This window comes from Methylobacterium mesophilicum (assembly GCF_036441335.1).
In the GTDB taxonomy this organism is placed as follows: domain Bacteria; phylum Pseudomonadota; class Alphaproteobacteria; order Rhizobiales; family Beijerinckiaceae; genus Methylobacterium; species Methylobacterium mesophilicum_B.
This window is the reverse complement of the sequence record NZ_MLBW01000034.1, coordinates 786,606-899,966: the sequence shown is the minus strand read 5'-3', so window position 1 is coordinate 899,966 and position 113,361 is coordinate 786,606. Positions and strand designations below refer to the sequence as shown.

Below are 113,361 nucleotides of genomic sequence, written 5' to 3'. Positions count from 1 at the left end.
GTGTCCCCACCGAACCCGCCGAGGATGACCGAGATGAACGACCGGTTCATCGCGTGGCACATGATGTAGGAGAGGATCGCGCCCGAGGAGCCGACCAGCGAGCCGGTGATGATCAGCGCGAGGTTGCCCAGGGTGAAGCCGATGCCGGCCGCCGCCCAGCCCGAGTACGAGTTGAGCATCGACACGACCACCGGCATGTCGGCGCCGCCGATCGGGATGATGATCAGGCCGCCCAGCACCAGCGAGGCGATGACGATCAGCCAGAAGATCGCCTTCGACTCCGTGCCGATGAACAGCGCGATCAGCAGCACGAGGCCGGCCGCCAGCAGCGCGTTGATGAGGTGGCGCTGGGGCAGCATGATCGGCTTGCCGGACATGCGCCCGTCGAGCTTGGCGAAGGCGATAACCGAGCCCGTGAAGGTGATGGCGCCGATGGCCACGCCCAGACCCATCTCGAACAGCGACTGCTTGTGGAAGTGGCCGTTCTCGATGATGCCGAAGGCCTGCGGCGCGTAGAGCGCGCCCGCCGCCACGAACACGGCCGCGAGGCCGACCAGCGAGTGGAAGGCTGCCACGAGCTGCGGCATCGCGGTCATCGGCACGCGCTTGGCGATCACGGCACCGGCACCGCCGCCGATGCCGAGACCCAGCAGCACGAGGATCCAGGCGCCGGCACCCGCCGGCGGGTGGCCGACGAGGGTGGTCAGGATGGCGAGCCCCATGCCGACCATGCCGTACAGGTTGCCCTGCCGGGAGGTGGTGGGGTGCGAGAGCCCCCGCAGCGCCATGATGAACAGGACGCCGGCGACGATATAGAGAAGGGAGGAGACGTTCTCTGACACCGGCTCAGCCCTTCTTCTTGTACATGCCGAGCATGCGCTGCGTGACCAGGAAGCCGCCGAAGATGTTCACGCTGGCGAGCACGATGCCGATGAAGCCGAAGAACCGGGCGAGGCCCGTTCCCTTCTCGATCAGCGGAACGCCGACCGCCAGGATCGCGCCGACGATGATCACCGACGAGATCGCGTTCGTGACCGACATGAGCGGGGTGTGCAGGGCCGGGGTCACCGACCAGACCACGTAGTAGCCGACGAAGATCGCCAGCACGAAGATCGCGAGCCGGAACACGGTGGGATCGACCGCGCCGCCAGTGGCAGCGCTCAGTCCGTGGCCCATGCCGTCAGCGATGACCTGCGCCTGGTCGGCGGCGTTGCGCGCCACCGCGGCCGCCGCGCGCGCGGCGTCGGCCAGGACGCGGGCCTGATCGGCCGCCTGATCGGGAGGGACGATGACGTTTGCCATTCTGCTACTCCTCTCGGCCGGGCTTCATTGCGCGCCCGTCGGGGCGGCCGCGCCGGACGCCTTGCTGGCCTCCGACTTGGCCAGCCCCACGGAGGCGGCTTCCGAGGCTGCGCCATCGGTCTTGGGCTGGAAGGATGCGTGGACGACCGAGCCGTTCCGGGTGAGGTTGGTGGCCTTCACCAGCTCGTCGTCCCAGTTGATCGCCAGCGCCTTCGACTCCTTGTCGATCAGGGTCTCGACGAAGGCGTAGAGGTTGCGGGCGTAGAGGCTCGACGAGGTGGCGGCGAGCCGCCCCGGCACGTTGACGTGGCCGACGATCTTCACGCCGCGGTCGTTCGTGACGACCTCGCCGGCCTTGGCACCGGCGACGTTGCCGCCGCGCTCCACCGCGAGATCGACGAGGACCGAACCCGGCTTCATCGACGCCACCATCTCCTCGGAGACGAGCTTCGGCGCTGGCCGACCGGGGATCAGCGCGGTGGTGATGACGATGTCCTGCTTGGCGATGTGGCCCTTGACCAGCTCCGCCTGCTTCTTCTGGTACTCGGCCGACATCTCCTTGGCGTAGCCGCCGGCGGTCTCGGCCTGCTTGAACTCGTCGTCCTCGACGGCGACGAACTTGGCGCCGAGCGACTCGACCTGCTCCTTGGTGGCCGGGCGCACGTCGGTCGCGGTCACGACCGCGCCGAGGCGCCGGGCGGTCGCGATGGCCTGGAGGCCGGCCACGCCGACGCCCATGACGAAGACGCGGGCGGCCGGCACGGTGCCGGCGGCGGTCATCATCATCGGCATGGCCCGCCCGTACTCGGCGGCGCCGTCGACGACCGCGCGGTAGCCGGCGAGATTCGCCTGCGAGGACAGGACGTCCATCACCTGCGCGCGGGTGATGCGGGGCATCAGCTCCATGGCGAAGCCGTCGATCCCGGCCTCGGCCATAGCCTTGAGGGCGTCCTCATTGCCGTAGGGGTCCATGATCGCGATCACGGTGGCGCCGCGCTTCAGCTGCGGCAGTTCCTCGGCACTCGGGCGCCGCACCTTGAGCACGAGGTCGGCATCCCCGGCGGCGTCGGCGGCGCTCCCGGCGATGCTGGCGCCGGCGGCCTCGTACTCGGAGTCCAGGATGCCGGCTTTCTGGCCCGCACCGGCCTGAACCACGACGTCGGCACCGAGGGTCTTGAACTTCTTGACGGTCTCAGGAACCGCGGCGACGCGCGGCTCCGCGGAGTCCGTCTCGGACAGCACAGCAATGCGCATGCGAGGGTTCCCCTGGAAAAGCTCGGCCTTTCGAATGCGCGAACCGGCGCAGCTTTTCGAGAGGCGGATCTACGATACCGCGTTGGATGCGGCCGGAATGTAACTTGCGCCCAATTTAATTGCCAACAATGCGTAGGCGCCCCGCTCGGCAGGCGAGCGGGCTCGTCATCCGCGCCGACGCTCGATGCCGCCGCGCACGACCATCTCAGGCGAAGAACAGGTAGAGGACCAGGAGAATGCCGACGACCAGCGGAGCCTTCCACCCCACGGCCGGCGCGAGGGCGCCCACCGCGCCCGCGGCTCCAGAGGCGATCACGCCCACGATGGCCAGCAGCCACGCTTCGCGGATGCCGCCGATAGCCAGGGCCAGCACCCAGCAGATCACGACGCCGGTGGCGATTTCGACGAACCGGACGAACCCGCGATAGGTCTGCTCGTGAGTCTTCGCGTCCATCGCCGGGCTGTAGGTGTGCCCGGCCACCGTGTCACTCTCGGCCATCGTGCGCTCGTTTCCCTAAGACGCGACTTCTTGCGGTCGCGGTCGGATGTAGCTCAAGCGTTTACCTGCCGCAATCGGACGCACGCAAGTTGATCGCTCTCTCGGTGGATCTTCGCGCCGGCTCAGGCCGGTTTCGGCAGATCCGCCGCCGCGAGCGCCCTGCCCTGACGCTTCGTGAGTTCGTCCAGTGAGAAATGCTCGATCTCGGCCTCGAACAACCGGTGGTAGTTGAGTTCCGATCTGAGGTGGAGAAACACCGCGCCGAGGCCGACGGCTGCGCGGTCCATGAAGACGAATTCCTGCGGTACCGTGACGGGCCCCCGCTCCTTCAGGGCCTGATGGACCTGGAAGGCCTGTCGCCGACCGTACTCCCCCGGCTTGACCCCGTCAGCGACGGTGCGCGTGCGGTCCTCGAGCAGCGGCCCGTAGATGAAGCGCGCCCAGATGTTCAGGATCTCGATCTTCTCCTTGTCGAGGTCCTTGAAACCCCACACCTCGTAGGCGTGGACGATGCGGGCGTCGTCGTTCTCCAGCAGGCCGCGGTAGAGATCCACGACGCCGCCGACGAATCGCGGATGGAAGATCCGCACGCAGCCGTAGTCCAACAGGTTGATTCCCGCGGCCTCGCCGGCGTCGGAGAACACCGTGTAGTTGCCGAGATGCGGGTCGCCGTGAATGACCGCGGCCCGGCTGAACGGGTGCCACCACGCCTTGAACATCGCCTGCGCGATCCGGTTACGGACCTCGACGGGCTCGTCGGCGAAGCCCAGGATCTTGTCCCCGTCGAGCCAGCCGAGCGTCAGGAGGCGCTTCGTCGACAGTTCCGGATAGACGCGCGGCACCCGCACGGCCGCGATGTCCTTGAGCACCGCCCCGTACAGCGCCGCGTGCTTGGCCTCGCGCTCGTAATCGAGCTCCTCGCGCACCCGGGCGCCGATCTCCTTCGCGATCTCGCGCGTGTCGAGCCACGTGTTCATCCGGCGGTGCAGCGCGAACGCGACCTCCAGCTGCTTCAGGTCGGCCTCCACGGCCGATTGCATGTCCGGGTACTGGAGCTTGCAGGCGAGACGGTCGCCGCCCTTGGCGGTGGCGCGGTGGACCTGGCCGAGCGACGCCGCCGCCGCGGGCTTGAGGTCGAAGCTCCCGAAGCGGTCCTGCCAGCCGGCACCGAGCTCCGACTGCATCCGCCGCCGGACGAAGGCCGCGCCCATGGGCGGGGCGTCCGCCTGGAGCTTCTGCAATTCGGTGGCGTACTCGGGCGGGAGAAGGTCCGGGACGGTGGCCAGCAGCTGGGCCACCTTCATGATCGGGCCTTTCAGGCCGCCGAGCGCCTGCGCGAGGGCGGCGGCGTTGGTCGTGCCCTCCTTTCCGAACAGCCGCGCCATGGCCATCCGGGCGGCGACGCCGCCGACATTGGCGCCCACGCTGGCGTAGCGCCCGGCGCGGGCGGAGAAGCGGTTGGCTTCGCGGTCGGTCTCGGCCATCTCTCGATCTGCTTGTCTGATGATGATGCGCAGATAAGCCGCCCCTGGCCGCGAACCAGGGGCGTGGGTCCCTGCGCCGCGGGCATCGGCCGGGCCCGCAGCACTCCGCTCAGGCCTGGCCTTCCATGCTCTCCAGCTCGACGATCATGCTCTCGATCATGCCGAGTCCGATCTGCCAGAAGCCGGGATCCTTCGCGTCGAGGCCGAAGGGCGCGAGGAGTTCGCCGTAGGGCTTCGAGCCGCCGGCCGCGAGCAGCGCGAAGTACCGGTCCACGAAGCCGTCCTCCGCCCTGGCGTAGACGCCGTAGAGGGAGTTCACCAAGCAGTCGCCGAACGCGTAGGCGTAGACGTAGAACGGCGAGTGGATGAAGTGCGGGATGTAGGCCCAGAAGGGCTCGTAGCCCGAATCCAGCGTGATCGCCGGGCCGAGCGATTCCGCCTGGACGGACAGCCACAGCGCGTTGATCTGGTCGGTGGTCAGCTCGCCCTTGGCGCGGGCGAGGTGGACCTTTCGCTCGAACGAGTAGAAGGCGATCTGGCGCACCACCGTGTTGATCATGTCCTCGACCTTGGCGGCGAGCATGGCCCGGCGCTGGGTCGTGTCGGTGGTCGCGGCCAGCAGCCGGCGGAAGGTCAGCATCTCGCCGAAGACGCTCGCCGTCTCGGCCAGCGTCAGGGGCGTCGGCGCCATCAGCGCACCGTTCGGCCCCGCGAGCACTTGGTGGACGCCGTGGCCCAGCTCGTGCGCCAGCGTCATCACGTCCCGCGGCTTACCCTGGTAGTTCACCAGCACGTAGGGATGGACCGAGGGCACCGTCGGATGCGCGAAGGCGCCTGGCGCCTTGCCGGGACGCGTCGGCGCGTCGATCCAGCGCTCGTCGAAGAAGCGCCGCGCGATCCCCGCCATCCTCGGCGAGAACGCGTCGTAGGCGGACAGAACCGTGTCGCGGGCCTCAGTCCACGGGATCGTGCGCTGCTCCACGCGGGGCAGCGGCGCGTTGCGGTCCCAGTAGGGCAGCGCCTCCTGCCCGAACCACTTCGCCTTGAGCGTGTAGTAGCGGTGGGACAGGCGGGGATAGGCGGCGCGCACCGCGTCGACGAGGGCTTCCACCACCTCGGGCTCGACCCGGTTCGACAGGTGGCGCGCGTCGGCGACGTCCTTGAACCCGCGCCAGCGGTCGCTGATCTCCTTGTCCTTCGCCAGCGTGTTGGTGATGAGCGTGAACACGCGCAGCTGGCCGCGCAGCACCGCGCTGATCGCGCCGGCGGCCTCCTTGCGGACGGCGCCGTCCGGATCCTGGAGCTTGTTGAGCGTCGGCTCCAGCGGCATCTCCTCGCCCTGCACGGTGAAGCGCAGCGACGCGATCGTCTCGTTGAACAGCCGGTCCCAGGCGGCGTTCGACGTGACCGACTTCTCGAGGAACAGCTTCTCTGTGCGGTCGTCGAGCTGGTGCGGCTTCTCCCGCCGCAGGTCCTCGATCCACGGCGCGTAGTGGGCGAGCGGCCCCGCGGCCATCGCGGCGTTCATGGCCGCATCGTCGACGCGGTTCAGCTCCAGGGCGAAGAAGAGGAGGTCCGCCGAGGCGCTGGTCAGCCGCTCGCGGGTGTCGCCGTAGAACTTGGCCCGCGCCTCGTCGGTGGTGTCGCCGGAATACACGAGCCCGGCGAACGACATGAGCTTGCCCAGCAGGTCCTCGATGCCCTCGTAGGCCCGCACCGCCTCGGCCAGACGCGCGGACGCGTCCGGGCCCGCGGCGAGCTCGGCGATCCGGCCGGCATAGGTCTCCGAGAAGCGGCGGCACTCCTCCTCGGCGCGGGTCATGTCGCCGGAGAACTTCGGATCATCGAGGCCGGAATAGAGATCGTTCAGGTCCCATTCCGGGAGATGGCCGAGGTCGGCAGCCTTCGCGGCGGCGCGCGCGGCACTCACGCCCTCCGGCAGGCGGACAGTCGCCGGCGAGGCGGTGTGGCTCGGCATCATGGTGTGCGATCCTCTCCAAGGGCTCCGGCCCCGTACCCTGATATCGAGCGTGCCGCCACGCGTTCAACGCGGACGGTTCGTCGGACCGGCCCGCGTTTGGTGACGGCGCCGTGCAAACGTCGTTAAGCGGCACTTTACGACTGTCGGTCACCCTACGGCTCGAAACGAAACAGTCGCCGAATCAGAGGCCGCGACCGGGTCGACCCGCGTCGCGTGTCCGGCCTTCGCGCGCCGTTCAGGGAGCCGCTATGTCCGCCACCGTGCTCATCGTGGACGACGATCCGGTCCAGCGGCGCCTGGCCGAGGCGGCCGTGCGCCGCTTCGGCTTCGAGGCGCGGATCGCCGAGACGGGCGCGGACGCGCTGACCCTGCTGAGATCCGAGGGGGCGGATGTCGTGCTCCTCGACCTCGTCATGCCGGGGCTCGACGGGCTCGGTGTCCTGGCCGAGATGCGCAAGGGCGGCCTCGCCACGCCGGTCATCGTCCAGACCTCCAACGGCTCCATCGACACGGTGGTCAGCGCCATGCGGGCCGGCGCCGTGGATTTCGTCGTCAAGCCGGCGGGCGCGGAGCGGCTCCAGGTCTCGATCAAGAACGCCCTGCGGGTCGACACGCTCGAGGAGGAGGTGCGCCGCATGCGCCGCCGGGCTTCCGGGGCGCTCACCTTCAAGGATCTCACCTCCAAGAGCCCCGACATGGAGCGGGTGATCCGCCTCGCCGAGCGGGCGGCCAAATCGAACATCCCGGTGCTGATCGAGGGCGAGTCCGGCGTCGGCAAGGAGGTTCTGGCCCGGGCGATCCAGGGCTCCGGCGACCGGCGCGGCAAGCCGTTCGTGACGGTCAATTGCGGGGCGATCCCGGAGAACTTGGTCGAGTCCACCCTGTTCGGCCACGAGAAGGGCGCGTTCACCGGCGCCACCGAGAAGCATGCCGGCAAGTTCGTCGAGGCCTCGGGCGGGACGCTGTTCCTCGACGAGATCGGCGAATTGCCCCTCGACGCGCAGGTGAAGCTTCTCCGGGCCCTTCAGGAGGGCGAGGTCGATCCCGTCGGCGGCAAGCGCTCGGTGCGCGTGGACATCCGGCTCGTCTCGGCCACCAACCGGTCGCTGCTGGACCTCGTGAAGCAGGGCAAGTTCCGCGAGGACCTCTACTACCGCCTCAACGTCTTCCCGATGACGCTGCCGCCCCTGCGCGCGCGCCGCGAGGACATCCCGGACCTCGTCCGCTCGTTCTGCGCCCGGTTCTCGGCCGAGGAGGGCAAGCGCGTGCGGGCGATCAGCCCGGAAGCGATGGCTCTGCTCACGCGCTATCCCTGGCCGGGCAACGTCCGGCAGCTGGAGAACGCCCTGTTCCGCGCCGTCGTTCTGGCGGACGGCGACGAACTGACGGTCTCCGAATTTCCGCAGATCGCCGCGCAGGTCGAAGGCTTCGACGTGCGCATCCCGGCGGCGCCGGTCCAGCCGCAGATGCCGGCCTACGCCCCCGAGCCCGTGCGCGAGATCGTCCGCGTGGAGGTCCGCGACCCGCACGCCATGTCGCTCGTCGCCGAGGAGACCGGCGAGATGAAGCCTATGGACGTCCTGGAGGCGGAGATCATCCGCTTCGCGCTCCAGTTCTATCGGCAGCGGATGTCGGAGGTCTCGCGCCGCCTCGGCATCGGCCGCTCCACCCTCTACCGCAAGCTCAAGGATCTGGGGCTGGAGGACGACGCTAAAGCCGAGGACGCCGCCTGATCGAACGCCGCGTGCGCTAGCGCACCGCGTGCATTCGTTTCGGCCACACCCGGTGGAATTCTCGACCCTGCTCCACGCGGCCGGCAGAAGATTGAGCTGATCCTAAGCTGACCAGCATTGAAAATGACACATTCATCTGCAGGACCGACCCTCTATTCGCGACAACTGCGGTTGCTGAAAGCCACGCTTGCGCGGATAATCACAATCTGAGCGTGCGGTCCCGCCGCCGCACCCCGGGAGATCACGATGCGCGTCCCGCGCTCCAGCCTCATCGCGCTGGCCGCCCTCCTCGGCGGCACGCTGGCCCCGGCCGGCTCCCTCCGCGCCGCGACGGTCGCGCTGGACCAGCCGACCACCGATATCCCGGCATCCCCACCGATCGCGCCGAGCGCCCCGCCGGCACCGCCGGCGCAGGCCGATCCGTCGGGGCCCGCCGCCACGGCCCTTCCCGACTACAAGCCGGAGGCGCCGGCGGCCGAGCCGGCCCCGGCTCCCGCTGCGGCGGCTCCGGTCGCCCCGACGGACCCGCTCGGCGCCGCGATCTTCGCCCGCTTCGCGGATGCCGCGCCCCTGCTGCTGCGGCTCACCGGCAAGGACCGGGACGCGATCCGGAGCTTCTACGAGGCCCGCAGCTTCAGGCCGCTCTGGATCTCCGGGGGGGCCTGGACCGAAGCCGCGAAGGCGGTCTCCGCGCGGCTGGCGGCCGCTGGCGAGGACGGTCTCGACCCGCGCGCCTACACGGTCCCGGCGCTGGCGGATAAGCCGGACGACAAGGCCGTCGCCGACGCGGATCTGCGCCTGTCGGCGGCCGCGGTGCTCTACGCCCGGGATGCCCGCGGCGGCCGGGTCAACCTCGCCTCGATCTCGCGGCTGATCACCCCGCACCTCGATCTTCCCGCCGGGAACGACGTCCTGGCGAAGCTCGACGAGGCCGGCGCGAAGGCCGGCGAGGCGCTGCAGGCCTACAACCCGGCGACCGCCGGCTATCTCGCTCTCAAGGCGCGGCTCGCCGCCCTGCGCGGACCCGCGCCGTCCGCCGTGAAGCCGCTGCGCCTGCCGGCGGGGCCGGTTCTCCGCATCGGCATGCGCGATGCCCGCGTCCCGCTGCTGCGGGCGCATTTCAACCTCGAGAGCCGCCCGGCCGGGACCCTGGACAAGGGGCCCGGCGAGCCTGAGGAGTACGATTCCGTCGTCGCCGACGCGGTGGCCAAGTTCCAGCGCGGCCGCAATTTGCCGGGGAACGGCGTCCTGAACGTCCAGACGGTCCTGGCCCTCGCCGATGCCGGCCGTACGGCGCGGCCGACCGGCGGCGAGGCCGAGATCATCGTCAACATGGAGCGGTGGCGCTGGCTGCCGGGCGACCTGGGCTCGGATTACATCCTGGTCAACGTGCCGGAGTACCGCCTGCGCGCCTACCGCGGTGGGGTCATGCGCGACGAGGCGCGGGTCATCGTCGGCAAGCCGGAATCGCGCACGCCGCTGTTCTCCGGGCTGATGGAGTACGCGGTCGTCAACCCGTCCTGGTACGTCCCGCCGTCGATCCTGAAGACCATGGCGCCGAAGCTGGCCGGCTACGGCGGCAAGACCTGGGGCGGCTACGAGGTCGTCCGGCGCGGCGGGCACATCTCGTTGCGCCAGCCTCCGGGCGAGCGCAATGCCCTCGGCTTCATCAAGTTCATGTTCCCGAACCAGCACGCGGTCTACCTGCACGACACGCCGAACCGCTCGCTGTTCTCCGCGTCGAAGCGCGATTTCAGCCACGGCTGCGTGCGCGTCGACGATCCGTTCCGCCTCGCCGACGTGGTGCTGCCGAACTGGTCGGAGGATCGGTTGAAGAAGCTGATCGGCAAGGGCGAGCGCACGATCCGGCTGCCGGAGAAGCTCCCGGTCCACCTCGCCTACTTCACCGCCTTCGTGGACGACGGCGGCACCTACCGCACGCTGCCGGATCTCTACGGCTACGACGCGCCGATGCGCGCTGCGCTCGGGCTGCCGGGCGGCGGAGGGCCGGCGATCGCGCGGCTCCCGGACGAGCCGCCGCGGCGCAGGGCCGAGCGCGCCCCGAAGCCGCCCGCGACCCGCACGGTCCATCGCCGCGCGCCCGAGCGCCCGGTCGCGGATGCCGACGCGTGGCCGACCGGGCGCTACGAGGAGGCGGAAGACAGCGCGCCGGAATACGGCGAGCCGGGCCTGTGGACGCCCGCGCCGCAGCAGGCGGCGCCGCGCGGGTGGTGGTGACCCACCGGCGCCAGTAGCAACTTTCACGTGCGCGGCCGCACAGCCGGGCACGATTTCGCCACGGTCGAGCCTTAGCCGTTTCGGTCGCGAACCCGGATCAACAGCCGTCCGGTCAAGCTGCCGGGAGAGGATCAGGACCGTCGTGCCCAGTCTCCCGCGCGCCCTTCGCCATCTCACGCTCGCCCTGTCCGGCCTGGTGCTCGGACTGATCGCCGGGACTGCCGAGACCGAGGACGCGGTCGCCAACGGCGACACCCGTTCCCTGTCGATCTACCACACCCACACGCAGGAGAGCGCGACCATCACGTTCAAGCGCGATGGCCGCTATGACCGCGCGGCCCTCGAGCAGCTGAACTGGCTCCTGCGCGACTGGCGGGTCAACGAGCCGACCAAGATGGACCCGCGGCTGTTCGATACGGTCTGGGAGGCCTATCGCCAAGTCGGAGCGACCCAGCCGATCCACGTCGTGTCGGCCTACCGCTCTCCGGGCACCAACGCGATGCTGCGTCGCCGCTCCAAGATGGTGGCCGAGTACAGCCAGCACATGCTCGGCAAGGCGATGGACTTCTTCCTGCCCGACGTGTCGATCGACCGGATCCGCGAGGTCGGTCTCCGGATGCAGCGCGGCGGCGTCGGCTGGTATCCCCATGCCGGAACGCCCTTCGTCCACCTCGACGTGGGCTCCGTGCGGATGTGGCCGCGCATGACCCACGACCAGCTCGCCCGGCTTTTCCCGGACGGCAAGACCGTTCTGCTTCCGAGCGACAACCGCCCCTTCCCCCGCTACGAGGAAGCCAAGGCGGAAATCCTGGCCCGCGGCGGCACCGTTGCGGGGCTGACGACCCAGATGGCGAGCGGCGAGGAGGAGGACGGGCCCGGCCTGTTCGGCTTCCTGGCGAGCCTGTTCGGTGGCGGCCGGTCGGCACCGGAGCCCGCGCCGATGCAGCCCCCGGTGGAGACCGCGAAGAAGTCGCGGCGCGCGCCCGTCGTCGCCGTGGCGAGCGCCGATCCGCAGGATCCGGTCGGGGCGCGCGCCGCCCTCGCCTACGCGGCGCCCGCGGCCGACGATGCCCTGCGCGGCTCGCTGGTGGAGCGGGCGCAGGCGAAGGGTGGCGAGGCGAAGCGCGTCGACGCCAAGGCGCTCCTGACCGCCGGTCAGCCGACTGCCGCGGACGATGTGGTGGCCGCCGTCACAGCGCCGCTCCCGCCGCGGCGCCCCTCGGACATGGCCGCGGTCGTGGCGAGCCTGAACATGCCGCTGCCGCCGCCTCGGCCGGTGCAGTTCGCGGCGCTGGAGCGCGGGATGGCCAACCTCGCGTCCGCGGGCGAGATCCGCGCTCTCGACAAGCCCGCGGCGGCGGCTCCTGCGCGGCCGCGCTCCCTCGTGGCGCCGGACGCGGACGCGAAGGCACAACTTCGGGCATTGTTCGATTCCGTGTCGTCCGGCGCAGGCGCCGCGCCAGCGAGCCGGGCTGTCCCCGTGCACGTGGCCGCCACGCGGCTGCGCGGTACCGCGCCCGACGCCGTCGTCGGCGCGGCGCCCGACCGGGTCACTACCCGGTTCAGTCCCCGCAGCCCCGGCGACGACCTGACGACCCGCTTCACCGGCTCGGCCGCGCGCGCCGTGGCCGGGGCGCGGTGAGCCTCGCGCCGCGGCCGGACCATCCTCGTCGACGCTGCGAAGTGATCGAGCCCCGCGCGGCGGCGGATGTCGCTTTCCGGCTCAGCGCAGAGGCTTGGACAGATTGACCGCCAGTGCGCCGACGAGCGTGGTCGTGTAGCTGTCTTCCTGCGTCGCCGAGATGCGCTCGGCCTCGTTGCCACTGTTGGCGGCGACGGACATCATCAGCATGACTGCCGTGACGAGACCGCCGAGACCGGCGACAAGGGCGAGATAGGCGCGGACGGCGGCGCGCGGGACAGCCGCGACCGCTTCGGTCTCGGCGAGGCACAGCGGCGATGGGCTGTGAGGCATGGTGACGGCCGATTCTGACGGGCGATGCTGAACCCGACGCGGGCCGATTAGGCGCACGCCGGGGGTGCCCGTTCAATCGAAGAACGCCTCACAATGAGTCGAGTTCGACCGAAAGGCGAGTTTTTCCACCGATCCTCATACGAGCGGATGTTATCCGAAAGGGGGACGCCGCCCGGCATCCCCCGGCCCGGCCTCAACCTTCCTTGCCGGCGACCTTGCCGAGCGCCGCCTGGGCGGCCGCGAGCCGGGCGATCGGTACCCGGTAGGGCGAGCAGGACACGTAATCGAGCCCGACTTCCTGGCAGAAGCCCACCGAGGCGGGGTCGCCGCCGTGCTCGCCGCAGATGCCGAGCTTGATGTCCGGGCGCGTCTTGCGGCCGCGCTCGACGCCGATGCGCACCAGTTCGCCCACGCCCTCCTGGTCGATCGTGATGAACGGATCGGCCGGCAGGATGCCCTTCTGGGTGTACGGGCCCAGGAAGGTGGCGGCGTCGTCGCGGGAGATGCCGAGCGCCGTCTGCGTCAGGTCGTTGGTGCCGAAGGAGAAGAACTCCGCGGTCTCGGCGATCTCGTTGGCCTTGAGGGCGGCGCGCGGCAGCTCGATCATCGTGCCGACTTGGTAGTCGAGGGCCGCGCCCTTCTCCTCGGCGACGGCCTTCGCCATGGCGTCGATGCGGGCCTTCACGATGTCGAACTCGGCGCGGGTGAAGACCAGCGGCACCATCACTTCGGGCGTCACCGCCTTGCCGGTATCCGCGGCCGCCTGGACGGCGGCCTCGAAGATCGCCCGGGCCTGCATCTCGGCGATCTCCGGGAACGCGATCGCGAGACGGCAGCCGCGGAAGCCGAGCATCGGGTTGTGCTCGGACAGCTCGCGCGTCCGGTGGCGGATCTTCTCCTCGGAGACGCCCGTCGCCTTGACCACCTCGGCGACTTCGGCGTCGGTGTGCGGCAGGAACTCGTGCAGCGGCGGGTCGAGGAGGCGGATCGTGACCGGCAGGCCGGACATGATCGTGAACAGCTCCAGGAAGTCCTGCCGCTGGTAGGGCAGGATCTTCGCGAGCGCCGCGCGGCGGCCCTCGGCGTCGTCCGCCAGGATCATCTCGCGCACCGCGATGATACGGTCACCCTCGAAGAACATGTGCTCGGTGCGGCAGAGGCCGATGCCCTCGGCGCCGAAATTGCGCGCGGTGCGAGCATCGGTCGGCGTGTCGGCGTTGGCGCGGACCTTCATGCCGCGGATCGCGTCGGCCCATTCCATGAGGGTAGCGAAGTCGCCCGACAGCTCGGGCTCCAGCATCTTCACCTCGCCCTGGATCACTTGGCCGGTGGACCCGTCGATGGTGATCTTGTCGCCGGCCTTGAGGGTCGCGCCGCCGACCGTCAGGGTCTGCGCCTTGTAGTCGATCCGGATGGAGCCGACGCCGGAGACGCAGGGCTTGCCCATCCCGCGGGCGACCACCGCCGCGTGGCTGGTCATGCCGCCTCGGGTTGTGAGGATGCCCTCGGCGGCGTGCATGCCGTGGATGTCCTCGGGCGAGGTCTCGATCCGCACCAGGATGCACTTGCGCTCGGCCTTGCGGTGCGCCTCCGCGTCCTCGGAGTTGAACACGATCTCGCCGGTCGCCGCGCCGGGCGAGGCCGGCAGGCCCGAGGCGATGACCTTGCGGTCGGCCTTCGGGTCGATGGTCGGGTGCAGGAGCTGGTCGAGTGCGCCGGGCTCGACGCGGCCGATCGCCTCCTCGCGGGAGATCAGACCCTCGCCCGCCAGATCAACGGCGATGCGCAGGGCGGCCTTGGCCGTGCGCTTGCCGTTGCGGGTCTGGAGCATCCAGAGCTTCCCCTTCTCGATGGTGAACTCCATGTCCTGCATGTCGCGGTAGTGCGATTCCAGGATCCCGTAGATCCGGGTCAGCTCCGCGAAGCTCTCGGGCATGGCCTTCTCCATGGAAGGCTTGTCGCTCTCGGCCTCGATGCGGGCCTTCTCGGTGATGTTCTGCGGCGTGCGGATGCCCGCCACCACGTCCTCGCCCTGCGCGTTGATCAGGAACTCGCCGTAGAGCGCCTTCTCGCCGGTGGACGGGTTGCGGGTGAAGGCGACGCCGGTGGCCGAGGTGTCGCCCATGTTGCCGAACACCATGGCCTGCACGTTGACGGCCGTGCCCCAGCTCTCCGGGATGTTGTTCAGCTCGCGGTACTTCTTGGCGCGCGGGATCATCCAAGAGTTAAACACGGCGCCGATCGCGCCCCAGAGCTGGTCGTTGGCGCCCTGCGGGAAGTCGGAGCCGTGCTCCTCGCGCACGATCTTCTTGTAGGTCTGGATCAGCGTCTTCCAGTCCGCCGCGCCGAGCTCGGTGTCGAGGTCGAAGCCCTTGCCCTCCTTGTACTGCTCCAGCGCCTCCTCGAAGGCGTGATGCTCGACGCCGAGGACGACGTTCGAGTACATGGTGATGAAGCGGCGGTAGGAATCGTAGGCGAAGCGCTCGTCGTCGGCCTCCTTGGCGAGGGCCAGCACGGTCTCGTCGTTGAGGCCGAGATTGAGCACCGTGTCCATCATGCCGGGCATCGAGGCGCGGGCGCCGGAGCGAACCGAGACGAGGAGCGGGTTGGTCGAGTCGCCGAACTTGCGGCCGGTGAGCGCGCCGACCTGCGCAAGCGCGGCCGAGACCTGGTCCTTGAGCTCGGGCGGGTAGGCCTTGCCGTGGTCGTAGAAGTAGGTGCAGACCTCGGTGGTGATGGTGAAACCGGGCGGGACGGGCAGGCCCAGGTTGGACATCTCGGCGAGATTGGCGCCTTTGCCGCCGAGCAGGTCGCGCATCTGCGACTTGCCCTCTGCCTTGCCGTCACCGAAGGCATAGACCCACTTCGCGCTGCCGGTCGCCATGTCGATCCCGTCCGTATCTGGTGCCCGGCGCCGGCCGAGCTGATGGGCGGGGTTGGACCATCCCGCAGCGCAACGCAAGATGAACGCGCGATGGCCCTGTGCGTGCGTGACTGACGGCGCGCGCGGTCTGTCAGGCCCGTGCCGTCGCGGTGCGGGCGCGGGCCCTCAATGCAGGATTCCGAGCCCGATCACGCCGACGACGATCAGGTAGATCGCGACGATGTAGTTGAGCAGCCGCGGCATCACCAGGATCAGGATCCCGGCCAGGATCGCGATCAGCGGCTGGAGGTTCGAGATGGTGATGGTCACGGGCACCTCCTGAGGGCCGAGCTTGGCCGCCGGTATCGACGTCCCTACCCCGCGGAGGTTCCCTGTAGCTTGAGCGGAGCGGCCGGCCGGTCCGGCCGCTCCGAGGGTCGATCAGGGCTTCGGCGTCGGCGTCTCGGTACCGGGGATCGGATCCTTGGCCTCGCCGGTCGGCAGGCTCACGGCGATCGTCGGATGCGACAGCTCTGGATACGGTTCGATCACGTGGGCGCCGTTGAGTGGCTTGTTGGCGCCGTTGTGGCAGGTGGCGCAGTTGATCTTCGGCGCGTCCCCGAGTGCCCCGAGCCGGTTGCGCGGGAAGGTCGAAGTCAGGGGCGTCATGTAGTCTTGGTTCAGGTCCCGCACCATGCGGATGCCGTACCAGGCGTGGACGCGGTTGGGCGTGCTCGTGTCCCACTGCGCCACCGAGCGGGTGTTGTGGCAGAAGGTGCAGTTCACCCCGAGGGACTGCGACATGCTGATCATGATCGCGAAGGTCTTCTCCGCGTCCTGGATCGGCTTGCCCTTCGTCTCGGGCAGCGCCGTGGTGGCGTTGACCCGGACCGCGTCCTCCGACGTCTCCTTGTGCTGGTAGAAGGCCTGATAGACGTCGTAGGGCAGCGAGGTGTTGCCGACTTCCGCGGAGGCCAGGTTCTGGCTGTTGTTGCGCGGGATGAAGCGGCCCGCCCCCTGCACCGGATGGTCGAACCAGATGTTGGCCGGGACCGGGTTGCCGCGGTGGCACGTGTAGCAGGTCACGCCCGCCTGATGGACGTGATTCTCCTTCCACGTGGAGTTGATGTACTGCGTCATCTGGATCATGCGGCGGGCGACGCGCTTCTGGTAGAGCTCGTCGGACGCCATGTTCTCGGTGCTGTGGCAGTAGGTGCAACCCTGCTGCGGCGCGACCCATTCGGTGATCGACACCATCAGCCGATTGAACTGCTCGGCCGAGAGATCGCCCAGAACTTGGACGTTCTGGTAGACGGCCGACGCCTTGTCACCGCCCGCATCGGCCGGATCGGCCGGGGTCGGGGCAACGTTCGCGGCGGCGAGCGCCTCGTTGCCGGCGCGGGTCCGGATCAGGTCCATGCCCGTCCCGCGGAAGCCGGTCTGCTTGTTCGCCATCGGCGGATGGGTCCAGCCGGCGCCGCCGAACATCGCGATGGTGAGGAAGAGGGCCAGTGCGCCGCCGGCCACCGCCAGAATCGTCTTCATGACGGCCTCCTCACGGCTTCATGCCGGGTGCGAGATGGGCGGGATCCACGATCGGGCCGTAGACCTGCGGGTACGAGGGCGCGACGCCGTGCTTGACGGCCCAGAGGTACCAGTTGTCGACCACGGTCCCGGTGAGCAGGATGCCGATGCCGCCGGTCAGCGTCGTCAGTACGGCGAACCACCATGCCCAGCGGTGTATCGACTCCATCGTGGCGTTGAAGCCCATGGTCCAGCGCCAGAACAGAGCGGCGCGCTCGGTGGCCGTGCCGCGGTCGACGATCTGGTCGATCTCGCGCTCCGCGCCGTAGCGCGAGCAGGCCAGGATCGTGCCCCCGTGCATCGCGAACAGCAGCGTCGATCCGTAGAGGAACGTGATCGAGAGCATGTGGAACGGGTTGTAGAAGAGGTTGCCGTAGCGGAGCGAGAAGGCCGCGGTCCAGTCGAGGTGCGGGAAAATGCCGAAGGGCACGGCTTCCGACCAAGAGCCCATCAGCACCGGCCGGATGAAGCCGAGGACGAGGTAGAGCCAGATCGCCGAGGCGAAGGCCCACGGCACGTGGAGGCCGAGGCCCAGCGCCTTCGCACGCCGGTAGAGGTGGACCCACCAGAGCAGGATCGAGGCCGTCAGGAAGAAGCCGGCGATGAGCCACCAGCCGCCCTCATTGAGGGGTGGCAGGACCTTCAAGCCGTATTTCGGGAGCGGCGGCTCCAGGGCGAGCCACGGCAATTGCCGCACGAACTGCACCGGATCCCAGTTCACCGAGGCCCACATGTTGAGCCCGATGATCTCGAAGGCGATCACCCCGCAGGTGATCGACAGGGCCGCGATGTATCCGATGTAGATCGGGCCGACCTGGCTGTTGCCGATCAGCCCGAACAAGTAGCTGTTGAACGGCTTGCCGACGCGCTCGTCGACCGCCACCGGAACGCCCTGATCCGGCACGAGCGGGCGAACCTGAACCTGCGTGAAGATGTTCTGGTAATAGGCCATGGCCTGCCCTCCCCCGAGTGCCGCGCTGGGCGCCGGCGACCCGCGTTAATCCCCTCGTTCCGTTCGCGTCCGACCCGTCATCGCCAGACCGGCAGGTTGAGCCACCAGCCCCACCATTGCGGCCACCCCTGGGTCCAGAACGGCCCGCTGATCACGATGCAGACCGCGCTCCAGAACCCCGCCGACAGGGCCAGGAACAGGCCGAGGCGGTGGATGCCGAGCGTGCCGATCGAGTAGCCGATCGTATCGCGGAAGAAGGTGTCCTCGTGCTCGGGCGTCTTGACGGTCTCGCCCTTCTGCGGATTGGTCGCCGACAGGATCAGGCCGCCGTGCATCGCCAGCGCGAGCGTGGTGGTGAAGAAGAACGTCACGGCCAGCATGTGTGCCGGGTTATAGTGGAAATGGAGATACTGGTATCCCGTGTTCGACACCCAATCGAGATGGCTGAGAATGCCGTACGGGAAGCCGTAGCCCCAGGCGCCCATCAGAAACGGGCGGATCACCACCAGGGTGAAGTAGGCGAAGATCGCCATGCCGAAGGCGACCGGCACGTGGTAGCCGATGCCGAGCTTGCGGCAGATCTCGACCTCGCGCAGCGCCCAGGACACGAACGAGCCCAGCGCGCACATGGTGATGATCTGCCAGAGCCCGCCTTCCTTCAGCGGCGCGAGCCTCAGGCCGTAGCTGATGTCCGGCGGGGCGATGTTGATCTGCCAGACGTTCCAGGTCGGCCCGATCGCCGCGCCGTAGATGACGAGCGCGGTGCCCAGCACCGTGAAGAACATCCCGACCACGCCGAAGAAGCCGACGAAGAACGGCCCGACCCAGAAGTCGAACAGGTCGCCGCCGAGCAGGGTGCCGCCGCGGACCCTGTATTTGCGCTCGAAGCTCAGCATCGCCATGGCGGCTGCTCCTCAGTCAGGCCGGAGAAGAGGAAGGAAGGGTGACCGCGGCCCTCGCGCGCCGCGGTCCGGACCGGCGTTCAGGCCGGCATCTGCGGCAGCGCGAGCGTGATGGTGTTCTCGGCCGCCTTGTTGTTTCTCGGGCCGTCCAGCCAGTTGAACCGGTCGGTCGAGAGCAGGATGAAGTGGATCAGCAGCGCGAGGATGAAGAGGAAGGTGAACAGAGCCACCAGTGTGCGCCGCGGATCGAAGAGCAACCAAACCTTGTGCATTCGATCCTCCTCAGCCGATCATCGTGACGAGGGCGTGGGCCGCATCGCGGACGCCCTCGAGAGAGGCGTAGCCCTGCGGTCCGGGGAGCCACGGACGCCACAGCCAGACGAGGATGTGGGCGACCACGGCGATCGCCGTGAAGATGAGGAAGCTCGTCAGGAAGATCGCGTGGAACTCCTTGGCTTCCGGTTCCGTCAGCCCGGACAGGCTGCTCGGTCTTTCTGTTGTGACGGGTCCACTCGCCATCGTTCAGACCTCCGTGTGTTGGCCGCGCCTCTGGCGAGGCGCGACGGGTTCAGCCGCGATGCCTTGCGGCGGTCACGGCCCGACTTCCCCCGCGTGACCGGACGGAAGCGTCTCGCTCAGGGGCGTGTCAGCCCATGAAGGCGAAGGGGATCGCCTGAACCGCCATGGCGCGGGCTTCGCCGAAGACCGAGCGGCGCGCCGGCAACAGGCCGGGGCGAGCGGCCTCGCGGGCCGGCCGGAACCGGTTCAGCGTCGCGGCGGCGAGGAAGAACGGGTAGGTCGCCGCCAGGATCAGCCGGAACTGAAGCGCTTCCTGGTGCTGGCGGCCGGTCGGGACCATCGTTCGCATCGTCAGGTCTCCTCTGGGTGAAACGGAAAGGCGGCTCATGCGGGGACTCCCACCGCGAGGGCGGCCCGGGCCCGCGCCACATGGGCGGGCGCTACGGCGGCGGCCTCGGTGTCCCGGGCAGCCCGCTCGGCGGCGTCGCGCAGGCGCTTGGCGGCCGAGATGCGGGCGAGCACCGGCTGGGCCTCGACCAGGGCGTCGAGCGCCTGCCGGGCGGCCTCGTCCCAGGGCAGCTCGGCGTGGCGACGGGCCGGGGTCGCCTCGACCTTGTCCATGTCGCGGGCGAGCGGCAGGATGTGGAAGAGCGTGTCGAACAGGGCGTTGCAGACCTCCTGGACCAGGTAGGTCGCCCCGGCGTAGCCCATGAAGGGCGTGCCGGTGTGCCGCCGGATGATGGCGCCGGGGAACGAGGCCGGCACGTAGGTCGCCCGGGCGCCGCACTCGGCGAGGTACATCCGCTCGTTGAACGAGCCGAACAGCACCAGCGGCGGCTTCGCGGCGACGGCCGCCCGCACGGCCGCGTTGTCGGGCTTCAGACCGGCCGAGCGCCCGAAGGCGAAGTGGCAGGGCAGGCCCATCTCGTCTTCGAGGAAGTGGCGCACGCCGCGGGCGTAGGTCTCTGTGGCGACGATGCCGAAGCTCGCCGTGCCGAAGAAATCCTGGGTCACCGAACGCCAGAGATCCCAGACGGGCTTGATCGTGGTGTGGCGCTCCCGTTCGATGAACGGCTCGGGATCGAGCCCGAGGATGTCGCCCAGAGAGCGCAGGAACTTGGTGGTCGACAGGATGCCGATCGGCGCCTGCAGGTACGGGCGCTCCAGATCCTCGCAGAGGAGCCGGCCGAACTCCCGGTACAGGCAGATGTTGGCGTCCGCGTTGACCAGCTTCGGCACGTCGGCGAGGTGTGCGCCGAGCGGGAAGGTGAGGTTCACCTCGGCGCCGATCCCCTCCACCAGACGCCGGATCTCGGCGAGGTCGGAGGGCATGTTGAAGGTGCCGTAGGCCGGGCCGATCAGGTTCACCCGCGGCTTCTCGCCGGGCTTCTTCTCGGGCCGGGCCGGAATGCCCTTCTTGGCGAACTTCTTCGCCCCGTATTCTTGCCAGAGCCAGCGCATGGCCCGGTCGGCGGCCTGCCACTGATCCTCGTCGATGGTGCGGGGCAGGAAGCGCTGGAGGCCGGTGCCTTCCGGCGTCACGCCGCCGCCGATCATCTCCGCGATGGAGCCGGTGACCACCACGCTGGGCTGTCCCGGATCGAGGGTGGCGTGGGCGCGCTTCATGGCGCCCTCGGTGCCGTGCCGGCCGAGTTCCTCCTCGGCGAGGCCGGTCACGACGATCGGCAGTTCGTGCGGCGGCAGCGCGTCGGTGTAGTGCAGCACCGAGGTGACCGGCAGGTTCTCGCAGCCGACCGGGCCGTCGATGACGACCTGGAGACCCTTGATCGCCGTGAAGACATAGACCGCGCCCCAGTAACCGCCGGCCCTGTCGTGATCGAGGATGAGCATCAGGCCATCTCCCCGATCGGCTTCTTCGGGCCCTCGATCTTCGGACCCTGGCGCCGCTGCGGCACCTCCTCCCAGACGCCGGCGGCGTGGCCGGTGCCGACGCCCTCGAAGAAGTCGCGCATGGCGTCGAAGCGCGCCCTGTTGCCGAGCGCTGCGTTGATCACCGTGGCGAGCGACCCGGCGCCGGCCGCGCCCATCAGCGGGCGCGCCGAGATCAGGTTGGTGAAGTAGAGGGCCGGCGTGCCGCGCTCCTTGGCCCGCTGCACGACCGGCGTCGTGCCGATGGCGAGATCGGGCTTCAGCGAGTCGAGGGCGTACAGATCGTCTTCCAGCGATGCCCGGTAGTGCACCTGCGTGCCGCGGGCCTCCAGCCAGTCGCGGTCGGCCTCCGACCAGGGCGTGCGCGGGCAGGCGGTGCCGACGTAGGGAACTTCGGCGCCGCTCTCGACGAGGAGGCGCGCCACGAGCAGCTCCGACCCCTCGTAGCCCGAGAGCGTGATCCGCCCCTTGATCGGCATCGCGCCGAGCGCACCGCGTATGCCGGGCAGGATCCTGTTCTTGGCGGCCTCGACGCTGGCGCGCGCCACCCCGCAGGCCTCGCCGATCCGGTCGAGCCAGTCGGCGGTGCCGTCGACGCCCACGGGGGCCGAGCCGACGATCGGGCGGCCGGCCGCCTCGAACTCACGGATCGAGGCCGTGTAGAACGGGTGGATCGCCGCGACAGCCGCGCAGTCGAGGGCGGCGTAGAGCTCGCGCCATTCCCGGGTCGGCACCACCGGCCCGGCCGCCAGACCCAGCGGCTCGAGGAGCGCGCCGATCACCACCGGATCGGCCGGGAAGACCTCGCCGAGGAGCGCCACGCTCGGACGCTCCGAGCGGCCGCCGCGCGGCGCTGCGACGGGACCCTGCTCGGCCTCGCTGCGGGCGACCTTCAGCATGGCGCCGGCCAGGACGTCCTTCGCTTCGGCATGAGTCGGCACACCGAAGCCCGGCACGTCGATGCCGATCACCCGGACGCCGTCGATCTCCTTCGGCAGCAGCCGGAGCGGCACGCCGGAGGCCGTCGGGACGCAGAGGTTGATGACGACGACGGCGTCGTAGTCTTCCGGCTTCGCGGTGGCGTGGACCGCCTCGCGGATGTCCTCGAACAACTTGCCGGTGACGAGCGTCTCGGAGTTGAACGGCACGTAGCCGACGCTGCGCCGCGCCCCGTAGAAGTGCGACGTGAAGGTCAGGCCGTACACGCAGCAGGCCGAGCCCGACAGGATCGTGGCGGTGCGGCGCATGCGCAGGCCGACCCGCAGCGAGCCGAAGGCGGGGCACATGCTCTGCGGCTGGTCGTGCGGTCCCTGCGGATAGTCGCTGCGCAGCTGCGCGAGCGTCTCCGACATGCCGGCGGCTTCCGCGGCCGCGACCATCGCGTCCTTGCCGGCGTGGCAGCCCAGGCCGTCGCTCTGCGCGGCGGCGAGGTCGACGGCGGCCGGTGCCTTGCGGGCCCGCAGATCGGCGATGTCGAGGGAAACGGCCATGCGCGTCAGACCTCGTCGTACACGACTTCGAGGGACGGCTTGGTCACGTGGGCGACGCCGCACATGTCCTCGTGGGTCGCCGGGACCAGGACCACGTCGCGGCCGGTCACATCGCTGGAGAACAGGGCGAGGAGCCCGTCCTGGGTGAGCGGCGTCGGCCGGTGCGGGGCTGCGTCCGCCACGTTGGCGGCGAGATCCGAGAACAGGCTGCCCCAGCGGCTCTCCGGCCGGCCGATGATCTCGTAATTCGCGCTCTTGCGGCGGATGTCGTCGTCTGCCGGGATCGAGGCCAGGACCGGGATGCCGGCGGCCTCCGCGAAGGCCTGAGCCTCGCCGGTGCCGTCGTCCTTGTTGATCACGAGGCCGCCGACGCCGACATTCCCGCCGAGCTTGCGGAAATACTCCACCGCCGAGCAGACGTTGTTGGCGACGTAGAGCGACTGCAGGTCGTTCGAGCCGACGACGATGACCTTCTGGCACATGTCCCGGGCGATCGGCAGGCCGAAGCCGCCGCAGACCACGTCGCCGAGGAAGTCGAGGAGGACGAAATCGAAGCCCCACTCGTGGAAGCCGAGCTTCTCAAGAAGCTCGAAGCCGTGGATGATGCCGCGGCCGCCGCAGCCGCGCCCGACCTCGGGGCCGCCGAGCTCCATGGCGTAGACGCCGTCGCGCTTGAAGCAGACATCGCCGATCGCGACCGCCTCGCCGGCGAGCTTCTTCTTGGTCGAGGTCTCGATGATGGTCGGGCAGGCCTTGCCGCCGAAGAGCAGTGACGTCGTGTCGCTCTTCGGGTCGCAGCCGATCAGCAGGACCTTCTTGCCCTGCTGGGCCATCATGTAGCTGAGATTGGCCAGGGTGAACGACTTGCCGATGCCGCCCTTGCCGTAGATCGCGATGATCTGAGTCTCTTTCTTCGTCGGCGCGGTGGCGACCGCGTCGGGCTCGATCGCGGCCTCTGCGCGGAGCTGGGTCGCTTGGGACAGGGCGGCCTTGTTGAGCTGAACGTTCACGCGGCGTCCCTCCAGTCGAGGATCATCTTCAGGCAGCCCGGATCCGCGAACGCGGTGCGGTAGGCGTCCTGTGCCCGCGCCGCCGGGGCACGGTGGGTGATCAGCCCGTCGAGCGAGAGCCGGCCGCTGTCGATCAGCCGGGTCACCGCCGCCGTGTCCTCGGACCGGAACTCCGCGGAGATCCGGATCCGGGCCTCGCGCATGAAGGCGGGCGGGAAAGCGAAGCTCAGGGGCGCCTCGTAGAACCCGGCGAGGACGATCTCGCCCCCCGGCGCGAGGCGCGCGATCAGGTCATCGAGGCCGGCGGCGTTGCCGCTGACATCCGTGATCGTCGTGTAGTCGCGGCGCGGATCCGCGTCGGGTGCGACGACGGCGTAGCCGTGGTCGCCCGCGGCCCGGACGGGGTCCGTCTCCCAGACTGTGGGCGCGGCGCCCGCCGCCAAGGTCAGGCGGGCGAGGAGGCGACCGAGCACGCCGTGCCCGACGATGAGCGGCGTCGCGCCGGGTGTGAGGCGCCCGAGGGCGCGATGGGCCGTCGCAGCGAGGGCCAAGAGACAGGCCTGCTCGCCCAGCGCCTCGTCGACCGGCACGAGGCGCTGGGCGGGGGCGACCAAGTGGGACGCCGCGCCCCCGAACAGGCCGCGGACAGCGCCGAAGCAGCGGGCTCCTGGGATGTAGACGGTCTGACCGACGCGGACCGTGGCGCCGGCATCGGCCGCGACGACGGTTCCGACGGATTCGTAGCCCGGCACCAGCGGGTAGCCCATGCCCGGGAAGGGCGGCATCCGTCCTGACCAGAGCAGGCGCTCGGTGCCGGTGCTGATCCCGCTCCACGACACCGCCACGACCGCGTCAGCGTCGCCGGGCGGCGTCAGGGCCAGGCGCTGGACCGAGAGGTGCTCCGGGTTTTCCAGAATGACGGCCAGAGCGTCCATGGCTGGAGTGTCCACCCTTTGCCTCGCGACTCTCTCTGGTGCGAAGCCGCTATGTGTCATCCTAGATAGACACAGAGCAGCGTCAAGTCACACTTACTTTGCCGCGCCCGATTTTTGGGCTGTCAGCACCCGTGCGAGCAGGGGGCGCCGTGTCGGATGCTCGTGCGTGGTGGTGAAACCGGCGGCGGCCAGCATCGCGCGCAGCTCCTCGGACCGGCGCGGACGGCCGGAGCCCATCGCCAGGAGGTAGAAGCCGAAATAGGCGTCGCCGACCGGCTCGGCGCCGGGCGTCCCGGCCATGGGTTCCGCGATCAGGAGCGTCCCGTCAGATGGGAGCGCCGCGTAGGCGGCCCTGAGCAGCTCCTGGGCCGGCGCGTCGTCGTGATCGTGGACGATCCGTACCAGGGAGATCGTGTCGGCGCCCGCCGGCAAGCCGCCGTGGAAGTCGCCGCCGCGGCAGGTGATCCGCTCGCCGAGGCCGGATTGGCGCAGCCGCGCGGCGGCGCGGTCGGTGACGGCCGGCAGGTCGAACAGGGTCAGACGGGGCGCCGCGTGCCGCGCCGCCACGGCCTGCAGGAAAGCGCCCTCCCCGCCACCGACATCCATGAGGTGCCGGACACGCGACAGATCGCAGGCGTCGAGCACGTCCTCCGCGATCAGCGCCTGCGAGGCGCCCATCAGGCCGCTGTAGGGGGCCACGGCCTGCGCATCGCCGGCCGCGCCCGCCGCGTAGGGCCAGTAACCCGCGAGGCGGGTCGGCTGGGCCTGCCCGCGCAGCAGGGCGACCGGGTCCGCGAGGTCGGCGTAGAGCAGCGCGTGATGCTCGATCATGGCGGCGACGCCGGGATTGCCGACGAGCGCGGCGCCCAGGTCGGCGAGCCCGAATCGGTCGCGCGACAGGGCGCGCAGCAGCCCGAGGGACTCGGCGGCGCGCAGCAGGCGTCGGGCCGCGTCCGGTGAGAGGTCGAGCCGCCGTGCCAGCACGTCGACCGTGAGCGGGCCCTCGGCCAGGATCGCGAACAGGTCGAGGCGGACGCAGGCGGTCAGGACCTGTGCGTAGACGAAGCCGGCGCAGAGATCGAACAGCGCGCGCGTGTTGCGCTGCGCGACCCGGCGGGTCAGCGGAAAGCCGGCCGCCCAGCGCTGGAAGCGTGGGTTCGCGACGAGGCGGTTGCGCCACGCGAGCCATCTGTCCGCCCAGGCGGGCGGGACCGGCGGCACCGTGCCGGTTCCGGGGAGCGATCCGACGCTCAGGCCATCACCGCCCGCAGGCTCGCGGGCAGGAACAGCCGCGCCTGCGCCTCGATCTCGGCGGTGAGCGCGGCTGCGCCCGAACAGGCCGGGATCGCCGCGACCGCCTCGCGCGTGAGCCGGGACAGGCGTTCCATCGCACCGCCAGTCCCGAGGAGGGCGGCGGCGTTGGGACGGCCCAGCGTCGCGTCTCGCCCGGCCGGCTTGCCGATCTCCTCCTGCCGGCAGGCGACGTCGCGCAGGTCGTCGGCGACCTGATAGGCCTCGCCCAGGCACTCGCCGAGGCGGCGCCAGGGCTCGGGCTCCGCCCCCGCCGCCGCGGCGCCGGCCACGGTGGCGGCGGCGAACAGGGCGCCCGTCTTCGCCTGCTGGTAGTCGCTGAGGCTGATATGCGCCTCCGATTCCCAGGCCTGCCCGGCCGCGATGCCGGACGGCGAACCGGCGGCCCGGCCGAGCAGCCCGACCAGATGACCGAGGCGCGTCGGATGGCCCCCGGCGGACCGCGCGAGGGTCTCGAAGGCGAGGACGATCAGGGCGTCGCCGGTCAGGACGGCGATCGGCTCACCGAAGGCGACGTGGACGGAGGGCTTCTGCCGCCGCATCGGCGCGTCGTCGAAGCACGGCAGGTCGTCGTGGACGAGCGAGGCGCAGTGCAGGAGTTCGATGGCGGCGGCTGCGGCGACGGACCCGGCCGGGTCGTCGTCCCCGCAGGCGCGGGCCACAGAGAGGCACAGGCGCGGCCGGATCCGGTGGCCGCCGGGAAACACCGCGTAGCGGAGGGCCTCCGCCAGAAGGGGCGGCGCGCCGGGCGCCTCCGCGTGCGCAACGGCGCGATCCAGCGCCATCTCGATCCGCCGACCGGACTCCATCGCGTTGCCTCCCGTGTTGTATGCGGTTGTCAGCAACAGGTGTCATTTCTTATTGACACTTTGCGGAGGGGAGATCAATCCCGTGGCGGGGGAGTTCGGAGCGGCCGTGGCGCAGGAGCGCGTCGTCGTGATCGGTGCCGGGATCGGTGGCCTCGCCGCCGCCCTGCGGCTCGCCCATGCCGGTTTCGACACCACCGTCCTCGAGCGCGCGCGGGCTCCCGGCGGGAAGATGCGCGCCGTCCCGGTCGGGGAACGCGCCGTCGAAGCTGGCCCGACCGTCTTCACGATGCGCTGGGTGTTCGAGGAGCTGTTCGCGGAGTGCGACGCGGAGCTCGGAGATCGGGTTGCCCTCGCGCCGGCGCGGCTCCTGGCGCGCCACGCCTGGAGCTTGGACGAGCGTCTCGACCTCTTCGCGGATATCGATGCGTCGGCGGACGCGATCGCGGCCTTCGCGGGAGGGCGCGAGGCGGACGGATACCGGCGCTTCTGCGCCCGCTCGGCCGAGGTCTACCGTACCCTCGAAGGACCCTTCATCCGCGAGGGAAGGACGGGCCCGGCCGGCCTCGCGCAGCGGGTCGGGCTGTCGGGCCTCGGCGATCTCTGGCGGATCCAGCCGTTCACGACCCTCTGGTCGGCCCTCGGCGCGTATTTCCGCGACCCGCGGCTCCTGCAGCTGTTCGGCCGCTACGCCACCTATTGCGGCGCCTCGCCCTTCACCGCCCCGGCGACGCTGATGCTCGTCGCCCATGTCGAGCAGGCCGGCGTCTGGACCGTCGCGGGCGGGCTCAGCGGGCTCGCGCGGGCGGTGGCCGATCTGTCCGCGGAGCGCGGCGCGACCTTCCGCTACGGCGCGGAGGTCGCGCGGATTCTCACGGACGGCGGCCGCGCGACCGGTGTGCGCCTGACCGACGGCGAGACGGTGCGCGCCGATCACGTCGTCTGCAACGCGGACTGCGCAGCCCTCGGTGCGGGCCTGCTCGGGCCCGAGGCCGCCACGGCCGGCGAGCGGCTCGCGCCCGGCGAGCGCTCGCTCTCCGCCGTGACGATCTGCGCTGAGGCGGTGCCGGCGGGTTTCCCGCTTGCGCACCACACGGTGTTCTTCTCGCGCGACTACCGGGCCGAGTTCGACGCGCTCCTGCGCGCCCGTCGCCTGCCCGACGATCCCACCGTCTACGTCTGTGCCCAGGACCGGGACGCGGCGGGTGCCGCGCCGCAAGGCGCGGAACGTCTGCTCCTGCTCGTCAACGCTCCGGCGGATGGCCGGGAGCGACCGCTCACGCCGTCGGAGACCGAGAGATGCGCGAGGACCTTGATCCGCCGGCTGGAGGCCTGCGGCCTCACCCTGGAGTTCACGTCGTCGGCGGTCACGACGACGCCGCGGGACTTCGACGGGCTCTTCCCCGGGACGGGGGGAGCCCTCTACGGACGGGCGGCGCAGGGCTGGGCGACGACCTTCAAGCGCGCGGGCGCGCGGACGGCGCTTCCGGGCCTCTATCTCGCGGGGGGCTCGATCCATCCAGGCCCGGGCGTGCCGATGGCGGCGCAGTCGGGGCGGCTGGCAGCGGCAGCGATCCTGGACGACCGCGATTCGATGGCGCGGTCGCGCGGGGCGGCTACGCGTGGTGGTACGTCGATGCGGTGAGCGATGACGGCCGGCAGGGCCTCACCATCATCGCCTTCATCGGCAGCGTGTTCTCGCCCTACTACGCTTGGAGCGCCGAGAAGGACCCCTTCGCCCACTGCGCCATGAACGTGGTGCTCTACGGCGACCGCGGCCGCTTCGCCATGACCGAGCGACGCGCCGCGAGCCTGTCGCGGAGCGCCGACCACATCGCCGTGGGCCCGAGCGTCATGCACTGGGACGGCACGGCGCTGACGGTGCGGATCGACGAGCGCGGCGCTCCCCTGCCCCGCAGGATCCGCGGCACGGTGCGCCTTGAGCCGCGCGGGTTCACGGCGGGCCCGTTCCATCTCGACCGGGCCGGCCGCCATCGCTGGTGGCCGATGTCGCCGTCCTCGCGGGTCGAGGTCGCGTTCGACCGGCCGGACCTCCGCTGGAGCGGCAGCGGCTACTTCGACACCAACGACGGTGACGAACCGCTGGAGGCCGCGTTCTCGCGGTGGACGTGGTGCCGGGCCGACCTGCCGGACGGCGCGGCGATCCTGTACGACGTCCATCACCGCGACGGCGGCGGCCAGAACCTGTCGCTCCGGTTCTCCGCCGACGGCAGCCGTCGCGAGATCCGGCCGCCGCCCGGCGCCGCGCTTCCGGCGACGCGTTTCTGGCGGATGCCGCGCGAGACCCGCAGCGACGGCGGCCGGTCGCGGGTGCTCGCGACCTACGAGGACACGCCGTTCTACGCCCGCTCGCTGCTCGCCTCGACGCTCGGCGGCGAGCCCGTGCGTGCCATGCACGAGAGCCTGTCGCTCGACCGCTTCCGCAACCCGATGGTGCGGCTCATGCTGCCCTTCCGCATCCCGCGGCCACTGGTTCCGTGAGAGCCGGGGCGTCGATGCTGCCCGAACCGGATCGCTGCCGGTCCGGATAGGCATGCGACGGCCGCACCCGTCGGGCGATGCAGGCGAACGTCGCGAGGCTCAGCACGAGGCCGAGGGGAAAGCCCCCGAGCCCCGCCGCCTCGCGGACCACCGCGAAGAGCGGAACCGCGCAGATCAGGGCCCGCTCGTGGGACCGCAATCCGCCCGCCCGGTGCGCCGCGAGCGCCAGCAACAAGGTGGCCGGTACGAGGGGCGCGAGGTCGTAGATAGGGAGGTAGGGCGACAGCAGCGGCGCGGAGACGACGAGCGCGGCCGCGCGCAGCGTCGGGTCCGTGGGCCGGCACCAGGCGCGGCCGGCGAGGCCGAGCGCCAGCGCGGCGACGATCCCCTGCGCCGTCCAGGCGGCCACCATCGAGCCGCCGAGCAGGCGCACCGCGCCGAACGCGCTGGCATTGAGATCGAGACCCGCCGCCGCGTTCTGGAGGATGATCCGATTCGTGTCGCCGAGCGTGCCGAGGAAGCCGATCCAGGGCGCCGTCCCGAACAGCGCGAGCGATCCGAGGCACAGGGCCAGCACCGTCGACGCGCAGGCGGCCAGACAGTCTCGCCGTCCCGTCACCAGCAGGAGCAGGGGGGCCAGCGCCGCGAAGTGCGGCTTGTAGGCCAGCAGTCCGAAGCACAGCCCGGCGAGCCGCGGGCGGCGATCGACGAGCACCGCGCCCAGGGTCAGCAGCGACGCGGTGAACAGGCCGTTCTGACCGTAGGCGAGGTTGCAGAGCACCAGCGGGTGCGCCAGCGCGACGAGGGTCGCGTCCCACCGGCCGGCCGCGACCCGCATCGCGAGCGCGAACACGGTCAGCGAGAGCGCTGTCCAGAGCAGGTAGGCCGCCTGCAGGTCCAGCTGCCCCACGGCGGCGGCCGGCAAGAGGAACACGGGGGGATAGTGCCAGGCGAATCGGCATTCCTGCCCGCACGCCGCCTTCAGGTTCGCCAGATGGACCGGGAGGTCGTAGGGGTCCTGCGCGCGCCCCTCCAGCGCCGAACGGCCCGCCACCCAGACTGGCACGAAGTCGTTGCCGAGGGGGTCGCCGTACCGGTTGTGCCGCGGCTCCGGACCGGTCCCGTAGACCAGGAGCACCATCGCGAGTCCGAACGGGACCAGCACCCAGGCCGCCCGCTTGCCGAAGGCGAACAGACGGGTATCGCTGCTCAGGAGGGTCGCGAGATCCGACCAGAGCGCGGCGGCGCGCGCTGTCGGTGAGCCCGGCGCGCGGGTCTGGAGGGGCGCAGGCATGACGGAGGAGTTCCGCGTCCGGATTCCGCGGCAGCCTAGGCGCGCGGGGTTCCGGGCTCGTTAACGGAGGTGTTTGCGGCCCGGCCCGGCTTGTGCAAGAGGGCGGCGGCTGCGATCCTCGCGCCGTCAAACCGGGGCGATCACATCGATGCGACTGGACGAGGCGTCATCGGCCCCGCGCGTCCTGATCTACAGCCACGATACCTTCGGGCTCGGGCATCTGCGCCGCTCGCGGGCGATCGCCAACGCGATCGTGGCGTGCAATCGGGGCGCCCGGGCGATGATCGTCTCAGGCTCGCCGGTGGTCGACCGCTTCGCCTTCGCGCCGGGCGTCCGGACGGTCCGGCTGCCGCCGGTGACCAAGTTCGCCGACGGCGGCTATGCCAGCCTGGACGGCGCGACACCGCTGGCGCGCACCGTCGAGCAGCGCGCCGCGATCATCGCCCAGGCCTGCGCCGCGTTCCACCCCGACCTGATCATCGTCGACAAGGAGCCGGCGGGCTTCCACGGCGAGCTGCTGCCGGTGCTGGAGCAGGCCGCCGCACGCGACATCCGCCTCGTCCTGGGCCTGCGCGACGTCCTCGACGATGCCGACCGGCTCGTCCCCGAATGGGAGCGCAAGGGCGCGGCCGAGACGATGGCGCGGTTCTACGACGAGATCTGGGTTTACGGCCTGAGCCGTATCCACGAGCCCCTGGCGGCGCTGCCGATGGACCCCGAGATGGCAGCCCGCATCGACGGGCGCCTGATCTACACCGGTTATCTCCGCCGGGATCTCCCAGAGCGGCGCGCCGGCCGCGAGGAGCCCCCGATCGCCGCCGGTCCCTTCATCCTGGTGACGCCCGGGGGCGGCGGCGACGGGGCCGCCCTCATCGACTGGGTGATCGCCGCCTACGAGGCCGATTCCGCGATCCCGCTGCCCGCGCTCATCGCCTTCGGCCCCTTCCTCGATGCCGCGACCCGGGACGCGTTCGCGGCGCGCATCCGCCGCCTCGGCGGCCGGATCGCGGCCATCACCTTCGACAGCGAGATCGAGTTCCTGATGCGCAAGGCCGCCGGCGTCGTTGCCATGGGGGGCTACAACACCTTCTGCGAGATCCTGTCGTTCGACCGTCGGGCGATCCTCGTGCCTCGGACCGAGCCGCGGCGGGAGCAGGCGATCCGGGCGCTCGCGGCCGAGCGGCTCGGCCTGACGCGGGTGCTCATGGAGGCGGATGGCCGGGCGCCCGCGCGCATGGCGGCGGCGCTCCGTGACCTGCCGGGACAGGACCCGCCGTCGCGGGTGCTCGTGCCCGGTCTGCTCGACGGCCTCGACGCGGTCGCGCGCCGCGTCCGGGCGCTGACCGCCCGGGGCAGCGTGGACGCCGCCGCCCGCCCTTACCTGCAGGCCTATTCGTGAGCGCCAAGCGCGTCGCCGTGGTGCTGAAGGGCTATCCGCGGCTGTCCGAGACCTTCATCGCACAGGAGTTGCTGGCCCTGGAGCGGTGCGGCCTCGACCTGGAGATCTGGTCGCTCCGGCGCCCGACCGACCGGGCGCGGCATCCGATGCACGCGCAGATCCGCGCGGCGGCCGCCTACCTGCCCGAATACCTGCGCGACGCGCCGCTGCGGGTGCTCCTCGGGCTGGGCGCCGCGCTCGGGCGGCCGAAGCTGCCCGCGCTCCTGGCGCTGTTCGCCCGCGATCTCCGGCGCGACCCGACCGCGTCGCGGCTGCGGCGCCTCGGGCAGGCCCTGGTCCTCGCCCGCGAAATGCCGGTCGAGGTCGCCCATATCCACGTGCATTTCCTGCACACCCCCGCCAGCGTCGCCCGCTACGCCGCGCTCCTGACCGGGCGTCGGTGGAGCTTCTCGGCGCACGCCAAAGACATCTGGACGACCCCCGACTGGGAGCTGGCCGAGAAGCTGCGCGACGCCGAATGGGGCGTCACCTGCACCCGCGACGGGCTCGCTCGCCTGCAGGTCCTCGCGCCGGGCCGGACCCAGCTCGCCTATCACGGCCTGGATCTCGCGCGCTTTCCCAGCCCGCCGCCGCTGCGCGAGCCGCGCGACGGGACGGATCCGGACCGGCCCCTCCGACTCCTCTGCGTCGGCCGGCTCGTCGCCAAGAAGGGGCACGACGATCTCATCGACGCCCTCGCTGCCCTGCCCGCGGACTTGCACTGGCGACTCGACCTGATCGGCGGCGGCGAACTGCGCGCGGCCCTGGAGTCGCGGGCCGGTGCCGCCGGCCTGGCGGAGCGGGTCCGCTTCCGCGGCGCCCTGGCGCAGCCGGCGGTGATCGAGGCCATGCGCGCGGCCGACCTCTTCGTCCTTCCGACGAAGCCCGCCCCCGGCGGCGACCGCGACGGCCTCCCGAACGTGCTGATGGAGGCCGCGAGCCAGGCGCTGCCGATCCTGGCGACGGCCTTCGCCGGCACGCCGGAATTCATCAGCGCCGGTATTCACGGCGTCCTGGTCCCGCCCGGCGATCCCGTGGCGCTCGCCGAGGCGCTCACCCGTCTGGCGGGCGATCCGGACGATCGTCGGCGGCTCGGCACGGCGGCCCTGGCCCGACTCGTGCAGGACTTCTCCGAGGAAGCGGCGGTCGCGCTGATCGCCGGCCGGCTGCGCGCCTCCGCGGGTCTGCCGCAGGGCGCGCCCGCCCATCGACCGGAGCTGTCCGCGTGCGCGTCCTGATCGCGGTCACGCATCTGCTCGGGGCGGGGCATCTCACCCGCGCGGCCGCCATCGCCCGCGCCTTCGCGGCGGCCGGCCACGAGACGATGCTGATCTCGGGCGGCGTCCCGGCACCGATGGTCCGCCCGGGCGGCCTGCGCCTCGTGCAACTGCCGCCGCTCCGGATCGCCGGCACGGACTTCTCGACGCTGCTGGACCCCGGCGGACACGTGGCCGGGACGGGCCTGCTCGAGCGGCGCCGCGCTCTCCTGCTCGAGGCTCTCGCAGACTTCGAACCGGACGCGGTCATCACCGAGCTGTTCCCGTTCGGCCGGCGCGCCCTGGCGCCCGAATTCCTCGCCCTGGTGGAGACCGCCCGCGCCCGGCGGCCGCGCCCGCTCGTCCTCGCCTCCGTGCGCGACGTCCTCGTGGCCTCTTCGAAGCCGCAGCGCATCGCCGAGTCGCACGCGCGGGTGGCGGACCTCTACGACGCCGTGCTGGTGCACGGCGATCCCGCCCTCATCCCCCTCGAGGTCTCGTGGCCCCTCGACGCGGCGACCGCCGCAGCGGTCCGCTACACCGGCTACGTGGACGAGGGCGCCGTACCCGCGCCAGCCGAGCGCCGCTCGGGCGTGGTGGTCGCTGCCGGATCCGGACCGGCCGGGCTGGTCCTTCTGCGCGCGGCCGCCGGGGCGGCCCGCCTGCGGCCGGATCTCGGCTGGCGGATCCTGGCCGGCCACGGCGTGCCCGAGGCCGCGCTGTCCGAGATCGGCGGAGGGCTCGCGCCCGACATCCTCGGGCGCGCCCGGCCGGACTATCGCGCGCTCCTGGCCGGCGCCGCCCTCTCGGTCAGCCAGTGCGGCTACAACACGGCCGTCGATCTGCTCACCACCGGAACACCGGCCGTCCTCGTGCCCTTCGAAGCCGGCGGCGAGACCGAGCAGCGCATGCGCGCCGAGCACCTCGCCGCGCGGGGGCTGGCGCGGGTGCTCCCGGAATCGGAGCTGACGCCCGAGACCCTGGTGCGCGCCATCGAGGCGCCGGGCGCCGTCCCCGCGCCCGGCACTCATGGCATCGATCTCGACGGGGCCGCGCGCACGGTCGCGCAGGTCGAAGCTCTGCACGCAGGCGCACTCTCGCGCCGCGGCCGAACCCTGTCAGCCGATCCGGCCTTCGACGCGGTCCACCGTGCCCTCGACGCCGTCGCGGCGCGGGGCCTGCGCGTACCGCTGTTCTGGCGCGACGACGACGCGGTCGCGGGCGGCCCGGAACTCGACCGGCTCCTCGGTCTCATCGACCGGCACCGCGTCCCGCTCCTCCTCGCCACGATCCCGGCGGGTATCGAGGCCTCGCTCCCGCGACGACTCGAGTCGGCCGTCGGCGTATCGGTCGCCGTCCACGGCCTCGCTCATCACGACCACGCCCCGCCGGGCGAGAAGCGGGCGGAGTTCGGCGCGCATCGCCCGCTCGACACGCTGATCGCCGACGCCGCTGCCGGCCTGCGAATCGCCCGACAGCGGCTGCCGGCGGCGTCGCTGCTGCCGGTCTTCGTGCCGCCGTGGAACCGCATCGTGCCCGATCTCGCCGCCGCCCTGCCGGATCTCGGCTATCGCGGCCTCTCGGCCGTGCCGGGGCCGGCCGTCCCCGGTCTGCGCCGCCTCGACGCCACCCTCGACCCGATCGATTGGCGGGGCACCCGATCCCTGCGCGATCCGCGAGCTCTGCTGCGCGGCCTCGCCGCCGACATCATCCGCGCGCCGGAGAGGCCCCTCGGCCTGCTGACCCACCACCGCGTCCACGACGAGGCCGTCTGGGGCTTCGTCGACGCGCTGGTGACGAGCCTCCTGCGGCATCCGGCGGTACAGGTCGTGGATCTTCCGGAGCACTTCGGCGCGCCCGCGATGGACATGGGGCCGACGCTGTCTAAGTCTCAGGTCTCACAGATCGCGAGGACGGGTTGAGCCCGCTATTGTCCATCCGCGACCTCGCGGTCGCGTTCCGCACGGAGAGCGGTCCGTTCGAGGCGTTGCACGGCCTGTCCCTCGACGTCCACCGTGGCCGCACCCTCGCCCTGGTCGGCGAATCAGGCTCGGGCAAGTCGGTGACCGCCCAGGCGATCCTACGGATCCTGCCCCCCGCCGCCGCCATAAACCGCGGCGAGATTCTGTTCCGCGACGGCGAGACCGAGACCGACATCGCGCGGCTCCCGTCCGAGGGGGAGGCGATGCGGGCCATCCGCGGCCAGCGCATCGCCATGATCTTCCAGGAGCCGATGACCTGCCTGTCACCGCTCCACACGGTGGGCGACCAGATCGGGGAGGCGCTGCGGATCCATACCGGGGCGGACCGCAAGGAGGCCGATGCCCGAACCGAGGAGGCGCTGGCCCGTGTCGGCTTCCCCGACCCGCACCGCGCCCTGCGGACCTACCCGTTCGAGCTGTCCGGCGGCCTGCGCCAGCGCGCCATGATCGCGATGGCGCTGATCCTGAGACCCGCGCTCCTCGTCGCCGACGAGCCGACCACCGCCCTCGACGTCACCACCCAGGCCCAGATCCTCGCCCTGCTGGCCCGGCTCCAGGAGGAGACCGGCATGGCGATCCTGCTGATCACCCACGACCTCGGCGTGGTCGCCAACATCGCCCACGACGTGGCCGTCCTCTACCGCGGCCGCCTCGTCGAGGCCGGCCCGCGCGACACGGTGATGCGCGCGCCGGGCCACGCCTATCTCCGCGCGCTCCTCCACGCGGTCCCGCGCTTCGACATGGCGCCCGGCGAGAGGCTGACGCCGATCCGCCCGGCCAAAGCCGAGATCCCGCCCGGCCAGGCTCCCGCGCCCCTGGCCGGGCCGATCCTCCGCGTGGAGGGGGTGAGCAAAAGCTTCACGCTGCGGGCCGGCCGGCTGTGGCAGAAGCCGCGGATCGTCCACGCCGTGTCCGACGTCTCCCTGAGCCTCGCGGCCGGCCAGACGCTGGGCCTCGTCGGCGAGTCCGGGTCGGGCAAGACCACGGTCTCGAAGATGATCATGCGGGCGCTCCGGCCCGATTCCGGGCGGATCCTGTTCGACGACGGCGGCGGCCCGCGGGACGTGCACGGCCTGAGCGGCGACGCCCTCTTCGCCTATCGCCGCACGGTCCAGTTCGTGTTCCAGGACCCCTACGCGTCCCTCGATCCGCGCATGACCGTCCGGCAGATCCTGTCGGAGCCGATGGAGATCCACGGCGTGCCGGCTGCTGAGCGACGGGAGCGATGCCGCGCCTTGATGGCCATGGTCGGCCTGGAGCCCGGCGGTCTCGGCCGCTACCCGCACGCCTTCTCGGGCGGGCAGCGGCAGCGCATCGGCATCGCCCGGGCCCTCGCCCCGAAGCCGCGGCTGCTGGTGCTCGACGAGCCGGTCTCGGCGCTCGACGTCTCGGTCCAGGCGCAGATCCTGAACCTGCTCAAGGATCTCCAGGCCGCCCTGGGCCTCTCCTACCTCATCGTTTCCCACAATCTGGCAGTGATCGACTACATGGCGGACACCATCAGCGTGATGTGCCGGGGCCGTATCGTCGAGGAGGCGCCCCGCGCGGCGCTGTTCCGCCGGCCCGTCCATCCCTACACGCGGGCGCTGCTCGCCGCCGTGCCCGATCCGAGCCTGGACCATCCCCTGGACTTCGAGGCCGTCGCCTCCGAACGCAACGACCCGACCCGCTGGGAGGAGCCCTTCCGCCTCGCGCCCGACGAGGCCGGGGCGATGCGCCCGGTCGAGACCGGCCACCGGGTGCGCTTCGGCTCGGCCCACAGGGCGGAGGCCGCGTGATGCAGGCCCGGCCGCCCGTCATGCTGGAGCGCCTGCGCCGGAAGGTGCTGTCGCCGTTCTTCGACCGCCTGGGCTACGACCTCGTCCCGGCCGCCCCCGACTGGACCCACCGGCCGACCTCGCCGCGCGAGGTGGCGACCCTGCTCGAATCGGCCGCCGCCATCCTGGAGCGCGACCTCGCCGCCGCCGGCCTCGTCCCCGACGGCGACGTGCTGGAGCAGGTCCAGGCGTTCTGGGGGCTGATCCCGACCGCGCCCGTCCGGCAGCGGCGCGGAGGCAGCGGCTTCAACGGCGCGCTGCAGCTCTACGTGGCCATGCGGGCACTGAGACCCGACTTCGTGATCGAATCGGGCGTGTTCCGCGGGCTCACCACCTGGGTGATCCGGCAGGCCCGCCCGCAGGCGCAGATCTTCTGCCACGATCCGGATCTGTCGGGGCTCCAGTACCGCGACCGGCAGGCGCGCTACAGCACCGCGGACTGGTCGACTGCCGACTGGTCCACGCTCGACCCGGCGCGGACGGTGGCGTTCTTCGACGACCACGTCGCCCAGGGCCGGCGAGTCGTGGAGGCGCGGGCCCGCGGGCTGACCCGGCTGCTGTTCGACGACGACGCGGCCGGGCACCGGATCCACGCCCACGGCGGCCCCGCGCATCCGACTATCGCGATGATCACCGGCCCCGAGCGCAGCCCGGAGCCGATCCGCTGGACCCGGAACGGCCGCCACTTCGAGCAGCCCGCCGACGACGCCCTGGTGCGTCAGGCCGCCGGGCTGATCGTCCGGTCCCACGCCTTCGACGACTTGCATCGGGCGACCGGCTACTCGCCCGCGCGGCTCACCTCCGTGACGTTGCGGGGCAGCTCATGAAGGCCTGGGACATCCCGGACGGCACCCCGTCCGCCCTCTCGCTGCGGAGCGGGAACGACAGCACCGTGTCCCGCCGTGCCCTCCTCGCCGGGCTCGGCGCCGCGGCGATCTGGGCGCGCGCGCCGTTTCGGGCCTTCGCCGACACCCCGCCGAGCGACGCGCCCGGGCCGCCGACCACCCCCTCCGTGGCCGACCTCGCCGCCCGCGGACGCCGGATCGGCAGCGCGGGCGGCACGATCCGGACCCTGATCGCCAAGGCACGGGACGTCCGCTACCTGTCGGTCTACGGCTACACCCGCCTCGTCGGCTACGATGCCGACCTGAATCTGCGGCCCGATGTGCTGGAGCGCGTCGATGTCCAGGGCGGGCGCTTCACTTTCACGCTCCGCCAGGGCCACCGCTGGTCGGACGGGCACCCGTTCACCGCGGAGGATTTCCGCTACTACTGGGAGGATGTGGCCAACGAGAAGGCGCTGAGCCCCGACGGGCCGCCGGCCTTCTTCCGGGTCGACGGCAAGCTTCCGACGGTCGAATTCCTCGATCCGGTCACCGTCCGCTACAGCTGGGACCGGCCGAATCCGATGTTCCTGCCGGCCCTGGCGGCGCCGCGCGACCCGCTGATCTACCGGCCGTCGCACTACCTGAAGCCCTATCACGCCCGCTACGTCGGCAAGGATGCGGCCGACGCGAAGGCCAAGGCGCTCAAGCTCCGCAGCTGGGCGGCCCTGCACAATCGCCTCGACGACAATTACGAGCTGAACAATCCGGACTGCCCGACCCTGCAGGGCTGGGTGCCGCGGACCCGCTCGCCGGCCACCCGATTCCGGTTCGAGCGCAACCGCAGCTACCACCGGGTCGACACGGCCGGCACGCAGCTCCCCTACGTCGACGCCATCGTGATGGACGTGGCCTCGCAGGGCCTCCTGGTCGCCAAGACCAATGCCGGCGAGGCCGACCTGATGTTCCGCGGCCTGATGATGCCCGACATCCCGAGCCTGAAGGAGGGTGAGGCGGCGCATCGCTATCGCACCAACCTGTGGCCCGTGGCCCGCGGCTCGGAGATCGCGCTCTATCCGAACCTCACCACGACGGATCCGGCGTGGCGGCAGCTCAACCGCGACGTGCGGTACCGGCACGCCCTGTCGCTCGCCGTCGATCGGCGAACGCTGAACAACACGCTCCTGTTCGGCCTGGGCACCGAGGGCAACGACACGATCGTGCCGGAGAGCGCGCTGTTCGAGCCCGAGATGCGGACCCTCAACGCCGCCTACGATCCGGCCCAGGCCGCCAAGCTTCTGGACGAGATCGGGCTGACGGCCCGCGACGGGTCCGGCACGCGGCTGCTCCCGGGCGGTCGCGCCCTGGAGCTCGTGGTGGAGAGCGACGGCGAGGCCGAGATGGTCCTCGACGCGCTGCTGCTCATCACGGAGTTCTGGCGCGAGGTCGGGATCCGCCTGATCACCAAGCCGCAGGAGCGCACGAACCTGCACCGGCGCTCCATCGCCGGCGTGACCGTGATGGTCGCCGCCCAGGGCCTCGATCTCGCTGTCCCGACCGCGATCATGCCTCCGACCGAGCTCAGCCCGGCCCAGCCGGAGCACTATTCCTGGCCGCTGTGGAGCATGAACGTCGAGAGCCGCGGGAAGAGCGGCGAGCCATGCGACGTCCCGGAGGTCCAGCGCCTCATCGCCCTCGACCGGGAGTGGCGCGACACCGACGATGCCGGCCGGCAGGCCGCGATCTGGCGGGAGATGCTGATGAACCACGCGCGCAACACCTGGGTGATCGGCACGGTGGCGGGCGCGCTCCAGCCGGTGGTCGGCGCCGATCGCCTGATCAACCTCCCGAAGCGCGCCCTCTATTCCTGGGAGCCCACCGCGATGATCGGCGTGCAGCGCCTCGACGAGCTTTTCTGGGACACGGGCGCCGATGCCGGGGCCGACAAGCGCGCGGAGGCCCGGTGATCGCCCAGATCCTCCGCCGCATCGTCACCATGGCGGTGACGCTGCTGGTCATCTCGGCGCTCGTCTTCGTGATCATCAAGCTGCCGCCGGGCGACTACCTGACCAACCGGATCATGGAGCTGCGGGCCACCGGCGACGCGAGTTCCGTGGCGAAGGCCGAGCTGCTCATCAAGCAGTACGGCCTCGACCGGCCGGTCTGGCAGCAGTACCTGATGTGGATCGGCGTGTTGCCGGGTTCGGTCGGGTTCTCCGGGCTGCTCCAGGGCGACTGGGGCTGGTCGTTCGAGTACGACAAGCCGGTGGCGGACGTCGTCGGCGACGCCCTGTGGCTGACCCTGCTGATCAACCTGACGGCGGTGGTGTTCGTCCACCTCGTGGCGATCCCCGCGGCGATCTACTCGGCCACGCACCGCAACACGCTCGGCGACGCCGTGGTCACCCTGCTGGGATATGTCGGCCTCGCGGTGCCGGGATTCCTGCTCGCCCTGATCCTGCTGTTCTACGCCAATCGGTGGTTCGGGCTGTCGATCGGCGGCCTGTACGATTCGGCCCTCACCAACCAGCCCTGGACCTGGGAGAAGGTGCGCTCGCTGCTGGCGCACCTGATCGTGCCGACGCTGGTGATCGGCCTCGGCGGGACCGCGGCCATGATCCGGCGCATGCGCGCCAACCTGCTCGATGAGCTCGCCAAGCCCTACACGGTCACCGCCCGCGCCAAGGGCCTGCCGCCCCTGCAGGCGCTGCTGAAATACCCGTTCCGGATGTCGCTGAACCCGTTCGTGGCGGATATCGGAAACCTGCTGCCGCACCTCGTCTCGGGATCGGTGCTGGTCTCCCTGGTGCTCAGCCTGCCGACCGTCGGCCCGCTGCTCCTCGACGCCCTGCGCAGCCAGGACCAGTTCATGGCCGGGTTCATCCTGATGTTCGTCGCGGCCCTGACCCTGGTCGGCATGCTGATCTCGGACCTGATCCTGGTCTGGCTCGATCCGCGCATCCGCATGGGCCTGCGATGACCCGCCCCGCGATGACCGACGCGCTCCCCGCATCCGGACACTTCGTCGATCCGGCGCCCTTCGAGCCGGAGGCCCGGGGGGAAAGCCCCGTCGCCACGGCCTCCGCGTGGCGGCTCATCCTGCGCAAGTTCCTGCGCCACCGCTTGGCCGTGGCTTCTGCCCTGATCCTGCTCGCGCTCTACGCGACCGTGCCGTTCGTCGAGCAGCTCGCGCCCTACGGACAGGCCCGCCGGAACGGCGATTTCCTCTACGCGCCGCCGCAGGGCGTTCACCTGTTCCACGAGGGCCGATTCGTCGGGCCGTTCGTCTACCCGTACCGCGCCCATCTCGATCTCGACACGTTCCGCCGGGACTACAAGGTCGACGCGTCCGCTCCGCAGCCGCTGCGGTTTCTCTGCCGGGGCGACGGCTACGACTGGCTCGGGCTCGTCCACACGGACCTTCACCTCGTCTGCCCGCCGGACACCGGTACCCTGTTTCTCCTCGGTACCGACAAGCTCGGGCGCGACCTGTTCTCGCGCATGATCTACGGGGCGCGGATCTCGCTCACCATCGGCCTCGTGGGCGTCGCCATCTCGTTCGCGCTCGGGCTCTTCTTCGGCGGCATCGCGGGCTATTTCGGAGGCCTCGTCGACGCCGGGGTCCAACGGCTGATCGAGGTGGTCCGCTCCCTGCCGGAGCTGCCGCTCTGGCTCGCCCTGTCGGCGGCGCTGCCGCCGAACTGGAGCCCGCTGCTGATCTTCTTCGGCATCACGGTGATCCTCGGGCTGCTGGACTGGCCGGGGCTGGCGCGGGCGGTGCGGGGCAAGCTCCTGGCGCTGCGCGAGGAGGATTTCGTTCAGGCTGCCGAGCTGATGGGCGCCTCGCCCGCACGGGTGATCGGCCGCCACCTGATCCCGAACTTCATGAGCCACCTGATCGCCTCGGCGACCCTGTCGATCCCGACCATGATCCTCGGCGAGACCGCCCTGTCGTTCCTGGGCCTGGGTCTCAGGCCGCCGGTGACCAGCTGGGGCGTGCTGCTCAACGAGGCGCAGAATCTCGCGGCGGTTCAGCTCTACCCCTGGCTGCTCCTGCCGGTCCTGCCCGTGCTGGTGACCGTGCTGGCGTTCAACTTCATGGGCGACGGGCTGCGCGACGCGGCGGATCCGTACCACTGACGGTGGACGCCGCGCCGGGCGGTTCGCACCATGGGCCGCGCGCCGTGCCGGCCTAGCCCGCGAGGGGTAGCGGCGCGATCCGCGTGGGCGCGGCGACGCCCTTGCGCTCGAGGAGGCCCGGCGGCGGGACCGGGGCATCGATCGTGCACACGACGCCGCTCGGTTCGTAGCTCAGCACGACTTCGCCGGCGAGCTCGCGCGCCAGGCTGCGCTCGATCAGGCGCGAGCCGAATCCGGTCCGCGTCGGCTTCTTGACCGGCGGCCCGCCCCGCTCGGACCAGCGGAGCGAGAGCTGCATCTCCTCGAGGCGCCGCACCGTCCAGGAGATCTCGACCGTGCCGCCCTCCGTCGAGAGCGCCCCGTACTTCACCGCGTTCGTGCCGAGCTCGTGCAGGGCCATGGCGATGGACAGCGCGAGCCGCGGCGGCAGCCGCAGGGCCGGTCCCTGAACCTTGAAGCGCGACGCCCGACCGTCGCCGGCCTCCAGCGGCCGGATCGCGTCGGCGACGACGGCTGAGAGTTCCGCACCCTCCCAGCTCTCCCGGGTCAGGACGTCGTGCACCCGTGCCAGGGCGAGGAGGCGCGCCTCGAAGGCGGCGCGCGCCGCATCGGCCTCCGCCCCCTCCAGCCCGCGCAGCGACTGGGCCGCGATCGACTGCACCGTCGCGAGGGTGTTCTTCACCCGGTGGTTCAACTCGTGGATCAGGAGCAGGAGGTGCTCCTCGGCGTTCTTCGTGTCGGTGATGTCGATGTTGCAGCCGGTGTAGCCCAGGAAGTTCTGGGCGTCGTCGAGCCGCGGGACGCCCTCGCACTGGAGCCAGCGCACCGCCCCCGTCCGGTCGATCACCCGCGACTCGGTGCGGAACGGGACCCGGGCCTCGAACGCCTCCGTGAAGGCGGTCCGGAAGCTCTCCAGGTCGTCGGGATGCACGATCTGGTGCCAGCCGTCGTCGTTGAACCGCGCGGCCGGCAATCCGAACAGGTGCTCGAAATGGAGATTGGCGAAGCTGACCGCGCCGGTCTCGTCGGTCATCCAGATCAGGGCGGGCGCCGAATCGGCCATGTGCCGGAAGCGCGCCTCGGACTCGCTCAGGGCACTGAGGCCGCGCTTGGTCTCGGCCAGCGCCCGGTCGCGCTCCTCCTCGCGGGTGCGCAGCCGCAGCGACGCCTCCGACAGCACGACGCCGAGCCGCTGGATCTCGTGCACCGGCGACGACACGCGCGGGATCGCCTCGCCCCGGGCCAGGGCCGGCCCGGACGCCGCCAGCAAGCGGAGGGGGCGCGAGACCCGCGACCACAGATTCACCGCCAGGAGCGACGAGGTGGCGAGCACCAGAAGGCCGAAGCCCGCGAAAGCCCAGATCCAGCGCCGCACCCGCGCGTCGACGAGGGCCTGCGGGATGCTGGTCGCCACCATCCAGCCGGTGAGCCGCGAGCGCGCCTCGATCACCACCACGGGCTTGTGCTGGCGGTCCTGGCCCTCCCAGACCCCGGGGGTCGACGACTGCACTTGGCGCAGGCTGGCGAGGCGCTGCTTGCCGACGACGGCGTCGGGATCCGGCAGGCGCGCCAGCACGATGCCGGACCGGTCGCTGATTCCCGTCGTCCAACCCGGAACGACCTCGCGCGACAGGATGCCCTGGAGGCGCGACAGCGGGACGGTGAAGCTCAGGATGTAGCCGACTTCCCCGTCGACCATCACCGGTACACCGACCGCGTAGGTGGCCTCGCCCGGCATCGGGCCCGGGACGTAGCCGCTCACCATGGCGCGCTGGGTGCCGCGGGCCAGGTCCTGGTCGAAGGGAAGCGTGACGATCGGCATCGGGGCGCCGCGCGGAACGCCGGTGTTCACCACCTCCTGCCCGTTCGGCCGGCGCAGGAGCACGTCCAGATCGATCGATTCGCGGACGAGGCGCGCCTGGGCGTCGAAGGCCTCGAACTCGCCCTGTCGGATCCGCGGCGAGGTCGCCAGCGTCTGCAGCACCGACACGAGGCCGGCCGTGTCGCGGTCGAGGGACAGGCCGATGCCGCGCACGTTCTCGCGGGCGTCCTGCTCGAACCGCGCCCGCTCGGCCGAGGCGTAGCGCATCAGCAGGATGCCGGTGAACAGCAGGCCCGGACCGATCAGCGCGATCACCAGCGCGACGAGGTAGACCTGGGTGGAGAAGCCGTTCCGCCCGAAGCGGTGAAGCCGCCGCGACAGCCAGGAGCGGCGCACGGGGATCACCGCGGGGACGCCCGCGCCTTCGGCTTGATGGTCCGGACTCAAGCGGGGTCCGTCCCCTGCCCGCGGCGCCCCGCGGGCTCGTCGCCGTTCCCTCGCCTCATGACCGATCGATATGACCGAGATCGCGCGCCGGGTCGAGGTGGTCGCGCACCCGCTGCTTCAGCGCCTTCACATCGGGGAAGCCGCCGTCGCGCACCCGCTCCCAGAGGAGCGCGGAGCCCAGCTCGATGCGGAATGTGCCGCCGGTGGCCGGGACCAGGGCGACCTCACCGAGATCGTCGCGGAACGTGGAGAGGAGTTCCTGCGCCATCCAGGCCGCGCGGAGCAGCCAGTTGCACTGCGTGCAGTAGGTGATCGCGACGCGCGGCCGCCCCGGCCCCGCCGCGCCCTCCGCCGTCACGTCGCTGCCGGGCTTCGCGCCCGCTCGCCCCTCGTGCATGCCCGCACAGCGCACCGGGTCGGCGGCCTTGTCAACCTCACGCGTGCACACGATGGCGAGCCTCCCGGTCCGAGAGGGCCGCGCCCGGCCGCGACGCACCGGGATCTCGCAGGGCCAGCGCGCGGTCGCCCGGTCGTCGCCAAACATCTCCGGCCGCGCTTGACGCCGCGGCCTGCCGCGCTCTAGAAGGCCCGCCACCGGGTCGCGACGCCCTCGACGGCGAGCGACGATGGCGTGCGCTCAGGTGGCACACCGGTACGGACGGTTAGCACAGCGGTAGTGCGTTCCCTTCACACGGGAAAGGTCGCAGGTTCGATCCCTGCACCGTCCACCATTACTCCCCATCCCCCGAAGGTCTGATCGTGCGGCTCCCCGCGTCGGTTTGCCACCCGAAAAGCGCGTGCTAAGGGCGCTCGATCGGTGAACGCATAAGCTTGGACCCGGCCCGATCCGGGTCGCAGGTCACGGGCAGGGGAAGGGCGGGAACAGCCATGAAGGATATCCTCGACAAGCTCGAAGAGCGGCGGGCGCAGGCCCGGCTCGGCGGCGGTGAGAAGCGCGTCGAGGCCCAGCACAAGCGCGGCAAGCTCACGGCGCGCGAGCGCATCGAACTCCTCCTCGACCACGGGTCGTTCGAGGAGTTCGACATGTTCGTGCAGCACCGCTCCACCGATTTCGGCATGGAGAAGCAGAAGATTCCCGGCGACGGCGTCGTGACCGGCTGGGGCACGATCAACGGCCGCACGGTCTTCCTCTTCTCGAAAGACTTCACGGTGTTCGGCGGCTCCCTCTCGGAGGCGCACGCCCAGAAGATCGTGAAGGTGCAGGACATGGCGCTGAAGATGCGCGCGCCGATCATCGGCATCTTCGACGCCGGCGGCGCGCGCATCCAGGAGGGCGTGGCCGCGCTCGGCGGCTACGGCGAGGTGTTCCGCCGCAACGTCATGGCCTCGGGCGTGATCCCGCAGATCTCGGTGATCATGGGTCCGTGCGCGGGCGGCGACGTCTACTCGCCGGCCATGACCGATTTCATCTTCATGGTGCGCGACACGAGCTACATGTTCGTGACCGGCCCCGACGTGGTGAAGACCGTCACCAACGAGGTCGTGACCGCCGAGGAACTCGGCGGCGCCAAGGTCCACACGACGAAGTCGTCGATCGCCGACGGCTCCTTCGAGAACGACGTCGAGGCGATCCTGCAGATCCGCCGCCTCCTCGACTTCCTGCCGGCCAACAACATCGACGGCGTGCCGGAGCTGGAGAGCTTCGACGACGTCAACCGGATCGACGCGTCCCTCGACACGCTGATCCCCGACAACCCGAACAAGCCCTACGACATGGGCGAGCTGATCCGCCGCGTGGTGGACGAGGGTGACTTCTTCGAGATCCAGTCCGCCTACGCGCGCAACATCATCACCGGCTTCGGCCGGATCGAGGGCCGCACGGTCGGCTTCGTGGCCAACCAGCCGCTGGTGCTCGCGGGCGTGCTCGATTCGGACGCCTCGCGGAAGGCCGCGCGATTCGTGCGCTACTGCGACGCCTTCGGGATCCCGATCGTGACCTTCGTGGACGTGCCGGGCTTCCTGCCGGGTACGGCGCAGGAGTACGGCGGCCTGATCAAGCACGGCGCCAAGCTGCTCTTCGCCTACTCGCAGGCGACGGTGCCGCTGGTCACGATCATCACCCGCAAGGCCTTCGGCGGCGCCTATGACGTCATGGCGTCGAAGCACGTCGGCGCGGACGTGAACTACGCGTGGCCGACGGCGCAGATCGCGGTGATGGGCGCGAAGGGCGCCGTCGAGATCATCTTCCGAAGCGAGATCGGCGATCCGGAGAAGATCGCGGCGCGCACCGGCGAGTACGAGGACCGCTTCCTCTCACCGTTCGTGGCGGCCGAGCGCGGATACATCGACGAGGTGATCATGCCGCACTCGACCCGGCGCCGGATCGCCAAGGCCCTCGGCATGCTCCGCACCAAGAAGATGGAGCAGCCCTGGAAGAAGCACGACAACATCCCGCTCTGAGCGGGCGCGCGGGTCGGCGGCTGCCGCCGCCGGCCTCAGCTGCGGTTGCTGTTCTCGATCACCGCGCACAGCGTCAGAGGGCCCTTGTCGGGCGATACCATCGCCGAACAGGTGACCCGGGCACCGCCGAGGTCGATGTTGCTGTGCCGGAGCTTCGTGGCCGTGGCCTGGGCGCGGTGCGCGGCCTCGGTGATCACGGCGGCATCGATGCCGGTCACCGCGTGACCGGCGTGGCCGAACAGGTCGTAGTATGTGTCGGGAGGGTTGGCGCCGCGAAACTGCGCGCCCACCGAGGACAGGTCCGGCGCGCCGCAAGCCAGCGTCAGGGTCATGTCCGGACCGGCCGTGAAGCTCGCGTAGTCGCTCCGGCGCTCGGACGTCTTGGCCGCCGTCTCGGCCGTGACCTTGTCGACCAGTGCGTCGCACGACTGGGCCCACGCGTTGCCGGAGCCGGCCGAGAGGGCGGTGAAGACGAGGAGAGGCAGAAAGGCGCGCATCTCCGCGAGGTAGCGCTCCAGGCTGGAAATGCGAGCGGCGCGGCGTTCCGGCGCGCCCGACCTCACCCGCTCCGGGTCAGGCGGACTCGCCCCGCTTCTGGACCAGGACAGGGCTTTCGCCGACGAGGAGGCGCCGCTTGAGGCGGGCGATGCCCTCGCGCTGCAACTCGCTGGGCGGCGAGTGCGCGCCGGCCACCTGGGTCAGCATCGCGATCAATTCCCCCCGCTCGGCCGGCGTCAGCGCGTCGCGCAGCAGCGGCGCCAGGGCGTCGGCGGCCTGCGAGAAGGGCAGCCGCGCCTGCGTGTAGCCCCAGGCCCGCTCGAAAGTGGCCGAGATCCGATCCACCTCCAGCGGCGTCTCCATGTATTCGAGGATCCGCGTCTTCTCGCTGGCGGTCAGGGGGCTGCCCGTCCGGACCAGCTGGATCATCAGGATCACCGCCGCCAGGCGCGGGTCGCGGACGCGCTGCAACGGCGTCCCCACGAGGCTCTCGAAGGTCGAGACGGCGCGGCGCTGAAGCCCCTTCGTGTCCCGGTTGACCTCCTGCAGGCCCTTCACGGTCCCGTGCGTCCGCAAGATCCAGAACAGTCCCGCGACGATGATCCCGATGAGGCCGAGCAGGATCGGCATGTGCGTCCCCAGATCGAATCGACGCGGGACGCTCTCACGCACCTCTCGGTGTGTCAAACCGTCATCAATGCCTGCGGATTACCGTCGTGAATCGCGGAACCGGGATCGGCGGCGGGACATCCATTGCGCGCGACCTGGATCTACTTCGCCGACGCGGCCGCCGGCGGCGTTCGTGCGGCGCTTCCTCGACCATCGGATGATCAGCTGGCGGCCGCGTCCGATGTGCCGAGTTCGAGGAGAACGATCTCCGGGGGGACGCCCATCCGGACCGGGATGCGGCTCATCCCGAAGCCGCCCGAGACGATCATGTGGCGGCCGTCTTGGATGACGTGGCCGTAGGAATAATCGTGCCCGCGCACCTTGCGGATGGCGGGCGCGTGGCCGAACAGCCGGACCTGACCACCGTGGGTGTGGCCGGCGAGGGTCAGGGAGACGCGGTCGGGCACCGAGACGAAGATGTCAGGCTCGTGGGCCATCAGGATCACGGGCGCCGAGTCCGTGACCGCCCGCAGCGTTCCGGGCAGGTCGGCGAGGCTGAACGAGCTCCACGCGTTGAAGAACGGCTGCTGGTCACCGAGCCCGGCCAGCCAGAAGGGTCGCCCGTCCTTCGCGAGGCGCACGGCCTGATTCTCCAGCACCGGTATGCCCTGCGCCTCCAGCAAGCGCCGGACCGCCGGAACGCCTCGGCCGGCCCGCTGGACCGCGTGGTCGTCCCACCAGTCGTGGTTGCCGAGGATCGCGTGCGTGCCGAGAGGCGACTTCAGCTCGGTCATCATCCGGGCGAACTGGTCGAGCGGCAGCTTGCGCCACGCGATGCGCCCGGCCGGGTAGTCGCCGAGCAGCAGGACCAGATCGGGCTCGAGTGCGTTGGTGGCCGCCACGATCTCCGCCACCCGGTCGAACGGCATATACGGCTCGCAGATGTGGAAATCGGCCAGCACCGCCACCCGAAGGCGGAGCGCCGGGTCCCAGCGCGGCAGGGTCGGCGCGTAGGACGTGACCACCAGCCGGTGCAGCGGCTCGACGTCGAAGGCGTAGACGCCCGTCGCGGCGGTGAGACCGGCACCCACGCCGAGCCCGGTCAGGAACTGCCGTCGGCTCGGCATGATCAGCATCGTGATGAGACCTGTTGGTTCTGGAGCCCGCCGGCGTCCCGCTAGGCGCGCAGTCCGGCGAAAGCGGGGCGGGACCGGCGTCACGGCCGCGAGACACTGGCCGGAAAACGGTCGGCGGACCGTGGCCTGCCGCCGCGCTCGGTCTATAAGACAGTGTCTCGTCCAGCGAAATGATCCGGAACCAGATGTTGAACCGCCCCCTGCGCATCGGCACCCGCGGCTCTCCGATGGCGCTCGCGCAGACCGGGATGGTGCGCGACCGGATCGTGGCGGCCAATCCGGGCCTCGAGACCGAGCTGGTGGTCGTGACGACCGTGGCCGACAAGATCCTGGATCGGCCCCTGTCCGAGATCGGTGGCAAGGGCCTGTTCACCAAGGAGCTCGAGCAGGCCCTGTTCGCCGGCGAGGTCGACGTCGCCGTGCACTCCATGAAGGACGTGGAGACCTGGCTCCCCGACGGTCTCACCATCGCCTGCATCCTCGCGCGCGACGACCCGCGGGACGCGTTCCTGTCGCCGCACGCCGACGGCCTGGCGGGGCTGCCGGCGGGCGCCCGAGTCGGGACCTCGTCGCTCCGTCGCGGCGCGCAGGTGCTGATGCGGCGGCCCGATCTGCGGGTGGTGCCGCTGCGGGGCAATGCCAATACCCGGATGCGCAAGCTCGAGGCCGGCGAATGCGACGCGACGCTCCTCGCCCTGGCGGGCCTGCAGCGCCTCGGCCTGGAGAGCATGGCGCGCAGCGTCCTGTCGGTCGAGGAGATGCTGCCGGCGGTGGCGCAGGGCGCCCTCGGCATCGAGTGCCGCACGGACGACTCGGTGATCCGCGAGCTCCTGGCGCCCGTCGCCTGCGCGCCGACCACCATCGCGGTGTCGGCCGAGCGGGCGCTGCTCGCGGAACTCGACGGGTCGTGCCGGACGCCCATCGCCGCGCTCGCGCAGATCGACGGGGACGACCTGCGGATCGACGGGCTGCTGTTCCTGCCCGACGGAAGCCGCCACTGGGCCGCGTCCCGGCAGGGGAGTGTCGCTGAGGCGGAGCGGATCGGCCGCGAGGCTGGCGCGGCTCTCAAGGCGGCGGCCGGCGATACCTATACCCGCCATCTCCAGTGAGTCCCGGCCGATACCGCCCGTGACTGTGGTCGACGTCGTCACGCACGCCGTCACCGTCGGCTCCCCCTGCCCCGCCATGTCCGGAGTGCGAGACCGCGACGCGGAGGCTATGCGGAAGGTCGCTGGGTATCCGGCGGCCGACCGCGCGGTCGCGGTGGATGAGGGCGGCCGCGTCGCAGGCGATCGGCCGGCGGATCCTTCACCGATCGGGGTCTCTCCGCCTCGTCGGCGCGGCGCTTCAATCCGTCTTGCCGTCCCGATCGCGGCGGATGCTGCGGCGGACCGCGATGAGCTGCCAGATCCCGATACCCAGCGCCAGGGCGAAGACGAGGCCGATATCGAAGGCGGCGAATAGCCCGTCACGCACCGGTGAGTCTCCGGCGCGTTGGTCAGGACGGCGCGGAGCGGCCGAACGCCTCGCGCTCGCGCATCCGCTCGATCAGGTCGAGCACGTGCACGACCCGGCCGCCCACGTCCCACCAGGGCCTCAGTGCCGGTCGCTCGCGCGCCGGCAGGAACGGTTCGGCTTTCACCGCCTCGATCAGGAACGCCGTCTCGGCGAGGGGCCCCGTGCCGAGACCGGACGCGTCCGCGGGCGTGCGGATCGCGCGGGCGATCAGGACGAGTTTCCGCCCGGTCGTGACCCGGGCGCGGTGACGGACCGAATCGTAGCCCCGCGCCGCCAAGACCCGGCCGATCTCGGCATAGATCAGTCCCGCCGCTCGGATCGCGGGCCGGCAGCCGCGGGGCAGCACCGCGATCCCGGCCTCGGCGCGGGTGTACAGGCTGTCGGCCTCGGCGAGGAGACGGGCCACGACGCCGGCCAGCGCCGGGCTCGACCGCGGATCGGCCAGGAACGCGTCCGGATCGAGGCCGGCCTCCCGCATCCAGTCCAGCGGAAGGTAGAGGCGGCCCATCCGCGCGTCCTCGCCGACGTCGCGCGCGATGTTGGTGAGCTGCATCGCCGCGCCGAGGTCGCAGGCCCGGGCCAGCGCGTCGGCATCGCGGGTGCCCATGATCAGGGCCATCATCGCCCCGACCGAGCCCGCCACCCGGGCGGCGTAGGCGTGGAGCGCGCTGAGGTCGGCGTAGCGCCGGCCCTCGGCATCCCACGCGAAGCCCTCGATCAGCGCGCGCGGCAGCGCCTCCGGGATCGCGTGGGCCGCGACGATCGCCGCGAAGGCGCGGTCCGCCGGGGCATCGGCGGGACGGCCGGCATAGGCTTGGGCGATCCGGGCCTCGAGACGCGCCACCGCGCTGCGCCGGTCGGCCGGACTCGCCGCATCGTCGACGAGGTCGTCGGAGAGCCGGCAGAAGGCGTAGAGCCCGTAGGCCGCCTCGCGCATGTCGGCCGGCAGGAGCTGGCCGGCCGCGAAGAAGCTCTTCGAGCCGGCCCGGATCGCCACCCGGCAGGCGGTGCGGTCGGCCGCGGCGGCGAATTCAGGCGGTAACGCGGGCATCGGGGACCACGCTGTCGAGGATGCGGGCGGAGGAGAGCACCCCCGGGAGGCCCGCACCCGGATGCGTGCCGGCCCCGACGAGGTAGAGATTGCGGATCGCGTTCGACCGGTTGTGCGGACGGAACCAGGCCGATTGCGTCAGCACCGGCTCCAGGCCGAACCCCGATCCCCGATAGCTCAGGAAGTCGTCCTGAAAATCCAGCGGCGTCGTCACCTTCGAGGTCACGAGGTCTTCCGTCAGGCCGGGCATCACGCTCGCTTCCAGCATGGCGGCGATCCGGCGCCGATACGGTTCGGCGAGGGACTGCCAATCCTGGCCGCCGGCGAGGTTGGGAACCGGGGCCAGCACGTAGAAGGCGTCGCAACCCGGCGGGGCCAGGCTCGGATCGGTCGCGGTCGGCCGGTGCAGGTACAGGCTCGCGTCCTCGGCCAGGACCTTGCGGTCGAAGATGTCGGCGAGCAGGCCGCGGTATCGGGGCCCGAGCAGGATCGTGTGGTGATCCACCGCCGGGTAGCGCCGCTTGGTGCCGAAGTACCAGACGAACAGCCCCATCGAGGAGCGCGCGCGCTGGAGGCGCCGCGCGCTCCAGCGCTGCGCCTCCGGCAGCAGGCGCGCGTGCGTCACGGCCGAGTCGGCGTTGGACACCACGAGGTCGGCCGCGATCGTCTCGCCGCTCGTCAGGTCGACGCCCGTGGCCGTCCCCCCCTCCACGCGGATTCGCGCGACCTCGACGCCGAGGCGCAGGCGGCCGCCCTGCGACCGGACCAATCGCACCAGCCCGTCGACCAGCTGACCCGTGCCGCCCATCGCGAAGTGGACCCCCCAGCGCCGCTCGAGGTCGGCGATCAGGCAGTAGATGGCGCTGGCCCGGAACGGGTTGCCGCCGATCAGCAGCGGGTGGAAGCTGAACACGGTGCGCAGCCGCTCGTCGCGGATGAAGCGGGACACCACCTCGTGCACCGAGCGGTGTCCCGAGAGGCGCACCAGGTCGGGCGCGATCTTCAGCATCGCGCCGACGCTGCCGAACGGCACGTGACCGAGCTGCTCGAAGCCGATCCGGCACACGGCGCGGCTGTGCGCCATGAAGCGCTCGTAGCCCGCGACGTCGTCCGGCGCGAAGCGCGCCACCTCAGCGCGCATGCGGTCGAGGTCGCCGCTGTAGGCGAAGGACGAACCGTCGGCGAAGCGGATCCGGTAGAACGGATCCATCGGCACCAGCGTCACGTCGTCGGCGAGCCTGCGGCCGGCCAGCTGCCAGAGTTCCTCGAAGAGTTGCGGCGCCGTGACGATGGTCGGCCCGGCATCGAAGGTGAAGCCGTCCTGCCGGTGGACGCGGGCCCGTCCCCCGGGCTGCGCGAGTCGCTCCAGCACGGTGACCCGATAGCCGCGCGCGGCCAGCCGGACCGCCGCGGCGAGGCCGCCGAAGCCCGAGCCGACCACGACGGCGTGCGGGCGCCGATCGATCTCTTGCGCAACCCGATGGTCGACCGCGAGTGTCAGCATTAGTTGACACTATCGCGGTCCTTTCCCGGCGCGCAAGACCGAAAACAGGCGCGGCCGTGACGAGATGCAGGGCGTTCAGAACTCGCCCGCGAGGCCGGCGCGGACGCCCACGGCGTTGTCGCCGCCGTAGGCCACGCCGGCGGTCACGGCGATCGGAACGCAGCAAGTCGGCAACCGGTGCGCCACGGCGAGTCCGCCGGCCCACTCGCCCCGATAGGTCGCCCCATTGGTGGCCCAGGTCGTCTTGCCCGGCGCCGACGGCATTGGCGCGGTCGCCATCGCGATGGCCATGGCGACGCCCTGGCGGGCCTCCTTGCGGGTCTGGATCGCGTAGCGCTGAACCGAGTCGGTCTTGGCTTCCAGGTTGTTGACCTGCGCCTGCACTGAGTCGATCCGGTTGCCGAGTCCGGCGATCGTCGAGGGTCCGTAGGCCGAGGCCGCGAGGTTGCCGTTGGCGTCCGTGGTCACGAAGGCCGTGGCTCCGCTCTGGGCGGCGGCGCTCGCCTGCGAGGCGATGCCGGCAAGCCTGTAGGTGTTCGCGGAATTGCCGATCGCGACTTGGTTGGCCTGGGTCGTCTTGACGTTGGCGCCGATCGCGACCGTGTTGGCCTGGTTGGCGGCCGCCCCGTTGCCGAGCGCGACGCTGTTGTTGCCGGCCGCCGAGGCGGCCGCACCGACGGCGGTCGAGCCGGTCCCGGTCGCGCCGGCGACGAAGCCCAGGGCGGTGCTGCCGGCTCCNGGCGACGAAGCCCAGGGCGGTGCTGCCGGCTCCGGACGCCGCGGAGGCCGTGCCGATCGCCGTTCCGCCGAGGCCCTGCGCGCTGGCCGCGTAGCCGAGGGCGACGCTGCCGGTGTTGGACGCGCTGGCGCCCGTGCCGACCGCGGTCGAGGCCGTCCCGGCCGCGCTCGAACCGTAGCCCACAGCCAGCGCGTCGCTGCCGACGGCGATCGGCGCGGCCTGATTGCTGGTGTTGTTGGCGGCGACGCCCGTGACGCTCGTGAGCTGTGACAGCCGCAGTTCGTTGATGACGGTCTGCCCCTGGGACTGCGTCACGTTGCCGGTGATGATGTAGATGCCCTGATTGGACCCCCCTCCTGTCCCCCCGCCACCGGTACCACCACCCGCTCCGCCCCCGCCCGTCCCGCCGCATGTACCGCAGCCGCCCGTTCCGGTCCCTCCCGCGGTACCCAGGGTCAGACCGGTGCCGAGCAGCCCGTCGCCCGGCCCAGTCGTGCCGACCAGGACGCCGGTCCCGAGCACGCCACCGCTGGTGGTCCCGACATTGAGGCCGGTTCCGAGGACGCCGCTTCCGGGAGCGGTGGTGCCGACCGTCACGCCCGTGCCGAGCACGCTGCCGCCGGTTGTGGTCCCGACACTCACACCGGTCCCCAACACGCCGGTGCCGGGATCCGTAGTGCCGACCGTGACGCCGGTGCCGAGGAGCCCCCCGCTCGTCGTGCCGACGTTGAGGCCCGTTCCCAGGACGCCGCTGCCGGGACTGCTCGTGCCGACAGTCAACCCGGTGCCAAGTATGCTATTCGTGGTTGTATCCAGCGCGCCGCGGAGGAGCTGTGCCTGGGCGGGTGTCGCCAGGGCTGTGCAGAGCAGAAGCCCGGTCGCGATCGGGATCGCCCGGGTCGCGCCCGGGCGAAAGGCAGCGAGCATCGCAGTCCGCGGCACGGCCGGGACGACGGTCAAGGGACGCATCTGGAACTCCATCGCTGCGCGGCCGGGGGGCGATTCCGAACCGGCCCTGCAATCCGTTGTTCGGTGAGCAGGAACGGAATGCAGCTTCTGGTAGAATGATTAACGCTAACTTTCAGTTGTATTTGAGTCGGTCGTTTCCCGTACAATGACGCGGTTCGCAGAGGTCGGCGTGCACCCCGTGGCCCGCCTCAGAAAACGCGTGTTTGCGCGGCGATATCGCGCCGCGAAGGGGCTATAGGGGCTCGGAAATCCGAGCTTTCGGCAGGGAACGGACGTGTGATGGACGGTCGGGGTCAGACCATTTTCGTGGCGGGCCATCGGGGCATGGTGGGCTCGGCGATCGTGCGTCGCCTGCGCGCTCTCGGTCACGAGCGGATCCTCACGGCCGACCGCCGGACCCTGGATCTCCTGGATCAGGCGGCGGTCCGGCGCTTCTTCGCCGAGAACCGCGTCGATCAGGTCTACCTCGCCGCCGCGCGCGTCGGCGGGATCCACGCCAACAACGCCTACCCGGCCGAGTTCATCCACGAGAACCTGCTGATCCAGTCGAACCTGATCGACGCCGCGCACACGCACGGCGTCGACCGGCTGCTGTTCCTCGGTTCGTGGCGGGCCATCGGGGCATGGTGGGCTCGGCGATCGTGCGTCGCCTGCGCGCTCTCGGTCACGAGCGGATCCTCACGGCCGACCGCCGGACCCTGGATCTCCTGGATCAGGCGGCGGTCCGGCGCTTCTTCGCCGAGAACCGCGTCGATCAGGTCTACCTCGCCGCCGCGCGCGTCGGCGGGATCCACGCCAACAACGCCTACCCGGCCGAGTTCATCCACGAGAACCTGCTGATCCAGTCGAACCTGATCGACGCCGCGCACACGCACGGCGTCGACCGGCTGCTGTTCCTCGGCTCGTCCTGCATCTACCCGAAGCTCGCCCCGCAGCCGATGCGCGAGGACGCCCTGCTGACCGGGCTGCTGGAGCCGACCAACGAGCCCTACGCGATCGCCAAGATCGCGGGGATCAAGATGTGCGAGAGCTACAACCGCCAGTACGGGCGCCGCTATCGCAGCGTCATGCCGACGAACCTCTACGGGCCGAACGACAACTTCCATCCCGAGAACGCCCACGTGCTGCCGGCGCTGATGCGCCGCTTCCACGAGGCGAAGCGGGCGGGTCTGGCGAAGGTCACGGTCTGGGGCACCGGCCGGGCGATGCGCGAGTTCCTGCACGTCGACGACATGGCGCGGGCGAGCGTCTACGTGATGGAGATGGACGACGCGGTCTACGCCGCGAACACGCGCCCCGACCTGTCGCACATCAACGTCGGGACCGGCGAGGATTGCACCATCCGGCAGCTCGCCGAGGCGCTGGCGCGGGTGGTCGGCTACGCGGGCGAGCTGGCGTTCGACGCGACCAAGCCCGACGGCACGCCGCGCAAGCTGATGGACGTGTCGCGGCTGAAGGCGATGGGCTGGCGGCCGGAGATCGCCCTCGAGGACGGCCTGCGCCAGACCTACGGCTGGTTCCTGGAGAACCACGCCACGCTGCGGAGCTGAGCGGGCCCACCGTCCCGAGTTCCTGCAGAGCTTCCAGAACTTCGACGCGAACAGCCGGTTTCCCGCGCCCTACGCGCATTTCGCCGGCAAGCCGCTGACGGAGGCGTCCGGTCAGGGCTGGCGCTACGACGCGCTCGGGTATCGCAACGACGCGCACGCGGACGCGCGGCCGCCCTCCGAGACGCTGCGGGTCTTCGTCGTCGGCGACAGCACGCTGATCGACGGCCAGGTCTTCGCCGACACCGTGCCCGGGCGGCTGGAGACCGGGCTGAAGCACGCGCACGGGCCGGGCGCGCGGGTCTACAATTTCGGGGCGGTCTCGGCCTGCCTGAACCAGATGATCGCCCTGATCACGACGCGGCTGATGGACCTGCAGCCCGACGTCATCCTGATCGTCGGCGGGGCGACCGACATCTTCCAGCCCTGGAGCTTCGATCCGCGGGCGGGCGTCCCCTACAATCACTTCGCGAACGAGAGCCTGTACGACTACTTCTTCGACTCGAGGAAGTCGGCCGACGACGCGGAGACCCTGTCGTATGACGGCTTGCAGGCGATGATCTTCAACCGCCTCGAGAACCTGCGCGCGCTGACGAACTGGCAGTCCGACATCTGGGAATGGGAAGTGGTGCGGCAGTTCGAGCTTGCGCTCAGGCGCCTCGCGCGGCTCGCGCCCGGGATCGGCGCGCCGGTGCGGTTTCTCCTGCAGCCGACAGTCGTCCGCAAGCGGACGCTCGCGGGCGCGGAGGCCGGCGCCGCATCCGGCGCGTTCCTCGCCTATCTCGACCGGCAGTACGGGCGTTTCGAGAGTGTGTTGGGACGGCTGGACGCCGCCGACAAAACCTTCGCGGCGCGGGACCTGAGCCGCCTGTTCGAGGCCGACACCCGTGCCCTGTTCACCGACATCGTCCACGTGACCTCGGAGGGGCGCCAGGCGATGGCGGACCGTCTCCAGGCGGAGGTGATCGAGACGGCCGGGGCGGCGACGGCCGCCTGAGCCATGGCCGAACCGATCGTCTTCGTCGGCGACTCGATCACGGAGCTCTGGGGCTTCCACCGGGCCGGTACCTTCGAGGCCTACGACCTCATCCCCCGCGGCGGCTCCGGCCAGACGGCGCGCTGGATCACCATGCGGTTCGCCCGCGACCTGGCGGAGACCCAGGCCTGGGGCGTGCACCTCCTGTGCGGCGTCAACGATATCGGTCGCAACGAGGGCGTCTTCGTCCCGGTCGAGGAGATTTGCCGGACGCTCGCCGGCATGCTCGACGAGGCCCGCGCCCTGGGCGTGAGGGCCTGGATCGGTTCGCTCACGCCCGTGGACGGCATCCCCTGGAACCCGGAGGTGCGGGACGCGCCCGCCATGATCGCGGCGGTCAACGCTTGGCTCCGGAACCACGCCCACGAGCACGGCGCGATCTTCATCGATTACCACGCCGTGCTGGTGTCCGAGACCGGCGGGCTCCGGCCGGACTACGGGACGGACGGGCTCCACCTGAGCCCGGCCGGATACGCGGCGATCGAGCCTCTGATGCTCCGGGCGCTCGGTCGCATCCCGGATGCCGCCCCCGCGCCCGCCCTGTCGGTGAAGGGTGCGTCAGCGAAGGTGACGCGGTCCGCCCGCGCGCGCCTCATCGGCGTCGCGGTGGCGGCGGCGGCCCTCATGGCCGCCATAGCCGCCCTGGTCCTCGAACTCCGCTGATCAGACCCGGCGCACCGCGCCGTGCGCCGCGCTCGTCGTGAGCATCGCGTAGGCGCGCAGGGCCGCGCTCACCTTCCGCTTGCGCGGCTTCGCCGGCCGCCAGCCCGCCGCCTCCTGGGCGACCCGCCGCTGGTCGAGCTCCGCCACGTCCACGTCGAGGTGGATGCTGCGGTTCGGGATGTCGATGGCGATCCGGTCGCCGTCGCGCACGAGGCCGATCAGGCCGCCCTCGGCCGCCTCGGGCGAGACGTGCCCGATGGACAGGCCCGACGACCCGCCGGAGAACCGCCCGTCGGTGACGAGAGCGCAGGACTTACCCAGCCCCTTCGATTTCAGGTAGCTCGTCGGGTAGAGCATCTCCTGCATGCCGGGGCCTCCCCGCGGTCCCTCGTAGCGGATCAGCACGACCTCGCCGGCCGTTACCTTGCCGTTGAGGATGCCGTCGACGGCCGCGTCCTGGCTCTCGAACACGCGGGCGGTGCCCGTGAAGGTCAGGATCGCGGCGTCGACGCCCGCGGTCTTCACGATGCAGCCCTGCTCGGCCAGGTTCCCGTAGAGCACGGCGAGGCCGCCATCCTGCGAGTAGGCGTGGGCCGCGTCGCGGATCACGCCGCCCTCCCTATCGAGGTCGAGTTCATCGAAGCGGGATTCCTGGCTGAACGCCACCTGGGTCGGCACGCCGCCGGGGGCCGCGCGATAGAAGTCCTGCACCGAGGTGGACGGTTCGCCGCGCACGTCCCAGCGGGCGAGCGCCGCGCCGAGCGTCCCGGCCGAGACGTTGCCGACGCCGGTGTCGATCAGGCCGGCCCTGTCGAGCTCGCCGAGGATGCCCATGATGCCGCCGGCCCGGTGGACGTCCTCCATGTGGACGTTGGCCACCGCCGGAGCGACCTTGCACAGCACCGGCACCCGCCGGGACAGCCGGTCGATATCGGCCATGGTGAACGGCACCTCGCCCTCGTGGGCGGCGGCCAGAAGGTGCAGCACCGTGTTCGTCGAGCCACCCATGGCGATGTCGAGCGTCATGGCGTTCTCGAACGCCTGGAAGCTCGCGACCGCGCGCGGCAGCACGCTGGCGTCGTCCTGCTCGTAGTGGCGGCGGGCCAGATCGACGATCAGGTGGCCGGCCTCGACGAACAGGCGCCTGCGGTCGGCGTGAGTGGCGAGCACCGAGCCGTTGCCCGGCAGAGCGAGGCCGAGGGCCTCGGTGAGGCAGTTCATCGAGTTTGCCGTGAACATGCCCGAGCAGGAACCGCAGGTCGGGCAGGCGGAGCGCTCGATGACGGCGACGTCCTCGTCGGAGATTCGGTCGTCGGCCGCCGCGATCATCGCGTCGACGAGGTCGACCTTCTTCGCGATGCCCGGCAGCTGGACCTTGCCGGCCTCCATCGGGCCGCCCGAGACGAACACCGTCGGGATGTTGAGGCGCAAAGTCGCCATCAGCATGCCGGGGGTGATCTTGTCGCAGTTCGAGATGCACACCATCGCGTCGGCGCAGTGCGCGTTGACCATGTACTCGACGGAATCGGCGATCAGCTCGCGGGACGGAAGCGAGTACAGCATCCCGTCGTGGCCCATGGCGATACCGTCATCGACCGCGATGGTGTTGAACTCCTTGGCGACGCCGCCAGCTGCCTCGATCTCACGCGCGACGAGCTGGCCGAGGTCCTTCAGGTGGACGTGGCCCGGAACGAACTGCGTGAAGGAGTTCACCACCGCGATGATCGGTTTGCCGAAATCGGAATCCTTCATGCCGGTGGCGCGCCAGAGGCCGCGGGCGCCGGCCATGTTGCGGCCGTGGGTGGTGGTGCGGGAGCGATAGGCAGGCATCGAGAGCTTCGACCAGTTCAAAGACGAGCGGCTTCTGCGCCCGCGCCCGCGCATCCGCAAGCGTCGCCGAGGGGCTGGCACCCGTGGCATGCTTCTGGCGGATGGCAGGACGGAGGGGCGACTCGCGATGACACAGGCAGATTTCCTCCGGCGGGCCATCGCGCAGGGTCAGGGACGGGCCGAGGCCGACCTCGTCCTGAAGGGCGGCCGCTTCCTCGACCTCGTCACCGGCGACCTCGTGGCTTCCGACATCGCGATCTGCGGCGACCGGATCGTCGGGACCTTCGGGCAGTACCGCGGCGCCCGAGAGATCGACGTCTCCGGCCAGGTCGTCGTCCCGGGCTTCATCGACACGCATTTCCACGTCGAGTCGTCCCTGATGCCGCCGCAGGAATACGAGCGGTGCGTCCTGCCGCACGGCGTCACCACCGGCATCTGCGACCCGCACGAGATGGCCAACGTGCTCGGCACCGACGCCTTCACGTGGTTCCTGGAATCCTCCGAGACGCTGGCGATGGACCTGCGGGTGCAGCTCTCGTCCTGCGTCCCGGCCACCGATCATCTGGAGACCTCCGGCGCCCGGATCGAGGCTCAGGATCTCCTGCCCTTCGCGACGCACCCGAAGGTGATCGGCCTCGCCGAGTTCATGAACTTCCCGGGCGTGCTGGCGGCCGATGCGGGCGTCCTGGACAAGCTCGCGGCCTTCCAGGGGCGACACATCGACGGCCACGCGCCGCTCCTGCGCGGCCTCGGCCTCAACGGCTACATCGCGGCGGGCATCCGCACGGAGCACGAGGCGACATCGCCCGCGGAGGCCAGCGAGAAGCTCTCGAAGGGCATGACCGTGCTGATCCGCGAGGGCTCGGTCTGCAAGGACCTGCATGCCCTCGCGCCCATCCTGACCGAGCGGACGGCGCCGTTCGTGGCCTTCTGCACCGACGACCGGAACCCTCTCGACATCGCCGAGGAGGGGCACCTCGACTTCGTCATCCGCACGGCCATCGCCCTCGGCGTGCCGCCGCTGGCCGTCTACCGTGCAGCCTCCTGGTCTGCGGCCCGCGCCTTCGGGCTGCACGACCGGGGCCTCGTCGCGCCCGGCCAGCGCGCTGACCTCGTCGTGCTCGACGATCTCGCCGCCTGTGCCGTGTCGCAAGTCATCAGTGCGGGCCGGCCGGTGAACGCGGCGCTCTTCGACGCGCGCGCGTCGATCGAGCCGATCGGCCGCCGGAGCGTGCGGGCGCGGCACGTGACGGCCGCCGATTTCGCCGCTCCGGGCTCCGGGCCGTCGACGCCGGTGATCGGCGTCGTGCCCGGCAAGATCATCACCCTGCGGCACGACCTGACGCTGCCCTATTCCGGCGGCGAGCGCCGGATCGACCTGGACCAGGACGTCATCAAGGTCGCGGTGGTCGAGCGGCACGGCCGGACACAGCCGGGCGCGCGCGGCGTCGGGGTCGGGTTCGTGAAGGGGTTCGGCCTCAAGCGCGGCGCCATCGCCTCTTCGGTCGGGCACGACAGCCACAACATCACGGTGGTCGGGGCGGACGATGCCGACATGGCCGTGGCGGTGAACCGGCTCGGCGCGATCGAGGGTGGCTTCGTGGTGGTCGAGGGCGGCCGCGTGCTGGCCGAGATCGCGCTGCCGGTCGCCGGCCTGATGAGCCTCATGCCGTTCGACGCCATCCGTCGGTCGCTCGTAACGTTGCGCGACGCGGCGCGAAGTCTGGAGGTCGTCCTCCCGGAACCCTTCCTGCAGGTCGCCTTCCTGCCCCTGCCGGTGATTCCCCACCTGAAGATCACCGATCGGGGCCTCGTCGATGTCGACCGTTTCGCGCTGATCGACCCTTGAAATTAGATTGTGCGCAATCTATTTGGGGGCTGTGCGGAAGCGCGCCGGCACCTACATGCCGGCGGCATCCCCAAACCGGAGAGTTCCATGCCCGTAGACGTGAAGTATCGCACCAGCGCCACTGCCACCGGCGGCCGCGACGGCGCCGCCCGGACAGCCGACGGCAGCTTCGAGGTCAAGCTCTCGACCCCGAAGGAACTCGGTGGCGCGGGCGGTCCGGGCGCGAACCCGGAGCAGCTCTTCGCGTCCGGCTACTCGGCCTGCTTCCTGGGCGCCATGAAGGCCGTTGCGCCGTCGCTGCAGCTGAAGGTTCCGGCCGATACCACCGTCACCGCCGATGTCGGCATCGGCCCGCGCTCCGAGGGTGGCTTCGGCATCACCGCCGACCTGACCGTCAGCCTTCCGGGCCTCGACCGCGCCGACGCGCAGAAGCTCGTCGACGCCGCGCATCAGGTCTGCCCGTACTCCAACGCGACCCGCGGCAACGTCAACGTCGGCCTGAAGCTGGCCTGAGCCACCTTTGCTCGGGTCGCGCGGACGCGCGGCCCACCGCTGCGCGGCTCGTGGACATGTCCGGGCGCCGCTGCGACGATCCTGAAACGGTGAGGCGCGGGCCGCCCTCGACGTCCTCTCGGATCAGGATTGCGGGCTCGCGGCTCCTCATGCGTCGCCGCGGGCCCGCATGCAGACGCGGCTCGCCGCGTCGACGGTCACACCCTCGAATCCCGCTCCGCTGATCCGCCCGCAGATGCGGAAGGTCTGGTTCGCCGTCATCGGTGAGACCCCGCGATAAGCGAATGTCCGCGGAACCTGTCCCAGGAGCGTCGCGGCGAGGTTCATCAGCAGCGTGGCCTGCATCGGTCCGTGGACCACGAGGTCGGCGTAGCCCTCCACCTGCGTCGCGTAGGGCTGATCATAGTGGAAGCGATGTCCGTTGAAGGTCATCGCCGAGTACCGGAACAGCAGCGTCGGCGTCGCCGGCATTGCCCAGACCGCGGTGTAGGCGTCGGGATCGTCGCGCTCGGGCGCAACTCTCGTCCCAGTCTCAGCCCCGGCCGCCTCGCGATAGACGATATCCTGTCGTTCGTGGATCGCGACGCCCCGTCCGGTCGAGACCGCGTGATCGACGGTGACGAAGCACAGGCTACCGCTCCGTCCACTCTTGAAGGCGACGTCGCGCACGGTCTCAGTGCGCGTGACCGCGTCCCCCGCGCGCAGGTCCGAGACCGTCTCGATCTGGCCGCCCGCCCACATCCGGCGGGGGAGCGGGACGGGTGGCAGGAACCCGCCCTTGGTTGCGTGGCCGTCCGGGCCGAGGGACTCGGCCGGCGGGGTCTCGGGCGCGAGACACCAGTGCAGGGCCGGCGGCGCGATCCCGTCGGCGACCGGCGCCAGATGCGGCGCGAAGGTCGCGCGAAACTCGGCGAGGAGGCGCGGGGTGACGAGATCGGACGCCTCCCGCGTCCGGCCGATCCAGGCGCTGAGATCGGTCATGTCAGTACGAGCGCGGCAGGCCGAGCACGTGCTCGGACAGGTAGGCGAGGATCAGGTTCGTGGAGATCGGCGCGACCTGGTAGAGGCGCGTCTCGCGGAACTTGCGCTCCACGTCGTACTCCTCGGCGAATCCGAAGCCGCCATGGGTCTGGATGCAGGCGTTCGCCGCCTCGAAGGACGCGTCGGCGGCGAGCATCTTGGCCATGTTGGCCTCGGCCCCGGGATTGGCCCCGCCCTCGTAGAGCGTCAGCGCCTCGCGGACCATGAGTTCGGCCGCGCGCATGTTCGCGTAGGCCTTCGCGATGGGGAACTGGACGCCCTGGTTGGCGCCGATCGGGCGGCCGAAGACGGCCCGCTCGCCGGCATAGGCGCGGGCCCTGTCGATGAACCACTTGGCGTCGCCGACGCATTCGGCCGCTATCAGGATCCGCTCGGCGTTCATGCCGGACAGGATGTAGCGGAAGCCCCTGCCCTCCTCGCCGATGAGGTTCTGCGCCGGAACGCGGAGATTGTCGAAGAAGACCTCCGTCGTGGCGTGGTTCATCATCGTGCGGATCGGCCGGATCGTCAGGCCGTTGCCCTTCGCCGCGCGCATGTCGACGAGGAGCACCGACAGCCCGTCCGTGCGCTTCATGCCCTCGGCCCTCGGCGTGGTGCGGGCGAGGAGCAGCATCAGGTCCGAGTGCTCGGCGCGGCTGGTCCAGATCTTCTGGCCGTTGACGACGTAGTGGTCGCCTTCCAGGCGCGCCGTCGTCTTCAGGCTGCCCGTGTCGGTGCCGGAGGTCGGCTCGGTCACGCCGAAGGCCTGGAGCCGCAGGCGGCCCTCCGCGATGCCCGGCAGGTACGCGGCCTTCTGCGCCGCGGAGCCGTGCCGCAGCAGCGTGCCCATCGTGTACATCTGGGCGTGGCAGGCGCCGCCGTTGCAGCCCGCCCGCTGCACCTCCTCGAGGATCGCGGCGGCCGCCGAGAGCGGAAGGCCGGAGCCGCCGTACTCTTCGGGGATCAGCACCGACAGGTAGCCGCTCTCGGTCAGCGCGTTCACGAACTCGGTCGGGTAGGCCATGTCCCGGTCGAGGGCCCGCCAGTACGGTCCCGGGAAGCCGGCGCAGAGCCTGGCGACCGCCTCGCGGATCTCGGTATAGGCTTCCATAGGGACTCCTCAGGCCGTGCGGCCACCGTCGACGGGCAGGTCGACGCCGGTGATGAACGCCGCCTCGTCGGAGGCGAGGAACAGGGCCGCCGCGGCGATGTCGCTCGCCTCAGACAGGCGCCCGAGTGGGATCGTGGCGATGAAGCGGTCGCGGTTCTCGGGGGTGTCGAGGACGCCCATGAAGTGCTCGAGGAGCCCCGTCGCTCCCATGACCGGGCAGAGGGCGTTCACCCGGATCTTCCAGGGCGCCAGTTCCAGGGCCAGCGACTTGGAGGCGAGGCTCGCCGCGCCCTTGGAGGCGTTGTACCACGTCAGCCCCGGGCGCGGCCGCAAGGCCGCCGTCGAGCTGACGTTCAGGATCGCGCCGCCGCCCGCGTCGCGCATCAGCGGGGCGACTTCCCGAACGTAGTGGAAGATCGACTTCACGTTGACCCGGAAGACCCGGTCGAAATCCTCCTCCGTCACCTCCATCAGCGGCTTGTTGCGGTGGGTGGTTCCGGCGTTGTTGACGAGGATGCTCGGCACGCCGAAGCGCTGACGCGTCTCGGCGACGCTGGCGGCGACGTCGGCGGCCAGCCCGACATCGGCGGCGATCGCGATGGCGTTGTCGCCGAGCGCCGCCGCGACGCGCTCGGCCGCCGCGCCGTCGATGTCGACGCAGGCGACCTTGGCGCCCTCCGCGGCGAACCGCTGGGCGATCCCGGCCCCGAAGCCGCTGCCGGCCCCGGTCACGAGCGCGATCTTGCCGTCGAGTCTCATCGTCTCCTCCCGGTCGTTCCGATCTGCTGACAGATCACTGTCCTCGAGCCCGGCGCCCGAATTCCTCGCGGATCCGCGTCCCGTGCTCGTCGATCGCCGGGACCGGGCCGAGGGCGCGGACCGCGCCGTCGATCAGCACCGGCGGCGCCACGATCCGGGCCGGCCCCGACGGCGTCCGGACCTCCGCGCGAATCAGCGCCGGGTGGGTGGCGAGGTCCGCCAGCGTGTTGACGAAACCGTAGGCGGTGCCCGCCGCCTTCAGCCGCGCGGCGGCCGCGTCGCGNGGCCGCGTCGCGGGACAGCCGCACCAGCGCGCCGCCGACGCGCAGGTCGACCGCGGCGCGGTTGGCCACCCGGGCTGTGTTGGACGCGAAGCCCTCGGCCCGGGCGAGCTCCGGCTCCCCGAGCACGCCGGCGCAGAAGCTCGCCCACTCGCGCTCGTTCTGGATCGAGATCAGCACGAGGCTGCCGTCGGCGGTGGGGAAGGCCCCGTAGGGGCAGATCGAGGGGTGCGCGAGGCCGACCCGCCGCGGGGCCTCGCCGGTCCCCTCGAAGTAGAGCAGCGGCACGTTCATCCAGTCGGCGGCGCCGCTGAACAGGCTGACCTCCAGGGCGCAGCCCTGCCCGGTGATCCCGCGGGCGATCAGCGCCTCGAGAACCGCGGCGTGGGCGTCCATCCCGCAGGCGACGTCGCAGACGGAGACGCCGACGCGACCGGGTCCCGCCGGGTGGCCGGTGATCCCGGCGAGCCCGCTCTCGGCCTGGACCAGCAGGTCGTAGGCCTTCATGTCGCTGTAGGCGTTGCCGGCGCCGTAGCCGGAGATGTCGACGGTGATCAGCCGCGGGTAGCGCGCGCGCAGCTCCGCCGAGCCGAACCCCGCCCGGGCCGCCGCGCCGGGGGCGAGGTTCTGCACGAACACGTCGGCCTGCGCGAGGATCGCGTGCAGGAGACGGGCATCTCCCGGATCCTTGATGTCGGCGACGAGGCTCTCCTTGCCGCGGTTGAGCCAGACGAAGTAGCTCGCGAGGCCGTTGACCGCCCCGTCGTAGCCGCGGGCGAAATCACCCTCCGGCCGCTCGATCTTGATGACCCGGGCCCCGGCATCGGCGAGCCGCGAGGTGCAGTAGGGCGCGGCGACGGCCTGCTCCAGGGCGAGCACGGTCAGCCCTCGCAGCGGCAGGTTCTGGCTCATCCCCATCCTTCGGCGTCCCGCGGTCTCAGAGGGCCGGCGCCGAGGGAACTGGAACGGCGAGGAGCCCCGCCAAGCGGGCGGCAGTGACAGGGCTGCCCGGCCGTCGGCTTCGGGACGCCGCTCCCGCGACGCTCAGCGTCTCCGCGAGCGCAGCGAAGCGATCCAGGACAGCGCGACCTCGGCGAGCGCGGCGCATCTGGATGGCTTCGCTGCGCTCGCAAGGACGGTCGGCCTCACTCCGCCGCGCGCAGCGCCGGCGGGCCGCGAACCTCCTCCACCGGCTCGGGATCGTCGAGGGCCGCGTCCACCGCCCGCGGCTTGTCGCGGAACGAGAAGCGGTGCGCCAGCCGGTCGAGGTAGATGTAGATCACCGGCGTGGTGAAGAGCGTCAGCACCTGGCTCACCGCGAGGCCGCCCACCATGGCGTAGCCGAGCGGCTGCCGGATCTCCGAGCCGGTCCCGGTGGCGACCATCAGCGGGATGCCGCCGAGCAGGGCCGCCATCGTGGTCATCAGGATCGGCCGGAAGCGCAGCAGCGCGGCCTTCCGGATCGCGACCTCGGGCGAGAGGCCCTCCTCGCGCTCGGCGACGATGGCGAAGTCGACCAGCATGATGCCGTTCTTCTTCACGATGCCGATGAGGAGGATGATGCCGATCAGCGCGATCAGGCTGAAGTCGAATCCCGCCCACATCAGCACCGCGAGCGCGCCGACGCCCGCCGAGGGCAACGTCGACAGGATCGTGATCGGGTGGATGAAGCTCTCGTAGAGGATGCCGAGGATCAGGTAGACCACGAACAGGGCCGCAAGGATCAGAAGCGGCACCGTCGAGAGTGATTGCTGGAAGGCCTGGGCGGTGCCCTGGAAGCCGCTGACCACGGTCGGCGGGACCTGCAGCTCGCGCATCGCCCGGCCGATCGCCTCCGTGGCCTGCCCGAGGGCGACGTCGGGGGCGAGGTTGAAGCTGATCGTCACCGCCGGGAACTGACCCTGGTGGTTCACCGCCAGCGGCGCCACCGGGTCCGTCGTCCAGCGGGCGAAGGCCGCGAGCGGCACCTGCCCGCCGCCGATCGGTGCCTTGATGTAGATCTTGTCGAGACTCTCGACGCTGCCCTGGAGCGCCGGCAGCACCTCCAGCACCACGTGGTAGCTGTTCAGCTGCGTGAAGTACTGCGCGATCTGGCGCTGGCCGAACGCGTCGTAGAGCGTGTCGTCGATCAGCTGGGGCGTGATGCCGTAGCGCGAGGCGGCGTCGCGGTCGATCGACAGCGTCAGGGTCGTGCCGCGGGTCTGCTGGTCGGTGGCGACGTCGCGCAGCTCCGGCAGCGTCTTCATCTTGTCGAGGATGCGCGGCGCCCAGGTGTTCAGCTCGGCGAGGTCCGGATCCTGGAGGGTGTACTCGAACTGCGTCCGCGAGGTGCGGCCGCCGGTGCGCACGTCCTGGGTCGCCTGGATGAAGGTCCGGATGCCCTCGACGCGTTCCAGCTTGGGGCGCAGCCGGCCGATCACCTGGAAGGCGTTGACGTCGCGCTCGTCGCGGGGCTTGAGCGTGATGTACATGCGCCCGGAATTGAGCGCCTGGCCGTTGCCGCCGAGCGACATGCCGACGGTGGCGACCGCGGGATCGGCCTGGACGATGGCGCCGACCTTCTCCTGCAGCGCCTTCATGGCCGAGAACGAGATGTCCTGGCCCGCCTCGGTGACGCCGATCATGAAACCGGTGTCCTGCTGCGGGAAGAAGCCCTTCGGGATGGCGACGAACAGGTAGCCGGTCAGCGCCAGGGTGGCGAAGAAGACCAGCAGCGTGACGCGGCGGAAGCGCAGGGCGACGTCGAGGGCGTCGGCGTAGACCGCCAGCAGCCAGTCGAAGGCGGCCTCGCTCACGCGGTAGAGGCGGCCGTGGCGCTCGGCATCGTGGGCCTTCAGCAACCGCGAGGCCATCATCGGGGTCAGGGTCAGGGAGACGAAGGCCGAGACCGCGATGGTCATCGACAGAACCACGGCGAACTCGCGGAACAGCCGTCCGATGATGCCGCCCATCAGCAGGAGCGGGATCAGCACGGCGATCAGCGACACCGAGATCKACACGATGGTGAAGCCGATCTCGCCCGCGCCCTTGAAGGCGGCCTCCATGGGCCGCATCCCCTCCTCGACGTAGCGGCTGATATTCTCCAGCACGACGATGGCGTCGTCGACCACGAATCCCACCGAGATGGTGAGCGCCATCAGCGAGAGGTTGTCGAGGGTGTAGCCCGCCATCCACATCAGCGCGCAGGCGCCGAGCAGCGCGAGGGGCACGGTCACGCTCGGGATCACGGTCGCCCAGAAGCTGCGCAGGAAGACGAAGATCACCCCGACGACCAGCACGATCGTCAGCAGCAGGGTGAACTGCACGTCCTCGACCGAGGCGCGGATGGTCTGCGTGCGGTCGCTCAGGATACCGACCTTGATGGCGGCCGGCAGGGTGGCGGTCAGGCGCGGCAGCTGGGCCTTGATGCTGTCGACCGTGTCGATGACGTTGGCGCCGGGCTGCTTGAACACGACGAGGAAGATGCCGCGCTTGCCGTTGGTCCAGCCGGCCTGCTTGGTGTCCTCGGGGCCGGCGACGGCCTGCCCGATGTCGCGGACGCGCAGCGGCGCGCCGTCGCGATAGGCGACGATGACGTCCTTCCAGTTGTGGGCCGCGGTGAGCTGGTCGTTGGCGTAGATGGTGTAGCTGTGGCTGCCGCCGTCGATGCTGCCCTTCGGGTTGTTGACCGTGGTGAGGGTGAGCTGCGCGCGCACGTCCTCCAGCGACAGCCCCTTGGCCACGAGCTTGGCCGGGTCGATCTGGATCCGCACGGCGGGCTTCTGCTGGCCGCCGATGAAGACCTGGGCGACGCCCGAGATCTGGCTGATGCGCTGGGCGAGCTGCACGTCGACCGCGTCGTCGACGTCGATCAGCGGCATGCTGTCGGAGGTGGCCGAGAGCAGCAGGATCGGCGAATCGGCCGGGTTGACCTTGCGGTAGGTCGGCGGAGTCGGGAGGTTCTTCGGGAGCTGGCCGCTGGCGGCGTTGATCGCCGCCTGAATGTCGCTCGCCGCGCCGTCGATGTTGCGGTTGAGATCGAACTGGACCGTGACCGTCGAGATCCCGAGGGAACTCGTCGAGGTCATCTGCGACACGCCCGGGATCTGCGAGAACTGCCGCTCCAGGGGCTGCGCCACCGACGAGGCCATCGTCTCCGGGCTGGCACCGGGCAGCTGCGCGGTCACCTGGATGGTCGGGAAATCCACCTGCGGCAGCGGCGCCACGCCGAGCAGCGGGTAGGCCACCACCCCGAGGAACAGGATGCCGACCATGATGAGCGTGGTCGCCACCGGGAACCGGATGAACGGTGCCGAGATGCCGCCCTTCATGGCCGGGCCTTCCGCGGAGACGCGCCCGCCGTCATGCGTGCCGTCGTGCGTGCCGCGCGCCTCACTGGACCGCCTCCGCCTGCGCGGTGTGGGCGGCGTGCGGATCGGCCACGAGGCTGCCGTCCTGGACCTTGTACTGCCCGGCGACGATCACCCGCTCGCCGGGGCGGAGGTCGCCGCTGAGGACGCGCGTCCGCCCGGAATCCGAGCGACCCGCCTTCAGCGCGCGCTGATGGGCCCGGTTGGCATCGTCCACCACGAAGGCGAACAGCCCGTCGGGACCGTGCTGGATCGCGTTGTCCGGCACCGTCGTGGCGACCGCGACCGTGCCGACCCGCATCTTGGTGGAGACCGACAGGCCGGGCCACAGGGCGTGGTTCCTGTTCTCGTAGACGGCCTTCAGGCGGATCGTGCCCGTCGCCGTGTCGACTTGGTTGTTGAACAGGGCGAGCTTGCCGTCGGCGAGCTTGGTCAGCCCGTCGGACGTCCAGGCCTCCACCGGCACGTCGCCGGCCTTGAGGGCCGCGGTGATCGCGGGCAGCTGATCCTCCGGCGCCGTGAACACCACGAAGATCGGCTCGACCTGGGTGATCGTCACGATCGGAGTCTGGCCGGCCGCGTTGACGATGTTGCCGATATCGACTTGCCGGAAGCCCGTGACCCCGTCGATCGGCGCGCGGATCGTGGCGTAGCCGAGCTGCGTCGTGGCGTTGTCGATGGCCGCCTGGTCGGACGCCACCTGCGCGGTGAGCTGGGCGACCAGGGCCGTCTGCGTCTCGGTCTGCTGCCGGGAGGCGAAGGCGCCCAGCCCGGTGTAGCGGACGAGGTCCGCCTTCGCGTTGCCGAGGTTGGCCGTGTCCTGCTCCTTCTTGGCCTTCGCCTGATCCAGCGCCGCCTGGTACGGCCGCGGGTCGATCTGCACCAGCACGTCGCCCTTGCGGACGGTCTGTCCCTCGCGGAACGCGACCTGTTGGATCTCGCCGTCGACGCGCGTGCGCACCTGCACGGTGTTGTACGCCTGGACCGTGCCGAGACCGTTCGACACGAGGGCGAACGGCCCCTGCTCGACCGTGCCGAGGGTGACGGGCACCGGCAGCGGAGCCGCCGTCCTGGACTTCACCGGAGGCTGGTTCAGGCGCGTGTAGCCGTAGGCGCCGCCGCCCGCGACGGCGAGCAGCAGGAGGATCAGCCCGGCCGCGCCGGAGCGCTTCTTCGCCGGTCCGGCGACGGCGCGTGGCGCGTCGCCGTGGCTCCGGTCCGCGACCGTCTCGTCCGCGCGAGACCCGTCGCGGCCGTGCACGTCCTCACTCAGCATGCGCCGATATCCGCCCGTTGATCCGACCGCTTCGCGGACCGGGATAATTTTGCATTCAATAGCATACAATGACCGCGCCGGACATCGCGGGACCCCGCGGATCGCGGCAATGTTCCGCGCGCGGAAAGCGTGCTACCGCCGCGGATGAAGGGCGGCGTCGCTCCGTCGGATGCCCTGTCCGGAGGGCCCGGGCCCGGTCCGGGCGCGCGGGATGACCGTCGAGGCCGCGCCGAGGATGTGAGACCGGGACGCCGCATGGCCTCGACGCTGGAACTGGACGGCCTGAACGAACTGCGCGACGCGCTGATCGAGGAGCGGCAGATCATCGTCGCGTCGGTGCGCAGGCTGCGCGACGCGCGGCGGCAGAAGGGCACCTTCGTTCTGGGCGACGGCGCGGAAGCCGGGCCGCGGCTGGTCGCCGTGCAGGAGCAGATCGAGGTGGTCGAGTCCATCATCGCCGCGCTGACGCAATCCCGGGCCTGACGCAGCCGGCCTCGGATCTCGGAAGAGCTGACCCGGTACACGCGCGCGGGCCGCTGCCGATCCGACTTGGCACAGTTCGGTGTCCGGGATGTTTCTGCGGCTTCCGCTGCCCGGATGACGGAACGGACACTTGTCTGGCGGCGGCAACTCGGGACCGGGCGCGATTTTACAGTAAAAGGTTGAGAATATTATCGATCTCGATAGGTCAAGGGCGGACGGATGGTCGTCCTTTGCTGTATACATGGCTGCGCTGCGTGACGCCGTCGCGGCCGTCACGGTCGACCGGCGCTCGCCGCGCGACGCCGCGGGCGCGGGATCAGTGTGCCGGCTTTAGATCGAGCCCGCCGTGACGATCGCCGCGGGTTGTACAAGATCTGCCCATCTTTCGGGCTGGACGATCGCGTCGCTGTCCTGTTAGCGGACCGCAACTCAAGGCGCGGGACTTCGAACATGGACGCCTTCGATCACGCCGAGATGGCGCGCGACGCCGACGCGATCATCGCAACGCCTCACGAGAGCGATCTGCTGGCGCTCTGGCGCGCGCTCGACGCCGAGAGGAGCGCGCGCGACGAGCGGACCGCGCGCCTGCGCGCGATGCGCCTCATCGGCGGCGAGGACGGGACCGACTGATCACGCGGGGTCGGGCTCACCGTCCGGCAGCCGGCTCGCCAGCATGAACCCGACGGCCATCGCCATGGCCTCGGCCTGCGCGATCAGCGTCGGCTCGCCGGCCTCGCGCGCCGCTTGCAGCAGCTCGATCGCGTGCCGGCCGAGGCGCAGGTCCACATCCTCGTCGCCGGCTGGGACCCGGTCCGGAATCCCGTGATTCTGGCTTCGGTCAGTCATTGGCGTGCGTGGGTCTCGTAGCGGTGGGCATGGGCTCGAACGGCGCCGTGGCCGCGATCCAGGATTGCGTGTCCGTGACGTCGCCGAACACCCGCATCACCGCGCTCACCGACCGGTGGATCTCGTCGGCCGAGATGCCGTCGAGGTCGTGGCTCGCGGAGGCGTCGGACAGGAAGGTCACGTCCTGTCCGCGGTGGAAGCCGTCGACCGCGGTGGCGAGGCAGGACGACTCGCCGGCGAAGCCCGCGATGACGAGCGGCGGGGAGCCGCGCTCCATCGCGTCCGCGAAGGCGGGGCTGGCGTAGCAGGACGGGCGATCCCGGTCGAAGATCATGTCGCAGCCGTGCGGCTCGAAACCCTCGATCCAGCGGACGAAGCGGCTGCCCGCCTGGAACAGGGGCGCGCCGACCCAGCGGACGTAGACCACCTGCATGCCGCTCGCGCGGGCATGCGCGAGCGCGCGGCGGCAGTTCGTGAGTGCGGGCTCAATCCCCGCCAGGGCGAGCGGTCGGCCCGCGACCTCGTATTCCCGCTGCATGTCCACGAGCACCAGGACCGGGACGCTGCGCGGCCGGCGATACAGCGCCGGGTTGATCGGCCGGTTCATCGCGCAACGACCGCCCGGTCGACGGAGGGGCGGGTCACGGCGCGGCTCCGCGAGCGGTCGAGGGCGCCCGCGCGGTGCCAGCGCCCCTCCGGCCGGATGATGACGTAGGGGTCGGCGCCGAGGCCGATGGCCTGCGGGTGCGGCTCCGCCTCCATCAGCATCTCGACGTAGTCGAAATCCGAGAAGACCAGCTCCTGCGCGCCCTCGAAGACGCGGAAGCCGAAGCGGCTCCAGAAGCCGACGAGGCGCTTCTGGGCGTGGCCGTAGAGCCGGCGGTAGCCCTTGACCCGGGCGAGCTCGATCCCGGCGCGGACCAGCGCGAAGGACAGGCGCGTGTTGCGGAACTCGGCCCGGACCGCGAGGCGCTCGATCTTGGCGAACTCGGCGAAGAACCGGAGGCGCAGGCAGCCCGCCGGCTCGTCGCCGACGTAGCCGATCAGGTGCGTCGCCGAGAGGTCGTTGCCGTCGAACTCCTCCTCGTACGGGCAGGCCTGTTCCGCCATGTAGACGGCGGCCCGCAGGGCGATCACGCGGGACAGATCCTCCATGTTCCGCGCGACCGCGACGCTGACCCCTTTCCCGCCCGGCCGGTGGCTGTCGTACGAAGGCGCCGGCTCCCCCTTCGGCGCGCGGGCGAAGTGGTACAGGGCACCGCGGGCGGAGGTCTGCGCCGTGAAGCCGAGCGTCGTCAGGAGGTCGGCCCCCTCGGGGGTGGCCGCGCGGGCGTAGAAGTCGACGCCCCGGTAGGTCGGGCTCGACAGACGATCGAAGACGAGGCCGACGCCGCCGGAGAGGCGCCGCCGCGCGTAGACGGCCCAGACGTAGATCCCGGCCGGGCGTTCGTGCTGGCCGGCCAGCAGCGCGGCGGGCGGATCGGACGCGTCGAGCGTCCCGGCCTCGAGCGCGGCCACGCCCGCGGCGTTCAGCATCAGGCAGGCGACGAAGCCCTCGCCCCGCGGATCCGCAGCGTCGAATCTGTGGCGCTGGGCGATCGCCAGCACCGCGTCGGGATTGATCGACATCACCCGCTGGACGGTGCGCAGGGGCGCGAGGTCGGGCAGATCCGCGCGCGCCGCCGCGATCAGGCGCCCCAGATCGTCCGGTGTCGGCGTGAAGATCACGAGGTGGCGGGCAATCCGGCCGACCTCGAGGGCATTCAGAGCGTGCCGCGGCGGCGGAGAGACTGGCGCTGTAGCGAGTTGATCCGCGTCCTTCGCGACGAACTGCGCGCGAGCTATGTGCACCGTCATCGGATGACCTGTCATTCGGGTACGGATTGACGGTCCAGCACTTCGCATCTAGCGCTCTGGCTGTATGTGCAAAATTTGAAACAGGGGTGTTCCGTCGATGGAACAGGCGGAGGCGAGCCGGGACCCGATGCCCGACTGGCAGAGCATCCGGGTCTTCCTGGCGCTCCAGCGGTCCGGCAGCTTCCGCTCGGCGGCGACGAAGCTCGGCCTGTCGGTGAACTCGGTGCGGCGCCGGATCGACGACCTCGAGGATCTGATCGGCGCGCCGCTGCTGACCCGCCACGTCGACGGAATCCGCCTCACCGCGGAGGGCCACGCGATCCTCGAGGCCGCCGGCCGCATGGAGGCCGCGGCCTTCAGTCTGGTGCGCACCGGCGAGGGCGCGCCCTTCGCCGAGACCGGCGAGGTGCGGATCGCCGTGACGGAGGGGCTGGGAGCCTTCTGGCTCGCGCCGCGGCTCGTCGAGTTCCAGCGCGCCAACCCGCGCCTGACCGTCGACCTGCGCTGCGCGATGGAATCCGCCGACGTCCTGCGGCTGGAGGCCGACGTCGCCATCCAGCTGACGCGACCGACCAGCCCGAACCTGCGCGTCGTCAAGCTCGGCCGGATTCACGTGGTGCCGTACGCGGCGCGCAGCTACGAGGAGACCTACGGGCTTCCGGCTCGGCCCGAGGATCTCGCGCGCCACCGGATCGTGGTCCAGGACGGCGAGCAGACCATCGCTCTCGCGGACTACGTGCGCACGGTGCCGGGCTTCCCCGCGAAGGTGCCGGTCACCCTCAAGGTCAACGTCAGCAGCGCGTATTACTGGGCCATCGCCAAGGGGGCCGGCATCGGCCTGTTGCCGACCTACGCCAGCGCGATCGGCGCGCAGGTGATTCCGGTGGACAACCTGGGCCGCTCCAGCGTCGACATCTGGCTGACCTACCACCCGGACGCCGAGCGGATCACCCGGGTGCGGCGCACGATCGACTGGATCCGGTCCTCCTTCGATCCGAAGCGCTATCCCTGGTTCCGGGACGCGTTCATCCACCCCCGCGACCTGCCGGGCGCCGTGAAGGGCGCGCCGCTGCCCGACCTGTTCGCCGGCTTCGTCGCCATGACGCCGTGACGGCGCCGCACCGTCGCGGTCGGGCGGCGACGCCCGGTGGTCCGGGTCCTGCAACGGAGGCCGCCCGCCCTTGACCGCGCCGCGCGCATGATCCTTGCTCCGGCCGCCGCGACGACGAGGTTGCCCGTGCTGCTGACGCCCCGTGAGAAGGACAAGTTGCTCATCGCCATGGCGGCGCAGGTGGCGCGCAATCGCCTCGCCCGCGGCGTCAAGCTCAACCATCCGGAAGCGGTGGCGCTGATCACCGACTTCGTGGTCGAGGGCGCCCGGGACGGCCGCACCGTGGCCGACCTGATGCGGGCCGGCGCCACCGTGCTGACCGCCGATCAGGTCATGGAGGGCGTCCCCGAGATGATTCACGACATCCAGGTGGAGGCGACCTTCCCGGACGGCACCAAGCTCGTGACCGTGCACCACCCGATCCGCGGCGCGGCCTCGTCCGACGTCCCCGGCGCGGTGGCGACGCTGCCGGGCGAGATCGTGTTCAACCCCGGCGCCGAGCGGACCGTGATCGAGGTGGCCAATGTCGGCGACCGGCCGATCCAGGTCGGCTCGCACTACCACTTCTTCGAGGTCAATCCGGGCCTCGTGTTCCCGCGGGAGCAGGCCCGCGGCAAGCGCCTCGACATCGCGCCGGGCACCGCCGTGCGCTTCGAGCCCGGATCGACGCGGGAGGTCGCGCTGGTGCCGCTCTCCGGCGCGCGCACCGTCTACGGATTCCGCGGCGACGTGATGGGCAAGCTCTGACCATGGCCAACACGCCCAAGCCCGCCAGCCTGCCGCGCTCGGCCTACGCCGACATGTTCGGCCCGACCGTCGGCGACCGCATCAGGCTCGCGGACACGAGCCTGGAGATCACGGTCGAGCGCGACTTCACCACCTACGGCGAGGAGGTGAAGTTCGGCGGCGGCAAGGTCATCCGCGACGGCATGGGCCAGAGCCAGGCCACGAACGCCGACGGCGCCGTCGACACGGTGATCACCAACGCGGTGGTCCTCGACCACTGGGGCATCGTGAAGTGCGATGTCGGCATCGTGCGCGGCCGGATCTTCCGGCTCGGCAAGGCCGGCAACCCGGACGTGCAGCCCGGGGTCGACATCGTGGTCGGGCCGGGCACCGAGGTCATCGCCGGCGAGGGCAAGATCCTGACGGCGGGCGGATTCGACAGCCACATCCACTTCATCTGCCCGCAGCAGATCGAGGAGGCGCTGTGCTCGGGCGTCACCACGATGCTCGGCGGCGGCACCGGCCCGGCGCACGGCACCTTCGCCACCACCTGCACGCCGGGCCCCTGGCACATCGCTCGGATGATCGAGGCGGCGGATTCCTTCCCGATGAACCTCGCCTTCGCCGGGAAGGGCAACGCGTCCCGTCCGGAGAGCCTCGTCGAGATGGTGCGGGCGGGTGCCTGCGCGCTGAAGCTGCACGAGGACTGGGGCACCACGCCCGCGGCGATCGATACCTGCCTGTCGGTGGCGGACGCCCACGACATCCAGGTCATGATCCACACCGACACGCTCAACGAGTCGGGCTTCGTCGAGGACACGATCGCGGCCTTCAAGGGCCGGACCATCCACGCCTTCCACACCGAGGGCGCGGGCGGCGGCCACGCGCCGGACATCATCAAGGTGGCCGGGCTGCCGAACGTGCTGCCGTCGTCCACCAACCCGACGCGGCCCTACACGTGGAACACGATCGACGAGCATCTCGACATGCTCATGGTCTGCCACCACCTCGACCCGTCGATCCCCGAGGATCTCGCCTTCGCGGAGAGCCGGATCCGGCGCGAGACCATCGCGGCCGAGGACATCCTGCACGACATCGGCGCGCTCTCGATGATGTCCTCCGACAGCCAGGCGATGGGCCGGGTCGGCGAGGTCATCATCCGCACGTGGCAGACCGCCGACAAGATGAAGCGCCAGCGGGGCGCCCTGCCGGGCGACGCGTCCGGCACCGACAACCTGCGCGCGCGCCGCTACGTCGCCAAGTACACGATCAACCCGGCCATCGCGCACGGCATCTCCCGGCACATCGGCTCGGTGGAGCCCGGCAAGCTCGCCGACCTGGTGCTGTGGAATCCGGCCTTCTTCGGCGTGAAGCCCGACCTCGTGCTGAAGGGCGGCAGCATCGCGGCCGCGCCCATGGGCGACCCGAACGCCTCGATCCCGACGCCGCAACCGGTGCATTACCGGCCGATGTTCGGCGCCTACGGCCGGGCGCCCTTCGCCACCGCCCTCACCTTCGTCTCGCGGGCGGCGGTGGAGGACGGCCTGCGCGAGCGGCTGGGCGTGCAGAAGGAGCTGGTCGCCGTTGAGAACGTCCGCGGCGGCATCTCGAAGAAGAGCATGGTGCTGAACGACGCCACGCCGGTCATCGAGGTCGATCCCGAGACCTACGACGTGCGCGCCGACGGCGAGCTGCTGGTCTGCGAGCCGGCCGAGGTGCTGCCGATGGCGCAGCGCTACTTCCTGTTCTGAGATAGGATGGGCCCGGTGGCAGGAGAGCCGCGATGACGAAGATCGCCCAGCTTCCGGCGAGGGACGACCTCTACACGACCGATCTCTGCCTCTGGACCGAGGAGCAGGCAGCCCTGCTCCGGGCCGGGCGCTGGCCGGATCTGGACAGCGCCAACGTCGCCGAGGAGATCGAGAGCTTGGGCGGATCCCAGAAATCCGAGATCCGGAGCCGTCTCGCCATCCTGCTGCTGCACCTGCTGAAGTGGGAATTCCAGCCGCAGAAGCGGAAGTACGGCTGGCGCGCGACCATCCTCGAGCAGCGCATCCGGATCGATGACCTGATCGACGTGAGCCCCAGCCTCCAGTCCTGGCCGGATGCGGTGCTCGCGAAGGCCTATTCCGTCGCTGTCCTCGGGGCGGCGAGCGAGACGGGCTTGCCCGGATCCGTGTTTCCGAAATCCTGTCCCTACGCGATCGAGCAGATCCGTGAGCTCGGCTTCTATCCGGGCGCGCCGGAGACGGACGTTGTCTGACCGCGTCCTAGAACCCCGCCCGATCCATCGACCATGATCCGCGCCACCCGCATCCTCCGCCGCGACGCCCTGTCGGGCGGCGAGATCGTCGACCGCGTCGTCCTCGATCACGGCGACCGCCACCGGCGCCGCGTCGCCATGCGCGGCGCCGGGGGGCTGAGCTTCCTGCTGGACCTCCCGGAGCCGACCGTGCTGGAGGACGGCGACGCCCTAGTCCTGCAGGACGGACGCCTCGTCTGGGTCGAGGCCGCGCCGGAGCGCCTGCTCGAGATCCGGGCCGCCGGCGATCACGCCCTCAAGCGCCTGATCTGGCACATCGGCAACCGGCACATCGCCGCCGAGATCGGCCCGGACGCGGTCTGGATCGCGCACGACCACGTTCTCGCCGAGATGGTCCGGGGCCTCGGCGGCACCGCCGAGCCGGTGGTGCGCCCGTTCCGGCCCGAGGGCGGCGCCTATTCGGGCGGCCACGGGCACGACCACGGACATGACCACGGGCACGACCACCCGCATGGCGGCCACCAGCACCACCATGCCGCGGGCTGACGCCCTGGAGGCGCTGCGCCTGATGGCGTGGCTGTCGCCCGGCTACCCGGTCGGGGCCTACGCCTACTCGCACGGGCTCGAATGGGCGGTCGAAGCGGGCGACGTCCGCGACGAGGCGGGCCTGACCGCGTGGCTCCGGGACGTCTGCGAGCGCGGCGCCCTGCGCAACGACCTGATCCTGGCCGCCCACGCCCACGCGGCGGCGCTGTCCGCGGACGGCGCCGCGCTGATCGCCGTCAACGACCTCGCCCTGGCCCTGGCGCCGTCGCGCGAGCTGCACCTGGAGACGAGCCAGCAGGGCCGGAGTTTCCTCGACGCGACGCGCGGCGCGTGGCCCTGCGACGCCCTCGACGCCCTGGCCAGGCATCTGCCGGGGCCGGTCGCCTACCCGGTCGCGGTCGGCCTCGCGGCCGGCGCGCACGGCATGGATCCGGGGCCCGTGCTCGCCGCCTACGGCCTCGCCTTCCTCCAAAACCTCGTCTCCGCGGCCCTCCGGGCGGCGCCCGTGGGTCAGGCCGCCGGCACGCGGGTCGTGGCCGCCCTGGGTCGTGGCCGCCCTCGCGCCGCGCCTCGCCGGGCTCGCCGAGGCGGCCGCCGCGGCGGATCTCGACGCGCTCGGTGCCGCCACCGTCCGCCTGGATCTCGGCTCCTTCCGCCATGAGACCCAGTATTCCCGCATCTTCCGATCCTGAGCCCGCAGCATGACCTCCACGAACGGCCCCCTCCGCGTCGGCATCGGCGGCCCTGTCGGGTCCGGCAAGACTGCCCTGATGGAGCAGCTCTGCAAGCGCTTCCGCGACCGCTACGAGATCTGCGCCATCACCAACGACATCTACACGAAGGAGGACGCGCGGATCCTCACCGTCGCCGGCGCCCTGCCGGAGGAGCGCATCCTGGGCGTCGAGACCGGGGGGTGCCCGCACACGGCGATCCGGGAGGATGCCTCGATCAATCTCGCCGCCGTCGCCGAGATGAACCGGCGCTTCCCGAAGCTCGACCTCGTGCTGATCGAGTCCGGCGGCGACAACCTCGCGGCGACGTTCTCGCCGGAACTCGCCGACATCACCCTCTACGTCATCGACGTGGCCGGGGGCGAGAAGATCCCCCGCAAGGGCGGTCCGGGCATCACCCGGTCCGACCTGCTGATCGTCAACAAGACCGACCTCGCGCCGCTCGTCGGCGCGGACCTGTCGGTGATGGAGTCCGACACGCAGCGGATGCGCGGCACACGGCCCTACGTCTTCGCGTCGCTGCGCGAGGGCGCCGGCGCGGACGCGGTGGCGCGCTTCGTCGAGGAGGCGGGCGGCCTGGGCCGGTGAGACGGCGCGCCGGTCCGAGGGGCCGCCGCGTCGCGGTGCGACCTAGCGCCCGGCCTCGGCCGAGCGCGCGCGGACCGACGGCGTGCTCGGGGTGCCCATGAGCGCGTCCAGGCGGCTCATCCGCGCGTTGAAATCGTTCAGGACGGTCTGGCGCGCCTTGATCGCGGCGCTGGGCTGCGCCTTGGCGGGGGTGTGCCGGGGGCGGGCCTCCGCGCGGACTGCCGGAACGGCGAGGAGCGCGGCCAGCGCCGCGATGGTCAGAGTGCGGGTCATCCGTGAAATCCCTCGGCGCCCGCCGTGTCGAACGGCGCGACGCCTCACGAGGATATGCGCGCCCGAAGCGCGGCCACGTGCGCGAGCGCACAGCACGCAGACGTGATCGGGACGCGCGCTGTTGGGCGCTCGCGGCGTTGACAGCGCTCGGTGACTGATCCACCCCGCGATATCGGGGCCTTCTGAACGGTATCGCGCATGCGAAATCTGCGGTGGCTGGCCGCCCTGCCCTTCCTCGGGATCCTGGTCGGCCCGTTCTTCCTGAACCGGGTCGAGCCCTTCGTGTTCGGCTTGCCGCTGCTCCTGGCCTGGCTGGTATTCTGCGTGATCGGAACCTCGGCCGTGATGGGGGTGATCTACCTGACCGACCCTCAGAACCGCGCGCCGGAGGATCCCCGATGAGCGTCGCGCTCGTCATCGTGGCCGCCGGCTTCGCGCTGGCGATCGGCCTCGGACTCTACGCGCGGGTCGGCCGCGAGATGGGGCTGGAGCAGTGGACCGTGGGCGGGCGCGGCTTCGGCACCGCCCTGGTCTTCCTGCTGATGGCCGGGGAGATCTACACGACCTTCACGTTCCTCGGCGGCTCCGGCATCGCCTACGGGAAGGGCGGCCCGGCCTACTACATCCTCTGCTACCTGACGCTCGCCTACGTCACCTCGTACTGGCTGCTGCCGCCGGTCTGGCGCTACGCCAAGCAGCACAACCTCTACACCCAGCCCGACTTCTTCGCGCGCAAGTACGGCAGCCGCGCGCTCGGCATGCTGGTGGCGCTCGTGGGGATCGTCGCCCTCGTTCCCTACCTCGTGCTGCAGTTCAAGGGCCTCGGGATCATCGTCTCCACGGCGTCCTACGGCGCGATCTCGTCGACCGCGGCGGTCTGGATCGGCGCGGCCGCGCTCACCGCCTACGTGGTGGTGTCGGGCGTGCACGGCTCCGCCTGGACGGCGGTGATCAAGGACACCAGCATCCTGTTCGTGGTGGTGTTCCTCGGGATCTACCTGCCGGTGCACTACTACGGCGGCTACGAGGGCCTGTTCGCGGCGATCGAGGCGGCCAAGCCCGGGTTCCTGGCCCTGCCCGACCGCGGCCAGAGCCCGGTGTGGTTCACCACCACGGTCCTGCTCACCGCGCTCGGCGGCTACATGTGGCCCCACACCTTCGCGTCGCTCTACACGGCGCGCGAGCCGGGCGCCTTCCGCCGCAACGCCGTGATCCTGCCGATCTACCAGCTGATCAACCTGTTCGTGTTCGTGATCGGCTTCACCGCCGTGATGCAGGTGCCGGGCCTGGCGGGGCCCGACGTCGACCTCTCGCTGTTCAAGCTCTCCCTCGCGACCTTCCCGCCGTGGGTGATCGGGCTGATCGGCGCCACCGGCGTCCTCACCGCCCTCGTCCCGGGCTCCATGATCCTGATCGCCGGCGCCACGCTGGTCGCGAACAACCTCGTCCGACCGCTGCGCCCCGGCATGGATGACGCCGCCACCGCGCGGCTCTGCAAGATCCTCGTGCCGGTGCTCGCGCTGGTCTGCGTCGGTTTCACCCTCTCGGGCGGCGACACGATCGTGCAGCTCCTGCTCATGGGCTACAACTTCGTGACGCAGCTCTTCCCCTGCTTCATCACCAGCCTGATGCGCCGCAATCCCCTCGACCGCCGCGCCGCGATCGCCGGCATCGTCGCGGGCGTGGCCACCGTGGCGGTGACGGTCCTGTCCGGGTTCAGCTTGGCGAAGCTGCCGGTCCTGGGACCGCTCCAGGACGTGAATGTCGGCGTCGTGGCGCTGGTGGTGAACGTCATCGTGACGGTCGTCGCGGCCCAGGTGCTGAGGGGCGGCGCGACCGCCGCGCAGGCCGCGGAGTGACGCGGCTCAGCGCTGCCCGCGTCGGCCGGTGAGCCAGGATGCCAGCAGCACCGCGACGCTCACCAGCACGACGAGGAGCGTCGAGGCCGCGTTGATCTCCGGATTCACGCCCAGCCGGACTTGGCTGTAGAGCCGCATCGGCAGGGTGGTCGAGCCCGGGCCGGAGACGAAGCTCGCGATCACCAAGTCGTCGAGCGACAGGGTGAAGGCGAGGAGCGCGCCGGCCGCCAGGGCGGGCGCCAGCAGCGGCAGCGTCACGGTCACGAGCACGCGGCCCGGCGCCGCGCCGAGATCGGCCGCGGCCTCCTCGAGAGACCGGTCGAGGCCGCGCAGGCGCGCGCCGACCACCACCGCCACGAAGCCGGTGCAGAAGGTCGTGTGGGCGATGACGATCGTCGCGAGGCCGCGGTCCAGCCCGATCCCGATGAACATGAGCAGGAGCGACAGGCCGATCATCACCTCCGGCATCACGATCGGCCCGAAGACGAGACCGGTAAACAGGGCGCGCCCGCGGAACCGGCCGTGCCGCTCCAGAGCGAGGGCCGCCAGCGTGCCGAGGATCGTGGCGAGCAGGCTCGCGAGGAAAGCGACCTTGAGGGAAACCCAGGCGGCCGACAGGAGCGGCGCGTCGGCGAGCAGGGCGCCGTACCAGCGGGTCGAGAACCCGCCCCAGACCGTCACCATCGGCGAGGCGTTGAACGAGTAGGCGATCAGCACCAGGATCGGCCCGTACAGGAAGCCCAGGCCGGCCGCCAGGGCGGTGCGGGTCACCCAGCTCACGGCGCCTCACCCTCGCCCGCGCGCAAGCTGTCCCGGAACAGCACCACCGGTCCGATGACGATGAGGAGGATCAGCACGGCGACTGCCGAGGCCAGCGGCCAGTCGCGGTTCGAGAAGAACTCGCTCCAGAGCACCCGGCCGAGCATGAGCGTCTCCGACCCGCCGAGCAGGTCCGGGATGACGAATTCGCCGACCATCGGGATGAAGCAGAGTCCCGCGCCGGCCGCGATCCCCGGCAGGCTGAGCGGCACGGTCACGGTCCAGAACACCCGGCTCGGCGCGGCGCCGAGATCGGCCGCGGCCTCGCGCAGGGCCGGATCGAGGCGGTTCATCACCGCGTAGAGCGGCAGCACCATGAAGGGCAGGTAGGCGTAGACGAGGCCGACGATCACCGCCGCGTCGGTGTTGAGGATCATCAGCGGCGCGTCGATCAGGCCGAGGCGGCGCAGAGCGAGATTCAGCAGCCCTTCGGGCTTCAGGATCGCGATCCAGGCGTAGACCCGGATGAGGAAGCTCGTCCAGAACGGCACGATCACCAGCGCCACGAGCAGCGGCTGCCAGCGCGCCGGCGCCCGCGCCAGGGCATAGGCGAGCGGCGTCCCGAGGCCGACGAGGATCAGGCTGGCGACGCCGGCGTAGGTCAGGGAGCCGAGGGCGGCGTCGCGGTAGAGCGGATCGGCGGCGAGCGTCAGGTAATTGTCGAAGTTCAGGGCCTCGAGGAAGGCCGACCAGCCGTCGATCCCGCCGCGCCAGTCGAGCAGCGGCAGGTAGGGCGGGATCGCCGTCGCCGACTCCGACAGGCTGATCTTGAGGGTGATGGCGAAGGGCAGCAGGAAGAACGCCGCCAGCCACAGGAAGGGCGGCAGGCGCAGCGTGCCCCCGGCGCCCGGGATGATCCCGAGCTTGATCTCCGGCAGCCCGATCCTGGCCGACGGGGCGGCGACGCGGCCGTGACAGGCCATTGCCAGTTCCAGGCCGCCGCCGAGCGCCGCGCCGCCGATCGCCGCCACCACCGGCTTCGGGCTGGCGTNGGCGACGCCCCCGCCTCCGCGGGCTGCCCGCTCGCCCGGAGCGTCGCGCCGTCGGGCAGGCGCAGCGTCCGGCGCACCCGGTCACCCAGGAACACGCTGTCGGAGACGACCACCGGGAGTCCCTCCGCGCCCAGCACCACGTCCGCGGGCCGCACCGCGACCACGACTGCGGCGCCCTCCGCGAGCGCGGGCTCGGCGACGCCCCGCACGGTGCCGTACGCGGTCTCGACCGTGCGGACCGCGTCGGGGCCCGCGGGCCCGAGCCGGCCGGGGATGAGGTTCACGTCGCCGAGCAGGCCGGCCACGAAGCGGCTCGCCGGGCGCCGGTAGAGATCGGCCGGCGGCCCGACCTGGATCAGGCGGCCCGCCTCCATGACGCCGATCCGGTCGGCGAGCATCATCGCCTCCTCGGGATCGTGCGTGACGACGACGAAGGCGGTGCCGAGGCGGCGCTGGACCGCGCGCAGCTCGCCCTGCGTCTCCTCGCGCAGGCCGCGGTCGAGCGCCCCGAGCGGCTCGTCGAGCAGCAGCAGCTTCGGCTCCCGGGCGAGCGCGCGGGCCAGGGCGACCCGCTGCCGCTGCCCGCCCGAGAGCGTCTCGGGGCGACGGTCGCCGAAACCGTCCAGGCGGACGAGCTTGAGCAGCTCCGACACGCGTTTCGCCAGGGCCGCGCGGTCCGAACCCTTCAGGCCGTAGCCGATATTGCCCGCCACGCTCATGTGCGGGAACAGGGCGTAGGATTGGAACATCATGTTGACCGGCCGCCGATGGGGCGGCAGCGCGGTGAGATCCTGCTCGCCCAGCAGGATCCGCCCCGCGGTCGGGCTCTCGAAACCCGCGATCATCCGCAGGAGGGTACTCTTGCCGCAGCCGGACGGGCCGAGCAGGCAGAAGAACTCCCCCGCTTCGAGGTCGAGGGACACGGCGTCCACGGCCCGATGGGGGCCGAAGCGCTTGCTCAGCTCCTCGAGCCGCAGGCGCGGCGCCGGCCGGTCGGTCAACGGATCAGGAATCCTCGCGCAGCGCCTCGGCCACGCGCGCTTCCAGGAGGTCCGGCCGGCGCAGGACCAGGGCGCCGCGGGTGCGGTCGACCAGTCCCTCGGCCGCCATCGCGGTGAATTCCCGGGTCACCTGCTCGCGGCGGCAGCCGATCCGCGCGGCGAGGACGTGGTGGTAGGGAGGGGGCGAGACCACCCGCTCGCCCGTCGTCCCGGTGCGGGGCACGGAGAGGCGCAGCAGCTCGGCGTAGAGCCGGTGCTTGAGGTCGAGCAGGGCGTGCTCCATGAGCCGCGTGTTCAGCTCGCGCACGCGCTTGGCCAGGAGCCGGAACAGCCGGTCGGCGATCGCCTCGGAGGCGAACACGATCTGCCGGAAGACCGGCGCCGGCACGACGCAGACCTCGCCGCGCGTCAGCGCCGTGACGTTGGCCGAGCGGCCGATCCCGTCGATGGCGGCGAGTTCGCCGAAGAACGCCCCGCCCCGCATCTCACCCAGGATGACTTCCTTGCCGGACTGGGTCCGGTTCAGGATGCGGACCTCGCCGGAGGCGATGAAGTACACGTCGGTCGAGATGTCGTCGAAGTCGACGAGGACCTCGTTCTCGTCGAAGCGGCGCCAGTGGCAGCGGGGCTCGTAGGGGCTGAGCTCGATGCCGGGATCCTTAAAGAAGGGTATTGTCCCCAACCGCGCCATCGATCGTGTTCCCTCAACTCCGGCCTCCGTCCCTGCCCTGACGGGGGCCGGCCAGCAGATCTGGGGACGGGAGCAGCCCGCACAGTGAAGCCGCGCCCCGCCGGGGCGGTGCTGGATCGATCGGGCAGGCGCAATCGTGACGGTCGCGGGCGGGGCGGTCAAGCCGCGCGCCAATGAACAGGAGTTTATTAGCGTGGATCAGGTATGAGGGCTAAATTCCTGGCCCGCCGAGGCGGGCGGTACCGATGCATCAAGACGTTCCCTTCCCGCGCTCCCCAACCTCCACCGGACCCCGCCAGCAGGCGACGCTCGCGCACTCCTTCGAGCGGTCGGGCCGCAGCCTCCATTCCGGTCGTCACGCCACGGTCCGCGTCAGCCCGGCCCCGGCCGGCCACGGCGTCGTCTTCCGCCGCCACCTGCGGGACGGCCGGGCCGTCGACGTCCCCGCTCACTGGCACTACCGGGAATCGCAGCCGCTCTCCTCGGCGCTGCGGCGGGACGGCGTCCTGGTGCGCACGATCGAGCACCTCATGGCCTCGCTCAGCGCGCTGCGGATCGACAACGTGCTGGCCGAGATCGACGCCGACGAGCTGCCGATCTTCGACGGGAGCGCGACCCCCTGGTGCGAGGCGATCCGGGCCGCGGGTCGGCGCGAGCAGGGCTTGCCCTGCCGGGTGATCCGCCTGCTGCGCACCGTGGCGGTCGAGAACGGGCGGCGGCGCCTGCAGATCGAACCGGGTCCGGGCCTGCACATCACCGGCCACGTCGCGCTGGCGCATTTCGGGTCGATCGACTGGTCGGGCCCGATCACGCCGGACTCCTTCCAGCGGGAGATCGCGCCGGCGCGCAGCTTCGGGCGATACGTGCGGGCCATGGCGGGCCGCGCCTACGGCTACGTCATGCGAAACGACTTCCTGCAGGGCGTCTCGCCCCGGTCGGCCGCGCTGCTCGTGCGCGGGCGCGTGCTGGGCGGGATGCGGGTCGCCGACGAGCCGGTCCGTCATCGCATCCTCGACCTTATCGGAGACCTCGCGCTGGCGGGCCATCCGGTCGAGGGCCGGATCACGGCCTTCCACACGGGCCATGAGCTCAACCACGCCCTTGTCGCCGCGCTGATGCGGGACAGCACAGCCTGGCAACTCGTCTGACTTGCCGGCCGCCGACCGGGTGCGCTCCCAGGGAGGGCTCTCGGCCGGGCGCTCAGGCGGAAGCGCGGTGGGGTGTCTCGCAGGCGACCGCGACCGCGCCGAAGGCGCGGACCAGGTCCGCGTCCAGCTTCGTCATCATCGACTCGAGGATCGCGTAGGCCTCGCGCGGGGACTTCGGCGCCTTGTAGGGGCGAGCCTCGATCAGCGCGGCGAAGATATCGCAGATGGTGATCAGCCGGACGAGGTCCGGGATCTGCTCCCCGCGCAGGCCGTCCGGATAGCCCGAGCCGTCGAGATACTCGTGGTGCGAGCGCACCACCGACAGTGTCAGCGCGTCGTAGTCGCCCGTGAGGAGCATCTCGTGTCCGAGCGCCGGGTGGCGATCCATCTCCGCGCGCTCCGCCGGTGTCAGCGGCGCGGGCTTGTTCAGGATCGCCAGGGGGATCTTGGCTTTCCCGATGTCGTGGAGCAGCGCGCCTTTGACGAGGTACCGGGAATCGGCCTCGTTGAGCCCCAGGACGCGGGCGAACTCGGCCGCGATGCCGGCCACGCTGAGGCAGTGACGGTGCGTGACGTCGTCGAAGCTCGCCACGACCCTGAGCCAGTCGCGCACCTTGGCCTCGCGGATCGCTTGGTTGACCAAGTCGGCACCGTTCTCGACCATCGCGGCCGCAGGGACACGATCGGCGCGGAACAGGCTGACGAAGGCCGCGCGGGCATCGTTCACGTTCCGACGCCAGTCCCCGGTCCGCTGCGGAGCCTTGGCGGAGCTGGTCAGCGTCGCGACCGCGTTCAGCAACATCGCGCTGGCCGCGGCCGCCGGCATCGCGCGGGTCGCGCCGAGGGCGGTGGCCTGGATCTCGCCGCGACCGAGATTGCCGTGGATCAATGCCAGGAACGGGATGCCGGGGCCGCGCGCGGTGGACAAGGCTTGCCGCAGGCGGCGCACGGATTCGGAGGTCAGCGCACTGACATCGCTGATGATCAGCGCGGCCCCCCGCGGCGGCAGGGCGTCGCCGTAGAGGTCGTGCAGCACGACGGACGTGACGCCGCCGAGATTGCGCGCGAGCCGCTCGCCGCGCTCGACGTCGTCGGTCAGGATCAGGGTCTCGCCCAAGATTCCCCCCTGTGGCTCGCCCCGTGCCCGGGTGCTTCACCGGCTCGCGTGTTGACGCTTCAGGACCGACGAACGAGCTATCATCGCCTATATGCACAGCACTCGCCGCAGCTTTGACGGCATTCCGTTAAAATTCCGATTGCCGAAGCTGTTGATCACAGTTTCAAATAGAGGTTGAAACTGAGAGGGCGGCTTGCCGCCGAGACGGCGCGCCGTCCGCGCGGCGGGGGCGCTTGCCTCGCGGCGCCCGGACCGCCAGAACGCCGGCATGCTGCGCGTCAACGACCTCACCTATCGCATCGGCGACCGTCTGATCCTCGATTCCGCGAGCTTCACGATCCCGGAGGGCGCCCGCGTCGGGCTCGTCGGGCGCAACGGGGCCGGCAAGACCACCCTGTTCAAGGCCATTCTCGGCGACCTCCCGGTCGACGCGAAGGCGGTGGCGCTACCCAGAGGCATGCGGATCGGCGCCGTCGCCCAGGAGGCACCGGCCGGGCCGGAGACGCTGCACGCGGTCGTTCTGGCCGCCGACACGGAGCGCGCCCGCCTGATGGCGGAGGCCGAGCACGCGGACGGGCTGCGCCGGGCCGAGATCGAGACGCGGCTCGTGGATATCGGCGCCCACTCGGCGCCGGCCCGGGCCGCCGCGATCCTGCACGGGCTGGGCTTCGACGCGGCGGCCCAGGCACGGCCCTGCGCGGACTTCTCCGGCGGCTGGCGGATGCGCGTGGCGCTCGCCGCAGTCCTGTTCTCGGAGCCGGACCTGCTGCTCCTCGACGAGCCGACCAACTACCTCGACATCGAGGGCACGCTCTGGCTGTACGACTACCTGGAGCGCTACCCGCGCACCGCGATCATCATCAGCCACGACCGCGACCTGCTCGACACGAGCGTCGACCACATCCTGCACCTCGACCGCGGCAAGCTGACGATCTACCGCGGCGGCTACACCAGCTTCGCCAAGCAGCTCTCGGAGAAGCGCGTCCTCCAGGCCAAGGCGAAGGCCAAGCAGGATGCCGAGCGCGCGCACCTGCAGAGCTTCATCGACCGCTTCAAGGCCAAGGCCACCAAGGCGCGGCAGGCCCAGTCGCGGATGAAGCGGCTCGCCAAGATGGAGCCGATCGCGGCGCTCCTCGAGGACGACGTGCCGGTGATCCACCTGCCGAGCCCGGAGAAGCCGCTGTCGCCGCCGATCGTCGCCCTGGAGCGGGTGAAGGCCGGCTACGGGGACCGGATCGTCCTGACCGGCCTCGACCTCAGCCTCGCGCCGGACGACCGGGTCGCGCTGCTGGGCGCCAACGGCAACGGCAAGTCGACCTTCTGCAAGCTGATCGGCGGCCGGCTCGGCCCGGTCGCCGGCGAGGTGAAGCGCTCGTCCAAGATGGAGGTCGCCTACTTCGCCCAGCACCAGCTCGACGAGCTGCGCCCCGCCGAGAGCGCCTACGCGCATGTCCGGACCCTGATGCCGGACGTGCCGGAGGCGAAGGTGCGCAGCGCGACGGCGCGGCTCGGTTTCGGCGCCAACAAGGCCGACACGCCGGTCGAGAAGCTGTCGGGCGGCGAGAAGGCGCGGCTGCTCATGGGGCTCGCGGCCTTCCACGGCCCGCACCTCCTGATCCTCGACGAGCCGACCAACCACCTCGACATCGAGAGCCGGCAGGCTCTCGTGGAGGCGATCAACGACTACGAGGGCGCCGTCATCCTCGTCTCGCACGACCGATTCCTGGTCGAGGCCTGTGCCGACCGGCTCTGGCTGGTCGCGGACGGCACGGTGAAGACCTTCGACGGCGACATGGACGATTACCGGCGCTTCGTCCTGTCGGGGCCCGAGCGGGAGTCCGAGCGCGAGTCCGAGCCGTCCGGCGGCCAGAAGGCCGAGGCGCGCCGCGCCGGCGTCGAGCGCCGCGCGGCCCTCGCGCCCCTGCGCAAGCGGCTGGAGTCGATCGAGGCCCGGATGGCCAAGCTGACCGCGGCGATCCGGAAGATCGACGCGGCCCTGGAGGACGGGTCCGCGTTCCGGGAGAACGCCGCCAAGGCCGGCGAGATCGCCAGGATGCGGTCGGACGCCGCGACCGCGCTCGCCGCCGCCGAGGAGGAGTGGCTGTCGGTCAGCGCGGAGATCGAGGCGGCCTGACGGGGCCGCCCGTCGCCTCACACCGAGGCTTCGATCGCCCGTTCCAGGATGTCGACACCGAGGTCGATTTCCGCGTCGGTGGCGGTCAGCGGCGGGGCGATGCGGAACACGCCGCCCATGCCGGGCAGCTGCACGATGTTCATGCTCAGCCCGAGCGCGAGGCAGCGCCGCGTGATCGCGTCGCCGAGTTCCGGCGCGGGCACTTTCGTGTCCCGGTCGGCCACGATCTCCATGCCCTGCAGGAGGCCGCGCCCGCGCACGTCGCCGATGCAGGCGAAGCGCTGCTGCAGCGCCCGCAGCCGCGCCGCCAGCCGCGCGCCGGCCGTCTGGGCCCGGTCGACCAGGCCGTCGCGCCGGACGATCTCCAGCACCTTGAGTCCGACCGCGGCGGGAAGCGGGTCGGAGACGTGCGTCGTGTAGAACAGGAAGCCGCGCGCGTGGCAGAGATCCTCGATCTCCGGCGTGGTCAGGACCGCCGCGAGGGGCAGGCCGGCGCCCAGGGTCTTCGACAGGGTCAGGATGTCGGGCACCACGCCGTCGCGCTCGCAGGCGAACATCAGGCCGGTGCGGCCGATCCCGGTCTGGGCCTCGTCGAGGATCAGCAGCATGCCCCGCTCGGTGCACTTGCGCTTGAGCGCCGCGAGATAGCCGGGCGGGAGTTCGAGGATGCCCCCGGAGCTGAGGATCGGCTCGGCCAGGAAGGCCGCGAGGTTGCCGGTCGACTGCCGGTCCACCAGGGCGAAGGCGTAGTCGAGCTCGGTCTGCCAGTCGGCGGCCCCGTCGCGCGCGAAGGTCGGGCGGTAGGCGTTCGGTGCGGGGATCGCGAAGGACCCGACGGGGGCCGGGCCGTAACCCTTGCGGCCGGCGCTGTAGGTCGCCGAGGCGGCGCCCGCCGTCATGCCGTGCCACGACTGCGCGAAGCTCACGATCTCCCAGCCGCCGGTGGCGAGCTTGGCCATGCGCAGGGCCGCCTCGTTGGCCTCGGCGCCGGTGGTCAGGAGAAGCGCCCGCTCCAGGCCGCCGGGGGCGAGGCCGGCCAGCGCCGTGGCGAGGTCGACGACCGGCCGGCTCAGCATGCCGCTGAACAGGTGATCCAGGCGGCCGACATGGTCCGAGACGACCGCGGCGATCTCGGGATGACCGTGTCCCAGGATCGCGCTCATCTGGCCGGAGGTGAAGTCGAGGATCTCCCGGCCGTCCGCGTCGTAGACGAAGCTGCCCTGCGCGCGCTCGATGATGACCGGCGCGAAGGCGCCGCCGTAGCGCACGAGGTGCCGGCGGGCGCGCGTCCAGAAATCGGGGTCGTCGTTCCGCGTCGTCATCGAGCCGGGTCCCGTGTCAGGCGCCACCATGCTAGGACCGCCGGCGACACCAGAGAAGCTTATAGTTCTGAAGCGAGGGTTCAGCGATCCTGATGGCCCGGAGCCTCGACATCGACCTCCTGCGCAGCTTCGCCACGGTGGCGGAGACGGGCGCGCTGAGCCGGGCCGCGGAGCGTGTCGGGCGCAGCCAGGCCGCCCTCAGCATGCAGATGAAGCGGCTGGAGGAGCTGGTCGCGCAGCCGCTGCTGCGGCGGACCGGCCGCGGTGCGGTGCTCACCGTCCAGGGCGAGCGCCTCCTCGTCCACGCGCGCCGGATCCTGGCCTCGCACGACGACGCGGTGGCGGAGCTGTGCGGCGGGCGCCTCGACGGCACCCTGCGGTTCGGCTGCCCGGACGATTACGCGCAGGCCTTCCTCCCCGCCCTGCTGCGCGGCTTCGCGCGCCTCCACCCCGACGCGGCGATCGAGGTGGTCTGCGCCGCGACGCCCCGTCTGGAGGATCGGCTCGCCCGCGGCGGGCTCGATCTGGCCCTCGTCTCCGTCCCGCTGGACGGCGGGCGGGAGATCCTCAGGCGCGAGGACCTCGTCTGGGTCGCGCCGCGCGGCGGCGGCGCGCGCTGGCCCGACNGGTCTTCGTCGGCAACGACGCCGTGGTGCCGCCGGGCGCCGTCATTCCCGACGACGTGCTCATCGGCATCAAGTCGAAGCCGCCGGAGAACGCCGCGATGAGCCCCGGCGAGACGTGGTTCGGCTCGCCGCCGATCCGGCTCCCGGCTTCCTCGGACGGCTTCCGCCAGACGACGACGATCTCGTCGTTGTCGACGTTGATCCAGTTGATGTGCGCGCTCGGATGGGCCTGTCGGATCGTCTCGAAATGCGCGCTGTTGCAGAGCAGGAAGACGTCGCTGCCCGTGTCGTCCATGTCGGCCTCGGCCTCGTGCAGGACGGAGCGCAGGATCGGACCCGGCCCTTGCACGGCCCGGTACTTCCGGCCTGCCAGATCCGGGAAGGCGACGCTCCAGGCCGCCGTCACCCGCGGGGAATCGTAGTCCACGACCGTGTCGGTCCCGACGTGGCGGGTCGGGCTGTGGTCTAACCGGGCATCCTCGCTCCAGTTGCGATGGGCGGCGGCGATCGTCTTCGTCGTCTCCGGCGACACGACCGGCGTCGTCGCCGTGGCCGTCGCCATCGCCGCGGCGGCGGCTCGCGTGCCCCGCCGGTCGGTCGCGTCGAGCGCGGCCTCGATCACCCGGATCCGATTCTCGACCAGGGCGAAGACCGCACCGGCCGCCTCCGGCGTGAGCGTGTAGATCGACCGCGGATCCGGCGCCGAGGCGGATTTCACCGCCTGTGTCGGCGCGAGCGCGGCCGCGTCGGCGGCGTGCGTCTTCGGCGAGGCCGCCGCGATCGCCGCCATGGGAGGGACGTAATCCATCGCACAGTCTCCAGCTTTCGACCCGATGCGGAACCCGGCCCTCATCCCGCCCAGCATCTTCGCCCGTGCATCGATCGGTCTTCGACGGTGCTGCGGGGCGTGGGTCGTCGGCCGTCGCGGAGAAGCGGAACCGCGGGCGTCCCACCGACGCGCCGTTCGGTCCTTGCGGACCGAGTCAGGCCGTGCGGAGTGATCGATCCGGAGCCCGCCGCGCCTGTCCGGGCAGCCGGTTACGCGGAGTGGAGGCGAGGGAGGCGGACCACCTCGGTCATCGGGGGCCCGCCGGTCCTCATGACCGCGAACGCCCCATCCGCGAGCTTCATGCCTCGTTGAATCCGATTTGCATCCAACGACTTGACTCTGTCAACGGTGCGCAAGTTGAATCGCTGTATCGTTCCGATCTTTCCGCGCGGCCGTCACCGCGGAATGCGGACGTTGAGTCGTGACGATCTATGCGTTGCTTTACTGGATTCTGCGCGCGATCGGACTGTGTTTCGCGTCATCGGGGCCGTCGGATCGCGCGCCTCGAGCGCCGGTGTTCCACGAAAGCGATCGATGCCGGAGCCTCGGCTGCGCCGCGCGGCGCTCGCGACCCGCGAGGCGTTCGCTACCTCGGGCGCGGCCGTCGCGGCGGCTGAAACGGCGGTTCGGCTCTGCGGGATCCGCATGGGTGCGGTGTTTGCCCGCGGCCCGTGGACATGCGAGAGAGGCCGGATGTTGACCGTCGATAGCCTCTGGCGCGCGCGGCACCGGCTCGCGCAATTCGGGAAGAAGCGGACCGGCTCGCCGCGCATCCTCGTGATCGGCGTCTGCCAGGCCGGATCCATCGCCAAGACGATGCGCTACCTGCTCCCGCACGCGCAGGTAGATTTCGTCTCGGCGTTCACCGCGTCCCGCCGGTTCCCGCGGCTCGCCGACCTGATGGCGCACGCGGACGGGTACGATCACGTCTTCACCAGCATCTACCTGCCCAAATTCAAGGGCGGCGGCACGATCGACACGCTGCGGACCCATCCGAAGGTCCGGCTGATCCCCACCATCGTGTTCAGCGCCTACCATCCCGACCTCGTCCATGTCGGCGTTCAGGATCACGTCACGCTCAACGGCCTGATCTCGGGACCGATGGGGCACTCGCACTCGGCGATCACGCTGTTCGCCTACCTGTCGGGCTTCTCCCAGGCGCAGGCGCTGCGGCTGTTCTCCGAGCCGGTCTTCGAGCGCCTCGGATACTTCAACCTCTGGGACGAGTCGGTCGCGTACCTGCGCGGGCTCGGCGTCCAGGCCGGGTACGATCTCGACACGCACCTCACGCGCTGGGCGCGTCGGGGCTGCTTCATGCACTCGATCAACCACACCAAGCTCTACGTCGTGGCCGACCTCGCCCGCGGCCTGCTGACCCGGGCCGGTGTGCCCTTCGAGGAATGCGACCTCGACGCGTTCCTCCCGGACGATCTCGGCGGTCAGGGCAGCTGGCCGGTCTATCCGGAGATCGCCCAGCACTACGGCGTGCCCGGCAGCGCCCTGTTCTTCAAGGCGGAGACGCGCCGGTCCGGCCCGGCGCGCACGATGAGCCGGCCGGAATTCGTCGCCGCCTCCTACGCGAATTACGACCGGCGCGAGCGGAAGCTCCTGATCTCGCAGCGCGTCCAGGGCTGGCTCAACGATCCGCCGACGGTAGATTTCCTGCGCGAGGCCGCGGGCCGCGGCGACGCGCCGGTGCGGCCCGCGAGTCGGGCCCCGGCGGTGAATGCCGGCAGCCTCGCCGGCCACGCCTCGTAGCGTCCGTCCGGGCACTTCCCAGCCGTCCCGGCGTTGTCGCGCACGGCCCGCCGCCGCGGGATGGACGTCGAGGTGTCCCGATGAGTTCCGTGTCCCGCCATCGCGCCGGTCGCACCGCGACCGCGGCGGCCCTCACGCTCGTCGGCTCGGCCTCGGCCCTGGTCGGTTGGAGCGCGCTCGCGGTGGACCGGCGCATGGCCCTGCCGCCGGCTCTGCCGGGCCGGCACGAGCGGATCCGGTCCCGGCGCGCCGGCGCGCTCTCGCTCTACGGGGCCGCCGAGGCCGAGGGCGTACCGCTCCTGCTGATCCACTCGATCAACGCGGCGGCCAACGCCTACGAGGTCCGGCCGCTGTACCTGCGCTACCGCGGGTCCCGGCCGGTCTACGCCCTGGACCTGCCGGGCTTCGGTTTCTCGGAGCGCTCGCGCCGCGCCTACACGCCGCGCCTGATGGTGGAGGCGATCCACGCGGCCGTCGACGAGATCCGCAGCCGGCACGGCGGCTGGCCGATCGACGCCCTGGCGCTGTCGCTCTCGTGCTCGTTCCTGGCGCGGGCGAGCCTGGAGCGGTCCGACGCGTATCGCAGCCTCGCGCTGATCAGCCCGACCGGGTTCGACGCCCGCCTCTCCGGGGAAGGCCCGCCGGACGGCCACCGCGGCCGCGACTGGCTGCGCCGGGTCCTCGATCGCCCCCCTCTGGGGCGGCCGCTCTTCGACGCCCTGGTGACCCGGCCGAGCATGCGGTTCTTCCTCGAGAAGACCTTCGGCACGTCCGAGATCGACGAGGGCCTCCTCGCCTACGATCACGCCTCGGCCCACCAGCCCGGCGCCGAGCACGCCCCGTTCTGCTTCATCGCGGGCCACCTGTTCCCGACCGACGCGACGCGCCTCTACGAGCGCCTGCGCCTCCCGGTCTGGATGGTGCACGGCGTGCGCGGCGACTTCGTCGACTACCGGCTGGTGCCGCGGGTCGCCGGCCGGCCCAACTGGCGCGTCGAGACCCTGCCGACCGGCGCGTTCCCGCATTTCGAGCAGCCGGAGGCGGTCGCCGCCGGCTACGACTCGTTCCTGGCCGGCATCATTCGCCTGCCGGCGGCTCGACCGGCGTGATCCGGTAGCGCAGCCACACGACGCCGTCCGGCAGGCGCTCGCAGGCCGTCAGGTCGAGCTTGCGCCGGCTGCCCATCGTGTCCGCCTCCTCGCCTGCGAAGTCGAACACGGCCGGCGTTCCGCTCAGGCCGTCGACCGCGGGGGCGAGGAGCAGGCTCAGCTCGTCGATGAGGCCGGCCTTCAGCATCGAGCCGTTGATGCGGCCGCCGCCCTCGACGAGCAGCCGCTCGATCCCGAAGAGGGCCCGCAGCTTCGCGGCCGCCAGGGCGAAGTCGACCGCCCGGTCCCCCGCGAACAGGTAGGACTGGCCGCCGGCCCGGAGCGCGCGCAGGTGCTCATCGGGTACGGACTCGGTGAGCACCACCACGACGTGGTCGCCCTCGATCGCGTCGCGCGCGCCCCAGTCCAGGCGTCCGCGCGCGTCGAGGGCCACGGCGTAGCCGGGCGCGTCGCGGCGGGCGACGTGGTCCTCCCGCGGGATCGGCACGCCGTCGTCGGCGACCGGCTCGGGCAGCGGGTCGGCGCTGTCGGCGTAGCCCTGCATGGTGACGCGGCCGCACATCCAGGCATCGCCCTTCAGGTCGCCGTGGACGCGCTCGTAATGGCTGTCGGCGTCCAGCGTCGTCCAGCGGCGGACCTTGATCCGGCCGTCGACCGACGCGGTCATGTGACAGATCACGTAGGGGCGTTCGGCCGATGCCATGGACGATCCTCGCTCGGCGCGCCGGGATTTCCCGCGCGGGCCAACGCGGAACTAGGCGGCGCGCCGGCCGGGCCCAGCGGAGCGAACGCCGCAGCGACCGGCCTCGGTGGACCCGGCCGGCCCCGGTCCTTAAGGATGAGGACGCCGCACGGAGCGGCGTCCGTGTTGGAATCCGATGATCGACCTGACCCTCGAGGCCGCCCGCACCGTCGTCGACACTGCCCTGCGCGAGGCGCGGGCGCGCGGCCTCAAGCCCCTGGCCGTCGTCGTCTACGACGCCCGCGGCGCCCTCAAGGCGGTCGCGGTCGAGGACGGCACGTCCCTGCGCCGCGCCGAGATCGCCAGCGGGAAGGCCAACGGCGCCCTGGCGCTCGGCCTCGGCTCCCGGGCGATCCACGCGCGGGCGGAGCAGCAGCCCTACTTCGTCGCCGCCGTCACCCACGTCGCCGGGCCCGACGCCCTCGTGCCGGTGCCGGGCGGCGTGCTGATCCGGTCCGGCGAGGGACGTCTCCTCGGCGCGGTCGGCATCTCCGGCGACACCTCCGACAACGACGAGATCTGCGCGGTGGCCGGGATCGAGGCGGCCGGCCTGAAGCCGGATACCGGCGCCTGACCGTGCGCCCGCGCCGGCGCGACTGGCTGGCCGGCGCGATCGCCCTCGCGGCCGTGCGGCCCNCGAGATCTGCGCGGTGGCCGGGATCGAGGCGGCCGGCCTGAGGCCGGATACCGGCGCCTGACCGTGCGCCCGCGCCGGCGCGACTGGCTGGCCGGCGCGATCGCCCTCGCGGCCGTGCGGCCCGCGCGCGCGGCCGACGCGCTCTACCGCCGCGGCAACGACGCCGATCCCGAGACCCTGGACCCGCACCGCTCGTCCACGGTCGCGGAGGCGCATATCCTGCGCGACCTCTGCGACGGGCTGCTCACCTACGACAACCGGGGCGCGATCATCCCGGGCGCGGCGCGCGCCTGGTCGGTCTCCGAGGACGGGATGAGCCTGCACTTCGACCTGCGCCCCGACGGCCGCTGGTCGAACGGCGAGCCGGTCACCGCGGACGACTTCGTCTACGCGTTCCGCCGGATGCTCGACCCGGCCACGGCGGCGAAATACGCCGAGATCCTGTTCCCGATCCGCGCCGCCGCCGCCGTGAACCGCGGCGAGACGCCGGCCGAGACTCTCGGCGTCGCCGCGGAGGCGCCGCTCCGGCTGGCGATCGGCCTGGAGCAGCCGACGCCCTACATCCTGGAACTCCTGACCCACCAGACCGCCCTGCCGGTCCACCGCGCCTCGGTCGAGCGCTACGGCGACAGCTTCACCCGGCCGGGAAACCTCGTGACCAACGGACCGTACCGGCTCGCCGACCGCGTGCCGGGCGGCGCCATCACGCTGGAGGCCAACCCGCACCATCCGGACGCGGCGAGCCTCGCGATCCGGCGCGTCGCCTTCCTGCCGACACCCGACATCGCCGCGTCGGTGCGCCGCTACGCTGCCGGCGAGATCGACTCGCTGTCCGACCTGCCCGTCGACCAGATCGCCGACCTGCGCCGCCGGTTCGGGTCGCAGGTGGTGCTCGGCCCCTCGCTGGGGCTCGCGGCGCTGGTGGTGAACACCCGCAAGGCGCCGTTCTCGGACCGCCGCGTCCGCCGGGCCCTGTCGCTCGTGATCGACCGCGAGTACCTCGCCGACGGCCTCAACGGCGGCACCATGAGCCCGGCCTACTCCCTGTGCCCGCCCGGCCTCGACAATTACCGGACGCCGCCCGAGACCGAGGGCCGCCTCGGCCTGCCGATCGACCACGAGGCGGAGGCGCGCCGGCTGCTCGCGGAGGCGGGGTTCGGCCCGGACCGGCCGCTCACCGTGGAGTACCGGTTCAACATCAGCGACAACAACCGCACCGTCGCGGTGGCGATCGGCGAGATGTGGCGCGACCTCGGGATCGTGACGCGCTACGTCTACACGGACGCGAAGACGCATTTCGCCTACCTGCGCGACGGCGGCGACTTCGATGTCGCCCGCTACAGCTGGATCGCCGACTATTCCGATCCGCAGAACTTCCTGTTCCTGCTCCAGAGCGGGAATGACGGGATGAACGCCGGCCACTGGTCGGACGCGGCCTACGACGCGCTGATGGCGCGGGCCGCCACCGAGCGCGACCTCACCCGCCGGGCCGGCCTGCTCTACGACGCGGAGGCGATCGCCCTGCGCGAGCTGCCCTGGATCCCGCTGATGCACTACCGCTCGAAGGCGCTGATCGCGCCGCGGCTGCACGGCTACCACCCGAACCTGCGCAACGCCGCGCCGACCCGCTTCATGAGGCTCGACGCGTGATCCGCTTCATCCTGCGCCGCCTCCTCCAGGCGGTGCCGACGCTGCTCGCCGTGGTGACCGTCAGCTTCTTCCTGATGCGGCTCGCCCCGGGCGGGCCGTTCGACCTGGAGCGGCCGCTGGCGCCCGCCGCCATGGAGAATCTCCGGCGGGTCTACGGCCTCGACCGGCCGCTGATCGCGCAGTTCGGCAGCTACCTCGCGGCGCTGGCGCGGGGCGACCTCGGTCCGTCCTTCTCGTTCCGCGACCAGAGCGTCCTCGGCCTGATCGCGCGGGGCCTGCCGGTCTCCGCGACGCTGGGCGCCCTCGCCCTCGCGCTCGCCACCGCGCTCGGCGTCGGGCTCGGGATCGCGGCGGCGCTCCGGCGCGGCGGGCTCGTCGACCGGCTCCTCGGCGTCGGGGCCGCCCTGACCCTCTCGCTGCCGAGCTTCGTCGTCGCCCCCCTGCTGCAGATCGCCTTCGGCCTGACCCTGCGCTGGCTGCCGCTCGGCGGCTGGAACGACGGTGCCCCGAGCCACCTGGTCCTGCCGGTGGTGACCCTGGCCCTGCCGCAGGTCGGTGCCCTGGCCCGGCTGACCCGGACCTCGCTCGCCGAGGCCCTGCGGACGCAGCCGGTCCGCACCATGCGCAGCCTCGGCCTGCCGCCGGCCCGCGTCACCCGGCACGCCCTGCGCGGGGCGCTGCTGCCGGTGGTGGCCTATCTCGGACCGCTGGCGGCGGCGCTGCTCACCGGCTCGGTGGTGGTGGAGACGATCTTCGGGCTGCCGGGGATCGGCCGCTACTTCGTCGAGGGCGCGCTCAACCGCGACTACACGCTGGTGATGGGCACCGTCCTGCTCGTCGCCGGGCTGGTGATCCTGCTCAACCTCGCCGCCGACCTCGCCTGCGCGTGGCTAGTGGTGGGTTGGACCGGCCCGCGCGGGCGAAGATGTCGTCGCCGACCGCCTTGTAGATCCAGAAGCAGGGCNTGGTCCTGATCGCCCTCGCCTGCCTGATCGGCCCGGGCCTCACCGGCCACGACCCCGAGCGCGCCTATCCGGACCTGCGCCAGCTCCCGGCCGGCCTCACCGCGCAGCCCGACGCCGACCGTCTCCGGCCGGCGCTCGAGCGCCTGGCCTTCCGCATGCGCGCCCGGCTCGACGCGGTCGAGCGCGAGGGCGACACCCTGCGGCTCACCCTCGGCTCCGACGCGGGCGTCGACCGGCGCAGCCTCGTCTACCTGCCCCGCTCGGCCCTGTTCGGGACGCCGCGCGTGGTCGACGAGCGGGACGGCGGCCGCGGCCTCGTCGTGGCGGTTCCGGTCCGGCGCCTGCACTTCCCCCTCGGCACCGACATCCAGGGCCGCGACCTGCTGACCCGCTGCCTCGTCGCCGGCCGGATCTCGCTGGCGATCGGGCTCGCGGCCAGCCTCGTCGCGCTGCTCATCGGCGTCGCCTACGGGGCGACGGCGGGCTTCGTCGGGGGCGCCGTCGACGCCGTGATGATGCGCGGCGTCGACGTGCTCTACGCCCTCCCCTTCGTGTTCTTCGTGATCCTGCTGCTGGTGTTCTTCCGCCCGAGCCTGCTGCTCATGCTGGTGGCGATCGCCGCGGTGGAGTGGCTCGACATGGCCCGGGTGGTGCGCGCCGTGACGCTGTCGCTGCGCGAGCGCGATTTCGTCCGCGCCGCGCGGGCGCTCGGCCTCGGAACACCCCGCATCATCCTCCGGCACATCGTGCCGAACACCCTCGGCCCTGTGGCCGTGACCGCGACGCTGCTGGTGCCGCAGGTGATCCTGCTGGAGAGCTTCCTGTCGTTCCTCGGGCTCGGCGTGCAGGAGCCGCAGACCAGCTGGGGCGTCCTGATCGCCGAGGGCGCCCGCTCCATCGAGGCGGCGCCGCACCTGCTCGCGGCCCCGGCCGCGCTCCTGATCGCGACCCTGGTGGCGCTCAACCTGATCGGCGACGGCCTCGCGGACGCGCTGGATCCCCGCGGGGAGTGAGTCCGGGGCCGGCGGGGTCCGCGACGTCAGCCCAGTTGCCGGATCGGGGCGCCGGCGAGCCAGGCCTCGATGTCCTCCACCGCCTGGGTGAAGAAGGTCCGGTAGTTGTTGCGCGACACGTAGCCGAGATGCGGCAGCGCCAGCACGTTCGGCAGGCGCCGGAACGGGCTGTCGGCCGGCAGCGGCTCGGTCTCGAACACGTCGAGGCCCGCGCCGGCGATCCAGCCCTCCGCCAGCGCCTGGACCAGCGCGGCCTGGTCGACGATCGGTGCGCGCGAGGTGTTCACGAGGAACGCGTCGCGGCGCATGCGGCGCAGCTCGGCCGCGCCCAGGAGGCCGCGCGTGCGGTCGCCGAGCACGAGGTGGATCGTGACGACGTCGCTGGCCTCCAGCAGCGCCTCCTTCGAGGCCGCCCGCTCCACACCGGCTGCGGCGGCGCGGGCGTCGTCGAGGTTCGGGCTCCAGGCGATCACGCGCATGCCGAAGGCGCGCCCGATCTCGGCCACCCGCGTCCCGATCTTTCCGAGGCCCAGAACGCCGAGCGTCGATCCCGCGAGGTCGGTCCCGATCGTGCTCTGCCAGGGGCCGCCCGCGCGCAGGGTCAGGCTCTCCGGCGCCACGTGACGGGCCAGTCCCAGGATCAGCGCCCAGGTCAGCTCCGTCGGCGGTGTCGGGCTCGACTCCGTCCCGCAGACGACGACGCCGCGCGCCCGGGCCGCCGCGAGGTCGATGGCGAGGTTGCGCATTCCGCTGGTGACGAGCAGCTCGAGCCTGGGCAGCCGTTCCAGCAGCGCCGCCGGGAACGGCGTCCGCTCCCGCATGATCACGAGGATCTCGGCCTGCGCGATCCGCGCCACGAGGTCGTCGGGCTTCGGGATGTGCTGAGCGATCGCCGAGACGGCGACGCGGTCGGACAGGCGCGCCCAGTCCGCGAGCGCGAGGGCCGCCTGCTGGTAATCGTCGAGGATCAGGCAGGTGCGCATGGGGATGGGGTAGGCCTCGGTGAGCGGAGCGTCAACGGACGCCGGACGGCGACGCGCGGCGCCCGGCTCCTACGCCCCGGCCAGGGCCGCGAACGCCGCCGCGACGCGCCGTAGTCCTGGACGCGCGCCACGCCCTGCCCGAGCGCCTCGGGCCACGCGGCGCCGCCGGCGAGGGCCGAGGCCGTCGCGGCGAAGAAGATCGAGCCGAGCACGCCGCTCGACCCACCCACCGCGCGCCCGATCCGCTCGGCGAGCGCCCGGCACAGGGCCGCGGGTTCCGCCTGTGGCAGCCGGTCGAGGTCGGCCTGGACGGCGCGCGCCGCGCCCGCGAAGGTCGTGCCGGCGTCGCCGTCGCCGACCTTGGCATCGAGGCCGTTCAGGGCATCCTCGGCCCCGATCAGCGCCTCCGCGACGGCCCGGATCCGCGCGGCGGTGACGGCGTCGTGCGAGGGCGTGAAGGCCTCGCCCGCGAGCCCCTCGGGCACCGGCCGGAAGATCTGCGGCGCGATCCGCACGGCCGCGGGCCAGGCCGGGACCGGGACGGGCTCCGACAGGGCGCGCTCCAGCGCGTCGTCGAGCGGCAGGACCGACAGCGAGGCACCGTGCATGTCGAGCGCCGTCATCAGCGGCGCCGGCCCGAGCAGCAGGTGGACGCGCCGCCCCAGATCGGTCGCGAGCACGGCGCGGGTGAGGACCTGCATCTCCAGCGCGGAGGCGGAGCCGAGATTGTTCACGAGCAGTGCCAGCCGGTCGGCACCGGACACGGCCCGCGCGAGACGCTCGGCCATCATGCGGGCGAGCTCGCTGACCTTCGGCAGCGCGATGCGCTCCGCGCCGGGCTCGCCGTGGATGCCGAGGCCGAGCTCGGCCTGTCCCTCCGCCAGACGCTCGCTGCGCGGCGAGCCGGGGATCGTGCAGGTCGAGACCGCGATGCCGAGCGACTTCGCCGCCCCGGCGGCGCGTCGGGCGAGCGCCGCCACGGTCTCGAGCGGTTCCCCGGCCTCCGCGGCGTGGCCCGCCACCTTGTGGACGAACAGTGTCCCGGCGACGCCGCGGGGCTGCTTGGCGTCCGGCAGCGCGATGTCGTCCGCGACGATAACGGTCTCGACCCTGTGGCCGAGCGCCCGGGCGCGCTCGGCGGCGAGGCCGAAATTCAGCCGGTCGCCCGCGTAGTTCTTGATGACGAGCAGGCATCCCGCCGGCCCCGTGACCGCGAGGATCCCGGCCAGCACCGCGTCGACGCTCGGCGAGGCGAAGACGTCGCCGCAGACGGCCGCGCTCAGCAGGCCAGGCCCCACGAAGCCCGCATGGGCCGGCTCGTGGCCGGAGCCGCCGCCGGAGATGACCGCGACCGTCCCTGGATCCGGAGCGGCGCGGAGGACGACGCGGATGCCCGGGTCGCCGTCGAGCCGTGCCAAGCGTCCGCTGCTCGCGGCGACGAGGCCGTCGACGGCGTCGTTGACCAGGGTGGAGCGGGCGTCGATGAAGTGGGCCATGGCGTGACCTTCGATGGGGCCGGTCCGCGATTCTGCGCCGGCGGATCCGCGCGCATTGTCCGCCTCGTCGAGCCCTGCTGGCAACGGTCTGCGTCCCCGCGAGTACAGCGCCCCGATCCGCCCAGCGACACGCCGACCGGGGCCCCGCCGCCCCGGCTCGCTTCGCCGCGCGCGCGACGCCGGAGGCCCGGCCCGTCCCCTATTCCTTCACGGCGCCGGTGAGCGCGGAGACGTAGTACTCGACGAAGAACGAGTAGAGGATCACCAGCGGCAGCGAGCCGAGCAGCGCGCCGGCCATCAGCGATCCCCACTTGTAGACGTCGCCGTCCACGAACTCGCTCACCACGGCGATGGGCACCGTCTTGTTCTGCGTCGAGGACAGGAAGGTCAGCGCGTAAATGAACTCGTTCCAGCACAGGGTCAGCGAGAAGATCCCCGCCGAGATCAGCCCCGGGAAGGCGAGCGGCAGGATGATCTTGGTGAGGATCTGCCACCGGCTGGCGCCGTCCATCAGCGCGCATTCCTCCAGCTCGTAGGGAATGGTCTTGAAGTAGCCCATCAGGAGCCACGTCGAGAACGGGATCAGGATCGTCGGGTAGGCGAGGATCAGGGCGATCGGCGAGTCGAACAGGCCGTAGGCCTGGATGATCGTGGCGAGCGGGATGAACAGGATCGAGGGCGGCACGAGGTAGGCGAGGAAGATCGCCGCCCCGACCCAGCCGGCGCCCCGGTAGCGCACCCGGACGCAGGCGTAGGCGGCGAGCACGCTCGCGAACAGCGACAGCACGGTCGCCGCCACCGACACGTACATCGTGTTCCAGAGCCAGCGCGGATACTGCGTCTCGAAGAGGAGCTTGTTGATGTGCTTGAGCGTCGGGTCCACGACCCAGAACGGGTTGAACCGCTCCATGTCGATCAGCTGCTCGTCCGGTTTGATGGCCGTCAGCGCCATCCAGTAGAACGGGAACAGCAGCACGGCGAGGATGAGGAGGAGCGGCAGGTAGGTCGTCACGAGCCGCCGGGGCAACCGTTCGAGATAGGCCATGCCCTCCGAATTGTCGGTGAGCCCGGCGGGCCGCGCCTCCAAGACGGAGTTGAGATGCGGATCGGCGTGGGCGGGCGGTGCGGGCGCGCTCATCGGTCGTTCCCCCCGGATTGCCAGGCCCTGCGCTGCAGGCCGAACCACGAGATGCCGATGGCCGTGAGCAGGAAAGGCACCATGGCGGTGGCGATGGCCGCGCCCTCGCCGAGCGTCCCCGAGAGGATGCCGCGCTGGTACGACAGGGTCGCCATCAGGTGGGTGGCGTTCACCGGGCCGCCGCGCGTCATCGCCCAGATCAGCTGGAAGTCGGTGAAGGTGAACAGCACCGAGAAGGTCATCACGACCGCGATGATCGGGGTCAGGAGCGGCAGGGTGATCCGCGAGAAGATCTGCCAGTTGGAGGCGCCGTCCAGCGTCGCGGCCTCGTAGAGCGAGGGCGAGACCGTCTGGAGGCCGGCGAGCAGCGTGATCGCGATGAACGGCACGCCCCGCCAGATGTTGGCGAAGATCACGCAGGCGCGCGCCATGGCCGGCTCGCCGAGGAAGTCGATGTTGCCGTCGATCACCCCGAGATGCCGCAGAGACCAGGAGATGATCGAGAACTGGCTGTCGAAGATCCACCAGAACGCGATGGCCGACAAAACCGTCGGCACCACGAACGGGATCAGCACGATCGACCGGATGATCGACTTGAACGGCATGTTCTTGTTGAGCAGCAGCGCGAGGTAGAGGCCGACGCCGAACTTCACCACGGACGCCACCGCCGTGTAGAGGCAGGTGTTGAACACCGAGAGCCAGAAGACGTCGTCGTCCCAGAGCCACTCGTAGTTCTCCAGGCCGACGAAGACGCCCTCGCGGCCGATCCGCGCGTTGGTGAAGGACAGCCAGATGCCCTTCAGGAGCGGGTAGGCCAGGAACAGGCCGAGGATCAGCGCGGTCGGCAGCATGAACCAGAAACCCGCCCAGCCGCGGCTCGCGCGCACGCGCTGCCAGGCCGAGCGGGTCGGGATTGCGGCCGGGGCGGGCTGCGTCAGGGCCGTGTGCGCCATGGTCTCGCCTCCGGCGGGTGCGGTCAGGTGTTCCGGAAGATGCGCGTGGCGGCGCGCTCGGCGTTCTTGATCGCGCCCTTCACGTCCTCGCGGCCGGTGCAGTGGCTGGCGAACATGTCGACGATCACGAAGTCGGCCAGCACGGCGGCGATCCGCTCGCTCACCGGCGCGAGGCCGCCCGCCGCCAGGGAGCGCCGCCCGGCCTCGGCGAAGACCGCGTTCTTCGGGTCGCTCGTCCAGATCGGGTTCTTCGGGTAGTTCGACAGCGGCTCGCAGAGGTAACCCTGCGCCGCCTCCAGCCAGGGATTGTAGTTCGCCGCCTCCATCATGAAGGCGATGAAGGCCTTACAGGCGTTCGGCGCCTTGGAGTACTTGAAGGCCAGGATCGGGAAGGCGAGCTGGAACTCGGTGGGCTTGCCGACGGGGCCGATCGGCCAGACCGCGTGGTCCATGTCCTCGGCGAGCTTCGGGTTGTCCTTCTTGGCCGCCGCGTAGATCGAGATGCCGTTGTTGGTCAGGTACAGGTCGCCGGCCAGGAACGCCTTGTTGTTCGACGAATCGTTCCACGACACCGTGCCGGGCACGAAGGTCTCGTACAGGGACTTGACGTATTCGAGCGCCTTGGCGGTCTCGGGCGAGTTGATGACGATCTTCTCGTTGGCGTCGACGAGGTTGCCGCCGTGCGACCACAGCGCCCAGTGGCACCACGTGTTGCCGTCGCCGGTCGCGTGGCCGAGGGCGAAGCCGGCGGGCGTGTTGTTCTTCTTCAGGCCGCGGCAGAGTTCGAGGAAGCCCGCCGTGTCGGTCGGGAACTTGTCGAACCCGGCCTTCTTCATCGCCGAGATGCGGTAGTTCGGGTAGCCGCCGTTGAACGCCACGGGGATCGCGATCCACTTGCCCTTGACCTTGCCGTAGGCCTCCGCGGACGGGAACCAGGGGCCGTACTTCTTGCCGAGGGATTCCGCCACGTCCTCGAGCGGCAGGCACTTGTCGGGGAAGAGCGCCGGGAACGAGAACAGGCCCCAGACCATGTCGGGCCCCTGGCCCGTATTGGCGGCGACCGACGCCTTGGGCTGGATGTCGTCGAAGGACTCGTTGCTCACCGTCACCTTCACGCCCGTCGCCTTCGTGAAGGCGTCGACCAGCTTCATGAAGGCCTCGTCCTCGGCCGGCACGAAGCGCTTCCAGCGCAGGAGCGACAGGCTCGCCCCCGGCTCGGGCTTCCACTCCGTGCTCTGCGCCCAGGCCTTGGCGAAGCCGAGGAGGTCGCTGCCGGCGGCGAGGCCGGTCGCTGCGGCGCCCGCGAGGAGGGACCGGCGATCGAGAACGGACATCGTTTCTTCTCCCTCGGTGATCGTGATCCTGGAGGCGCCGCGCGCCTCGAATCCGCGCCGGATCCGACGCGGGTCAGTTCGGCAGGCGACGGCCGGTCTCGGCGTCGAAGAAGTGCACGCGGTTCGGCCGCAGGGAGACGGTCTCGCCCGGCCGCTCCCGCACGCGCTCGCGCAGCACGCAGGTGAGGTCCTGGCCCCCCGCCCGCACCGCCAGCATGGTCTCCGAGCCGGTCGGCTCCACGACGACGACCTCGGCGGCGATCCCCTCGGGCGCGAGGTCGAAATGCTCGGGGCGGATGCCCAGGATGAGCGCGCGCCCCTCGACGCCGGACGGCGCGTCGGCGAGCGGGATCGACAGGCCGGTCTCGGTTGTGAAGGTCAGGCGCCCGTTCGCCCGCACCTGGCCGGGCATGAAGTTCATCGCCGGCGAGCCGATGAAGCCCGCGACGAACAGGTTGTCGGGCCGGTCGTAGAGTTCGAGGGGCGGCCCGATCTGCTCGACGACCCCGTCGTGCATCACCACGATCCGGTCGGCCATCGTCATGGCCTCGATCTGGTCGTGGGTGACGTAGATGGTCGTCGTCTTCAGGCGCTGGTGCAGCTCCTTGATCTCGGTACGCATCGCCACGCGCAGCTTGGCGTCGAGGTTGGAGAGCGGCTCGTCGAACAGGAAGACCTGCGGGTCGCGCACGATCGCCCGGCCCATGGCGACGCGCTGGCGCTGGCCGCCCGAGAGCTGGCGCGGGTAGCGGTCCAGCAGGGGCGCCAGTCCGAGGATCTGCGCGGCCTTGTTGACCCGGAGGTCGATCTCGGAGGCCGGCGCCTTCCGGATCCGCATCGAGAACGCCATGTTCTCGCGGACCGTGAGATGCGGGTAGAGGGCGTAGTTCTGGAACACCATGGCGATGTCCCGCTCCTTGGGCGGCACATCGTTCACCACGCGCTCGCCGATGCGGATCTCGCCGCCGGAGATATTCTCGAGCCCGGCGATCATCCGCAGGAGCGTCGATTTCCCGCAGCCCGACGGGCCGACCAGGATCACGAACTCACCGTCCCGGATATCCACCGACACGCCGTGCAGGACATTCGTCGATCCGAAAGCCTTGCGAACCTCGCGGATTCCCACCGAGGCCATGCTTCCTCCCGATCAAGGCCGCTCTGTCGGCGGCTCTAGGGCGGCAGTACAAATGAGGGTTCGCGGGAAAGCAAGCCGACCTCCCGGCAAAGCTGCAGATAATCTTGGATCTGTCAGGCGAGCCCGCCCGGCGCCGGTGACGAGCGCGGTCCGGTGAAACATCCGGCGGGATGACGGGCAGCGCGGAATGCTATGGGATCGCGCGCCGGCCGCGGTCCCGGAACCGGGCCCGCCGCGCGCGGACAACGCAGGGTCACACATCCAGGGGACATGAGCACATGTCGTTATCGGGCCTGACCGCGCGGGAGATCCTGCCCGCCGACGGATGCCGGGGCGCCCTCGCGGGCCGGGTGTGGCGGCCGGACGTGACCGGTCCGAGCGTCGTGGCGATCCGCGCAGACGGGGACGGCGCGCCCCGACTCGTCGACGTCACCGCCGCCTTCCCGACGGTCAGCGACCTGTGCGAGGCCCGAGACCCCGCCGCCGCCCTGCGCGGCGCCCAGGGCGAGGACCTCGGCAGCCTCGACGCGGTGCTGGCCAACACGCCGCCCGACGCGCGCGATGCCACCAAGCCCTGGCTCCTGGCACCGGTCGACCTCCAGGCCCTGAAGGCGGCGGGCGTGACCTTCGCCACGTCCATGCTGGAGCGGGTCATCGAGGAGCGCGCCCGCGGCGATCTCGCCGCCGCGGCGGCGATCCGCGCCGAGGTCGAGCGCCTGGTCGGCCGCGACCTGCGCCGGCTCAAGCCCGGCTCGCCCGAGGCGATGGCCCTCAAGGAGGTGCTGGTCGCGCAGGGCGCCTGGAGCCAGTACCTGGAGGTCGGCATCGGCCCGGACGCCGAGATCTTCACGAAGGCGCAGCCGCTCTCGGCCGTGGGCTGCGGCGCGGATGCGGGCCTGCACCCGGAGTCGCACTGGAACAACCCCGAGCCCGAGGTGGCGCTCGCGGTCACCTCCGACCAGCGCATCGTCGGGGCGACGCTCGCCAACGACGTGAACCTGCGCGACTTCGAGGGCCGGTCGGCGCTGCTCCTCGGTAAGGCCAAGGACAACAACGCCTCCTGCGCCCTGGGGCCGTTCCTGCGCCTGTTCGACGACACGTTCGGCCTCGACGACGTCCGGCGCACCACCGTGACCCTCGAGGTCACCGGCGCGGACGGTTTCCGGCTTCAGGGCACCTCGCCGCTCTCCGAGATCAGCCGCGACCCCGAGGAACTGGCGGAGGCGCTGATGGGGCGGACGCACGACTACCCCGACGGCGCCCTCCTCCTCCTCGGCACGATGTTCGCGCCGATCCAGGACCGGCACGGGCCGGGCCTCGGCTTCACCCACGCCGACGGCGACCGCGTCGTGGTGGCGAGCCCGGAACTCGGCAGCCTCGTCAACCGCATGCGCCCGTGCGACGCCTGCGAGCCCTGGACCTTCGGCGCCCGCGCGCTCATGCGGAACCTCGCCGCGCGCGGGATCCTGTGACAGTGCGGCGACCGGACCGAGCCCCGTGAGGATGCCGATGACCGACACCGCCTTCCTCGACCGCCTCGCCGCGATCGTCGGACCGTCCGGTCTCGTCACCGGCGCGGAACTGCGCGGGCGGTCGGCCAACTGGACGCGCCCGACCGAGCCCTGCGCCGCCCTGGCGCTGGTCCGGCCGCGCAGCACGGAGGAGACCGGACCAGCGCCAGGGCGGCGCAGGGACTCACGGTCGCCGCGGCCTGCGAGGCTGTCAGCGCATCGATGCGAGAGACCGCAGCGCGCAGGCGTGCATCGAGCTCGGCGAGCGACCGCTCAACATCCACAGCCGCCCGCGGCGGATCCTGCGGGACTCGACCTGGTACCGCACGGTCCTGAGCAGCCTGGGTTTCGCGGCCGCGCTCGGCCGCTTCCAATCGCGCCGCGAGGGTCCCGCGGGGCGGCGCCACCGGCCTCGTCGACGGCACGCTCTGCCAGCCGGACGAGATCACCCTGTCGACCGAGCGCATGACCGGCATCGAGCCGGTGGACCCGCTCGGCATGACGGTGGTGGTCGGCACCGGCGCGACGCTCGAGAGCGTGCAGGACGCCGCGTCAGCGGCGGGCCTCTTCTTCCCCCTCGATCTCGGGGCTCGCGGCTCGGCGACGATCGGCGGCGCGATCTCCACCAACGCCGGCGGCCTGCGGGTGCTGCGCTACGGCATGATGCGCGAGATGGTGCTGGGGCTGGAGGCGGTGCTCGCCGACGGCACGGTCGTGTCGTCGATGCGACCGCTCATCAAGAACAACACCGGGCTCGACCTCAAGCAGCTCTTCCTCGGCACCGAGGGCACGATGGGCATCGTCACGCGGGCCGTCATCCGCCTCCGGCCGGAGCCCGCCGGCTACGCGACGGCGCTGATCGCGTGCCCCGGAGTCGACGATGGCGCCCGGGTGCTGCGGGCGGCGCAGAGCGCCTTCCAGGGACGTGTCTCCTCGTTCGAGGGCCTCTGGCCGGACTTCTACCGGCTGATGACGGCGCCGGGCCGCGCGACCCCGCCGCTGGGACCGGACTACCCGTTCTACGCCATCATCGAGGTCGAGTGCGTCCCCGAGGAATCCGACAGGTTCCTGGACCTGCTGGAAGGGCTGATGGGCGAGGGCACGATCCTCGACGCCGCCGTCGCCTCGTCGGAGGAGCAGCGTCGGGGCATGTGGCGGATCCGCGACCGCGTGGAGCACCTGAACGCCGACGGGATCGACCGGGCCTTCGACGTGAGCGTGCCGCTCGCGCGGATGGACGGCTACGTCCGCGGCGCGCTCGACCGGCTCGCGACGATCCCGGGCTGCCGGGCGGTCGTCTACGGGCATATCGGCGACAACAACCTCCACTGGAACACCACCCGCCTCGACGCCGCCGGCAACGCGGCGATCGACGCGGCGATCTACGAGCCGCTGGCGGAGCTGAACGGCTCCGTCTCGGCGGAGCACGGGATCGGGCTCGAGAAACGGGCCAAGCTGAAGCTGTCGCGCTCGCCCGAGGAGATCGCCGTCATGCGGCTCGTGAAGCGGGCGCTCGATCCGGACAACCGGCTGAACCCGGGCAAGATCTTCTGAGGGCCTCGCCGTGGCGATCCGGCTGGCGGTGCGCCTCACGCCGCGCGGGGGCCGCGACGCCGCGGAGGGCTGGGCCCGGGACGAGAAGGGACAGCCCTACCTGAAAGCCCGCGTCGCCGCCCCGCCGGTCGACGGCGCGGCCAACGGGGCGCTGGTCGCGCTGGTCGCCAAGGCGCTGAAGGTCAGCCGCGGCTCGGTCCGCATCGTGACCGGCGATCAGAGCCGACTGAAGATCCTGGAGATCGACGGCGCGAAGCAGGCGGATCTGGACCGGGTATTCGGGGCGCCGTGAGGGCTTCTCGACGTCTTTGCGAGCGCAGCGAAGCGATCCAGAGGCGCCCAGGCCTCAGATGGCGCGCTACACTGGATTGCTTCGCTGCGCTCGCGAGGACGGGAAGGCGCGAACGTCAGCCTGTCCTGGACGATGCGTCCCACCTTCCGCGACGCATCGTCCATCGACTGATCGGTCAGAACGCGACCTTGTCGCCCCCCTTCAGCGCCAGGATCTCCCGCGCCTCGTCGGGCGAGGCGACCGCGAGGCCCAGCCCCTCGATGATCGCGCGGACGCGGCGGACCTGCGCGGCGTTGGTCTCGGCGAGCTTGCCCGGGCCGTCCCAGAGGCTGTCCTCGAGGCCGACGCGGACGTTGCCGCCCATCGCGGCCGCCATGGCGGCGATGTTCATCTGGTTGCGGCCCGCGCCGAGCACCGACCAGCGGTACTGGTCGCCGAACAGCCGGTCGGCGGTGCGCTTCATGTGCATCACGTCGTCCGGATGCGCGCCGATGCCGCCCTGAAGGCCGAAGACCGTCTGGATGAACAGCGGCGCCTGCACGAGCCCGCGGTCGAAGAAGTATTTGAGATTGTAGAGATGCGCGGTGTCGTAGCACTCGAACTCGAACTTCGTCCCGTTCGGTCCGCAGGTCGTCAGGATGTGCTCGATCTGGCCGAACGTGTTGCGGAAGATGATATCCTTGTTGCCGAGATAGTCCCGCTCCCACTGGTGCTTCAGGTCCTTGAAGCGGTCGAGCATGCCGAACAGGCCAAAATTCATCGAGCCGAGATTCAGCGAGGCGACTTCCGGCTGGAAGGTTGCGGCAGGGCGCACCCGCTCCTCGATCGACATGGTCGGCGCGCCGCCGGTGGTGATGTTCACCACGCAGTTCGAGCGCTGCTTGATCACCGGCAGGAACTTGGCGAACGCCTCGGGTGTCTGGTCGGGCTGGCCGTTCTCCGGATTGCGGGCGTGCAGGTGCACGATGGCCGCGCCCGCCTCGGCGGCGCCGATCGCGGCGTCGGCGATCTCCTCGGGCGTCACCGGCAGGTGCGGCGACATGCTGGGCGTGTGGATCGCGCCGGTCACCGCGCAGGTGATGATGACTTTCCGCTGTGAGGCCATGCTCAGTCCTTCCGTGAAGCCTTGTGGGCGCGGAGCGCCGCCAGCCGCGCGTCGCGGCGGTTCATGCGTGTGGGCAGATCGGTCGGCGGCCGCCACTTGGCCAGGATCGCCTCGGTCGCCGGCGCCTCGTAGACCGAGGGTGGCGCCGGGTCGGCGGCAAGAGTCTTGTAGAAGCCGGTGTAGCGCGCGCAGTAATCGGCGATGCCGCCCGGCGCGTTGAGCTCGATCGTCTCGAACGGACCCATGAAGCTCCAGCGCAGGCCGAGGCCGTCCGCGACCGTCTTGTCGAGGTCCTGCGGGGTCACGTAGCCCTCGGAGGCGAGGCGGAACGCCTCCGCCAAGAGGGCGCCCTGGAGCCGGTTGAGGATGAAGCCCTCGATCTCCTTCAGCACGGTGATCGGCACCTGCCCGATCTGCTCGTAGACCTGCCGGGCCCGCACCAGAGCCTCGGGGGCCGTCCACGGCGCGCCGGAGATCTCGACGAGCGGGATCAGGTGCGGCGGGTTCACCGGATGGCCGACGAGGCAGCGCGCCCGACCCGGCAGATCCTCGGTGAAGAGGGAGCAGCGGATCGCCGAGGAGGACGAGGCGATGACCGCCTCCCGCGGCGCCGCGGCGTCGAGGTCCGCGAACAGGCTCCGCTTCACCTCCAGCCGCTCCGGGCCGTTCTCCTGCACGAAGGCGACGCCGTCGAGGGCGGAACCGAGGGTGCCGGCCGCGCGGATGCGCTCCGCGGCACCGGCGGGGTCGGCGCAGAGATCGTTCGCCGCGAGCGTCCGCAGTCCCTCGGCGCAGGCCGGGATCGCGGCCTCGGCCACGCCCGCCGCGGGGTCGAACAGGCGCACGTCCCAGCCGGCACGGGCGAAGATCATCGCCCAGGCCCGGCCGATCAGGCCGGCGCCGACGATCGCGACGCTCTCGGTCATAGCCACAGCACCTTCCGCCTCAAATCCTGATCCTCGCGCAGGAGACGCGACTCGCCCGTCCACTGCACGCTGCCGCGCTCCAGGGCGACGGTGCGGTCGGACAGCGCCAGGGCGAGGTCGAGATGGTGGTCCACCAGGATGATCGCGATCTCCCGGCGCAGCCGGTCGA

96 protein-coding genes, 1 tRNA gene and 9 pseudogenes (2 of these 106 running past the window's edge) are annotated in these 113,361 nt (G+C 71.2%); 46 read left to right on the top strand and 60 right to left on the bottom strand.

The window, feature by feature from the left end; genetic code table 11:
* From MMR14E_RS24950 to MMR14E_RS24925, 6 genes are all read right to left on the bottom strand, one after another.
* Window positions 1-842, bottom strand: the 5' portion of a protein-coding gene (locus MMR14E_RS24950) for an NAD(P)(+) transhydrogenase (Re/Si-specific) subunit beta (protein WP_012319751.1). The gene continues 556 nt to the left of window position 1, outside the view; only the first 842 of its 1,398 coding nucleotides appear in the window; its start codon is at window positions 840-842; the stop codon falls past the left edge of the window.
* A 4-nt stretch (window positions 843-846) separates the two neighbouring features.
* Window positions 847-1,302, bottom strand: coding sequence for a proton-translocating transhydrogenase family protein (locus MMR14E_RS24945; RefSeq protein WP_020092006.1), 456 nt, complete (start codon window positions 1,300-1,302; stop codon window positions 847-849).
* Window positions 1,303-1,326: 24 nt separating this feature from the next.
* A complete protein-coding gene (locus MMR14E_RS24940; RefSeq protein WP_331317985.1) occupies window positions 1,327-2,556 on the bottom strand; it encodes a Re/Si-specific NAD(P)(+) transhydrogenase subunit alpha in 1,230 nt (409 codons plus the stop codon).
* Between the two features lie 205 nt (window positions 2,557-2,761).
* Complete coding sequence (locus MMR14E_RS24935; protein ID WP_012319754.1) at window positions 2,762-3,055, bottom strand: aa3-type cytochrome c oxidase subunit IV; 294 nt, start codon at window positions 3,053-3,055, stop codon at window positions 2,762-2,764.
* A 122-nt stretch (window positions 3,056-3,177) separates the two neighbouring features.
* Window positions 3,178-4,539, bottom strand: coding sequence for an AarF/ABC1/UbiB kinase family protein (locus MMR14E_RS24930; protein ID WP_331317983.1), 1,362 nt, complete (start codon window positions 4,537-4,539; stop codon window positions 3,178-3,180).
* A gap of 109 nt (window positions 4,540-4,648) precedes the next feature.
* Window positions 4,649-6,520, bottom strand: coding sequence for a M3 family oligoendopeptidase (locus tag MMR14E_RS24925; protein ID WP_331317982.1), 1,872 nt, complete (start codon window positions 6,518-6,520; stop codon window positions 4,649-4,651).
* A gap of 248 nt (window positions 6,521-6,768) precedes the next feature.
* On the opposite strand from MMR14E_RS24925, the gene MMR14E_RS24920 reads away from it, so the two are divergent.
* From MMR14E_RS24920 to MMR14E_RS24910, 3 genes are all read left to right on the top strand, one after another.
* Entirely contained in the window at window positions 6,769-8,253 is a 1,485-nt protein-coding gene (locus MMR14E_RS24920) for a sigma-54 dependent transcriptional regulator (RefSeq protein ID WP_331317981.1), read from the top strand.
* Between the two features lie 246 nt (window positions 8,254-8,499).
* A complete protein-coding gene (locus tag MMR14E_RS24915; protein WP_331317979.1) occupies window positions 8,500-10,491 on the top strand; it encodes a L,D-transpeptidase family protein in 1,992 nt (663 codons plus the stop codon).
* Window positions 10,492-10,633: 142 nt separating this feature from the next.
* Complete coding sequence (locus MMR14E_RS24910) at window positions 10,634-12,133, top strand: DUF882 domain-containing protein (protein WP_331317978.1); 1,500 nt, start codon at window positions 10,634-10,636, stop codon at window positions 12,131-12,133.
* 81 nt (window positions 12,134-12,214) lie between these two features.
* On the opposite strand, the gene MMR14E_RS24905 is transcribed toward MMR14E_RS24910, so the two are convergent.
* From MMR14E_RS24905 to MMR14E_RS24835, 15 genes are all read right to left on the bottom strand, one after another.
* The gene (locus tag MMR14E_RS24905; protein WP_331317977.1) at window positions 12,215-12,466 is read right to left on the bottom strand and encodes a hypothetical protein; all 252 of its coding nucleotides are present in this window, start codon (window positions 12,464-12,466) and stop codon (window positions 12,215-12,217) included.
* Between the two features lie 193 nt (window positions 12,467-12,659).
* On the bottom strand, window positions 12,660-15,350 hold the full coding sequence (gene ppdK, locus MMR14E_RS24900) for a pyruvate, phosphate dikinase (protein WP_331317975.1): 2,691 nt from the start codon (window positions 15,348-15,350) through the stop codon (window positions 12,660-12,662).
* A gap of 165 nt (window positions 15,351-15,515) precedes the next feature.
* A complete protein-coding gene (locus tag MMR14E_RS24895) occupies window positions 15,516-15,659 on the bottom strand; it encodes a DUF3096 domain-containing protein (protein WP_012319762.1) in 144 nt (47 codons plus the stop codon).
* A 111-nt stretch (window positions 15,660-15,770) separates the two neighbouring features.
* On the bottom strand, window positions 15,771-16,874 hold the full coding sequence (gene pufC, locus MMR14E_RS24890; RefSeq protein WP_331317974.1) for a photosynthetic reaction center cytochrome PufC: 1,104 nt from the start codon (window positions 16,872-16,874) through the stop codon (window positions 15,771-15,773).
* Between the two features lie 10 nt (window positions 16,875-16,884).
* Entirely contained in the window at window positions 16,885-17,865 is a 981-nt protein-coding gene (pufM, locus tag MMR14E_RS24885; protein WP_331317973.1) for a photosynthetic reaction center subunit M, read from the bottom strand.
* 77 nt (window positions 17,866-17,942) lie between these two features.
* Window positions 17,943-18,767, bottom strand: a complete 825-nt coding sequence (gene pufL / locus MMR14E_RS24880; RefSeq protein WP_331317972.1) for a photosynthetic reaction center subunit L — start codon at window positions 18,765-18,767, stop codon at window positions 17,943-17,945.
* A gap of 80 nt (window positions 18,768-18,847) precedes the next feature.
* On the bottom strand, window positions 18,848-19,039 hold the full coding sequence (pufA, locus tag MMR14E_RS24875) for a light-harvesting antenna LH1, alpha subunit (RefSeq protein WP_012319766.1): 192 nt from the start codon (window positions 19,037-19,039) through the stop codon (window positions 18,848-18,850).
* 10 nt (window positions 19,040-19,049) lie between these two features.
* Window positions 19,050-19,286, bottom strand: coding sequence for a light-harvesting antenna LH1, beta subunit (pufB, locus tag MMR14E_RS24870; protein WP_012319767.1), 237 nt, complete (start codon window positions 19,284-19,286; stop codon window positions 19,050-19,052).
* A gap of 127 nt (window positions 19,287-19,413) precedes the next feature.
* A complete protein-coding gene (locus MMR14E_RS24865; protein ID WP_331317971.1) occupies window positions 19,414-19,635 on the bottom strand; it encodes a hypothetical protein in 222 nt (73 codons plus the stop codon).
* 35 nt (window positions 19,636-19,670) lie between these two features.
* Window positions 19,671-21,137, bottom strand: a complete 1,467-nt coding sequence (gene bchZ, locus MMR14E_RS24860; RefSeq protein WP_331317970.1) for a chlorophyllide a reductase subunit Z — start codon at window positions 21,135-21,137, stop codon at window positions 19,671-19,673.
* Window positions 21,137-22,666: a chlorophyllide a reductase subunit Y gene (gene bchY / locus MMR14E_RS24855; protein ID WP_331317969.1), complete on the bottom strand. Its 1,530-nt coding sequence runs from the start codon at window positions 22,664-22,666 to the stop codon at window positions 21,137-21,139. The genes bchZ and bchY overlap by 1 nt, the downstream gene beginning before the upstream one ends.
* Before the next feature lie 5 nt (window positions 22,667-22,671).
* Window positions 22,672-23,676 carry a chlorophyllide a reductase iron protein subunit X gene (locus tag MMR14E_RS24850; RefSeq protein ID WP_331317968.1) on the bottom strand — a complete coding sequence of 335 codons (1,005 nt, stop codon included), beginning with the start codon at window positions 23,674-23,676 and terminating at the stop codon, window positions 22,672-22,674.
* Window positions 23,673-24,611, bottom strand: coding sequence for a chlorophyll synthesis pathway protein BchC (gene bchC, locus MMR14E_RS24845; protein ID WP_331317967.1), 939 nt, complete (start codon window positions 24,609-24,611; stop codon window positions 23,673-23,675). The genes MMR14E_RS24850 and bchC overlap by 4 nt, the downstream gene beginning before the upstream one ends.
* Before the next feature lie 93 nt (window positions 24,612-24,704).
* Window positions 24,705-25,832 carry a methyltransferase gene (locus MMR14E_RS24840; protein WP_331317965.1) on the bottom strand — a complete coding sequence of 376 codons (1,128 nt, stop codon included), beginning with the start codon at window positions 25,830-25,832 and terminating at the stop codon, window positions 24,705-24,707.
* A gap of 29 nt (window positions 25,833-25,861) precedes the next feature.
* A complete protein-coding gene (locus tag MMR14E_RS24835) occupies window positions 25,862-26,731 on the bottom strand; it encodes a polyprenyl synthetase family protein (protein WP_331317964.1) in 870 nt (289 codons plus the stop codon).
* A 106-nt stretch (window positions 26,732-26,837) separates the two neighbouring features.
* Between MMR14E_RS24835 and crtD the strand changes: the two genes are divergently transcribed.
* Together crtD and MMR14E_RS24825 are read left to right on the top strand one after the other, a co-directional pair.
* Window positions 26,838-28,373: a 1-hydroxycarotenoid 3,4-desaturase CrtD gene (gene crtD, locus MMR14E_RS24830; RefSeq protein ID WP_331318648.1), complete on the top strand. Its 1,536-nt coding sequence runs from the start codon at window positions 26,838-26,840 to the stop codon at window positions 28,371-28,373.
* Window positions 28,370-29,230, top strand: a complete 861-nt coding sequence (locus tag MMR14E_RS24825; RefSeq protein WP_331317962.1) for a carotenoid 1,2-hydratase — start codon at window positions 28,370-28,372, stop codon at window positions 29,228-29,230. The genes crtD and MMR14E_RS24825 overlap by 4 nt, the downstream gene beginning before the upstream one ends.
* Here MMR14E_RS24825 and MMR14E_RS24820 read toward each other — a convergent pair.
* A complete protein-coding gene (locus MMR14E_RS24820) occupies window positions 29,190-30,524 on the bottom strand; it encodes a glycosyltransferase family 87 protein (protein WP_331317960.1) in 1,335 nt (444 codons plus the stop codon). The two genes, MMR14E_RS24825 and MMR14E_RS24820, sit on opposite strands and share 41 nt — an antisense overlap.
* 148 nt (window positions 30,525-30,672) lie before the next feature.
* On the opposite strand from MMR14E_RS24820, the gene MMR14E_RS24815 reads away from it, so the two are divergent.
* Genes MMR14E_RS24815 through MMR14E_RS24780 form a run of 8 tightly spaced genes read left to right on the top strand, consistent with a single transcriptional unit; the run spans window position 30,673 to window position 41,981 of the window.
* Window positions 30,673-31,923 carry a glycosyltransferase family protein gene (locus tag MMR14E_RS24815; protein ID WP_331317959.1) on the top strand — a complete coding sequence of 417 codons (1,251 nt, stop codon included), beginning with the start codon at window positions 30,673-30,675 and terminating at the stop codon, window positions 31,921-31,923.
* Window positions 31,920-33,200, top strand: a complete 1,281-nt coding sequence (locus MMR14E_RS24810; protein WP_331317957.1) for a glycosyltransferase family 4 protein — start codon at window positions 31,920-31,922, stop codon at window positions 33,198-33,200. The genes MMR14E_RS24815 and MMR14E_RS24810 overlap by 4 nt, the downstream gene beginning before the upstream one ends.
* Window positions 33,188-35,140, top strand: a complete 1,953-nt coding sequence (locus MMR14E_RS24805) for a glycosyltransferase (RefSeq protein ID WP_331317955.1) — start codon at window positions 33,188-33,190, stop codon at window positions 35,138-35,140. Before MMR14E_RS24810 ends, MMR14E_RS24805 begins: the two co-directional genes overlap by 13 nt.
* On the top strand, window positions 35,137-36,978 hold the full coding sequence (locus MMR14E_RS24800; RefSeq protein WP_331317954.1) for an ABC transporter ATP-binding protein: 1,842 nt from the start codon (window positions 35,137-35,139) through the stop codon (window positions 36,976-36,978). Before MMR14E_RS24805 ends, MMR14E_RS24800 begins: the two co-directional genes overlap by 4 nt.
* On the top strand, window positions 36,978-37,844 hold the full coding sequence (locus tag MMR14E_RS24795; protein WP_331317953.1) for a hypothetical protein: 867 nt from the start codon (window positions 36,978-36,980) through the stop codon (window positions 37,842-37,844). The genes MMR14E_RS24800 and MMR14E_RS24795 overlap by 1 nt, the downstream gene beginning before the upstream one ends.
* Window positions 37,841-39,808, top strand: a complete 1,968-nt coding sequence (locus MMR14E_RS24790; RefSeq protein ID WP_331317952.1) for an ABC transporter substrate-binding protein — start codon at window positions 37,841-37,843, stop codon at window positions 39,806-39,808. The genes MMR14E_RS24795 and MMR14E_RS24790 overlap by 4 nt, the downstream gene beginning before the upstream one ends.
* Window positions 39,805-40,821, top strand: coding sequence for an ABC transporter permease (locus tag MMR14E_RS24785; protein WP_331317950.1), 1,017 nt, complete (start codon window positions 39,805-39,807; stop codon window positions 40,819-40,821). Before MMR14E_RS24790 ends, MMR14E_RS24785 begins: the two co-directional genes overlap by 4 nt.
* Before the next feature lie 11 nt (window positions 40,822-40,832).
* Window positions 40,833-41,981 carry an ABC transporter permease gene (locus MMR14E_RS24780; protein WP_331317949.1) on the top strand — a complete coding sequence of 383 codons (1,149 nt, stop codon included), beginning with the start codon at window positions 40,833-40,835 and terminating at the stop codon, window positions 41,979-41,981.
* Window positions 41,982-42,033: 52 nt separating this feature from the next.
* Here the strand turns inward: MMR14E_RS24780 and MMR14E_RS24775 are convergent, their stop codons facing one another.
* Window positions 42,034-44,199 (bottom strand): sensor histidine kinase, encoded by a 2,166-nt coding sequence (locus MMR14E_RS24775; protein WP_331317948.1) that lies wholly within the window; start codon window positions 44,197-44,199, stop codon window positions 42,034-42,036.
* 106 nt (window positions 44,200-44,305) lie between these two features.
* Complete coding sequence (locus MMR14E_RS24770) at window positions 44,306-44,647, bottom strand: SelT/SelW/SelH family protein (RefSeq protein WP_331317946.1); 342 nt, start codon at window positions 44,645-44,647, stop codon at window positions 44,306-44,308.
* A 259-nt stretch (window positions 44,648-44,906) separates the two neighbouring features.
* On the opposite strand from MMR14E_RS24770, the gene MMR14E_RS24765 reads away from it, so the two are divergent.
* A tRNA-Val gene (locus MMR14E_RS24765) sits at window positions 44,907-44,981 on the top strand.
* A gap of 157 nt (window positions 44,982-45,138) precedes the next feature.
* Window positions 45,139-46,671, top strand: coding sequence for an acyl-CoA carboxylase subunit beta (locus MMR14E_RS24760; protein ID WP_020091972.1), 1,533 nt, complete (start codon window positions 45,139-45,141; stop codon window positions 46,669-46,671).
* A 35-nt stretch (window positions 46,672-46,706) separates the two neighbouring features.
* Here MMR14E_RS24760 and MMR14E_RS24755 read toward each other — a convergent pair whose 3' ends face one another.
* The 3 genes from MMR14E_RS24755 to MMR14E_RS24745 form a co-directional block, all read right to left on the bottom strand.
* Complete coding sequence (locus MMR14E_RS24755) at window positions 46,707-47,168, bottom strand: ABC transporter ATPase (protein ID WP_331317944.1); 462 nt, start codon at window positions 47,166-47,168, stop codon at window positions 46,707-46,709.
* A gap of 76 nt (window positions 47,169-47,244) precedes the next feature.
* Window positions 47,245-47,799, bottom strand: coding sequence for a TerB family tellurite resistance protein (locus MMR14E_RS24750; protein WP_331317942.1), 555 nt, complete (start codon window positions 47,797-47,799; stop codon window positions 47,245-47,247).
* A gap of 200 nt (window positions 47,800-47,999) precedes the next feature.
* A complete protein-coding gene (locus MMR14E_RS24745; protein WP_331317940.1) occupies window positions 48,000-48,914 on the bottom strand; it encodes a metallophosphoesterase in 915 nt (304 codons plus the stop codon).
* 185 nt (window positions 48,915-49,099) lie between these two features.
* Between MMR14E_RS24745 and hemC the strand changes: the two genes are divergently transcribed.
* Window positions 49,100-50,023 (top strand): hydroxymethylbilane synthase, encoded by a 924-nt coding sequence (hemC, locus tag MMR14E_RS24740; RefSeq protein ID WP_331317938.1) that lies wholly within the window; start codon window positions 49,100-49,102, stop codon window positions 50,021-50,023.
* 238 nt (window positions 50,024-50,261) lie between these two features.
* Here the strand turns inward: hemC and MMR14E_RS24735 are convergent, their stop codons facing one another.
* The 6 genes and pseudogenes from MMR14E_RS24735 to MMR14E_RS24710 all read right to left on the bottom strand — a co-directional run.
* Entirely contained in the window at window positions 50,262-50,390 is a 129-nt protein-coding gene (locus tag MMR14E_RS24735) for a hypothetical protein (RefSeq protein WP_331317936.1), read from the bottom strand.
* Between the two features lie 22 nt (window positions 50,391-50,412).
* Window positions 50,413-51,483: a phytoene/squalene synthase family protein gene (locus MMR14E_RS24730; RefSeq protein ID WP_331317934.1), complete on the bottom strand. Its 1,071-nt coding sequence runs from the start codon at window positions 51,481-51,483 to the stop codon at window positions 50,413-50,415.
* Window positions 51,464-52,987 (bottom strand): phytoene desaturase, encoded by a 1,524-nt coding sequence (locus MMR14E_RS24725; protein ID WP_331317932.1) that lies wholly within the window; start codon window positions 52,985-52,987, stop codon window positions 51,464-51,466. Before MMR14E_RS24725 ends, MMR14E_RS24730 begins: the two co-directional genes overlap by 20 nt.
* Window positions 52,988-53,062: 75 nt before the next feature.
* On the bottom strand, window positions 53,063-53,455 hold the full coding sequence (locus MMR14E_RS24720; protein ID WP_331317931.1) for a hypothetical protein: 393 nt from the start codon (window positions 53,453-53,455) through the stop codon (window positions 53,063-53,065).
* 150 nt (window positions 53,456-53,605) lie between these two features.
* Window positions 53,606-53,707, bottom strand: a pseudogene (locus MMR14E_RS24715) (hypothetical protein); the annotation flags it as partial.
* Window positions 53,708-53,765: 58 nt separating this feature from the next.
* Window positions 53,766-54,653: pseudogene (locus tag MMR14E_RS24710) on the bottom strand (hypothetical protein); the annotation flags it as partial.
* A 321-nt stretch (window positions 54,654-54,974) separates the two neighbouring features.
* Between MMR14E_RS24710 and MMR14E_RS29375 the strand changes: the two are divergent.
* The 4 genes and pseudogenes from MMR14E_RS29375 to MMR14E_RS24690 all read left to right on the top strand — a co-directional run.
* Window positions 54,975-55,256 (top strand): annotated as a pseudogene (locus MMR14E_RS29375) (NAD-dependent epimerase/dehydratase family protein); the annotation flags it as partial.
* 62 nt (window positions 55,257-55,318) lie between these two features.
* The gene (gene fcl, locus MMR14E_RS24700; protein WP_419539414.1) at window positions 55,319-56,245 is read left to right on the top strand and encodes a GDP-L-fucose synthase; all 927 of its coding nucleotides are present in this window, start codon (window positions 55,319-55,321) and stop codon (window positions 56,243-56,245) included.
* Window positions 56,246-56,489: 244 nt separating this feature from the next.
* The gene (locus MMR14E_RS24695) at window positions 56,490-57,239 is read left to right on the top strand and encodes an SGNH/GDSL hydrolase family protein (protein ID WP_331317928.1); all 750 of its coding nucleotides are present in this window, start codon (window positions 56,490-56,492) and stop codon (window positions 57,237-57,239) included.
* Between the two features lie 3 nt (window positions 57,240-57,242).
* Entirely contained in the window at window positions 57,243-57,941 is a 699-nt protein-coding gene (locus tag MMR14E_RS24690; protein ID WP_331317926.1) for a GDSL-type esterase/lipase family protein, read from the top strand.
* Here the strand turns inward: MMR14E_RS24690 and ilvD are convergent, their stop codons facing one another.
* Entirely contained in the window at window positions 57,942-59,771 is a 1,830-nt protein-coding gene (gene ilvD, locus MMR14E_RS24685) for a dihydroxy-acid dehydratase (RefSeq protein WP_331317924.1), read from the bottom strand. It lies immediately after the preceding gene.
* A 127-nt stretch (window positions 59,772-59,898) separates the two neighbouring features.
* On the opposite strand from ilvD, the gene ade reads away from it, so the two are divergent.
* Entirely contained in the window at window positions 59,899-61,620 is a 1,722-nt protein-coding gene (ade, locus tag MMR14E_RS24680) for an adenine deaminase (protein WP_331317922.1), read from the top strand.
* 87 nt (window positions 61,621-61,707) lie between these two features.
* The gene (locus MMR14E_RS24675; protein WP_331317920.1) at window positions 61,708-62,133 is read left to right on the top strand and encodes an organic hydroperoxide resistance protein; all 426 of its coding nucleotides are present in this window, start codon (window positions 61,708-61,710) and stop codon (window positions 62,131-62,133) included.
* Window positions 62,134-62,280: 147 nt separating this feature from the next.
* On the opposite strand, the gene MMR14E_RS24670 is transcribed toward MMR14E_RS24675, so the two are convergent.
* From MMR14E_RS24670 to MMR14E_RS24645, 6 genes and pseudogenes are all read right to left on the bottom strand, one after another.
* Window positions 62,281-63,114 carry an FAS1-like dehydratase domain-containing protein gene (locus tag MMR14E_RS24670; protein WP_331317919.1) on the bottom strand — a complete coding sequence of 278 codons (834 nt, stop codon included), beginning with the start codon at window positions 63,112-63,114 and terminating at the stop codon, window positions 62,281-62,283.
* Between the two features lies 1 nt (window position 63,115).
* Complete coding sequence (locus MMR14E_RS24665; RefSeq protein ID WP_331317918.1) at window positions 63,116-64,264, bottom strand: acyl-CoA dehydrogenase family protein; 1,149 nt, start codon at window positions 64,262-64,264, stop codon at window positions 63,116-63,118.
* A 9-nt stretch (window positions 64,265-64,273) separates the two neighbouring features.
* The gene (locus tag MMR14E_RS24660; RefSeq protein ID WP_331317917.1) at window positions 64,274-65,023 is read right to left on the bottom strand and encodes an SDR family oxidoreductase; all 750 of its coding nucleotides are present in this window, start codon (window positions 65,021-65,023) and stop codon (window positions 64,274-64,276) included.
* 34 nt (window positions 65,024-65,057) lie between these two features.
* Window positions 65,058-66,216: pseudogene (locus tag MMR14E_RS24655) on the bottom strand (CaiB/BaiF CoA transferase family protein).
* Window positions 66,217-66,449: 233 nt separating this feature from the next.
* Window positions 66,450-69,614, bottom strand: coding sequence for an efflux RND transporter permease subunit (locus MMR14E_RS24650; protein WP_331317916.1), 3,165 nt, complete (start codon window positions 69,612-69,614; stop codon window positions 66,450-66,452).
* A 61-nt stretch (window positions 69,615-69,675) separates the two neighbouring features.
* Window positions 69,676-70,929, bottom strand: a complete 1,254-nt coding sequence (locus tag MMR14E_RS24645; RefSeq protein ID WP_331317914.1) for an efflux RND transporter periplasmic adaptor subunit — start codon at window positions 70,927-70,929, stop codon at window positions 69,676-69,678.
* 255 nt (window positions 70,930-71,184) lie between these two features.
* Here MMR14E_RS24645 and MMR14E_RS24640 point away from each other — a divergent pair, with 255 nt between their 5' ends.
* Together MMR14E_RS24640 and MMR14E_RS24635 are read left to right on the top strand one after the other, a co-directional pair.
* Complete coding sequence (locus MMR14E_RS24640; RefSeq protein WP_331317913.1) at window positions 71,185-71,412, top strand: HOOK family protein; 228 nt, start codon at window positions 71,185-71,187, stop codon at window positions 71,410-71,412.
* Between the two features lie 450 nt (window positions 71,413-71,862).
* Complete coding sequence (locus tag MMR14E_RS24635) at window positions 71,863-72,042, top strand: hypothetical protein (protein ID WP_331317912.1); 180 nt, start codon at window positions 71,863-71,865, stop codon at window positions 72,040-72,042.
* Here MMR14E_RS24635 and MMR14E_RS24630 read toward each other — a convergent pair whose 3' ends face one another.
* Genes MMR14E_RS24630 through MMR14E_RS24620 form a run of 3 tightly spaced genes read right to left on the bottom strand, consistent with a single transcriptional unit; the run spans window position 72,043 to window position 73,986 of the window.
* Window positions 72,043-72,258 (bottom strand): hypothetical protein, encoded by a 216-nt coding sequence (locus tag MMR14E_RS24630; RefSeq protein WP_331317911.1) that lies wholly within the window; start codon window positions 72,256-72,258, stop codon window positions 72,043-72,045.
* Window positions 72,251-72,865, bottom strand: a complete 615-nt coding sequence (locus MMR14E_RS24625) for a cysteine hydrolase (RefSeq protein WP_331317910.1) — start codon at window positions 72,863-72,865, stop codon at window positions 72,251-72,253. The genes MMR14E_RS24630 and MMR14E_RS24625 overlap by 8 nt, the downstream gene beginning before the upstream one ends.
* On the bottom strand, window positions 72,862-73,986 hold the full coding sequence (locus tag MMR14E_RS24620; protein ID WP_331317909.1) for a GNAT family N-acetyltransferase: 1,125 nt from the start codon (window positions 73,984-73,986) through the stop codon (window positions 72,862-72,864). The genes MMR14E_RS24625 and MMR14E_RS24620 overlap by 4 nt, the downstream gene beginning before the upstream one ends.
* 226 nt (window positions 73,987-74,212) lie before the next feature.
* On the opposite strand from MMR14E_RS24620, the gene MMR14E_RS24615 reads away from it, so the two are divergent.
* The 7 genes and pseudogenes from MMR14E_RS24615 to ureG all read left to right on the top strand — a co-directional run bounded on the left by MMR14E_RS24615 (window position 74,213) and on the right by ureG (window position 80,080).
* Window positions 74,213-75,226 carry a LysR family transcriptional regulator gene (locus MMR14E_RS24615; protein ID WP_331317908.1) on the top strand — a complete coding sequence of 338 codons (1,014 nt, stop codon included), beginning with the start codon at window positions 74,213-74,215 and terminating at the stop codon, window positions 75,224-75,226.
* 126 nt (window positions 75,227-75,352) lie between these two features.
* Window positions 75,353-75,973, top strand: coding sequence for an urease subunit gamma (locus MMR14E_RS24610; RefSeq protein ID WP_331317907.1), 621 nt, complete (start codon window positions 75,353-75,355; stop codon window positions 75,971-75,973).
* A gap of 2 nt (window positions 75,974-75,975) precedes the next feature.
* On the top strand, window positions 75,976-77,703 hold the full coding sequence (ureC, locus tag MMR14E_RS24605) for an urease subunit alpha (protein ID WP_331317905.1): 1,728 nt from the start codon (window positions 75,976-75,978) through the stop codon (window positions 77,701-77,703).
* A gap of 32 nt (window positions 77,704-77,735) precedes the next feature.
* Window positions 77,736-78,215 carry a DUF29 domain-containing protein gene (locus MMR14E_RS24600; RefSeq protein WP_331317903.1) on the top strand — a complete coding sequence of 160 codons (480 nt, stop codon included), beginning with the start codon at window positions 77,736-77,738 and terminating at the stop codon, window positions 78,213-78,215.
* Between the two features lie 33 nt (window positions 78,216-78,248).
* Window positions 78,249-78,761 (top strand): urease accessory protein UreE, encoded by a 513-nt coding sequence (locus MMR14E_RS24595; RefSeq protein WP_331317902.1) that lies wholly within the window; start codon window positions 78,249-78,251, stop codon window positions 78,759-78,761.
* Window positions 78,748-79,453: pseudogene (locus MMR14E_RS24590) on the top strand (urease accessory protein UreF). The gene MMR14E_RS24595 and the pseudogene MMR14E_RS24590 overlap by 14 nt, the downstream one beginning before the upstream one ends.
* A gap of 9 nt (window positions 79,454-79,462) precedes the next feature.
* Entirely contained in the window at window positions 79,463-80,080 is a 618-nt protein-coding gene (gene ureG / locus MMR14E_RS24585; RefSeq protein WP_273558523.1) for an urease accessory protein UreG, read from the top strand.
* Window positions 80,081-80,122: 42 nt separating this feature from the next.
* On the opposite strand, the gene MMR14E_RS24580 is transcribed toward ureG, so the two are convergent.
* The gene (locus MMR14E_RS24580; protein ID WP_331317900.1) at window positions 80,123-80,353 is read right to left on the bottom strand and encodes a hypothetical protein; all 231 of its coding nucleotides are present in this window, start codon (window positions 80,351-80,353) and stop codon (window positions 80,123-80,125) included.
* Between the two features lie 198 nt (window positions 80,354-80,551).
* Here MMR14E_RS24580 and MMR14E_RS24575 point away from each other — a divergent pair, with 198 nt between their 5' ends.
* On the top strand, window positions 80,552-80,755 hold the full coding sequence (locus MMR14E_RS24575) for a DUF3311 domain-containing protein (RefSeq protein ID WP_056528530.1): 204 nt from the start codon (window positions 80,552-80,554) through the stop codon (window positions 80,753-80,755).
* On the top strand, window positions 80,752-82,212 hold the full coding sequence (locus tag MMR14E_RS24570; protein WP_331317898.1) for a sodium:solute symporter: 1,461 nt from the start codon (window positions 80,752-80,754) through the stop codon (window positions 82,210-82,212). Before MMR14E_RS24575 ends, MMR14E_RS24570 begins: the two co-directional genes overlap by 4 nt.
* 6 nt (window positions 82,213-82,218) lie before the next feature.
* On the opposite strand, the gene MMR14E_RS24565 is transcribed toward MMR14E_RS24570, so the two are convergent.
* The 4 genes and pseudogenes from MMR14E_RS24565 to MMR14E_RS24550 all read right to left on the bottom strand — a co-directional run bounded on the left by MMR14E_RS24565 (window position 82,219) and on the right by MMR14E_RS24550 (window position 85,715).
* The gene (locus tag MMR14E_RS24565) at window positions 82,219-82,992 is read right to left on the bottom strand and encodes an ABC transporter permease (protein WP_331317896.1); all 774 of its coding nucleotides are present in this window, start codon (window positions 82,990-82,992) and stop codon (window positions 82,219-82,221) included.
* A complete protein-coding gene (locus MMR14E_RS24560) occupies window positions 82,989-83,966 on the bottom strand; it encodes an ABC transporter permease subunit (RefSeq protein ID WP_419539440.1) in 978 nt (325 codons plus the stop codon). Before MMR14E_RS24560 ends, MMR14E_RS24565 begins: the two co-directional genes overlap by 4 nt.
* 59 nt (window positions 83,967-84,025) lie before the next feature.
* A pseudogene (locus MMR14E_RS24555) lies at window positions 84,026-85,024 on the bottom strand (ABC transporter ATP-binding protein); the annotation flags it as partial.
* A 4-nt stretch (window positions 85,025-85,028) separates the two neighbouring features.
* Window positions 85,029-85,715 (bottom strand): Crp/Fnr family transcriptional regulator, encoded by a 687-nt coding sequence (locus tag MMR14E_RS24550; protein WP_331290648.1) that lies wholly within the window; start codon window positions 85,713-85,715, stop codon window positions 85,029-85,031.
* 245 nt (window positions 85,716-85,960) lie between these two features.
* On the opposite strand from MMR14E_RS24550, the gene MMR14E_RS24545 reads away from it, so the two are divergent.
* The gene (locus tag MMR14E_RS24545) at window positions 85,961-86,863 is read left to right on the top strand and encodes a UDP-3-O-acyl N-acetylglycosamine deacetylase (protein WP_331317892.1); all 903 of its coding nucleotides are present in this window, start codon (window positions 85,961-85,963) and stop codon (window positions 86,861-86,863) included.
* A 52-nt stretch (window positions 86,864-86,915) separates the two neighbouring features.
* Here MMR14E_RS24545 and MMR14E_RS24540 read toward each other — a convergent pair whose 3' ends face one another.
* A complete protein-coding gene (locus MMR14E_RS24540; RefSeq protein ID WP_331317890.1) occupies window positions 86,916-87,980 on the bottom strand; it encodes an HD-GYP domain-containing protein in 1,065 nt (354 codons plus the stop codon).
* Window positions 87,981-88,248: 268 nt separating this feature from the next.
* On the opposite strand from MMR14E_RS24540, the gene MMR14E_RS24535 reads away from it, so the two are divergent.
* Window positions 88,249-90,114, top strand: coding sequence for an ABC-F family ATP-binding cassette domain-containing protein (locus MMR14E_RS24535; protein ID WP_331317889.1), 1,866 nt, complete (start codon window positions 88,249-88,251; stop codon window positions 90,112-90,114).
* 17 nt (window positions 90,115-90,131) lie between these two features.
* Here the strand turns inward: MMR14E_RS24535 and MMR14E_RS24530 are convergent, their stop codons facing one another.
* Window positions 90,132-91,436: an aspartate aminotransferase family protein gene (locus MMR14E_RS24530; protein ID WP_331317887.1), complete on the bottom strand. Its 1,305-nt coding sequence runs from the start codon at window positions 91,434-91,436 to the stop codon at window positions 90,132-90,134.
* A gap of 92 nt (window positions 91,437-91,528) precedes the next feature.
* Between MMR14E_RS24530 and MMR14E_RS24525 the strand changes: the two are divergent.
* From MMR14E_RS24525 to MMR14E_RS24515, 3 genes and pseudogenes are all read left to right on the top strand, one after another.
* A pseudogene (locus MMR14E_RS24525) lies at window positions 91,529-91,981 on the top strand (LysR family transcriptional regulator); the annotation flags it as partial.
* Window positions 91,982-93,584: 1,603 nt separating this feature from the next.
* Window positions 93,585-94,649, top strand: a complete 1,065-nt coding sequence (locus MMR14E_RS24520) for a WcbI family polysaccharide biosynthesis putative acetyltransferase (RefSeq protein WP_331317884.1) — start codon at window positions 93,585-93,587, stop codon at window positions 94,647-94,649.
* A gap of 80 nt (window positions 94,650-94,729) precedes the next feature.
* Window positions 94,730-95,758 (top strand): alpha/beta hydrolase, encoded by a 1,029-nt coding sequence (locus MMR14E_RS24515; RefSeq protein WP_331317883.1) that lies wholly within the window; start codon window positions 94,730-94,732, stop codon window positions 95,756-95,758.
* Here the strand turns inward: MMR14E_RS24515 and MMR14E_RS24510 are convergent.
* Window positions 95,727-96,461: a RibD family protein gene (locus tag MMR14E_RS24510; protein ID WP_331317882.1), complete on the bottom strand. Its 735-nt coding sequence runs from the start codon at window positions 96,459-96,461 to the stop codon at window positions 95,727-95,729. The genes MMR14E_RS24515 and MMR14E_RS24510 overlap by 32 nt on opposite strands.
* A gap of 175 nt (window positions 96,462-96,636) precedes the next feature.
* On the opposite strand from MMR14E_RS24510, the gene MMR14E_RS24505 reads away from it, so the two are divergent.
* From MMR14E_RS24505 to MMR14E_RS24490, 4 genes and pseudogenes are all read left to right on the top strand, one after another.
* Window positions 96,637-97,074 (top strand): GlcG/HbpS family heme-binding protein, encoded by a 438-nt coding sequence (locus tag MMR14E_RS24505; RefSeq protein ID WP_331317881.1) that lies wholly within the window; start codon window positions 96,637-96,639, stop codon window positions 97,072-97,074.
* A gap of 126 nt (window positions 97,075-97,200) precedes the next feature.
* The gene (locus MMR14E_RS24500; RefSeq protein WP_331317880.1) at window positions 97,201-98,787 is read left to right on the top strand and encodes a peptide ABC transporter substrate-binding protein; all 1,587 of its coding nucleotides are present in this window, start codon (window positions 97,201-97,203) and stop codon (window positions 98,785-98,787) included.
* Complete coding sequence (locus tag MMR14E_RS24495) at window positions 98,784-99,761, top strand: ABC transporter permease (RefSeq protein WP_331317879.1); 978 nt, start codon at window positions 98,784-98,786, stop codon at window positions 99,759-99,761. The genes MMR14E_RS24500 and MMR14E_RS24495 overlap by 4 nt, the downstream gene beginning before the upstream one ends.
* A pseudogene (locus MMR14E_RS24490) lies at window positions 99,755-100,765 on the top strand (ABC transporter permease); the annotation flags it as partial. The gene MMR14E_RS24495 and the pseudogene MMR14E_RS24490, both read left to right, overlap by 7 nt.
* A gap of 26 nt (window positions 100,766-100,791) precedes the next feature.
* Here the strand turns inward: MMR14E_RS24490 and MMR14E_RS24485 are convergent.
* The 6 genes from MMR14E_RS24485 to MMR14E_RS24460 all read right to left on the bottom strand — a co-directional run bounded on the left by MMR14E_RS24485 (window position 100,792) and on the right by MMR14E_RS24460 (window position 107,804).
* Window positions 100,792-101,748 carry a D-2-hydroxyacid dehydrogenase family protein gene (locus MMR14E_RS24485; RefSeq protein ID WP_331317878.1) on the bottom strand — a complete coding sequence of 319 codons (957 nt, stop codon included), beginning with the start codon at window positions 101,746-101,748 and terminating at the stop codon, window positions 100,792-100,794.
* Window positions 101,733-103,244, bottom strand: a complete 1,512-nt coding sequence (locus MMR14E_RS24480; RefSeq protein WP_331317876.1) for a dihydroxyacetone kinase subunit DhaK — start codon at window positions 103,242-103,244, stop codon at window positions 101,733-101,735. Before MMR14E_RS24480 ends, MMR14E_RS24485 begins: the two co-directional genes overlap by 16 nt.
* Before the next feature lie 199 nt (window positions 103,245-103,443).
* A complete protein-coding gene (locus MMR14E_RS24475) occupies window positions 103,444-104,289 on the bottom strand; it encodes a carbohydrate ABC transporter permease (RefSeq protein ID WP_234082978.1) in 846 nt (281 codons plus the stop codon).
* A gap of 89 nt (window positions 104,290-104,378) precedes the next feature.
* A complete protein-coding gene (locus MMR14E_RS24470) occupies window positions 104,379-105,335 on the bottom strand; it encodes a sugar ABC transporter permease (protein WP_331317874.1) in 957 nt (318 codons plus the stop codon).
* A 23-nt stretch (window positions 105,336-105,358) separates the two neighbouring features.
* The gene (locus tag MMR14E_RS24465) at window positions 105,359-106,669 is read right to left on the bottom strand and encodes an ABC transporter substrate-binding protein (RefSeq protein ID WP_331317872.1); all 1,311 of its coding nucleotides are present in this window, start codon (window positions 106,667-106,669) and stop codon (window positions 105,359-105,361) included.
* Between the two features lie 73 nt (window positions 106,670-106,742).
* On the bottom strand, window positions 106,743-107,804 hold the full coding sequence (locus MMR14E_RS24460; protein WP_331317870.1) for a sn-glycerol-3-phosphate ABC transporter ATP-binding protein UgpC: 1,062 nt from the start codon (window positions 107,802-107,804) through the stop codon (window positions 106,743-106,745).
* Between the two features lie 278 nt (window positions 107,805-108,082).
* On the opposite strand from MMR14E_RS24460, the gene MMR14E_RS24455 reads away from it, so the two are divergent.
* From MMR14E_RS24455 to MMR14E_RS24440, 4 genes and pseudogenes are all read left to right on the top strand, one after another.
* Window positions 108,083-109,276, top strand: coding sequence for a fumarylacetoacetate hydrolase family protein (locus MMR14E_RS24455; protein WP_331317868.1), 1,194 nt, complete (start codon window positions 108,083-108,085; stop codon window positions 109,274-109,276).
* A gap of 411 nt (window positions 109,277-109,687) precedes the next feature.
* Window positions 109,688-110,020, top strand: a pseudogene (locus tag MMR14E_RS24450) (FAD-binding oxidoreductase); the annotation flags it as partial.
* An 18-nt stretch (window positions 110,021-110,038) separates the two neighbouring features.
* On the top strand, window positions 110,039-110,869 hold the full coding sequence (locus MMR14E_RS24445; protein WP_331318645.1) for an FAD-binding oxidoreductase: 831 nt from the start codon (window positions 110,039-110,041) through the stop codon (window positions 110,867-110,869).
* A gap of 10 nt (window positions 110,870-110,879) precedes the next feature.
* Window positions 110,880-111,161, top strand: a complete 282-nt coding sequence (locus MMR14E_RS24440) for a DUF167 family protein (protein WP_331317867.1) — start codon at window positions 110,880-110,882, stop codon at window positions 111,159-111,161.
* 175 nt (window positions 111,162-111,336) lie between these two features.
* Here MMR14E_RS24440 and MMR14E_RS24435 read toward each other — a convergent pair whose 3' ends face one another.
* The 3 genes in view from MMR14E_RS24435 to MMR14E_RS24425 are tightly spaced (at most 2 nt apart) and all read right to left on the bottom strand, a layout consistent with a single transcriptional unit that may run on beyond the window.
* Entirely contained in the window at window positions 111,337-112,266 is a 930-nt protein-coding gene (locus tag MMR14E_RS24435; protein WP_012319850.1) for a 3-keto-5-aminohexanoate cleavage protein, read from the bottom strand.
* Between the two features lie 2 nt (window positions 112,267-112,268).
* Complete coding sequence (locus tag MMR14E_RS24430) at window positions 112,269-113,192, bottom strand: 3-hydroxyacyl-CoA dehydrogenase (protein ID WP_331317866.1); 924 nt, start codon at window positions 113,190-113,192, stop codon at window positions 112,269-112,271.
* On the bottom strand, window positions 113,189-113,361 hold the final stretch of the coding sequence (locus MMR14E_RS24425) for a branched-chain amino acid ABC transporter ATP-binding protein/permease (RefSeq protein ID WP_331317865.1). 2,386 nt of this gene lie beyond the right edge of the window; only the last 173 of its 2,559 coding nucleotides appear in the window; its start codon lies beyond the right edge, outside the window; it ends in the stop codon at window positions 113,189-113,191. The genes MMR14E_RS24430 and MMR14E_RS24425 overlap by 4 nt, the downstream gene beginning before the upstream one ends.

Excerpts from the sequence above, each read along its gene's own strand:
- MMR14E_RS24690 (WP_331317926.1), top strand. The coding sequence starts at position 57,243 with ATGGCCGAACCGATCGTCTTCGTCGGCGACTCGATCACGGAGCTCTGG.
- ade (WP_331317922.1), top strand. The coding sequence starts at position 59,899 with ATGACACAGGCAGATTTCCTCCGGCGGGCCATCGCGCAGGGTCAGGGA.
- MMR14E_RS24575 (WP_056528530.1), top strand. The coding sequence starts at position 80,552 with ATGCGAAATCTGCGGTGGCTGGCCGCCCTGCCCTTCCTCGGGATCCTG.
- hemC (WP_331317938.1), top strand. The coding sequence starts at position 49,100 with ATGTTGAACCGCCCCCTGCGCATCGGCACCCGCGGCTCTCCGATGGCG.
- MMR14E_RS24915 (WP_331317979.1), top strand. The coding sequence starts at position 8,500 with ATGCGCGTCCCGCGCTCCAGCCTCATCGCGCTGGCCGCCCTCCTCGGC.
- MMR14E_RS24545 (WP_331317892.1), top strand. The coding sequence starts at position 85,961 with ATGCATCAAGACGTTCCCTTCCCGCGCTCCCCAACCTCCACCGGACCC.
- MMR14E_RS24930 (WP_331317983.1), bottom strand. The coding sequence starts at position 4,539 with ATGGCCGAGACCGACCGCGAAGCCAACCGCTTCTCCGCCCGCGCCGGG.
- ppdK (WP_331317975.1), bottom strand. The coding sequence starts at position 15,350 with ATGGCGACCGGCAGCGCGAAGTGGGTCTATGCCTTCGGTGACGGCAAG.
- MMR14E_RS24460 (WP_331317870.1), bottom strand. The coding sequence starts at position 107,804 with ATGGCCTCGGTGGGAATCCGCGAGGTTCGCAAGGCTTTCGGATCGACG.
- MMR14E_RS24475 (WP_234082978.1), bottom strand. The coding sequence starts at position 104,289 with ATGGCCTATCTCGAACGGTTGCCCCGGCGGCTCGTGACGACCTACCTG.
- MMR14E_RS24770 (WP_331317946.1), bottom strand. The coding sequence starts at position 44,647 with ATGCACGAGGGGCGAGCGGGCGCGAAGCCCGGCAGCGACGTGACGGCG.
- pufB (WP_012319767.1), bottom strand. The coding sequence starts at position 19,286 with ATGGCGAGTGGACCCGTCACAACAGAAAGACCGAGCAGCCTGTCCGGG.
- MMR14E_RS24485 (WP_331317878.1), bottom strand. The coding sequence starts at position 101,748 with ATGCGCACCTGCCTGATCCTCGACGATTACCAGCAGGCGGCCCTCGCG.
- MMR14E_RS24745 (WP_331317940.1), bottom strand. The coding sequence starts at position 48,914 with ATGCTGATCATGCCGAGCCGACGGCAGTTCCTGACCGGGCTCGGCGTG.
- MMR14E_RS24600 (WP_331317903.1), top strand. The coding sequence starts at position 77,736 with ATGACGAAGATCGCCCAGCTTCCGGCGAGGGACGACCTCTACACGACC.
- MMR14E_RS24665 (WP_331317918.1), bottom strand. The coding sequence starts at position 64,264 with ATGGAAGCCTATACCGAGATCCGCGAGGCGGTCGCCAGGCTCTGCGCC.
- MMR14E_RS24505 (WP_331317881.1), top strand. The coding sequence starts at position 96,637 with ATGATCGACCTGACCCTCGAGGCCGCCCGCACCGTCGTCGACACTGCC.
- pufA (WP_012319766.1), bottom strand. The coding sequence starts at position 19,039 with ATGCACAAGGTTTGGTTGCTCTTCGATCCGCGGCGCACACTGGTGGCT.
- MMR14E_RS24580 (WP_331317900.1), bottom strand. The coding sequence starts at position 80,353 with ATGACCCGCACTCTGACCATCGCGGCGCTGGCCGCGCTCCTCGCCGTT.
- MMR14E_RS24635 (WP_331317912.1), top strand. The coding sequence starts at position 71,863 with ATGGACGCCTTCGATCACGCCGAGATGGCGCGCGACGCCGACGCGATC.
- MMR14E_RS24645 (WP_331317914.1), bottom strand. The coding sequence starts at position 70,929 with ATGCTGAGTGAGGACGTGCACGGCCGCGACGGGTCTCGCGCGGACGAG.
- MMR14E_RS24905 (WP_331317977.1), bottom strand. The coding sequence starts at position 12,466 with ATGCCTCACAGCCCATCGCCGCTGTGCCTCGCCGAGACCGAAGCGGTC.
- MMR14E_RS24515 (WP_331317883.1), top strand. The coding sequence starts at position 94,730 with ATGAGTTCCGTGTCCCGCCATCGCGCCGGTCGCACCGCGACCGCGGCG.
- ilvD (WP_331317924.1), bottom strand. The coding sequence starts at position 59,771 with ATGCCTGCCTATCGCTCCCGCACCACCACCCACGGCCGCAACATGGCC.
- MMR14E_RS24940 (WP_331317985.1), bottom strand. The coding sequence starts at position 2,556 with ATGCGCATTGCTGTGCTGTCCGAGACGGACTCCGCGGAGCCGCGCGTC.
- MMR14E_RS24920 (WP_331317981.1), top strand. The coding sequence starts at position 6,769 with ATGTCCGCCACCGTGCTCATCGTGGACGACGATCCGGTCCAGCGGCGC.
- pufC (WP_331317974.1), bottom strand. The coding sequence starts at position 16,874 with ATGAAGACGATTCTGGCGGTGGCCGGCGGCGCACTGGCCCTCTTCCTC.
- MMR14E_RS24945 (WP_020092006.1), bottom strand. The coding sequence starts at position 1,302 with ATGGCAAACGTCATCGTCCCTCCCGATCAGGCGGCCGATCAGGCCCGC.
- MMR14E_RS24820 (WP_331317960.1), bottom strand. The coding sequence starts at position 30,524 with ATGCCTGCGCCCCTCCAGACCCGCGCGCCGGGCTCACCGACAGCGCGC.
- bchC (WP_331317967.1), bottom strand. The coding sequence starts at position 24,611 with ATGGACGCTCTGGCCGTCATTCTGGAAAACCCGGAGCACCTCTCGGTC.
- MMR14E_RS24835 (WP_331317964.1), bottom strand. The coding sequence starts at position 26,731 with ATGGAGTCCGGTCGGCGGATCGAGATGGCGCTGGATCGCGCCGTTGCG.
- MMR14E_RS24430 (WP_331317866.1), bottom strand. The coding sequence starts at position 113,192 with ATGACCGAGAGCGTCGCGATCGTCGGCGCCGGCCTGATCGGCCGGGCC.
- MMR14E_RS24630 (WP_331317911.1), bottom strand. The coding sequence starts at position 72,258 with ATGACTGACCGAAGCCAGAATCACGGGATTCCGGACCGGGTCCCAGCC.
- MMR14E_RS24670 (WP_331317919.1), bottom strand. The coding sequence starts at position 63,114 with ATGACCGATCTCAGCGCCTGGATCGGCCGGACGCGGGAGGCGTCCGAT.
- MMR14E_RS24725 (WP_331317932.1), bottom strand. The coding sequence starts at position 52,987 with ATGCTGACACTCGCGGTCGACCATCGGGTTGCGCAAGAGATCGATCGG.
- MMR14E_RS24935 (WP_012319754.1), bottom strand. The coding sequence starts at position 3,055 with ATGGCCGAGAGTGACACGGTGGCCGGGCACACCTACAGCCCGGCGATG.
- MMR14E_RS24755 (WP_331317944.1), bottom strand. The coding sequence starts at position 47,168 with ATGCGCGCCTTTCTGCCTCTCCTCGTCTTCACCGCCCTCTCGGCCGGC.
- MMR14E_RS24570 (WP_331317898.1), top strand. The coding sequence starts at position 80,752 with ATGAGCGTCGCGCTCGTCATCGTGGCCGCCGGCTTCGCGCTGGCGATC.
- MMR14E_RS24790 (WP_331317952.1), top strand. The coding sequence starts at position 37,841 with ATGAAGGCCTGGGACATCCCGGACGGCACCCCGTCCGCCCTCTCGCTG.
- pufL (WP_331317972.1), bottom strand. The coding sequence starts at position 18,767 with ATGGCGATGCTGAGCTTCGAGCGCAAATACAGGGTCCGCGGCGGCACC.
- MMR14E_RS24510 (WP_331317882.1), bottom strand. The coding sequence starts at position 96,461 with ATGGCATCGGCCGAACGCCCCTACGTGATCTGTCACATGACCGCGTCG.
- MMR14E_RS24530 (WP_331317887.1), bottom strand. The coding sequence starts at position 91,436 with ATGACGACGCGGAACGACGACCCCGATTTCTGGACGCGCGCCCGCCGG.
- MMR14E_RS24730 (WP_331317934.1), bottom strand. The coding sequence starts at position 51,483 with ATGCCCGCGTTACCGCCTGAATTCGCCGCCGCGGCCGACCGCACCGCC.
- MMR14E_RS24795 (WP_331317953.1), top strand. The coding sequence starts at position 36,978 with ATGCAGGCCCGGCCGCCCGTCATGCTGGAGCGCCTGCGCCGGAAGGTG.
- MMR14E_RS24780 (WP_331317949.1), top strand. The coding sequence starts at position 40,833 with ATGACCGACGCGCTCCCCGCATCCGGACACTTCGTCGATCCGGCGCCC.
- bchY (WP_331317969.1), bottom strand. The coding sequence starts at position 22,666 with ATGGCCGTTTCCCTCGACATCGCCGATCTGCGGGCCCGCAAGGCACCG.
- fcl (WP_419539414.1), top strand. The coding sequence starts at position 55,319 with ATGGTGGGCTCGGCGATCGTGCGTCGCCTGCGCGCTCTCGGTCACGAG.
- ureC (WP_331317905.1), top strand. The coding sequence starts at position 75,976 with ATGGCCAACACGCCCAAGCCCGCCAGCCTGCCGCGCTCGGCCTACGCC.
- MMR14E_RS24535 (WP_331317889.1), top strand. The coding sequence starts at position 88,249 with ATGCTGCGCGTCAACGACCTCACCTATCGCATCGGCGACCGTCTGATC.
- MMR14E_RS24925 (WP_331317982.1), bottom strand. The coding sequence starts at position 6,520 with ATGATGCCGAGCCACACCGCCTCGCCGGCGACTGTCCGCCTGCCGGAG.
- MMR14E_RS24480 (WP_331317876.1), bottom strand. The coding sequence starts at position 103,244 with ATGGCCCACTTCATCGACGCCCGCTCCACCCTGGTCAACGACGCCGTC.
- MMR14E_RS24465 (WP_331317872.1), bottom strand. The coding sequence starts at position 106,669 with ATGTCCGTTCTCGATCGCCGGTCCCTCCTCGCGGGCGCCGCAGCGACC.
- ureG (WP_273558523.1), top strand. The coding sequence starts at position 79,463 with ATGACCTCCACGAACGGCCCCCTCCGCGTCGGCATCGGCGGCCCTGTC.
- MMR14E_RS24435 (WP_012319850.1), bottom strand. The coding sequence starts at position 112,266 with ATGGCCTCACAGCGGAAAGTCATCATCACCTGCGCGGTGACCGGCGCG.
- MMR14E_RS24675 (WP_331317920.1), top strand. The coding sequence starts at position 61,708 with ATGCCCGTAGACGTGAAGTATCGCACCAGCGCCACTGCCACCGGCGGC.
- bchZ (WP_331317970.1), bottom strand. The coding sequence starts at position 21,137 with ATGCTCATCCTCGATCACGACAGGGCCGGCGGTTACTGGGGCGCGGTC.
- MMR14E_RS24520 (WP_331317884.1), top strand. The coding sequence starts at position 93,585 with ATGTTGACCGTCGATAGCCTCTGGCGCGCGCGGCACCGGCTCGCGCAA.
- MMR14E_RS24625 (WP_331317910.1), bottom strand. The coding sequence starts at position 72,865 with ATGAACCGGCCGATCAACCCGGCGCTGTATCGCCGGCCGCGCAGCGTC.
- MMR14E_RS24660 (WP_331317917.1), bottom strand. The coding sequence starts at position 65,023 with ATGAGACTCGACGGCAAGATCGCGCTCGTGACCGGGGCCGGCAGCGGC.
- MMR14E_RS24550 (WP_331290648.1), bottom strand. The coding sequence starts at position 85,715 with ATGGCGCGGTTGGGGACAATACCCTTCTTTAAGGATCCCGGCATCGAG.
- MMR14E_RS24865 (WP_331317971.1), bottom strand. The coding sequence starts at position 19,635 with ATGCGAACGATGGTCCCGACCGGCCGCCAGCACCAGGAAGCGCTTCAG.
- MMR14E_RS24750 (WP_331317942.1), bottom strand. The coding sequence starts at position 47,799 with ATGCCGATCCTGCTCGGCCTCATCGGGATCATCGTCGCGGGACTGTTC.
- MMR14E_RS24615 (WP_331317908.1), top strand. The coding sequence starts at position 74,213 with ATGGAACAGGCGGAGGCGAGCCGGGACCCGATGCCCGACTGGCAGAGC.
- pufM (WP_331317973.1), bottom strand. The coding sequence starts at position 17,865 with ATGGCCTATTACCAGAACATCTTCACGCAGGTTCAGGTTCGCCCGCTC.
- MMR14E_RS24815 (WP_331317959.1), top strand. The coding sequence starts at position 30,673 with ATGCGACTGGACGAGGCGTCATCGGCCCCGCGCGTCCTGATCTACAGC.
- MMR14E_RS24595 (WP_331317902.1), top strand. The coding sequence starts at position 78,249 with ATGATCCGCGCCACCCGCATCCTCCGCCGCGACGCCCTGTCGGGCGGC.
- MMR14E_RS24445 (WP_331318645.1), top strand. The coding sequence starts at position 110,039 with ATGCGACCGCTCATCAAGAACAACACCGGGCTCGACCTCAAGCAGCTC.
- MMR14E_RS24760 (WP_020091972.1), top strand. The coding sequence starts at position 45,139 with ATGAAGGATATCCTCGACAAGCTCGAAGAGCGGCGGGCGCAGGCCCGG.
- MMR14E_RS24455 (WP_331317868.1), top strand. The coding sequence starts at position 108,083 with ATGTCGTTATCGGGCCTGACCGCGCGGGAGATCCTGCCCGCCGACGGA.
- MMR14E_RS24470 (WP_331317874.1), bottom strand. The coding sequence starts at position 105,335 with ATGGCGCACACGGCCCTGACGCAGCCCGCCCCGGCCGCAATCCCGACC.
- MMR14E_RS24640 (WP_331317913.1), top strand. The coding sequence starts at position 71,185 with ATGGCCTCGACGCTGGAACTGGACGGCCTGAACGAACTGCGCGACGCG.